At 56.4% G+C, this 93,262-nt stretch carries 84 protein-coding genes (1 of these 84 cut by a window edge); 58 read left to right on the forward strand and 26 right to left on the reverse strand.

The window, feature by feature from the left end; genetic code table 11:
• Positions 1-1,117 carry the 3' portion of a PDZ domain-containing protein gene (locus tag IFU29_RS14515; protein WP_191934545.1) on the forward strand. It extends 71 nt beyond the left edge of the window, so only the last 1,117 of its 1,188 coding nucleotides appear in the window; its start codon lies beyond the left edge, outside the window; its stop codon occupies positions 1,115-1,117.
• A gap of 36 nt (positions 1,118-1,153) precedes the next feature.
• On the opposite strand, the gene IFU29_RS14520 is transcribed toward IFU29_RS14515, so the two are convergent.
• Positions 1,154-1,648 carry a GNAT family N-acetyltransferase gene (locus IFU29_RS14520; protein WP_191934546.1) on the reverse strand — a complete coding sequence of 165 codons (495 nt, stop codon included), beginning with the start codon at positions 1,646-1,648 and terminating at the stop codon, positions 1,154-1,156.
• Positions 1,649-2,010: 362 nt separating this feature from the next.
• Between IFU29_RS14520 and IFU29_RS14525 the strand changes: the two genes are divergently transcribed.
• The 4 genes from IFU29_RS14525 to gntU all read left to right on the forward strand — a co-directional run bounded on the left by IFU29_RS14525 (position 2,011) and on the right by gntU (position 5,897).
• Entirely contained in the window at positions 2,011-2,706 is a 696-nt protein-coding gene (locus IFU29_RS14525; protein ID WP_191934547.1) for a pirin family protein, read from the forward strand.
• 107 nt (positions 2,707-2,813) lie between these two features.
• Positions 2,814-3,809: a gluconate operon transcriptional repressor GntR gene (gene gntR / locus IFU29_RS14530; protein ID WP_191934548.1), complete on the forward strand. Its 996-nt coding sequence runs from the start codon at positions 2,814-2,816 to the stop codon at positions 3,807-3,809.
• A 200-nt stretch (positions 3,810-4,009) separates the two neighbouring features.
• Positions 4,010-4,546: a gluconokinase gene (gene gntK / locus IFU29_RS14535; RefSeq protein WP_191934549.1), complete on the forward strand. Its 537-nt coding sequence runs from the start codon at positions 4,010-4,012 to the stop codon at positions 4,544-4,546.
• 10 nt (positions 4,547-4,556) lie between these two features.
• The gene (gntU, locus tag IFU29_RS14540) at positions 4,557-5,897 is read left to right on the forward strand and encodes a gluconate transporter (RefSeq protein ID WP_062747675.1); all 1,341 of its coding nucleotides are present in this window, start codon (positions 4,557-4,559) and stop codon (positions 5,895-5,897) included.
• A gap of 45 nt (positions 5,898-5,942) precedes the next feature.
• On the opposite strand, the gene IFU29_RS14545 is transcribed toward gntU, so the two are convergent.
• On the reverse strand, positions 5,943-6,536 hold the full coding sequence (locus IFU29_RS14545; RefSeq protein ID WP_191934550.1) for a YhgN family NAAT transporter: 594 nt from the start codon (positions 6,534-6,536) through the stop codon (positions 5,943-5,945).
• Between the two features lie 273 nt (positions 6,537-6,809).
• On the opposite strand from IFU29_RS14545, the gene asd reads away from it, so the two are divergent.
• The 6 genes from asd to glgP all read left to right on the forward strand — a co-directional run bounded on the left by asd (position 6,810) and on the right by glgP (position 17,863).
• Positions 6,810-7,919 (forward strand): aspartate-semialdehyde dehydrogenase, encoded by a 1,110-nt coding sequence (gene asd, locus IFU29_RS14550; protein ID WP_191934551.1) that lies wholly within the window; start codon positions 6,810-6,812, stop codon positions 7,917-7,919.
• Between the two features lie 484 nt (positions 7,920-8,403).
• The gene (glgB, locus tag IFU29_RS14555) at positions 8,404-10,590 is read left to right on the forward strand and encodes a 1,4-alpha-glucan branching enzyme (RefSeq protein WP_191934552.1); all 2,187 of its coding nucleotides are present in this window, start codon (positions 8,404-8,406) and stop codon (positions 10,588-10,590) included.
• Positions 10,587-12,566, forward strand: a complete 1,980-nt coding sequence (gene glgX, locus IFU29_RS14560; RefSeq protein WP_191934553.1) for a glycogen debranching protein GlgX — start codon at positions 10,587-10,589, stop codon at positions 12,564-12,566. Before glgB ends, glgX begins: the two co-directional genes overlap by 4 nt.
• A gap of 12 nt (positions 12,567-12,578) precedes the next feature.
• The gene (gene glgC / locus IFU29_RS14565; protein ID WP_191934554.1) at positions 12,579-13,865 is read left to right on the forward strand and encodes a glucose-1-phosphate adenylyltransferase; all 1,287 of its coding nucleotides are present in this window, start codon (positions 12,579-12,581) and stop codon (positions 13,863-13,865) included.
• Positions 13,866-13,961: 96 nt separating this feature from the next.
• Entirely contained in the window at positions 13,962-15,395 is a 1,434-nt protein-coding gene (glgA, locus tag IFU29_RS14570) for a glycogen synthase GlgA (RefSeq protein WP_191934555.1), read from the forward strand.
• Between the two features lie 20 nt (positions 15,396-15,415).
• Positions 15,416-17,863 (forward strand): glycogen phosphorylase, encoded by a 2,448-nt coding sequence (gene glgP / locus IFU29_RS14575; protein ID WP_191934556.1) that lies wholly within the window; start codon positions 15,416-15,418, stop codon positions 17,861-17,863.
• A gap of 87 nt (positions 17,864-17,950) precedes the next feature.
• On the opposite strand, the gene glpD is transcribed toward glgP, so the two are convergent.
• Positions 17,951-19,462, reverse strand: a complete 1,512-nt coding sequence (glpD, locus tag IFU29_RS14580; protein WP_191934557.1) for a glycerol-3-phosphate dehydrogenase — start codon at positions 19,460-19,462, stop codon at positions 17,951-17,953.
• A 237-nt stretch (positions 19,463-19,699) separates the two neighbouring features.
• On the opposite strand from glpD, the gene glpE reads away from it, so the two are divergent.
• The 5 genes from glpE to malQ all read left to right on the forward strand — a co-directional run bounded on the left by glpE (position 19,700) and on the right by malQ (position 26,503).
• Positions 19,700-20,023, forward strand: a complete 324-nt coding sequence (glpE, locus tag IFU29_RS14585) for a thiosulfate sulfurtransferase GlpE (protein ID WP_191934558.1) — start codon at positions 19,700-19,702, stop codon at positions 20,021-20,023.
• 105 nt (positions 20,024-20,128) lie between these two features.
• Positions 20,129-20,947 (forward strand): rhomboid family intramembrane serine protease GlpG, encoded by an 819-nt coding sequence (gene glpG, locus IFU29_RS14590; protein ID WP_191934559.1) that lies wholly within the window; start codon positions 20,129-20,131, stop codon positions 20,945-20,947.
• 12 nt (positions 20,948-20,959) lie between these two features.
• Positions 20,960-21,718 carry a DeoR/GlpR family transcriptional regulator gene (locus IFU29_RS14595; RefSeq protein ID WP_062747653.1) on the forward strand — a complete coding sequence of 253 codons (759 nt, stop codon included), beginning with the start codon at positions 20,960-20,962 and terminating at the stop codon, positions 21,716-21,718.
• A 302-nt stretch (positions 21,719-22,020) separates the two neighbouring features.
• The gene (malP, locus tag IFU29_RS14600) at positions 22,021-24,453 is read left to right on the forward strand and encodes a maltodextrin phosphorylase (RefSeq protein WP_191934560.1); all 2,433 of its coding nucleotides are present in this window, start codon (positions 22,021-22,023) and stop codon (positions 24,451-24,453) included.
• The gene (malQ, locus tag IFU29_RS14605; protein ID WP_191934561.1) at positions 24,434-26,503 is read left to right on the forward strand and encodes a 4-alpha-glucanotransferase; all 2,070 of its coding nucleotides are present in this window, start codon (positions 24,434-24,436) and stop codon (positions 26,501-26,503) included. Before malP ends, malQ begins: the two co-directional genes overlap by 20 nt.
• Positions 26,504-26,657: 154 nt before the next feature.
• Here the strand turns inward: malQ and fabF are convergent, their stop codons facing one another.
• The 3 genes from fabF to gntX form a co-directional block, all read right to left on the reverse strand.
• Positions 26,658-27,941: a beta-ketoacyl-ACP synthase II gene (fabF, locus tag IFU29_RS14610; protein ID WP_191934562.1), complete on the reverse strand. Its 1,284-nt coding sequence runs from the start codon at positions 27,939-27,941 to the stop codon at positions 26,658-26,660.
• Positions 27,942-28,107: 166 nt separating this feature from the next.
• Positions 28,108-28,683 carry a Fe-S biogenesis protein NfuA gene (gene nfuA / locus IFU29_RS14615; protein WP_062747646.1) on the reverse strand — a complete coding sequence of 192 codons (576 nt, stop codon included), beginning with the start codon at positions 28,681-28,683 and terminating at the stop codon, positions 28,108-28,110.
• 58 nt (positions 28,684-28,741) lie between these two features.
• Complete coding sequence (gene gntX / locus IFU29_RS14620) at positions 28,742-29,425, reverse strand: DNA utilization protein GntX (protein WP_191934563.1); 684 nt, start codon at positions 29,423-29,425, stop codon at positions 28,742-28,744.
• 34 nt (positions 29,426-29,459) lie between these two features.
• Here gntX and bioH point away from each other — a divergent pair, with 34 nt between their 5' ends.
• Together bioH and IFU29_RS14630 are read left to right on the forward strand one after the other, a co-directional pair.
• Positions 29,460-30,236, forward strand: a complete 777-nt coding sequence (gene bioH, locus IFU29_RS14625; protein WP_191934564.1) for a pimeloyl-ACP methyl ester esterase BioH — start codon at positions 29,460-29,462, stop codon at positions 30,234-30,236.
• Positions 30,237-30,397: 161 nt separating this feature from the next.
• Complete coding sequence (locus IFU29_RS14630; RefSeq protein ID WP_191934565.1) at positions 30,398-30,664, forward strand: YdgH/BhsA/McbA-like domain containing protein; 267 nt, start codon at positions 30,398-30,400, stop codon at positions 30,662-30,664.
• Between the two features lie 34 nt (positions 30,665-30,698).
• Here IFU29_RS14630 and IFU29_RS14635 read toward each other — a convergent pair whose 3' ends face one another.
• From IFU29_RS14635 to greB, 5 genes are all read right to left on the reverse strand, one after another.
• Entirely contained in the window at positions 30,699-32,387 is a 1,689-nt protein-coding gene (locus IFU29_RS14635; protein WP_191934566.1) for an alpha-amylase family glycosyl hydrolase, read from the reverse strand.
• A 115-nt stretch (positions 32,388-32,502) separates the two neighbouring features.
• On the reverse strand, positions 32,503-34,806 hold the full coding sequence (gene feoB / locus IFU29_RS14640) for a Fe(2+) transporter permease subunit FeoB (RefSeq protein WP_191934567.1): 2,304 nt from the start codon (positions 34,804-34,806) through the stop codon (positions 32,503-32,505).
• A complete protein-coding gene (feoA, locus tag IFU29_RS14645) occupies positions 34,803-35,045 on the reverse strand; it encodes a ferrous iron transporter A (RefSeq protein WP_191934568.1) in 243 nt (80 codons plus the stop codon). The genes feoB and feoA overlap by 4 nt, the downstream gene beginning before the upstream one ends.
• 146 nt (positions 35,046-35,191) lie before the next feature.
• Positions 35,192-37,525 (reverse strand): Tex family protein, encoded by a 2,334-nt coding sequence (locus IFU29_RS14650; RefSeq protein ID WP_191934569.1) that lies wholly within the window; start codon positions 37,523-37,525, stop codon positions 35,192-35,194.
• A 100-nt stretch (positions 37,526-37,625) separates the two neighbouring features.
• Positions 37,626-38,105, reverse strand: coding sequence for a transcription elongation factor GreB (gene greB / locus IFU29_RS14655; protein ID WP_191934570.1), 480 nt, complete (start codon positions 38,103-38,105; stop codon positions 37,626-37,628).
• A gap of 289 nt (positions 38,106-38,394) precedes the next feature.
• Between greB and ompR the strand changes: the two genes are divergently transcribed.
• Positions 38,395-39,114 (forward strand): osmolarity response regulator transcription factor OmpR, encoded by a 720-nt coding sequence (gene ompR / locus IFU29_RS14660; RefSeq protein ID WP_001157751.1) that lies wholly within the window; start codon positions 38,395-38,397, stop codon positions 39,112-39,114.
• Positions 39,111-40,472 (forward strand): two-component system sensor histidine kinase EnvZ, encoded by a 1,362-nt coding sequence (gene envZ / locus IFU29_RS14665; RefSeq protein ID WP_191934571.1) that lies wholly within the window; start codon positions 39,111-39,113, stop codon positions 40,470-40,472. The genes ompR and envZ overlap by 4 nt, the downstream gene beginning before the upstream one ends.
• 89 nt (positions 40,473-40,561) lie before the next feature.
• Here envZ and pckA read toward each other — a convergent pair whose 3' ends face one another.
• The 4 genes from pckA to IFU29_RS14685 all read right to left on the reverse strand — a co-directional run bounded on the left by pckA (position 40,562) and on the right by IFU29_RS14685 (position 46,129).
• On the reverse strand, positions 40,562-42,181 hold the full coding sequence (gene pckA / locus IFU29_RS14670) for a phosphoenolpyruvate carboxykinase (ATP) (protein WP_191934572.1): 1,620 nt from the start codon (positions 42,179-42,181) through the stop codon (positions 40,562-40,564).
• A gap of 376 nt (positions 42,182-42,557) precedes the next feature.
• The gene (gene hslO / locus IFU29_RS14675; protein ID WP_191934573.1) at positions 42,558-43,436 is read right to left on the reverse strand and encodes an Hsp33 family molecular chaperone HslO; all 879 of its coding nucleotides are present in this window, start codon (positions 43,434-43,436) and stop codon (positions 42,558-42,560) included.
• A gap of 22 nt (positions 43,437-43,458) precedes the next feature.
• Positions 43,459-43,860 carry a ribosome-associated heat shock protein Hsp15 gene (hslR, locus tag IFU29_RS14680; protein WP_191934574.1) on the reverse strand — a complete coding sequence of 134 codons (402 nt, stop codon included), beginning with the start codon at positions 43,858-43,860 and terminating at the stop codon, positions 43,459-43,461.
• A gap of 130 nt (positions 43,861-43,990) precedes the next feature.
• On the reverse strand, positions 43,991-46,129 hold the full coding sequence (locus IFU29_RS14685) for an intracellular growth attenuator family protein (RefSeq protein ID WP_191934575.1): 2,139 nt from the start codon (positions 46,127-46,129) through the stop codon (positions 43,991-43,993).
• A gap of 402 nt (positions 46,130-46,531) precedes the next feature.
• Between IFU29_RS14685 and nudE the strand changes: the two genes are divergently transcribed.
• The gene (gene nudE / locus IFU29_RS14690) at positions 46,532-47,098 is read left to right on the forward strand and encodes an ADP compounds hydrolase NudE (protein WP_191934576.1); all 567 of its coding nucleotides are present in this window, start codon (positions 46,532-46,534) and stop codon (positions 47,096-47,098) included.
• Between the two features lie 72 nt (positions 47,099-47,170).
• Here nudE and mrcA read toward each other — a convergent pair whose 3' ends face one another.
• Positions 47,171-49,726 carry a peptidoglycan glycosyltransferase/peptidoglycan DD-transpeptidase MrcA gene (mrcA, locus tag IFU29_RS14695; protein ID WP_191934577.1) on the reverse strand — a complete coding sequence of 852 codons (2,556 nt, stop codon included), beginning with the start codon at positions 49,724-49,726 and terminating at the stop codon, positions 47,171-47,173.
• Between the two features lie 116 nt (positions 49,727-49,842).
• Here mrcA and pilM point away from each other — a divergent pair, with 116 nt between their 5' ends.
• From pilM to trpS, 11 genes are all read left to right on the forward strand, one after another.
• A complete protein-coding gene (pilM, locus tag IFU29_RS14700) occupies positions 49,843-50,670 on the forward strand; it encodes a type IV pilus biogenesis protein PilM (RefSeq protein WP_191934578.1) in 828 nt (275 codons plus the stop codon).
• Positions 50,671-51,428: 758 nt separating this feature from the next.
• Positions 51,429-51,656 (forward strand): HofO family protein, encoded by a 228-nt coding sequence (locus tag IFU29_RS22950; RefSeq protein ID WP_441004788.1) that lies wholly within the window; start codon positions 51,429-51,431, stop codon positions 51,654-51,656.
• Positions 51,646-52,011, forward strand: a complete 366-nt coding sequence (locus IFU29_RS14710; protein ID WP_191934579.1) for a HofP DNA utilization family protein — start codon at positions 51,646-51,648, stop codon at positions 52,009-52,011. The genes IFU29_RS22950 and IFU29_RS14710 overlap by 11 nt, the downstream gene beginning before the upstream one ends.
• Positions 51,974-53,218, forward strand: coding sequence for a DNA uptake porin HofQ (hofQ, locus tag IFU29_RS14715; RefSeq protein WP_191934580.1), 1,245 nt, complete (start codon positions 51,974-51,976; stop codon positions 53,216-53,218). Before IFU29_RS14710 ends, hofQ begins: the two co-directional genes overlap by 38 nt.
• Positions 53,219-53,611: 393 nt before the next feature.
• On the forward strand, positions 53,612-54,133 hold the full coding sequence (aroK, locus tag IFU29_RS14720; RefSeq protein ID WP_048917675.1) for a shikimate kinase AroK: 522 nt from the start codon (positions 53,612-53,614) through the stop codon (positions 54,131-54,133).
• Positions 54,134-54,186: 53 nt separating this feature from the next.
• Positions 54,187-55,275 carry a 3-dehydroquinate synthase gene (gene aroB, locus IFU29_RS14725; RefSeq protein WP_191934581.1) on the forward strand — a complete coding sequence of 363 codons (1,089 nt, stop codon included), beginning with the start codon at positions 54,187-54,189 and terminating at the stop codon, positions 55,273-55,275.
• Positions 55,276-55,371: 96 nt separating this feature from the next.
• On the forward strand, positions 55,372-56,355 hold the full coding sequence (locus IFU29_RS14730; protein WP_191934582.1) for an SPOR domain-containing protein: 984 nt from the start codon (positions 55,372-55,374) through the stop codon (positions 56,353-56,355).
• A gap of 123 nt (positions 56,356-56,478) precedes the next feature.
• Positions 56,479-57,297: an adenine-specific DNA-methyltransferase gene (dam, locus tag IFU29_RS14735; RefSeq protein ID WP_191934624.1), complete on the forward strand. Its 819-nt coding sequence runs from the start codon at positions 56,479-56,481 to the stop codon at positions 57,295-57,297.
• Positions 57,298-57,334: 37 nt separating this feature from the next.
• Positions 57,335-58,021, forward strand: coding sequence for a ribulose-phosphate 3-epimerase (gene rpe, locus IFU29_RS14740; RefSeq protein WP_191934583.1), 687 nt, complete (start codon positions 57,335-57,337; stop codon positions 58,019-58,021).
• Positions 58,005-58,703 (forward strand): phosphoglycolate phosphatase, encoded by a 699-nt coding sequence (locus IFU29_RS14745; protein WP_191934584.1) that lies wholly within the window; start codon positions 58,005-58,007, stop codon positions 58,701-58,703. Before rpe ends, IFU29_RS14745 begins: the two co-directional genes overlap by 17 nt.
• A complete protein-coding gene (gene trpS, locus IFU29_RS14750) occupies positions 58,700-59,704 on the forward strand; it encodes a tryptophan--tRNA ligase (RefSeq protein ID WP_191934585.1) in 1,005 nt (334 codons plus the stop codon). Before IFU29_RS14745 ends, trpS begins: the two co-directional genes overlap by 4 nt.
• A 57-nt stretch (positions 59,705-59,761) precedes the next feature.
• Here the strand turns inward: trpS and IFU29_RS14755 are convergent, their stop codons facing one another.
• The gene (locus tag IFU29_RS14755) at positions 59,762-60,196 is read right to left on the reverse strand and encodes a hypothetical protein (protein WP_191934586.1); all 435 of its coding nucleotides are present in this window, start codon (positions 60,194-60,196) and stop codon (positions 59,762-59,764) included.
• Positions 60,197-60,344: 148 nt separating this feature from the next.
• On the opposite strand from IFU29_RS14755, the gene IFU29_RS14760 reads away from it, so the two are divergent.
• Positions 60,345-61,622: a cytosine deaminase gene (locus tag IFU29_RS14760; RefSeq protein WP_191934587.1), complete on the forward strand. Its 1,278-nt coding sequence runs from the start codon at positions 60,345-60,347 to the stop codon at positions 61,620-61,622.
• A gap of 98 nt (positions 61,623-61,720) precedes the next feature.
• Here the strand turns inward: IFU29_RS14760 and tsgA are convergent, their stop codons facing one another.
• Positions 61,721-62,905 (reverse strand): MFS transporter TsgA, encoded by a 1,185-nt coding sequence (gene tsgA / locus IFU29_RS14765; protein WP_191934588.1) that lies wholly within the window; start codon positions 62,903-62,905, stop codon positions 61,721-61,723.
• Between the two features lie 277 nt (positions 62,906-63,182).
• Here tsgA and ppiA point away from each other — a divergent pair, with 277 nt between their 5' ends.
• From ppiA to argD, 3 genes are all read left to right on the forward strand, one after another.
• A complete protein-coding gene (ppiA, locus tag IFU29_RS14770) occupies positions 63,183-63,755 on the forward strand; it encodes a peptidylprolyl isomerase A (protein WP_062747592.1) in 573 nt (190 codons plus the stop codon).
• Positions 63,756-63,815: 60 nt separating this feature from the next.
• Positions 63,816-64,394: an aminodeoxychorismate synthase component II gene (locus tag IFU29_RS14775; protein WP_191934589.1), complete on the forward strand. Its 579-nt coding sequence runs from the start codon at positions 63,816-63,818 to the stop codon at positions 64,392-64,394.
• 86 nt (positions 64,395-64,480) lie between these two features.
• Positions 64,481-65,695 (forward strand): bifunctional acetylornithine/succinyldiaminopimelate transaminase, encoded by a 1,215-nt coding sequence (gene argD, locus IFU29_RS14780; RefSeq protein ID WP_191934590.1) that lies wholly within the window; start codon positions 64,481-64,483, stop codon positions 65,693-65,695.
• Positions 65,696-65,770: 75 nt separating this feature from the next.
• On the opposite strand, the gene IFU29_RS14785 is transcribed toward argD, so the two are convergent.
• Together IFU29_RS14785 and crp are read right to left on the reverse strand one after the other, a co-directional pair.
• Entirely contained in the window at positions 65,771-67,852 is a 2,082-nt protein-coding gene (locus tag IFU29_RS14785) for a YccS/YhfK family putative transporter (protein WP_191934591.1), read from the reverse strand.
• 57 nt (positions 67,853-67,909) lie between these two features.
• Complete coding sequence (crp, locus tag IFU29_RS14790) at positions 67,910-68,542, reverse strand: cAMP-activated global transcriptional regulator CRP (protein WP_004090925.1); 633 nt, start codon at positions 68,540-68,542, stop codon at positions 67,910-67,912.
• Between the two features lie 367 nt (positions 68,543-68,909).
• On the opposite strand from crp, the gene IFU29_RS14795 reads away from it, so the two are divergent.
• Both IFU29_RS14795 and IFU29_RS14800 read left to right on the forward strand, forming a co-directional pair.
• Positions 68,910-69,317 (forward strand): OsmC family protein, encoded by a 408-nt coding sequence (locus IFU29_RS14795; RefSeq protein WP_191934592.1) that lies wholly within the window; start codon positions 68,910-68,912, stop codon positions 69,315-69,317.
• Between the two features lie 220 nt (positions 69,318-69,537).
• Positions 69,538-70,716, forward strand: coding sequence for an amidohydrolase (locus IFU29_RS14800; protein ID WP_191934593.1), 1,179 nt, complete (start codon positions 69,538-69,540; stop codon positions 70,714-70,716).
• A gap of 16 nt (positions 70,717-70,732) precedes the next feature.
• Here IFU29_RS14800 and IFU29_RS14805 read toward each other — a convergent pair whose 3' ends face one another.
• From IFU29_RS14805 to IFU29_RS14815, 3 genes are all read right to left on the reverse strand, one after another.
• Positions 70,733-71,602 carry a phosphoribulokinase gene (locus IFU29_RS14805; RefSeq protein WP_191934594.1) on the reverse strand — a complete coding sequence of 290 codons (870 nt, stop codon included), beginning with the start codon at positions 71,600-71,602 and terminating at the stop codon, positions 70,733-70,735.
• Between the two features lie 65 nt (positions 71,603-71,667).
• Positions 71,668-71,895, reverse strand: a complete 228-nt coding sequence (locus tag IFU29_RS14810; RefSeq protein WP_191934595.1) for a YheU family protein — start codon at positions 71,893-71,895, stop codon at positions 71,668-71,670.
• Positions 71,895-72,911 carry a hydrolase gene (locus tag IFU29_RS14815; protein ID WP_191934596.1) on the reverse strand — a complete coding sequence of 339 codons (1,017 nt, stop codon included), beginning with the start codon at positions 72,909-72,911 and terminating at the stop codon, positions 71,895-71,897. Before IFU29_RS14815 ends, IFU29_RS14810 begins: the two co-directional genes overlap by 1 nt.
• 59 nt (positions 72,912-72,970) lie before the next feature.
• On the opposite strand from IFU29_RS14815, the gene IFU29_RS14820 reads away from it, so the two are divergent.
• The 5 genes from IFU29_RS14820 (at position 72,971) to tauD (ending at position 77,270) form a co-directional block, all read left to right on the forward strand.
• Positions 72,971-73,573, forward strand: a complete 603-nt coding sequence (locus IFU29_RS14820) for a LysE family translocator (RefSeq protein WP_191934597.1) — start codon at positions 72,971-72,973, stop codon at positions 73,571-73,573.
• Between the two features lie 277 nt (positions 73,574-73,850).
• Positions 73,851-74,828: a taurine ABC transporter substrate-binding protein gene (tauA, locus tag IFU29_RS14825; RefSeq protein WP_191934598.1), complete on the forward strand. Its 978-nt coding sequence runs from the start codon at positions 73,851-73,853 to the stop codon at positions 74,826-74,828.
• A 14-nt stretch (positions 74,829-74,842) separates the two neighbouring features.
• The gene (gene tauB, locus IFU29_RS14830; RefSeq protein WP_191934599.1) at positions 74,843-75,610 is read left to right on the forward strand and encodes a taurine ABC transporter ATP-binding subunit; all 768 of its coding nucleotides are present in this window, start codon (positions 74,843-74,845) and stop codon (positions 75,608-75,610) included.
• On the forward strand, positions 75,607-76,434 hold the full coding sequence (tauC, locus tag IFU29_RS14835) for a taurine ABC transporter permease TauC (RefSeq protein WP_191934600.1): 828 nt from the start codon (positions 75,607-75,609) through the stop codon (positions 76,432-76,434). Before tauB ends, tauC begins: the two co-directional genes overlap by 4 nt.
• Positions 76,431-77,270: a taurine dioxygenase gene (gene tauD, locus IFU29_RS14840; protein ID WP_191934601.1), complete on the forward strand. Its 840-nt coding sequence runs from the start codon at positions 76,431-76,433 to the stop codon at positions 77,268-77,270. Before tauC ends, tauD begins: the two co-directional genes overlap by 4 nt.
• A gap of 64 nt (positions 77,271-77,334) precedes the next feature.
• On the opposite strand, the gene IFU29_RS14845 is transcribed toward tauD, so the two are convergent.
• Complete coding sequence (locus tag IFU29_RS14845) at positions 77,335-78,060, reverse strand: NUDIX hydrolase (protein ID WP_191934602.1); 726 nt, start codon at positions 78,058-78,060, stop codon at positions 77,335-77,337.
• Positions 78,061-78,272: 212 nt separating this feature from the next.
• On the opposite strand from IFU29_RS14845, the gene prs reads away from it, so the two are divergent.
• Positions 78,273-79,148, forward strand: a complete 876-nt coding sequence (prs, locus tag IFU29_RS14850) for a ribose-phosphate diphosphokinase (RefSeq protein ID WP_191934603.1) — start codon at positions 78,273-78,275, stop codon at positions 79,146-79,148.
• Positions 79,138-80,625, forward strand: coding sequence for a nicotinate phosphoribosyltransferase (locus tag IFU29_RS14855; RefSeq protein WP_191934604.1), 1,488 nt, complete (start codon positions 79,138-79,140; stop codon positions 80,623-80,625). The genes prs and IFU29_RS14855 overlap by 11 nt, the downstream gene beginning before the upstream one ends.
• Positions 80,626-80,662: 37 nt before the next feature.
• On the opposite strand, the gene IFU29_RS14860 is transcribed toward IFU29_RS14855, so the two are convergent.
• Positions 80,663-82,564: an ABC transporter ATP-binding protein gene (locus tag IFU29_RS14860; RefSeq protein WP_191934605.1), complete on the reverse strand. Its 1,902-nt coding sequence runs from the start codon at positions 82,562-82,564 to the stop codon at positions 80,663-80,665.
• Between the two features lie 125 nt (positions 82,565-82,689).
• Between IFU29_RS14860 and kefG the strand changes: the two genes are divergently transcribed.
• From kefG to slyD, 4 genes are all read left to right on the forward strand, one after another.
• Positions 82,690-83,241 (forward strand): glutathione-regulated potassium-efflux system ancillary protein KefG, encoded by a 552-nt coding sequence (kefG, locus tag IFU29_RS14865; RefSeq protein WP_191934625.1) that lies wholly within the window; start codon positions 82,690-82,692, stop codon positions 83,239-83,241.
• On the forward strand, positions 83,242-85,047 hold the full coding sequence (kefB, locus tag IFU29_RS14870; RefSeq protein WP_191934606.1) for a glutathione-regulated potassium-efflux system protein KefB: 1,806 nt from the start codon (positions 83,242-83,244) through the stop codon (positions 85,045-85,047).
• A 101-nt stretch (positions 85,048-85,148) separates the two neighbouring features.
• The gene (locus IFU29_RS14875) at positions 85,149-85,349 is read left to right on the forward strand and encodes a YheV family putative zinc ribbon protein (protein ID WP_162901020.1); all 201 of its coding nucleotides are present in this window, start codon (positions 85,149-85,151) and stop codon (positions 85,347-85,349) included.
• Between the two features lie 137 nt (positions 85,350-85,486).
• Positions 85,487-86,035, forward strand: a complete 549-nt coding sequence (gene slyD, locus IFU29_RS14880; protein ID WP_062747547.1) for a peptidylprolyl isomerase — start codon at positions 85,487-85,489, stop codon at positions 86,033-86,035.
• A 303-nt stretch (positions 86,036-86,338) separates the two neighbouring features.
• Here slyD and IFU29_RS14885 read toward each other — a convergent pair whose 3' ends face one another.
• Positions 86,339-86,557, reverse strand: coding sequence for a SlyX family protein (locus tag IFU29_RS14885; RefSeq protein WP_191934607.1), 219 nt, complete (start codon positions 86,555-86,557; stop codon positions 86,339-86,341).
• 289 nt (positions 86,558-86,846) lie between these two features.
• Between IFU29_RS14885 and fkpA the strand changes: the two genes are divergently transcribed.
• The 9 genes from fkpA to IFU29_RS14930 all read left to right on the forward strand — a co-directional run.
• Entirely contained in the window at positions 86,847-87,677 is an 831-nt protein-coding gene (gene fkpA / locus IFU29_RS14890) for an FKBP-type peptidyl-prolyl cis-trans isomerase (RefSeq protein ID WP_191934608.1), read from the forward strand.
• Positions 87,678-87,878: 201 nt separating this feature from the next.
• A complete protein-coding gene (locus tag IFU29_RS14895) occupies positions 87,879-88,601 on the forward strand; it encodes a helix-turn-helix transcriptional regulator (RefSeq protein WP_191934609.1) in 723 nt (240 codons plus the stop codon).
• On the forward strand, positions 88,601-88,987 hold the full coding sequence (gene tusD, locus IFU29_RS14900) for a sulfurtransferase complex subunit TusD (RefSeq protein WP_191934610.1): 387 nt from the start codon (positions 88,601-88,603) through the stop codon (positions 88,985-88,987). The genes IFU29_RS14895 and tusD overlap by 1 nt, the downstream gene beginning before the upstream one ends.
• Positions 88,987-89,346 (forward strand): sulfurtransferase complex subunit TusC, encoded by a 360-nt coding sequence (tusC, locus tag IFU29_RS14905; RefSeq protein WP_191934611.1) that lies wholly within the window; start codon positions 88,987-88,989, stop codon positions 89,344-89,346. The genes tusD and tusC overlap by 1 nt, the downstream gene beginning before the upstream one ends.
• Before the next feature lie 7 nt (positions 89,347-89,353).
• Entirely contained in the window at positions 89,354-89,641 is a 288-nt protein-coding gene (tusB, locus tag IFU29_RS14910) for a sulfurtransferase complex subunit TusB (protein WP_191934612.1), read from the forward strand.
• 126 nt (positions 89,642-89,767) lie between these two features.
• Positions 89,768-90,142, forward strand: a complete 375-nt coding sequence (gene rpsL / locus IFU29_RS14915; RefSeq protein WP_003852912.1) for a 30S ribosomal protein S12 — start codon at positions 89,768-89,770, stop codon at positions 90,140-90,142.
• A 96-nt stretch (positions 90,143-90,238) separates the two neighbouring features.
• Complete coding sequence (gene rpsG, locus IFU29_RS14920) at positions 90,239-90,709, forward strand: 30S ribosomal protein S7 (protein ID WP_004160604.1); 471 nt, start codon at positions 90,239-90,241, stop codon at positions 90,707-90,709.
• A 93-nt stretch (positions 90,710-90,802) separates the two neighbouring features.
• Positions 90,803-92,917, forward strand: coding sequence for an elongation factor G (fusA, locus tag IFU29_RS14925; RefSeq protein ID WP_062747531.1), 2,115 nt, complete (start codon positions 90,803-90,805; stop codon positions 92,915-92,917).
• 68 nt (positions 92,918-92,985) lie between these two features.
• Positions 92,986-93,262, forward strand: a 277-nt coding sequence (locus IFU29_RS14930; RefSeq protein WP_342214478.1) for a GTP-binding protein, incomplete at its 3' end; no start/stop codon positions are given.

Raw genomic sequence — 93,262 nt, forward strand, 5'->3', positions numbered from 1 at the left:
CCCTGCCCACGCGCCTGTTCCGCCATCGCTTCCCCTGTTAACGGTCCCCGTTCGCGCCGATGCGTTAATCATTCCGGTCACTATCCGTGGCAGGCTGTACCACTTTCTGCTGGATACCGGAATTAATACGCTGGTGGTGGATAATCTGCTGGCAAGTGAGCTGACGCAGAGAGAGCCCGCTGAGCAGATCCCGCTGCTGTACCAGCAAATTCTTGCCGCCGGTATCCGCAGCGCAGGGGGGACCCTGGATCAGCAGGGGCTTCAGGTCTGGCGGCCTCTGGCGATGGGCATTGGCGATGCGGTGCTACCTGCGAGCACCCCCTGGCTGGGTGCAGATCTCAGTGCGTTGACGCAGGCAACCGGGGTCAATATCGACGGTATTCTTGGCATGGATGTGTTTCGCCACTTTACCTGGCAGGTCGATAACCTGAAGCAGCTCCTCACCGTGTGGCAGCAGACACCGGGGGAGCTGGATTATCCCGCCTGCGTGCCCTACCGCGACGGCGATGCCGCCGGACCGCAGCTGGTGCTGGACTACCACCAGCGGCCGGTGCATATGACAATCAATACCGGGACCGACTACAGCTATATCGGGGCGGAAATGATTAATGTCAGTCGCGAACGTCCGGAAAGTGCCGTTCTGACCGGCATTAATCAGCCCGTGCTGGGGTTAGACGGCGAAAGCGTGAGCGATGGCTATCTGCTTGGTGGCCTGCGCTTTAACCAGATACCACTGGGTAAAATGCTGGTGCGTGAAAATAAGCAGGGGGCGCTGGGGCTGGGGATGAACTTTCTGGCGCGTTTCGACCGCTACCTGTTTATGCCCGACAAAATGCAGTTTTGCTATCGGGAGCAGCATTTTACCCGGGATGAGCCCGCGCCGCTGCGGGTGCTGGCCGTGCGCTTCCACGCCAGACGGGTTGAGCTGTATTCCAATCCGCCCGCCGCGTTACACCCCTTTGGCCTGCAAAACGGTGACGTGCTGCTCAGGGTCAACGGTCGTCCGGTACGGCCTGAAGAGATTTATGCGCTCCGCCGCGCGCTGGCTGATACACCGGGCGGGCAGCTGACGCTGAAAATAGAGCGCCGTGGTAAAGTCAAAACCATCCACATCTGACGTGAAGCGGGGAGGGCAGAAGCGCTCCCCTGCGGGTTACGGCCGGAAGCGCGCCATATAGAGGGCATCGACCTGCTTACCGTGACGTACTGCATAGCGGCGGGCGAGACCTTCCGTTTCAAAACCGCACAGCTGGTAAAGCCCGATAGCTGCCTGATTGTCGGCAAAGACCGTCAGCTCCATGCGTTCCACGTTTAACCAGTTATCACACAGGTCGATCAGGGTGCTCATCAGGGCCTTCGCCACTCCCTTGCCGCGATAGCGTGCGTCCACGCCCAGGCCAAAAGTCGCGGTATGCCGGCGGCGGGCGCGGGAGTTCACTTCCAGCGTGGCCTGGCCTGCCACCATGTTGTCGATACAGGCGACCAGCATGTGCATTCCGTCCGGCACGGAAGCGAGACGTTCCTGCCACTTTTTCAGCGAGGGGTGAGGGAGCTGTAGCGTATCGGCAAAGGTTTCCGGCTGGCTGTAAAGCTGATGCAGGGCTACCGCGTCGTCGGGTACCACATGTCGTACGATAATCTCACTCATAGTCACTCTCCCTGAGGGTTGGATTCCCTTTAAAAATCAGGGTTTTTCGGCGATAAATCAAGCAAAAAATAATCAGGAAATGACTTTACAAGTGCGAATGATAATGATTATTATTGTCATGCGTTTTCAGGAGTACCTCCGGTACCGACTGGGAAAGCACGACATTGCTCACATTGCTTCAGTATTTCTTAGCCAGCACGGGTGCTGGCTTTTTTTTTGCCTGCAAGATACCGATTCTGCAATACCTCTGTTTATTCCCTCGCTTTTACATCGAAATTTTTGAACAGAGGAGACAATTTTCTCCGCTATCATCCGCAGCGTCAGAGGTCCAGACTGTGTCAAAACGTTGAGGAGAATTGAATATGATTTACTTACGCAAAGCACAAGATCGCGGTCATGCTAATCATGGCTGGCTGGACAGCTACCACACCTTTTCTTTTGCCGATTACTACGACGCCAACTTTATGGGCTTCTCGGCACTGCGGGTGATTAACGAAGATGTGATCGACGGCGGTCAGGGGTTTGGTACGCATCCCCATAAAGATATGGAAATTCTGACCTATGTCCTGTCCGGTACCGTTGAGCACCAGGACAGCATGGGTAACAAAGAGCAGATCCCGGCGGGTGAGTTCCAGATTATGAGCGCCGGAACCGGCGTGCGTCACTCTGAGTACAACGCCAGTAAAGACGTTCCGCTGCATCTGTACCAGATCTGGATTATCCCGGAAAAAACCGGCATTGAACCGCGTTACGCGCAGCGCCGTTTTGACGATGTGCAGGGCCGCCAGCTGGTGCTGTCACCGGATGCCCGCGACGGATCGTTGAAGGTGTTCCAGGATATGACGTTGTCGCGCTGGGCGCTGAAAGCGGACGAGCAGGGGAGCGTGGATATTGCAGTCGGTCGCCGCATCTGGATCCAGGTGGTGAAGGGGGATGTTACCGTCAACGGCGAGGCGGCGACCACCTCTGACGCCTTTGCCATTTGGGATGAAAAATCGCTGTCAGTCGCCGCCAGCAGCGACGCTGAGATCCTGCTGTTCGACCTGCCACCGGTTTAAAGACAACCCGTGTCACACTTTAAGGGGCGAGACGATCGCCCCTTTGTCGTTTTTCCCTCCAGTTTTGTTACACTCAGCGTAATTCTGTCCCCACTAGCTGAAGTCTGATGAAGAAAAAAAGACCGGTACTACAGGATGTTGCCGATCGCGTCGGTATCACCAAAATGACCGTCAGCCGCTATCTGCGCCACCCCGATCAGGTCTCTGCCGCGCTGCAGGGCAAGATTGCTGCTGCGTTAGATGAGCTGGGTTATATCCCTAATCGCGCACCTGACATGCTCTCCAACGCTACCAGCCGGGCGATCGGCGTGCTGCTGCCTTCCCTGACCAATCAGGTCTTTGCTGATGTGCTACGCGGGATTGAAACGGTTACCGATGCGGCGGGTTATCAGACGCTGGTGGGCCACTTTGGCTACAGTGCCGAAAAAGAAGAACTACAGCTGCGCTCTCTGCTGGGCTGGAATATTGACGGGCTGATCCTCACCGAACGCACCCACACGGCGGCCAGCCTGCGAATGATCGAAACGGCCGGTATCCCGGTGATAGAGATGATGGACTCTGTCTCGCCCTGCCTGGATATGGCGGTCGGCTTTGATAACGTTGAGGCGGCCCGGCAGATGACCCATGCCATTCTGCAAAAAGGCCATCGCCATACCGTGTATCTTGGCGCACGCCTGGATGAGCGTACCCTGCAAAAAGAGCAGGGCTATCGCCTGGCGATGACGGAAGCCGGGCTGGAACCGCGCAGCGTGATGATGGAAGCGGCGTCGTCGTTTTCCGCCGGGGCGATGCTGATGTGCGAGGCGCAGAAAAACTATCCGCAGACCGACAGCCTGTTCTGTACCAACGATGACCTGGCGGTCGGCGCGATGTTCGAGTGTCAGCGTCAGGGGCTACAGGTACCGCAGCAGATGGCCATCGCTGGTTTCCACGGCCATGATATTGCTCATGTGGTGAATCCGCCGCTGGCCACGGTACAGACGCCCCGCGAGGAGATGGGACAGGCATCCGCCAGGCTGCTGCTGGCGCGTATTCGCGGTGAGGTCACCGATCCGTCCCCGGTGGACGTTGGTTTTACCATCCTGCCCGGCGGCAGTATCTGATCACCGGCGGGCACGCTGTTGCCCGCGTCTGACTTGTCGCTTTGTGCCACCTCCTGTCTGAATCTGCTGATTTTTTGAAGCACCTCACATTTACCAGCTTTTTCCGCCGTGGCTGTTGCCATAATCAATGCACATCCAGACAATGTTACCGATAACAAAATGACTGATTCATCTGCTACCCCTCTGCCGGAGCCACAATAATGACCACTCATTCATCGCCTAATCACGTCTTTGTACTGATGGGTGTATCCGGAAGCGGCAAGTCTGCCGTTGCCAATGCCGTTGCACATCAGCTTAACGCAGCCTTCCTCGATGGCGACTTCCTGCATCCGCGTGCCAACATTGAAAAAATGTCGGCGGGCCATCCGCTGAACGATGATGACCGCCGCCCGTGGCTGGAATCGATTAATGATGCCGCGTTTGCCATGCAGCGCACCAATGATGTTTCACTGATCGTCTGTTCGGCGCTGAAAAAAAGTTATCGCGATATTTTGCGCAAGGGTAACAGCAACCTCTCTTTCGTTTATCTGAAAGGTGACTTCGATACCATTGAGTCGCGCCTGCGCGCGCGCAAAGGGCACTTCTTTAAGCCCCAGATGCTGGTGACTCAGTTTGCCACGCTGGAAGAGCCGGGTAGTGATGAGCACGATGTACTGGTTGTCGATATTAATCAGTCGCTTGAAAAGGTTGTCGCAGCAACCCTGACCACCATTGACGGTGCGGCCAGTAAAAAATAAGTAGGGTGTTATGAGTACTGCAACACTGGTGTTAACAGCAGCCGGATCGGTTCTGCTGCTGCTTTTTTTAGTGATGAAGGCAAGGATGCACGCCTTTGTGGCGCTGATGTTAGTCTCTATCGGTGCCGGCCTGTTCTCCGGGATGCCGCTGGATAAAATTGCCACAACGATGGAAAAGGGCATGGGCGGTACGCTCGGATTCCTTGCGATTGTGGTGGCGCTGGGCGCGATGTTCGGCAAGATCCTGCATGAAACCGGGGCGGTCGACCAGATTGCCATCCGCATGCTGAAAACCTTTGGCGAAAGCCGCGCGCATTATGCGATGGGGATCGCCGGGCTGATTTGTGCGCTGCCGCTGTTTTTCGAAGTGGCAGTGGTGCTGCTGATCAGCATTGCTTTTGCGGTGGCGCGGCGCACCGGCGATAACCTGGTGAAACTGGTGATCCCGCTGTTTGCCGGCGTTGCGGCAGCGGCGGCCTTTCTGCTGCCGGGGCCGGCACCGATGCTGCTGGCGTCGCAGATGCATGCTGATTTTGGCTGGATGATCCTGCTGGGGCTGTGTGCGGCGATCCCGGGCATGCTGATTGCCGGGCCGCTGTTCGGCCGTTTTATCAGCCAGCACGTAACCTTTGGCGTTCCGGCAGAGGGTGATCATCCCGAATTCGATGAGAGCAAGCTACCCTCCTTTGGTTTCAGCCTGTCGTTGATCCTCTTCCCGCTGCTGCTGGTCGGCCTGAAAACCATCGGGGCGCGATTTACCGCACCGGGCTCGACGCTGTACGAGTGGCTGGAGTTTATCGGCCATCCGTTTACCGCGATCCTGCTGGCCTGCCTGGTCGCTATTTATGGTCTGGCATACCGTCAGGGTATGGATAAAGAGCGCGTCATGGAGATCTGCGGCGCGGCGCTCCAGCCAGCGGGGATTATTCTGTTGGTGATTGGTGCCGGAGGCGTGTTTAAACAGGTGCTGGTGGATTCGGGCGTTGGCCCGGCGCTGGGCAATGCCTTAACCGGAGCCGGTCTGCCGGTGGCGCTGGCCTGCTTCGTGCTGGCGGGGGCGGTGCGTATTATTCAGGGCTCGGCCACGGTCGCCTGTCTGACCGCCGTCGGGCTGATTATGCCGGTGATTGAGCCGCTGCACTATTCCGGCGCACAGATGGCTGCGCTGTCGATTTGCATCGCCGGGGGCTCCATTATCTGCAGCCACGTTAACGACGCTGGTTTCTGGCTGTTTGGCCGTTTTACCGGGGCAACCGAAGCACAGACGCTGAAGACATGGACGCTGATGGAAACGATCCTCGGCACCGTCGGCGCGATTATCGGGATGATTGCCTTCGAGTTATTATCGTAATTGATAGCGCGGGCGGACCTTCTTTTTTCGGTCCGCCCGCTACCCTCAGAGTTTCAAATACGTCCGTATCCCATCCAGAAACATCTGCGTCGCCAGCATAATCAGAATCAGCCCCATCAGCCGTTCCAGCGCACTGACCCCTTTATCACCCAACAGTCTTAAGAACAGCCCCGACAGCAGCAGGATCACTACAGTCAGCCCCCAGGCGATCAGCAGCGCACCGACCAGATGACTCATATTGTGTGGATACTGGTGTGACAGCAGCATCAGCGTGGCGAGCAGAGAGGGCCCGGCGACCAGTGGGATCGCCAGCGGTACCAGGAAGGGTTCTTCTCCCGCAGACAACCCGGTACTGCTGCTCTCCTGTGAAGGGAAAATCATCTTAATGGCGATCAGGAACAGGATAATGCCGCCGGAGATCGACACGGTTTCCGTTCGCAGATTGAGGAAGGCGAGAATTTTTTCCCCGGCGAACAGAAACAGCAGCATGATGAACAGCGCGATCAACATTTCGCGCATCAGCACCACTCGACGACGTTTCGGCTCCAGATGTTTTAAAACCGACATAAAAATCGGCAAATTGCCCAGCGGATCCATAATCAGCAACAATAATATCGTCGCGGAGATCATTTCAGTCATCGTTGTTGTTCTCGTTATTAATCAATGTCGCTACGTTATAAGCAGCGCTGCTAAAAAAAACCATCTAATCGATTTAATTCACTTGCCACTTTTGCTGCACCTTGTAAGGTTTAGCAATCATATGGTTTTAACTCTAACAGGTCAGGCGTCACTGTCGTAGCCAGTTTGCTTACCGCCAGCACATCGTAGCCGGAGCGTACAGACGTACGTGAGGATGACGGGCACTGCCGGGGGTGAAAATGGCCGGTACGGGGAGCCGGGATAAAGGTAAAGATGAAGACGGTTGGATTAGTAGGTTGGCGTGGGATGGTGGGCTCTGTACTGATGCAACGCATGAGTGAAGAGCGCGATTTTGATGTGATCCGTCCGGTATTCTTCTCAACGTCTCAGCACGGTCAGGCGGCCCCGGCCTTCGCGGGCCAGTCTGCTGGCACGCTGCAGGATGCCTTTGATATCGACGCGCTGAAAGCGCTGGATATTATCATTACCTGCCAGGGCGGGGACTACACCAGCGATATTTATCCTAAGCTGCGTGCGGCGGGCTGGAACGGGTACTGGATTGATGCCGCATCAACCCTGCGTATGAAAGATGACGCCATCATCATCCTCGACCCGGTAAACCACAAGGTGATCCATGATGGTCTGAACAACGGCATCAAAACCTTTGTGGGCGGCAACTGTACCGTCAGTCTGATGCTGATGTCGCTGGGCGGTCTGTTTGAAAACAACCTGGTGGAGTGGGCGTCGGTAGCAACGTACCAGGCGGCTTCCGGCGGCGGCGCACGTCATATGCGTGAACTGTTGACCCAGATGGGCATGCTGCATAACCACGTGGCAAAAGAGTTGCAGAATCCGGCTTCGGCCATCCTCGACATCGAGCGAAAAGTGACGGAGTTGAGTCGCACCGGCGTGCTGCCAACCGATAACTTTGGCGTTCCGCTGGCGGGAAGTCTGATCCCGTGGATCGACAAGCAGTTAGATAATGGCCAGACGCGCGAAGAGTGGAAAGGCCAGGCCGAAACCAACAAGATCCTGCGCACCCCAAGCGTGATCCCGGTTGATGGTCTCTGCGTTCGCGTCGGAGCGCTGCGCTGCCACAGCCAGGCTTTCACTCTGAAACTGAAAAAAGACGTGCCGCTGTCCGACATTGAGCAACTGCTGGCCGCGCACAACGAATGGGTTAGCGTGGTGCCAAACGACCGCGAGATTTCCATGCGTGAACTGACACCGGCCGCCGTCACCGGCACGCTGAAAACCCCGGTCGGGCGTCTGCGCAAGCTGAATATGGGGCCGGACTATCTTTCGGCCTTTACCGTGGGCGACCAGCTACTGTGGGGCGCGGCAGAGCCGCTGCGCCGGATGTTGCGCCTGCTGGTAGGGTAATTCCCTCCTGTTCCCCCGCCAGCGGCGGGGGACATGTCAGCCTGTTTCAGTGTGCATCACTGTTTTTCACGATTATTACCCGTACCTGCCTTTTTATTGACTGGCGATCCTTCCCGCCAGATTTCAGCCCCTCTTTACCCCCTGCGGCCTGGCTGCGAGCGGGCCTAAGAAGGTTCTGATGCTCCTGCCTCATGCCTTTACAGCAGCAAACTTTGATCTAAACGAAATATATTTACGCTTTCGCCCATGGCTATTGTTTTCCCCTGGCTATGCTTAAAACGTAACTGTCCCTAAAACATTTTGAGTTTTCGATACGTTATTTTTAGTTTTCGATACGTTATTTCTTGCACGCTGCGGTGGTTTTTTTCCAGTGGAGGGTTTCCTGCCGGTCAGCGTGCGTTGAGCTCAATGAAGAGCAGCGCACTGGCCATGACCGTTCAATGGAGACCGCCAGTCGCCTGCCACTCATCACGGGAAGAAAGTCATGTCAGAGCTTATGGATCGTCATGCAATTAACGCGTTAGTCTCGGGTCACTTTGCTGACCCCTTTTCACTCCTGGGTATGCACAAGACCGCGAAAGGTCTTGAGGTGCGTGCTCTGTTACCTGACGCCAGCGAAGTCTGGGTGATCGAAACCAGCACCGGAAACAAGTGTGTGCAGCTGGAGTCTCTGGACTCCCGGGGCTTTTTCCATGGGGTAATGCCGAAGCGTAAGAACCCGTTTCGCTATCAGCTGGCTGTTACCTGGCACGGGCAGCAGAATCTCATCGATGATGCATACCGCTTTGGCCCGCTGTTGCCGGAGATGGACAGCTGGCTGCTGGCTGAGGGCACCCACCTGCGCCCCTATGAGACCATGGGGGCCCATGCGGATGTGATTGACGGCGTCATTGGTACGCGCTTTGCCGTCTGGGCACCCAACGCGCAGCGCGTGTCCGTGGTCGGGGAATTTAACTACTGGGATGGCCGCCGGCATCCCATGCGCCTGCGTCGTGAAATGGGCGTATGGGAGCTGTTTATCCCGGCTGCCCGCCCCGGTCAGCTGTATAAATTTGAAATTATCGATAAAGACGGTCAGCTGAGATTAAAAGCTGACCCTTACGCCTTTGAGGCGCAGATGCGTCCGCAGACGGCATCAATGATTTGCGGTATCCCGGAAAAAACCACCCTGTCACCGGAGCGCCAGCGTGCCAATGGCTTTGATGCACCGATCTCCATTTATGAGGTTCACCTCGGGTCCTGGCGGCGTCATACCGATAACCACTTCTGGCTGAGTTATAAAGAGCTGGCAGAGCAGCTGGTGCCTTACGCCAAAGAGATGGGCTTTACCCATCTGGAGTTGCTGCCGATCAATGAGCACCCCTTTGACGGCAGCTGGGGCTACCAGCCACTGGGGATGTACGCCCCGACGCGGCGTTTCGGCACCCGTGATGATTTCCGCGCCTTTATCACCGCTGCCCATAATGCCGGGCTTAATGTGCTGCTGGACTGGGTTCCCGGTCATTTCCCTTCCGATGACTTTGGTCTGGCGAAGTTTGACGGCACGGAGCTGTACGAACATGGGGATCCGCGCGAGGGCTTCCATCAGGACTGGAACACGCTGATTTATAACTTTGGCCGTCGTGAGGTGAGTAACTATCTCGCCGGCAATGCGCTGTACTGGATCGAGCGTTTTGGCATTGACGGGCTGCGGGTGGATGCGGTTGCCTCGATGATTTACCGTGACTACAGCCGCGCCGAAGGCGAGTGGGTGCCTAATCACCTGGGGGGGCGCGAGAACCTGGAGGCGATCGCCTTCCTGCGTTACACCAACCGAACCCTCGGCCATGCGGCCCCGGGCTCCATCACCGTGGCCGAAGAGTCGACTGACTTTGATGGCGTTTCGCGGCCGCCGGAAATGGGCGGGCTGGGCTTCTGGTTCAAATGGAACCTCGGCTGGATGCACGACACGCTCGACTATATGAAGCTTGATCCGATTCACCGCCGTCATCACCACAATCTGATGACCTTCGGCATGCTTTACAACTACACCGAAAACTTCGTCCTGCCGCTGTCGCACGATGAAGTCGTACACGGAAAACGTTCGATTCTTGACCGGATGCCGGGGGATGCCTGGCAGAAGTTTGCCAACCTGCGTGCTTACTACGGCTGGATGTTTGGTTTCCCCGGTAAGAAGCTGCTGTTTATGGGGAATGAATTCGCTCAGGGCAAAGAGTGGAACCACGATACCAGCCTCGACTGGCATCTGCTGGAAGGGGAGGACAACTGGCACAACGGCGTACAGCGCCTGGTGCGGGATCTGAACCACACTTACCGGGCACATACGCCGCTCTACCAGCAGGACTTCGACCCGGCAGGGTTTGAGTGGCTGGTCGTGGATGATTTTGATAACTCCGTGTTTGTCTTTGTCCGCCGTGACCGCGACGGTAACGAGCTGATCGTCGCCAGTAACTTTACGCCGGTGCCGCGCTATGACTATCGCTTTGGCGTGTCCGGTGCCGGACGCTGGCGCGAAGTGCTGAACACGGATTCGGGTCACTATCACGGCGGTAACAACGGCAACCTCGGGACGGTCAGTACCGATGACTGGGGCAGCCATAACCGCAGCCACTCTCTGAGTCTGACGCTGCCCGCCCTGTCTACGCTGTGGCTGGTGCGGGAGGCGGAATGACACCGTTACGGGAGGGGCAACCGGCACCACGTGGTGCCAGCTACGACGGCAAAGGCGTGAATTTTACGCTGTTCTCCCAGCATGCGGAACGTGTCGAGCTGTGCCTGTTTGATGCCAGCGGCGTGGAAACACGCGTGGACCTTCCGGCACGAAGCGGTGATATCTGGCACGGCTATCTTCCCGCCTGTAAACCGGGGCAGCGTTACGGCTACCGCGTCCACGGCCCCTGGCGGCCGCAGCAGGGCCAGCGCTTTAATCCGGCCAAACTGCTGCTCGACCCCTGTGCACAGGATGTGGTGGGAGAAGTGAGCGACGACCCGTGCTTCCAGTGCGGGGAGGAGCAGCCTGACGCGACTGACAGCGGGTCCCTCGCACCAAAGGGCGTGGTACGGGCCGGTGATTTTGACTGGGGCAACGATGTTGCCCCCCGCGTGCCCTGGGGCAGTACCGTCATTTATGAGGCCCACGTGCGCGGCCTGACAAAACAGCATCCGGACATCCCGGAAGCCCTGCGCGGCACCTATGCGGCACTCGGCCATCCGGTGATGATCGACTACTTCCAGCGTCTGGGGATCACCAGCCTGGAACTGTTGCCCGTCGCCTGCTTCGCCAGCGAACCCCGGCTGCTCAGAATGGGCCTGAGTAACTACTGGGGATATAACCCGCTGGCCTGTTATGCGCTGGAGGCACGCTATGCTTCCTGTGAAGACAATCCGCGTCAGGAGTTTCAGCAGGCGGTAAAAGCGCTGCATCAGGCCGGGATTGAGGTGATCCTTGACGTGGTGTTCAACCACACGGCCGAGCTGGAAGAGAGCGGTCCCACGCTGTCAATGCGTGGTATCGACAACCAGAGTTACTACTGGCTGGACGGCCAGGGTGACTATCAGAACTGGACGGGCTGTGGCAACACGCAGAATCTCAGCCATCCGCAGGTCATGGGGTGGATGCTGGACTGCCTGCGTTACTGGGTCGAGGAGTGCCATGTTGATGGTTTTCGCTTTGACCTGGCCACCGTGCTGGGGCGTACACCGGACTATCAGCAGAACGCGCCGTTGTTCCAGGCCATTGCCGCCGATCCGCTGCTGTCGGGCTGCAAGCTGATTGCCGAACCCTGGGATATCGGCCCCGGCGGCTATCAGGTTGGCAACTTTCCGTCTCCCTTTGCGGAATGGAATGACCATTTCCGCGACACTGCGCGGCGCTACTGGCTGCACGGTGAGATGACCAACGGTGATTTTGCACGCCGTTTTGCCGGGTCGGCCGATGTGTTTGACCGCAACGGTCGTCGCCCGTCCGCCAGCATCAATTTAGTAACCGCTCACGACGGCTTTACGCTGCGCGATGTGGTGAGTTTTGAACGTAAACACAATGAGGCCAACGGCGAAGATAACCGTGACGGCAGCAGCAATAACTTCAGCCATAACCACGGCGTTGAAGGACTGAATGCGCCGCTGCTGGTGGTGGAACACCGCCGCCGCAGCGTCCATGCCCTGCTGACCACGCTGCTGCTGGCGCAGGGCACGCCGATGTTGCTGGCCGGGGACGAGCACGGGCACAGCCAGCACGGGAACAATAATGCGTACTGCCAGGATAACCCGCTGACGTGGTTCGACTGGCAGCAGCACGATCGTGGGCTGTTTGCCTTCACCGCCACCCTGATCCACCTGCGCCGCCGGATCCCGGCACTGCAGAGCGATCGCTGGTGGCAGGAGGGAGATGGCAATGTTGAGTGGCTGAACGACCAGGGACAGCCGCTGACGACTGCGCAGTGGGAGCAGGGGGTACATCGTATGCAGATCAGGCTGTCACAGCACTGGTTGTTAACGATCAACGCCACCGAAGACGTGTATGACCTGGTGTTACCTGAAGGGCAATGGCACGCCATACCCCCCTTCGCCGGGGATGATAACCCGATCCTGTCAACTGTCTGGCATGGGGCCGCACACGGAGTGTGTGTGTTCCACGAACAATCATAATAGGAATCAGACATGGCCAAATTAGATAAGAACGACCCTGTAATGCTGGCAAGGCAATTACCGACACAAACGGTGGCGCTGATCCTCGCGGGTGGCCGCGGTACGCGTCTGAAGGATCTCACCGCCAAGCGCGCCAAACCTGCCGTCCACTTCGGCGGTAAGTTTCGTATTATCGACTTTGCGCTGTCGAACTGTCTGAATTCCGGTATCCGGCGGATTGCGGTCATCACGCAGTATCAGTCGCATACGCTGGTGCAGCATATTCAGCGCGGCTGGTCCTTCCTCAACGAAGAGATGAATGAGTTTGTCGATCTGCTGCCTGCCCAGCAGCGTCTCTCTACTGACCACTGGTATCGCGGCACCGCGGATGCCGTCACTCAGAACCTGGATATTATTCGCCGCTATCGGGCGCAGTACATCGTCATTCTGGCCGGGGATCACATCTACAAGATGGACTACTCGCGCATGCTGATTGATCACGTAGAAAACGGGGCGCGCTGCACCATCGCCTGTCTGCCGGTCCCCCTGGAGGAGGCCAGTGCGTTTGGCGTGATGAAGGTGGATGAAGATAACAAAGTGGTGGAGTTCCTGGAGAAACCGGAGAACCCGCCGGCAATGCCGGGGGACAGCCGCCGGGCGTTAGCCAGTATGGGCATCTATGTTTTTGATGCCGAATATCTTTTTGGCCTGCTGGAAGAGGATCAGGAGCTGCCGCAATCCAGCCATGACTTTGGCAAAGACCTGCTGCCCAAAATCGTGGCCAGTGGCGAAGCGCTGGCCCACTCGTTCAGCCTCTCCTGCGTTCAGCATGATGAGACCGCAGAACCCTACTGGCGCGATGTCGGTACGCTGGAAGCATACTGGAAAGCCAACCTGGATCTCGCCTCGGTGATGCCAGAACTGGATATGTATGACAGTACCTGGCCTATCCGCACCCATATGGAACCGCTGCCCCCTGCCAAGTTTGTGCAGGATCGCTCGGGCAGCCACGGTATGACAATGAATTCACTGGTTTCAGGGGGCTGCATTATCTCTGGTTCCGTGGTGGTGAACTCGGTGCTGTTCTCCCGGGTTCGAATTAACTCCTTCTGCAATATTGAGTCATCGGTTTTACTGCCAGACGTTGAGGTGGGCCGTTCCTGCCGCCTGAGACGTTGTGTGATAGATCGTGCCTGCGTACTGCCAGAAGGAACGGTAATTGGTGAAAACCCGGATGACGATGCCCGGCGCTTCCACCGATCGGAAGAAGGGATCGTTCTTGTCACAAGGACAATGCTGGCGAAGCTTGGCTGGCGTTAATCAGACGCAATAACACGTCAATATGACTGTACCCGAGCGATGCAGCTAAAACTGATGCAGTTTGAGTTGCTCAGGGTATATGAAAAGGAGCCGATAATGCAGGTGCTACACGTCTGTTCAGAAATTTTCCCGCTGCTGAAAACCGGCGGACTTGCTGATGTTATTGGGGCATTACCGGCGGCGCAAATTGCAGATGGGACGGATACCCGGGTGCTGTTACCCGGCTTTCCGGCTCTGACCAAAGGCATCACCGATATTCAGGTGGTGGCGAAGCTGCAAACGTTTGCCGGCGATGTCGAGTTACATTTTGGTCAATTTGATGGCGTGGGGATTTACTTGATCGATGCACCGGGTCTGTACAACCGACCCGGCAGCCCGTATCACGATGAGTCGCAGTATGCCTATCCTGACAACCATGTGCGCTTTGCACTGCTGGGATGGATAGCCTGTGAACTGGCCTGTGGCCTGGACGACTGGTGGCGGCCCGACGTGGTTCATGCGCACGACTGGCATGCCGGTCTCGCCTGTGCCTATCTGGCCGCACGCGGACGCCCGGCGAAATCGGTGTTTACGGTGCATAACCTGGCGTATCAGGGGCTGTTTGACGCCCGGCACCTGGATCTGTTGCAGATCCCATCGTCATTCTTCACCATGCACGGCCTGGAATTCTACGGTCAGATTTCTTTCCTTAAAGCCGGGCTATTTTATGCCGATCATATCACTGCTGTCAGCCCAACCTACGCACGGGAGATCACCCTGCCGGAGTTTGGCTATGGCATGGAAGATCTGCTGAAACAGCGCCAGCTGGAGGGACGGTTGACCGGGATCCTGAACGGTGTCGATCCGGCCATCTGGGATCCGGAGCACGATCTGCTGCTGAATGCGCGTTATAACCGTGATGTGCTGGACGCCAAACTGGAAAACAAACGGCAGTTGCAGATCACCATGGGGCTGAACGTGGATGATAAAGCGCCGGTCTTTGCCGTGGTCAGCCGTTTAACCAAGCAGAAGGGGCTGGATCTGGTGCTGGAAGCCCTGCCGGGGCTGCTGGAGCAGGGCGGTCAGCTGGTCCTGCTGGGCGCGGGGGATGCCGAACTGCAGCAGGGGTTCCTTGCGGCGGCGGCAGAGTATCCGGGCCAGGTGGGGGTGCAGATTGGCTATCACGAAGCGTTCTCGCATCGCATTATCGGCGGGGCCGATGTGATTATGGTGCCGAGCCGCTTCGAACCCTGCGGTCTGACGCAGCTTTACGGATTGAAATATGGCACGCTGCCGTTAGTGCGGCGAACGGGGGGGCTGGCCGATACGGTCAATGACAGCTCGCTGGAAAACCTGGCGGACGGTATCGCCAGTGGTTTTGCCTTTGAAGACAGTAACGCATGGTCGTTATTGCGTGCGATTCGACGTGCTTTTGTTCTCTGGTCCCGTCCTTCGTTGTGGCGCTATGTTCAGCGCCAGGCAATGGGGATGGATTTTAGCTGGCAGGTGGCTGCAGTGGCCTACCGCGATCTCTATCAACGTTTGTTGTAACCAGAAAATGGGAAATTGATATGAACGCACCGTTCTCCTATGCCTCACCGACGCTCAGTGTCGACGCACTTAAGCATTCGATAGCCTATAAGCTGATGTTTACCATCGGCAAAGATCCGTCTATCGCCAACAAGCACGAGTGGCTGAATGCCACCCTGCTGGCCGTGCGTGACCGTATGGTCGAGCGCTGGCTGCGCTCCAACCGGGCCCAGCTGTCGCAGGATGTGCGCCAGGTCTATTACCTGTCGATGGAGTTTCTGGTGGGCCGCACCCTTTCGAATGCGCTGCTGGCCATGGGGATCTACGACGATGCCCGGTCGGCGCTGGAAGAGATGGGGTTTGATCTTGAAGAACTGATTGAAGAGGAGAGCGACCCGGGGTTAGGGAATGGCGGCCTGGGTCGTCTGGCGGCCTGTTTCCTTGATTCACTCGCCACGCTCGGCCTGCCCGGTCGTGGTTACGGGATCCGCTACGAATACGGGATGTTTAAGCAGAATATCGTGGACGGGCGTCAGGCCGAGTCACCGGATTACTGGCTGGAATACGGCAACCCGTGGGAGTTTCAGCGCTTTAACACCCGTTATAAGGTGCGCTTTGGCGGCCGCATCCAGCAGGAGGGCAGCCGCGCCCGCTGGGTAGAAACCGAAGAGGTGCTGGCCACCGCCTACGATCAGATTATTCCGGGCTATGATACGGATGCCACCAACACGCTGAGGCTGTGGGGGGCGCAGGCAAGTAATGAGATCAATCTGGGGAAATTTAACCAGGGTGACTACTTTGCTGCGGTGGAAGATAAAAACCACTCCGAAAACGTGTCGCGGGTACTCTATCCTGATGACTCAACCTACTCCGGGCGGGAGTTGCGCCTGCGCCAGGAATATTTCCTCGTGTCGGCGACGGTTCAGGATATTCTCCATCGCCACTGGGCCATGCATCAGACCTTCGATAACCTGGCCGATAAAATTGCGCTGCATCTCAACGATACGCACCCGGTACTGGCGATCCCTGAGCTGATGCGTGTGCTGATCGACGAGAACAAGTTTACCTGGGACGATGCGTTTGAAATTACCTGTCAGGTGTTCTCCTACACTAACCACACGCTGATGCAGGAAGCGCTGGAAACCTGGCCGGTAGATATGATCGGCAAAATTCTGCCGCGACATCTGCAAATCATCTTCGATATCAACGACTACTTCCTGAAAACCATTCAGGAATACTACCCAGATGACTGGGAGCTGCTGTCACGTATCTCGATTATTGATGAGAACAATGGCCGCCGTATTCGTATGGCCTGGCTGGCGGTCGTGGTCAGCCACAAGGTCAACGGCGTATCAGAACTGCACTCCAATCTGATGGTGCAGTCGTTGTTTGCCGATTTCGCCAAACTGTTCCCCGGTCGTTTCTGCAATAAAACCAACGGCGTGACGCCTCGCCGCTGGCTGGCACTGGCTAACCCGGCGCTGTCCAACGTGCTGGACGAGGCGATTGGCCGTAACTGGCGTACCGAACTGAGCCAGCTGGCCGAGCTTGAGCAGCATATTGATTACCCGGAGTTTATTCAGCAGATCAGCAGCGCCAAGCTGGTGAATAAAAAGCGCCTCGCGGCATGGGTAAGCCAGAAAATGGATATCGTCATCGATCCGCGCGCCATGTTTGACGTGCAGATTAAGCGTATTCACGAGTACAAACGTCAGCTCCTTAACGTGCTGCACGTGATCACCCGCTACAACCGTATCAAAGCCGACCCGACCGCCGACTGGGTGCCGCGCGTGAATATTTTCGCCGGGAAAGCCGCGTCAGCCTACTTTATGGCGAAGCATATAATTCATTTGATTAACGATGTCGCGCAGGTGATCAATAACGATCCGCAGGTGAAGAACAAGCTGAAAGTGGTGTTTATTCCAAACTACGGCGTCAGCCTCGCGCAGATCATTATCCCGGCGGCCGATCTCTCTGAACAGATCTCGCTGGCGGGTACGGAAGCCTCCGGTACCAGTAATATGAAGTTCGCTCTGAACGGCGCGCTGACCATTGGTACGCTGGACGGGGCCAATGTGGAGATGCAGGAGCACGTCGGGGAAGAGAATATCTTTATCTTCGGCAATACCACGCCGCAGGTGGAGCAGTTGCGTAACAACGGCTATAACGGGCGTGATGTTTACGAAAAAGATGCTGAACTGCATCAGGTGCTGACGCAAATTGCTACCGGCCTGTTCAGCCCGCAGGAGCCAGGACGCTACCGCAACATCTTTGATTCTCTGGTTAGCCTGGGCGACCACTACCAGCTGCTGGCTGACTACCGCAGCTATGTGGATACGCAGGACAAGGTGGATAAGCTGTATCGTAATCAGGATGAGTGGACGCGCTGTGCGGTGCACAACATTGCCAATATGGGGTATTTCTCGTCGGATCGCACCATTCAGGAGTATGCGGATGAGATCTGGGGAATAAAACCAATCAGGTTATAAACGGACAAAAGGGTCGACCGCATAACGAGGCCGACCCTTTTTCAGCATCACTATCGGGGGCGACCTACTGTTGAGGTCGCCCCTTTTTTATGATGCCAGCGACAGCGAGGCTGGTTTTTTACCGTGTTCTGCCAGCCATGCCGTGATGCGGGCCTGCTGTTCGTCGTTCAGCCACATCCCTTCTTTCGTCCGGCGCCAGATGGCATCGTCGGTCACGCGCACCCACTCATTGTCGACCAGGTAACGCAGCTCCGCTTCGTAGAAGTGGTGGCCAAACAGCTCACCCAGATCGTCAAGACTGGTGGCGTCTTTCAGCAACACTTCCGTATTACTGCCGTAGGTACGGGCATAGTGGCGGGCCATCTCTTCGGTAATGAACGGGAAGCGGCGACGCAGCGTGGCGGCATAGTCTTCACGCGTTCCGGCAAAACTCCCGCCTGGCAGCACACAGTTTTTCGTCCAGGCTGCACCGATGTTCGGATAGTACTTGCTCAGTTTCTCCATCGCATGTTCTGCCAGCTTACGATAGGTCGTCAGCTTGCCGCCAAAAACGGACAGCAGCGGAGCCTGGCCAGCGTCATCATGTACGTCCAGCGTGTAGTCGCGGGTGATGGCCTGCGGAGAATCAGACTCGTCATCGCACAGCGGACGTACGCCGGAGTAAGTCCAGACAATATCGTCACGGGCCAGATCTTTCCTGAAGTGAGCGTTAAACACCTTCAGCAGATAGTCGATTTCGTTATCGTCAATTTTTACATTGTGCGGATCGCCTTTGTACTCAACATCGGTGGTACCGATAATCGAGAACTCGTCCATCCACGGAATAACGAACACAATGCGGTTGTCTTCGTTCTGCAGAATATAAGCCTGCTTCTGGGTATGTACGCGCGGGACCACAATGTGGCTGCCTTTGATCAGGCGGATGCCATAAGGCGACTTCAGCTTCAGGCTGTCATCAAACAGCTGTTTCACCCACGGGCCGGCGGCATTGACGAGGCCTTTAGCCTGCCACGTAAAGGTTTTACCGCTGTCGACGTCTTCCGCTTCCACGGTCCACAGCCCGTTTTCACGCCAGGCACGGGTTACCCGGGTGCGGGTGCGTACTTCACCGCCGCGTTTTTCCACTTCCTGCGCGTTCAGGACCACAAGGCGGGCATCGTCTACCCAGCAGTCGGAATATTCGAAACCGCGCACGATCTCAGGCTTAAGCACTGAATCTGAGCCAAAACGCAAACCTTTACTGCCCGGCAGGCTGGTACGCTTACCCAGGTGATCGTACATAAACAGCCCGACACGGATCATCCACGCCGGACGCAGATGCGGACGGTGCGGCAGGCGGAAACGCATAGGGAACGCGATGTGTGGGGCCATTTTCAGCAGCACTTCGCGCTCGGCCAGTGCTTCACTGACCAGACGGAATTCGTAGTGTTCCAGATAGCGCAGGCCACCGTGGATTAATTTTGAACTGGCAGAAGAGGTGGCGCAGGCGAGATCTTGCGCCTCCAGCATCAGTACTGACAGACCGCGCCCGGCAGCGTCAGCCGCAATGCCCGCACCGTTAATACCGCCGCCGATTACGATCAGGTCTTTGGTTTCCACGTCATCTCCTCCGATGTTCGGAATCTTTCAATAATGTTCGTTTTCGAGCATTATACTAATCGTAAACCAACATTGATGCCAGCGTTAACCTAATAAAAACATTTATGCGTGATGCAGGTAACATATTTGCTGCAAGAAAAAGGCTATCTCCCTGCTAACCGCCGGGTTATTGTGCGCCCGCTTCAGGCTACAATAGGGCCAATTTGGTTACTATTTGGCTTTTAATGAGAACCCACCATGGAACAATTTGAGTGCATTAACGTAGAGCAGGCGCAGCAGAAACTCGCCGAAGACAATGCGTTGCTGGTTGATATTCGCGATCCGCAGAGTTTTGCTATGGCTCATGCCAGCGGTGCTTTCCATCTGACCAATGATTCCCTGCCTGCGTTTATTGCTCAGGCGGCGCTGACCACTCCGGTACTGGTGATGTGCTATCACGGCAACAGCAGCAAGGGGGCCGCGCAGTATCTGTTGAATCAGGGTTTTACCCAGGCCTACAGCATTGATGGCGGTTTTGACGCCTGGCGTAATGCTTTCCCGCAGCAGGTTAACTCACTATAACGCTGACCTTGTGGTCAGCTGGCGCGCTTTCCCCTGCTCTCGGTAGGGGGAAGACGGTATACTGCCCGCTTTGTCTGGTTAGATTGAAAGGAAGCCGTTTCAATTATGCGCATCACCCATTTTACCCATCTGCGCCCGGCTCAGGCGTTTGTCGACTACATGGCCACGCGCGGCGTGACGTTGCGCGTCGAGCACGACAATGGTTACACCCTGTGGCTGGATGATGAAACGCAGCTCACGGTGGTCGAAAACGAACTTAACCAGTTCATTCGCGACCCCAACCACGTCCGCTACCAGGCCGCAAGCTGGCAGTCGGGCAGCACCGACAGTGGCATCCACTATCAGCACACCTCCCTGATGGCCAACGTGCGCGATCGCGCCGGGCCATTAACCCTGCTGGTGATGGCTGCCTGTATTCTGGTGTTTATCCTGATGCAGGTCTTCGGGGACCGGGCGGTGATGAGCCTGCTTTCCTGGCCTGATGCTGACCAGCACTTTGAGCTGTGGCGCTGGTTCAGCCATGCACTGCTGCATTTTTCATTGCTGCACATTTTGTTTAATCTGATGTGGTTTTGGTTCCTGGGCGGCACGCTGGAAAAGCGGCTCGGTAGCGGTAAGCTGTTCGTCATTATGGTGATTTCCTCGCTGCTGAGCGGCTGGATGCAGGCCAAGTTCAGCGGCGTCCTGTTCGGCGGGCTTTCCGGTGTAGTGTATGCCCTGATGGGGTATTCGTGGTTATGCGGTGAGCGTGCGCCGGAACGCGGTATCTTCCTGCAGCGCGGGCTGATGGTTTTCGCCGTGCTCTGGCTGCTGGTCGGTTATTTCGGCTGGTTCGGCCTGTCGATTGCCAATGCGGCCCACGTTACCGGCCTGCTGGTCGGACTGGTGATGGCCTTTGTCGATACGCGTCAGATAAAACGGTAAAAGGGGAAGATCTTGAAGCAGACACAACGACATGACGCCATCATCGATTTGGTGCGTCGTCAGGGATATGTCAGTACCGAAGAGCTGGTGGAGCATTTCGACGTCAGTCCGCAGACCATCCGCCGCGACTTAAACGATCTGGCCGAGCAGAACAAAATTCAGCGTCACCACGGCGGTGCAGCGCTGCCTTCCAGTTCAGAAAATACCGCCTGGCAGGATCGTAAAATGATGTGGTCGGCGGAGAAAGCGCGCATCGCGCAGCGTGTCGCCAGCCAGATCCCCGACGGGGCCTCTCTGTTTATTGATATCGGCACCACGCCGGAAGCGGTCGCCCACGCCCTGATGAACCACAGTAACCTGCGCATTGTGACCAATAATCTGAATGTTGCGGTGCTGCTGATGGCGAAGCCAGATTTTCGCCTGATCCTGGCGGGGGGCGAAGTGCGCACCCGTGACGGCGGTATTATGGGGGAAGCCACTCTCGACTACATCTCTCAGTTTCGCCTTGATTATGGCATTCTGGGGATCAGTGGCATCGATATGGACGGTTCTCTGCTGGATTTCGACTACCACGAAGTGCGTACCAAACGGGCGATTATCGAGAACTCCCGCTGCGTGATGCTGGTGGCCGACCATTCAAAGTTTGGGCGTAACGCGATGGTGAACCTCGGTAATATGGGGTTAATCGATTATCTGTTTACCGACGAAGCGCCTCCTCCGAGCGTGATGAAAACCATCGAACAGCATGAAGTCCACCTGGAACTCTGCTAAGGCGACCGCGGGCGGCTAAAAAAAGGCCGCCCGCTGCTGGCACCTTTTACGAATTCACTCATACTTATTTCAGTCTCTCTTTTTCTGCTTCTATTCTCTCCTTTTCGGGCGTGCAGTCAGTTCTGTGCCCCTTCTCCGTGCGCTTTATCCGGGCCTCTCGCCCGGTTTGTTATATCCCTCTAGCTGGTTTTTTTTGCTTTTTTTTCGCTCATCGCATTCTGCGGTGAGCTTTTTTTCGTTTTGGCGTCTTAACTGTAAGGTGCCTGGTCACCTTTTCGCCCGTCCATTTTAAGAGGGACTCTATGACGCAACAGAAATTTAACCGGGCGCGCTTTGATGCGGCCCTGACTCGTCAGTGGCAGCGCCTCGGCTATGCCAGCGCCGCAGAGATGACGGCCCATCAGTGGTGGCAGGCCGTCAGCGGCGCACTGGCTGAGCTGCTGGCCGCGCAGCCGGTGGCCAGCGTGGGGAAGAAACAGCGCCACGTTAACTATATTTCCATGGAGTTTCTGATTGGCCGTCTGACCGGCAATAACCTGCTCAATCTGGGCTGGTATGACGACGTCAAAGCGGCGCTGGCTGAGCATCAGTGCGACCTGAGCACGCTGCTGGAAGAAGAGACCGATCCGGCGCTGGGCAACGGCGGGCTGGGACGGCTGGCAGCCTGCTATCTGGATTCGATGGCCACCGTCGGGCAGTCCGCCACCGGCTACGGCCTCAACTACCAATATGGTCTGTTTCGGCAGTCCTTTGACGACGGGCATCAGACGGAAGCCCCGGACGACTGGCAGCGCGATCGTTACCCCTGGTTCCGGCACAACGCGGCGCTGGACGTCAGCGTGGGCATCGGTGGTACCGTCATAAAAAGCGCAGAGGGTCGCCTGTCATGGCACCCGGCCTTTACCCTGCGCGGCGAAGCCTGGGACCTGCCGGTGACCGGCTATCGCAACGGTGTGGTGCAGCCGCTGCGGCTGTGGCAGGCCACCCATGCCCATCCGTTTGATCTGACCTTATTTAACGACGGCAAATTCCTGGCGGCTGAACAACAGGGTATTGATGCCGCGAAGCTGACGAAGGTCCTGTATCCGAATGATAATCATCAGGAGGGTAAACGCCTGCGCCTGATGCAGCAGTATTTCCAGTGCGCCTGTTCCGTGGCCGACATTCTGCGCCGCCATCACCGGGCCGGTCACAGCATCCATACGTTGCCGGATTATGAGGTGATCCAGCTCAACGACACCCATCCCACGATTGCCATCCCTGAAATGCTGCGCGTGCTGCTGGACGAGCATCAGCTCAGTTGGGATGACGCCTGGGCCATCACCAGCCAGACTTTCGCCTATACCAACCATACGCTGATGCCTGAAGCGCTGGAGCGCTGGGACGAGCGCCTGGTTCGCAGCCTGCTACCGCGTCATTTCATCCTGATTAAAGAGATCAACCGCCGCTTTAAAAAAGTCGTGGAGAAGCAGTGGCCGGGGGATGAACAGGTCTGGGCAAAACTGGCGGTGATGTATGATAAACAGGTGCGGATGGCGAACCTTTGCGTGGTCAGCGGCTTTGCCGTCAACGGCGTTGCTGCGCTGCACTCTGAGCTGGTGGTAAAAGATCTGTTCCCGGAATATCACCAGCTGTGGCCGGAGAAATTCCATAACGTTACTAACGGCATCACGCCGCGCCGCTGGCTGAAGCAGTGTAATCCTGCCCTCGCCGGGCTGATTGATGACCGGCTGAAAGTGGAGTGGGCGAACAACCTGGATGCCCTGAAGGGGCTGGAGGCCTTTGCCGGCAACAAGGCCTTCCGTAAACAGTATCGCCAGATTAAGCGCGCCAATAAGCTGCGGCTGGCGGAGTATATTGCGCAGCGAACCGGCATTGTGGTTAACCCGGAGGCGCTGTTTGACGTGCAGATCAAACGCCTGCATGAGTACAAGCGCCAGCATCTGGGCCTGCTGCATATCCTCTCTCTGTACCGGCGGCTGCGTGATAATCCCGCGCTGGACGTGGTACCGCGCGTGTTCCTCTTCGGTGCCAAAGCCGCGCCGGGCTACTACCTGGCAAAAAATATTATTTATGCCATCAATAAGGTGGCAGAGAAGATCAACCACGACCCGCTGATTGGCGACAGGCTGAAGGTGGTATTCATTCCTGATTACCGCATCACCGCCGCGGAGCTGATCATTCCGGCGGCCGATCTGTCAGAGCAGATCTCCACCGCCGGGTATGAGGCCTCCGGCACCGGGAATATGAAACTGGCGCTGAACGGGGCTCTTACCATCGGTACGCTGGACGGGGCCAACGTGGAGATCGCTGAACAGGTTGGCCCGGAGAACATCTTCATCTTTGGCCATACGGCAGACCAGGTTAAGGCACTGAAAGCCGGCGGTTACGATCCGATCAAGCTACGTAAAAAAGATAAACATCTGGATAGCCTGCTGAAAGAGCTGGAAAAAGGGTTCTTCAGCGGCGGGGATAAACATGCTTTCGATATGATGCTGTACAGCCTGGGCAAAGGGGGCGATCCGTGGCTGGTGCTGGCCGATTTTGCCAGCTACTGCGAAGCACAGGCGAGGGTGGAGGCGCTGTACCTTGACCAGGAGGCCTGGACTACCGCGGCGATCCTGAATACCGCCCGTACCGGGATGTTCAGCGCCGATCGTTCCGTACGGGATTATCAGCAGCGTATCTGGCAGGCAAAACGGCTCGGGAGGGGTGATGGACGAGAAAAAGCGTGAACAGGCCGCTGAGGCCGCCGGAATTGCAGCCCGCTATATTAATGCCCGCGGGCAGCCGGAAGCGGTCAGTCCCGGCACGCGTGACAAACTTCTGGCGGCGATGGCCCCACGCCCCAGGGCAGGCAGTACGCCATTGCCACCCTGCCAGGTGCTGCTGAAGAAGCGCGTACAGCGGCTGCTGACCGGCGGGAAGGGGGAGTATCACTGGCGCTTTGACAGCGAGCAGGGCAAAACCTGTAACGGCACCGTCTCCGCCGGAGAGAGTATTACCCTGCCGGCGAACCTGCCGGAGGGCTACCATCAGCTACTGCTGACGCAGGGGAAAAAGCAGTGGTGCTGTCGGATCATTATCGCGCCGAAACGCTGCTATGAACCTGAGGCGCTCAAGCGCGGCGACAAACTGTGGGGTGCCTGCGTGCAGCTCTATACGCTGCGGTCGGCGCATAACTGGGGCATGGGCGATTTTGGTGATTTAAAGCGTATGGTCAGCGATATTGCCACACGCGGTGGCGCATTTATCGGGCTGAATCCCATACATGCGCTTTACCCTTCGCAACCTGAAAATGCCAGCCCGTACAGCCCCTCTTCGCGGCGCTGGCTGAATGTGATGTATATCGATGTGGCTGCCGTCGCGGATTTTCAGCACAGCCCTGCCGCTCAGCGCTGGTGGCAGAAAAAGAGTACGCAGACCACCATCCAGACTGCACGTGACGCCGACCGGGTTGACTATGCCCGCGTGGGGGCGCTGAAAATCGACGGGCTGCGGCATGCCTGGCAGCACTTTACGGGACGGGATGCCGGGGATGACAGCGTGGTGCAGTTCGCCGCTTTTGTTGAACAAGGGGGGCAAAGCCTGCTGAATCAGGCATCCTATGATGCGCTGCACTGCGCCCTGCTGAAGGAGGATCCCGCGCGCTGGGGCTGGCCGGCCTGGCCGGAAGCGTACCGGCACGGGGATAATGAGGCGGTGCAGCAGTTTTGCCGTGAGCAGCATGATGAGGTGCGGTTCTGGCTGTGGCTGCAGTGGCTGGCGAACCGTCAGTTTGATGAATGCTGGCAGTGTTGCCAGGCGCATCAGATGGCGGTGGGGCTCTATCGGGATCTGGCCGTGGGCGTGGCCGAAGGGGGAGCAGACACCTGGTGCGATCGTGAGCTTTACCGTCTGCAGGCTTCGGTGGGCGCGCCACCGGATATCCTCGGGCCGCAGGGGCAAAACTGGGGGCTGCCGCCGATGGATCCGCACATCATGACGGCACGTGGCTACCAGCCGTTTATCGACCTGCTGCGCGCCAATATGGCAAGCTGCGGTGCGCTCCGCATCGACCATGTCATGTCGCTGCTGCGTCTGTGGTGGATCCCCTACGGTGAAACGGCAAACTTTGGTGCGTATGTTCATTATCCGGTGGACGACCTGATGGCGATCCTGGCGCTGGAGAGCCAGCGTCATCAGTGCATGGTGATCGGTGAGGATCTGGGGACGGTGCCGGAGGAGATCGTCGGCAAGCTGCGCGACAGCGGCATCTATTCATGGAAGGTGCTCTACTTTGAGCAGGAGGGAGAGGATCGTTACCGGGCACCCTCCGCCTGGCCGCGTCAGTCGATGGCCAGCGCAACCACGCACGATCTGCCGACCCTGCGCGGGTTCTGGAGCGCCGGCGATCTCACGCTTGGTGAAACGCTGGGGCTCTATCCGGATAAGGTGATACTCCGCGGGCTGTATGACCAGCGGGTCCGGCAAAAGCAGGCGCTGCTGGATGCACTACACCGCTACGGATGTGTGCCAAAACGCTGCGGTAAGCAGGCTGATAAGATGGAGATGTCGGCGGTGCTCAACCGTGGCCTGCAGCGGTTTATCGCTGACAGTAACAGTGCGCTGCTGGGGCTGCAGCCGGAGGACTGGCTGGATATGGCCGATCCGGTGAACGTGCCGGGGACCACCGATGAGTACCCCAACTGGCGGCGTAAACTGAGTATGACGCTGGAGGCGATGTTTGCTGATAAAGAGGTTAACCGCTTAATTAAAGATATTAATCATCGGCGTAAAGCCTGACGACAAGGGCAAACCAGCGGCATCGGGGAGGAACAGGAAAAAGGTCGTCTCATGCGGTGACATATCTTCGGTCTTTGTCCGCGTGTGACGATGGGGTTATCGGCAGGGGCGGACCTTCTTTCAGGCCCGCCCCTTGCGAGGTTGTCGTCCGTCATTACGCCGTAAAGGCTTTAAAAATAACCGAGCCGTTCACTCCTCCAAAACCAAAGCCATTGACCAGTACACTGCGGATGGTCACGGGCTGCGCGGTATTTTTCACGATATTTAGCCCCTTTGCGGCCTCGTCGAGGCGATCAATATTGAGCGACGGCGGGGCAATCTGCTCACGCATGGCCATCAGCGAGAATATCGCGCCGACGGCTCCGGCCGCGCCTAACAGATGCCCGGTGGCAGACTTGGTCGAAGAGATCGCCGTATGTGCGCCGTCACCCAGCACCCGACGCAGCGCATTGATTTCGGCAAGATCGCCGACCGGCGTTGAAGTAGAATGCGCATTGATATAATCCACATCGCGCCCTGTTATCCCTGCCTGCTGGAGTGCAATGGTCATTGCACGCGCAGCGCCTTCGCCATCTTCTGGCCCGGAGGTAATGTGGTAGGCATCCGAGGTGGTGCCGTAACCGACCACTTCACCCAGGATAGTAGCGCCACGCGCCTGGGCACGAGTCAATTCTTCCAGTACCAGCATCCCGGCACCTTCTCCCATCACAAAACCATCACGCGCCTGGTCGAATGGACGTGAAGCCTGCTCAGGATGGTCGTTAAAAGCCGTTGAGAGGGCACGAGCAGCCTGGAAGCCACCGAGTGAAACCGGATTGATACAGGACTCACAGCCGCCGACCACGGCGATATCCGCATCATCAAAACGAATGGCTCGGAAACCGTCACCAATACTTTGAATGCTGGCCGCGCAGGCGGAAACCGGCGTACCGAGCATCCCTTTAAAGCCATATTTAATCGCCACGTGTGATGATGCGAGATTGGCAATAAACGACGGTATGGTAAATGGCGAAAGCTTACGGCTGCCTTTCTCTGCCACGGTTTTGACCGCATTGCTGATGGCATGAAAACCGCCGATGCCGGTGGCAATAATAGTGGCGGTGCGCAGGCGCGCGGTTTCCGACAGATTATGCAAACCGGCCTGGGTGATGGCCTCTTCGGCCGCTGCCAGCGCCAGATGAATAAATCGGTCCGCTTTACGCTGATCTTTCACCGGGATAAGCGCAGCAATATCAAAGCCGTGCTGCGGGTCCTGTTCGATAGAAGGAACCTGCCCACCAACGCGAATGGCCGTGTCGCCATAGGCCTCTTCCGGAAGGTGACGAATGCCGGACTGACCGGCAATCAGCCGCTGCCAGCTGGCTTCAACGCCATTAGCGAGTGGGCTGATTAAACCCATACCCGTGATCACGACTCTTCTGCCCGTATTGTTCAACATAATGACCTGATAGGTTGCGAAAACAGATTTCAGTGTACACGTGTAAGCTGAAAAATCCAGCGTCAATCATGCCGTGATAATAACGACGGCGGAAAGGGTTAAACGACAGGGCAGGCAGCGTCAGAGCGGGGGTAATAAAAAAGGCCGGATAACCGGCCCAGGGGGATCAGTAGAACGAGTGCTCACCGCGCTGATGCTCGGTAAGGTCACGTACGCCTTTCAGCTCAGGGAAGGCCGCCAGCATCTCTTTCTCGATGCCTTCTTTCAGGGTCACATCGACCATGGAACAGCCGTTACAGCCGCCGCCAAATTGCAGAATGGCAAAGCCTTCGTCGGTAATTTCCATCAGGGACACTTTACCGCCGTGGCTGGCCAGCTGCGGGTTGATCTGTGCCTGCAACAGATACTCAACGCGCTCCATTAGCGGGGCATCGTCGTTAACTTTGCGCATTTTGGCGTTCGGCGCTTTCAGGGTCAGCTGAGAACCCAGATTGTCGGTAACAAAGTCGATTTCAGCATCTTCAAGGTACGGGGCACTCAGGGCGTCAACGTAGGCCGAAAGAAGAGGGAACTTCAGTTCCGTATCGGTCGCTTCAACGGCGTCAGGCGGACAGTAAGAAACACCGCACTCGGCGGTTGGCGTACCCGGGTTAATCACGAATACACGAATTTGGGTGCCATCTTCCTGCTTTGACAGCAGTTTTGCGAAGTGCTCTTGTGCAGAGTCGGTAATTAGGATCATGGCGATTGCTCAATAGTTGACTAATTTCGTTGGTTATAATACGCCCATCACCGACGCTCTACAAGGTTCGGCACAGGCACCAGATCTGTACGCTGGCGGCGCCGTGGGCCAGCAGAAGGCGGCTGATCTCGGCGGCGGTGCTGCCAGTGGTCACCACATCATCCAGCAGACTGATATGCAGCCCGCGCACCTCTCTTTCAAGCCGGAAGGCGCCGCGCAGGTTTTTACGCCGCGCCAGCGCGCCCAGGGTGTGCTGGATATGTCCGGCCCGGACGCGCGTGACGGCGCGGGGCAAATACTGACAGGGCACCCGGCGGGCCAGCCAGTGCGCCATATCTTCCAGCTGATTATAGCCCCGCTGCCAGGCACGACGGTGATGCAGGGGCACGGTTAACAGCAGGTCCGGCCGCCGCAGCCCGGTTTCACGCCGCTGCATTAACCAGCATAGCAGTATCAGCCGCGCCAGCATTACCGCATGTGCGGTGGCACGATAAAACTTCAGCTGATTCACCAGCCGGTCCAGCGGTGGCTGCCAGGGGGTCACGCGCACCAGGTGCTGCCAGGGGGGCGGACGGCGCAGGCAGCGACCACAGGCCGTTTTCTTCCTCTGGCTGGGTAATCCACAGCGCGGGCAACAGGCTGGCTGAGTCAGAAGCTGACGCAGACAGACGCTGCACAGGCCGTGCTGCGAGTAACGTAGCGGCATCAGGCATAGCCAACAGCCCGCTGGCATTGGTAGCATGGCGACCTCACAATAAAAAACAGGACCATAACCCATGAGTACGCTTCACCGGGAGACTATTGGCCAGGGCGATCGCCATCTTGTGCTGCTGCACGGATGGGGTCTGAACGCCGGGGTCTGGCATTGCATCAGCAGTCGACTCAGCGCACATTTTTGTCTGCACCTGGTGGATCTGCCGGGGTACGGTCACAGCCAGGGCTTTGCGCCGATGTCGCTGAAGGCGATGGCGGCAGAGGTGGCCGCCCGGGTACCGGCGGAGGCAGTCTGGCTGGGCTGGTCTCTCGGTGGCCTGGTGGCCAGTCAGGCAGCCCTGGACTTCCCACAGCGGGTCAAAGGGCTGATTAGCGTTGCATCCTCGCCGCGCTTCAGCGCGACGGCGGAGTGGCCGGGCATCAAACCCGACACGCTGGTCAGTTTCCAGCAGCAGCTAAGCGAAGATTTCCAGCGTACTGTGGAACGTTTTCTGGCGCTGCAAACGCTGGGTACGGACAGTGCCCGGCAGGATGCCCGCAGGCTGAAAAGTGTGGTGTTTGACCGCCCGCTGCCGACGGCAGAGGTACTGAACGGGGGGCTGGAAATACTGAAGACCGCCGATCTTCGAAAGGACATGGCGGCACTGACGTTGCCCTTTCTGCGGCTATATGGTGCGCTGGACGGGCTGGTACCGCGCAAAATAGTGCCGATGCTGGATGCCTGCTGGCCGGAAAGTCACAGTCATGTTATCGACAAGGCAGCCCATGCGCCGTTTATCTCTCACCCGGCAGCGTTCTCTCAGCGAATTATTGATTTTATCCCTGAGGTTTGGCCCTGAAACTCCGCTATCGTCGCGGTTGCTGCGTGATGTCATCTCCGATTACTTTTTGCAACAATTCACCACGTTGCTGCTTTTTTCCGTCGGGACAATAATGAAAGTGGCCGTATTTATTACGGCCAGGATTAACTGGAAACATTGCCCTAAGGAGAGGAAGTTTTATGAAAAAGCAACTCGCTATCTCTGCCCTACTGTTGACCACTTTTGCAGTGTTTAATGCTGGCGCTGCCGAGCAGATAACGCGCGAAAAAGCGCAGGAGATGAACCTGGAGATGATCGGTACGGTGACGACAAACTCCACTATCAACCCCATGGATGCCAACGCCCACTTATCGAAAAAAGCTGATGAGAAAGGGGGGAAATATTATGTGATCGTTGCGGCCCAGCAGGGTAACCGCGACCACGCACTGGCTGAAGTGTATAAGTAATAAGAGGTTTACCTGCCCGCCCCGGTGGGCAGGTTCAGATTTTCAGCCAGTGAAAGCCCCAGGCCTCCAGCTGCAGTGACTGCCCCCCATCAATACGATCCCCACTCGCAATATCGCGGTACCAGCGCGGCTCCGGCAGCTTCATGCTCACCGCTTTACTGCTCAGATTAAATACGCACCACAGGGATTCCTGCTCATCCCGGGCCTGACGATGCAGCACCAGCAGGGCGTTATCGCTGTCGAGGATCCTCATCGGATTGTCAGGGTGGAAGGCGGGCTGGCGGGTGCGGAGCTGGATCAGCTGGCTGAGGGCGAAATAGACCCGCTGCCGCAGTGAATCTTTTTCCGCCAGTGCTGCTTCAATCTCGCTGACGGCATATTTCTGCCGGTTAATAGCGCGGTTGTGACCGGCAGCTTTGACACCATCCATATCATTTCGCGAACCCAGAATACTTTGAATGTAGATCGCCGGAACGCCGGGGAAGGCCAGCAGCAGCGCGTGTGCCAGCAGGAACCGGCGCAGGCGCGTCTCGTCGTCATCGTCTTTCTGATTCAGCGCATCCATATAGGTGACGTTAATTTCATAGGGGCTGGTGCTGCCGTCCGGGTTATTTTTATAGGAGACCAGTGCGCCCTCCATCGCCAGGTCACGCACCAGCGAGACGATCTCGGTTTCCGGCAGGATCCCGCGCAGCGGGTTGAGCCCGATGCCGTCATGGGAAGCCAGAAAGTTAAAGAAGGTGGTGGATCCGCTGCCACCGTCGAGCGAGGAGGCCCACTGGCGCAGCGCACGCGATGATCCATTGTGAATAGCGTGCAGCACCAGCGGAGGCAGTGAAAACTGATAGACCATCTGGGCTTCGTCACGCCCGTTGCCAAAGTAGCTGATGTTATCTTTGTGCGGCACATTCGTTTCGGTCAGTACCACGGTGCCGGGGGCCACGTCATTGGCAATGGCGCGAAACAGCTTTACCAGCTGATGCGTTTTTTCCAGATGAATACAGGGGGTACCGGGTGTTTTCCACATGTAGCCGACGGCGTCCAGCCGGACGTAATCTGCGCCTTTTTTCAGGTAATCCAGCAGGACGTTCACCATGGCGATGAGCACCTCAGGGTTAGCGAAGTTCAGGTCGATCTGATCGGCGCTAAAGGTGCTCCAGATAAAACGGGTTTCGCCGTTAGCCATCTCGAACGGGGTCAGCAGCGGCGACGTCCGGGGGCGGGTCACCGCGCTCAGGTCAGTGGTGGGCGGCATACTGATAAAGAAATCATCCCAACCCGGATCCTGCGCCAGATAGTGCCGGAACCAGGCGCTTTGGGCGGACATGTGATTACAGACGAAATCGAACATCAGCCGCGTATGCTGACGCAAATCAGCAATCTCCTGCCAGCTCCCGCATGGGGGATTAACCTGGTGGTAATCTATTACCGAGAAGCCGTCATCGGAAGAGTATGGGAAGAAGGGCAGCAGGTGTACCAGATTGAAGCTGGACGCCAGGTGTTGCTGCCAGAAGCGGGAGAAGGTGGTCAGAGTCGGCGTATTTTCGGCATGGAACTGATCGGCGTAGGTGATCAGCACCACGTCTTTTTCGTCCCAGTGCGGCTTACGCGGGTGACAAACGGCCCCGCGCGCGTCAGCAATCAGCGCATGCAGCCGCTGCAGGCACGATGGCGGGAAAGTGTATTCGTAGATTTTATCTATTAAGTTATTGATAATATCCATTATTATTTTTCTGACCACCGCGAGTGAAAAATTCAGGCGTTATTTTTCACTGTAGACGCTGGTCAAAAAAACACAACCCTTCCCGCTCCGTCTCGCGCAGCTGTCTGACGGGAGATCAGTGACAGCGGCCCTTTTTTTCACAGGACGTGCAGCTGTGGGTGATGTTTTTTACCGGGATCAGCGCCGGCGTGATTTTGACACGGCGCAGGGCGGCCATCAGCAGCGCGTTAACCAACAGCACGGCGGCAATAATCAGGCTACTGCTGCCCGGGTGCAGCCGGAAGCTGGAGACCTGATAAAACAGGGCCGCCAGGGAATACGCCAGATCCAGCCCCCACAGAATGGAGAACATCATCCAGCGGCTGCTGCTTTCACGGGCAATGGCCCCCATCACAGAGACGCAGGGCACGTACAGCAGTACAAAAATCAGATAACTGTAGGCCGCCGCGTCGCTGGCGAATTTACTGTGCATGGTACCCATGGCCCCGCTGGCCATCTCGGCGTCGCCTTTACTGGCCTCGATCGGGTTAGCGAGAACGCTCAGGCTGAAGGTAGCTTTAATGCCCTGCCAGGTTTCGGCTACGGCATCATACAGCTGACCACTGAGGCTGAACTGGCTGGCATCAAAGGGCTGCTGCTGCAGCGCCTCAGCGGTGTACAGGGTATTAAGCGTACCGACCACCACCTCTTTTGCCATCGCCCCGGTCAGCAGGCCCACGGTGGCCTGCCAGTTATCGTCATGCACCCCGATAGGAGCCAGCAGTGGGGTCAGCATGCGGCTGACGCTGGCCAGCGCGGAATCATTCAGGTGACTGACCGGCTGGCCGCTAAAAGAAAAACTGTTCAGCGCGCCGATCAGCATACTGACCATCACGATCACTTTCCCTGCGCGCAGCACAAAGCCACGCAGGCGCTGCCAGGTCTGCAGCAGCAGGCTTTTCGCGTGGGGCATATGCCACAGCGGCAGCTCCATCACAAACGGGCTGGCCTCTCCGCGCATCAGGGTATGCTTGAGCAGCAGGCCGGTGGCAATCGCCGCGCAGATGCCAAGCAGATAGAGGCTGAACACCACCAGTGCCCCACCCTGGCCGAAGAAGGCTGCGGCAAAGACGGCAAAGATAGCCAGCCGGGCTCCGCAGGAGATAAACGGTGCCATCAGCACAGTGATCAGACGCTCACGGGGGGCATCCAGCGTGCGTGCGCCCATCACTGACGGCACGTTACAGCCGAAGCCGACGATCAGCGGCACAAAGGATTTTCCCGGCAGCCCGAGGGCCTGCATCAGCCGATCCATCACAAAGGCGGCGCGCGCCATATAGCCGGAGTCCTCCAGCAGGGAGAGAAACAGGTACATCATGCCAATCTGCGGCACCAGCGGCATCACGGTATTGATCCCTCCGCCAATGCCCTGGGCCAGAAACAGCGTTAGCCATACCGGCAGATGTAATGTCACACCCAGCCATTGCGTGCCCTGAATAAAGAGGGCGGCGGAACCGAGGTCGAACAGAGGCTGTAGCGCCCCGCCGAGATTGATGGCAAGGAAGAACATCAGATACATCACCAGCAGAAAGACCGGCAGGCCGAGCCAGCGGTTCAGGGTCAGCTGATCCAGCCGCTGACTGAATGCCGCGCGCGTGCCCGCCTCATGGATCACCCGGTGGCAGAGTGACTCTATGAACTGATAGCGGCTGCTGACGATAGTCTGCGCAACATCCTCCTGCAGCGACGACGTCAGTGCCGGCAGGAGGGCGGCAGCGGCCGGAAACTGCTGCTGGCTGGCGATGTCGCCTTCCAGCATCTGCAGGGCCAGCCAGCGTTTTTGCGGCGTTGGCGTGGAGGCCGGTAGCGCCGCAGCCAGTGCGTCCATCACCGGTTGCAGCGATGCCGGATAAGGAACGGCCAGCGGGGTATTCTCCGGCCTGTCGCCATCGAGGGTACTCTTCAGGAGATCGATGCCGCGCCCGCGTGTTGATACCATCGGTACCACCGGGCAGCCCAGCGCCTGCGCCAGCACCGTGAGATCCATTTTGGTCTGCTGGCTTTCAATAATATCCAGCATATTCAGCACGACAATACAGGGTTGTCCCATCTCCAGCAGTTGCAGGGTCAGATAGAGGTTACGCTCAAGGTTACTGGCATCCACCACGTTGATCACCAGGTCGGCTTCGCCTTCCAGCAGATACTGACAGGCAATCTGCTCGTCCAGCGAGGCCTGCGCTGACAGGGTGGTGAGTGAGTAGCAGCCGGGAAGATCGACCAGCCGCACCTGATGCTCGGCCGTGCTGAACTGCCCCTCTTTGCGTTCCACGGTTACCCCGGCCCAGTTACCGACCCGCTGACGTGAACCGGTAAGCTGGTTAAACAGGGTGGTTTTACCCACGTTCGGATTCCCCGTCAGCGCAATGGTACAGGCCTTCATGCGATGTCTCCCACCGGGTTCACCACTTCCAGCTGTAGCAGGGACAGGTCTTTTTTACGCAGCATCAGACTGACGCGTCGGGTCTCAATATGCAAAGGATCGCCCAGCGGTGCCACGCGGATCAGCTGAAAGGTGGAGCCGGGTAACAGGCCCAGCGCCATTAATTTCTGGCGAAATGCCGGGTTGATAGCGGGTGAGAAGCCAGCGATGCGGTAGGAGTGCTGTGGGATCAGTTGCATGGTAGGTGCCTGTATGCTGCGGAAGAAAAGACACTGAGAATTTTAATGAGAGTGATTATTGCTCACATTGATGTGGAGCAACTTATAGCGCAGGGAGAGGGACAAGATTGAGGAAAAAGGGCGGGCCCGCAGGCCCGCCGACAGGATCAGCTTTTTTTGCCAAATGCAGCGGCGAGGGCATCCCCCATCGCACTGTTACCCGCTGGCTGGGCGGCAGGGCGTTTGGGGCTGGCTTTTGCCGGTCGGGCGTTGTCACGGCCGCTGGCGGCATGATTGCCACCGCCACGGCGCGCGCTGGTTTCTCCCGGCTGTTCGTCAAGGCGCATCGTCAGCGCAATACGTTTGCGCTGTAAATCGACTTCCATCACCTTCACTTTCACCACATCACCGGCTTTCACCACTTTGTGCGGATCGTCGACAAACTTATCGGACAGTGAGGAGATATGCACCAGACCGTCCTGATGGACGCCGATATCAACGAAGGCACCAAAGTTTGTCACATTGGTCACGGACCCTTCCAGTACCATACCTGGCAACAGATCGTTCATGGTGTCGACACCATCAGCAAACTGCGCGGTTTTAAACTCCGGACGCGGGTCACGGCCCGGTTTTTCCAGCTCTTTGATGATATCGCTGACGGTCGGAACACCGAAGCGCTCGTCGGTAAAATCAACGGCTCTCAGGCTGCGTAATTCCGTCGGGTTCCCCATCAGGTCGTTAAGCGCCTGTTCGGTAGCTGCGAGGATACGCTCTACCACCGGATAGGCTTCCGGGTGCACCGTGGAGGCATCCAGCGGATTATCCCCCTGAGTGATACGCAGGAACCCGGCGCACTGTTCAAACGCCTTGGGTCCCAGGCGACCGACCTTCAGCAGTTGCTGGCGGTTCTGGAAGCGGCCATTTTCGTCACGCCAGGCGACGATGTTCTGGGCGATCATCTTGCTCAGACCGGCCACGCGGGTCAACAGGGGAACGGAGGCGGTGTTCAGATCCACACCGACGCCGTTAACGCAGTCTTCCACCACGGCATCAAGCTTTTTCGCCAGCTGGCTCTGACTGACGTCATGCTGATACTGGCCCACGCCGATGGATTTCGGGTCGATCTTCACCAGCTCGGAGAGCGGATCCTGCAGGCGACGGGCAATGGACACCGCGCCGCGCAGGGAGACATCCAGCCCCGGGAACTCCAGCGCTGCCAGCTCGGAGGCGGAGTAGACCGAGGCTCCGGCTTCGCTGACGATGACTTTCTGGCCCTGCACCTGCGGGAACTGTTTTTGTACTTCCAGGTAGAAACGCTCAGTTTCGCGTGAAGCGGTGCCGTTACCAATGGCGACCAGCTCAACCTGATGTCGGGTACAGAGCGCGGCCACGGCGGCAGCGGCTTTAGCGGTCTGCCCGGTATGAGGATAAATCGTGTCGGTGGCGACCAGCTTGCCGGTGGCATCGACGACTGCGACTTTCACCCCGGTACGCAGGCCGGGATCGAGGCCCATGGTGGCGCGCATGCCCGCCGGGGCGGCCATCAGCAGGTCGTGCAGGTTACGGGCGAAGACGTTGATCGCCTCGTCTTCGGCGCGCTCGCGTACCGTACCCATCAGTTCAGTTTCGAGGTGCAGCAGTACTTTGATACGCCAGGTCCAGCTGACCACGGCTTTACGCCAGGCATCTGCCGGGGCATTGTTCAGGCGCAGATTCAGGTGTTCGGTGATGATCTGCTCACCGTGGCTTTCGCGCGGCGGTTCGTCAAACTGCGGATCGGCATTCAGGGCCAGCTGTAAGATGCCTTCGTTACGGCCGCGGAACATGGCCAGCGCACGGTGGGAGGGCACTGTGGCTAATGCTTCGTGATGATCGAAGTAGTCGCGGAATTTTGCGCCTTCCTCCTCTTTACCCTCAATAACCCGGGCAACCAGGTGCGCATTTTTCCACAGGTAGTCGCGGACTTTAGCCAGCAGACCGGCGTCTTCGGCAAAGCGCTCCATCAGGATATAACGGGCACCATCCAGCGCGGCTTTGGTATCTGCAACACCTTTATCCGCATCGACATAGCGGGCTGCCAGCTGTTCAGGATCGTGAGAGGGCTCCTGCCACAGCGTTTCTGCCAGCGGTTGCAGACCGGCCTCAATGGCGATCTGCCCGCGCGTACGGCGCTTCTGCTTGTAGGGAAGATAGAGATCTTCGAGCTCGGTTTTACTCAGGGTGGCGTTAATGGCTGCTGCCAGCTCGTCGGTCAGTTTTCCCTGATCGGCAATGGATTTCAGGATGGACTGGCGGCGGTCGGCAAGCTCACGCAGATAACTCAGGCGCGTTTCGAGCTGGCGCAGTTGGGTATCATCCAGCCCACCGGTCACTTCCTTTCGGTAACGTGCGATAAACGGCACGGTGTTTCCTTCGTCCAGCAGGCGAACAGCGGCTTCAACCTGTTCTGCTCTGGCCTGCAGCTCACTTGCAATCAGTCGGCTCAGTGAATCATTCATCATGGTTGGGATACTTTTTAGCGGAAGAAATTGGCAACAGTTATACGGATTGCTGCCGCAGAATGCCAGTTATCGGGCGGTCTGCGGCGCGGCAACGGCGCGATTAGGACTCTTTTACATAGCTGATCTCGTTGACGTACCACAGTGCTTCGCCTGCCGGGGTCTGCACGATAGCCGCATCGCCCGTCTCTTTTTTCAGCAGGGCACGCGCCATGGGGGCGTCAATCGAGATATAGTCGTTACGGCCAAAGATTTCGTCGTAGCCGACAATGCGAAAGCGTTTCACGTCGCCCTCGTCGTTTTCCACCTCGACCCAGGCACCGAAAAAGACTTTGCCATCCTGCTGGGGGGAATAGTCAACAATGCGCAGCTGTTCAAGACACTTGGTGAGGTAGCGCACGCGACGATCAATTTCCCGCAGGCGCTTTTTATTGTACTGATAATCGGCGTTTTCGCTGCGGTCACCCAGGCTGGCAGCCCAGGTCACTTTTTTGGTGACTTCTGGTCGCTCTTCGCGCCAGAGAAAGTCCAGCTCCTGCTTGAGCCGGTTGTAGCCTTCGCGAGTGATCAGTTTGGTTTTCATCGTTGCGCCATTCTTCTTCGTGACAGGGGACTATTTTGTTGTGCTGCGTTGCAGGATGCAAATCCGTTGTTCTGAATTATTCCGTGACGTTACTGCTTGTTTGTCATGATAAATACCCGGACTAACGCGGTCGCTTTGCCGCATTATGCGAAGGTATTTTAAAGATAAGCTGCTGTTTAATATGCTTTGTAACAATTTCGGCTACAATATAAACCATTATTGACTGTTACATTCAGGCATCTTTTTTGAAAATACAGGCTCAGGCAATTGCGCCTTTGGGAGTGTCGAAATGCAAGAGAATTACAAAATCCTGGTGGTAGATGATGACATGCGTTTGCGTGCTCTGCTGGAGCGTTATCTGACCGAGCAGGGTTTTCAGGTGCGCAGCGTGGCCAACGCCGAGCAGATGGACCGTCTGCTGACGCGTGAGTCCTTCCATTTGATGGTGCTTGATCTGATGTTGCCGGGGGAAGACGGCCTGTCTATCTGCCGCCGTTTGCGCAGCCAGAGCAACCCGATGCCGATTATTATGGTCACCGCGAAGGGCGAAGAAGTGGATCGCATCGTGGGCCTGGAAATTGGTGCTGATGACTATATTCCAAAACCGTTTAACCCGCGTGAACTGCTGGCCCGTATCCGTGCGGTGCTGCGCCGTCAGGCGAATGAGCTGCCGGGTGCGCCTTCTCAGGAAGAAGCGGTCATTGCGTTCGGTAAGTTCAAGCTGAACCTCGGTACCCGTGAGATGTTTCGTGAAGACGAACCGATGCCGCTGACCAGCGGTGAGTTCGCCGTACTGAAAGCGCTGGTGAGTCACCCGCGTGAGCCGCTGTCCCGCGACAAGCTGATGAATCTGGCTCGTGGCCGTGAGTACAGTGCCATGGAACGTTCCATCGACGTACAGATCTCTCGTCTGCGCCGTATGGTTGAAGAAGATCCCGCTCACCCACGCTACATCCAGACCGTCTGGGGCCTGGGCTACGTCTTTGTGCCGGACGGCAGTAAAGCATGAGGCGATTCCGCTTCTCTCCCCGCAGTTCATTTGCCCGTACGTTACTGTTGATCGTTACCTTGCTGTTCGTCAGCCTGGTAACGACCTATCTGGTGGTGCTGAACTTTGCCATTTTGCCGAGCCTGCAACAGTTCAATAAAGTGCTGGCTTATGAAGTGCGCATGTTGATGACCGACCGGTTACAGCTGGAAGATGGTACGCAGCTGGAAGTGCCACCCGCTTTCCGCCGTGAAATTTACCGTGAACTGGGCATCTCGCTGTATACCAATGCAGCGGCGGAAGAGAGCGGATTACGCTGGGCGCAGCACTATCAGTTCCTCAGCCAGCAGATGGCACAGCAGCTCGGCGGCCCCACTGATGTTCGCGTCGAGGTGAATAAGAACTCGCCGGTGGTGTGGCTGAAAACCTGGCTGTCGCCGGACATCTGGGTGCGCGTGCCGCTGACCGAAATCCATCAGGGTGACTTCTCCCCGCTGTTCCGCTATACCCTGGCGATTATGCTGCTGGCGATCGGCGGTGCCTGGCTGTTTATCCGCATTCAGAACCGCCCGCTGGTGGAGCTGGAACACGCGGCGTTACAGGTGGGTAAGGGCATTATTCCGCCGCCGCTGCGTGAGTACGGCGCTTCTGAAGTGCGCTCCGTGACGCGGGCGTTTAATCAGATGGCGTCGGGTGTGAAACAGCTGGCCGATGACCGTACACTGCTGATGGCCGGGGTCAGTCACGATCTGAGAACCCCGCTGACGCGCATTCGCCTGGCGACGGAAATGATGTCAGAGCAGGACGGTTACCTGGCGGAGTCGATCAATAAAGATATCGAAGAGTGCAATGCGATTATCGAGCAGTTTATTGACTATCTGCGCACCGGGCAGGAGATGCAGTTTGAACGCGCCGACCTGAACAGCGTACTGGGTGAGGTGGTGGCGGCAGAAAGTGGATATGAGCGTGAGATTGAAAATGCCGTGATGTCTGATGAGCTGATGCTGGAGATAAACCCGCTGGCCATTAAACGTGCGCTGGCCAATATGGTGGTGAATGCCGCCCGCTATGGCAATGGCTGGATTAAAGTCAGCTCCGGTCGTGAGCTTCACCGGGCCTGGTTCCAGGTCGAGGATGATGGCCCCGGCATTGAGCCTGACCAGCTTAAGCATCTGTTCCAGCCGTTTGTGCGCGGCGATAGCGCCCGCAGCACCAGCGGAACCGGGTTGGGCCTGGCGATCGTCCAGCGTATTATCGACGCCCACCAGGGCTCTCTTGAGATCGGAAAAAGCGACAAGGGTGGGCTGCTGATTCGTGCCTGGCTGCCTCTGCCTCCAGCAGCGCTGCCAGCAGGTACGGTTGGCCAGCCGCAAAAATAACGCCCGATCGAAGTCATGCCGGGCGACCCTGAAAAGGGCCGCCCGTGCAGGGAGGGCAACCTGCTTGCCCGGGCGTTTCCCTGTTCCCCTTACAGTTTCGGCCCGGCTTTCACCAACGCTGCCCCCGCTTTGGTATCGGTAAATTTATCAAAGTTGGTGATAAAACGCTGTGCCAGATCCCGTGCCTTGCTTTCCCATTGCGCTTCATCCGCATAGGTATTTCGCGGGTCAAGCAGCGCACTGTCGACACCCGGCAGACTCAGCGGTATTTCCAGATTGAAGATCGGCAGCGTTACCGTATCCGCATGACCGATGTCGCCACTGAGGATGGCGTTGATGATGGCCCGCGTGTCTTTCAGGGAAATGCGCTTGCCGCTGCCGTTCCAGCCGGTGTTCACCAGCCAGGCTTCAGCTCCGGCGGCGTTCATCCGTTTCACCAGCACTTCTGCGTACTGCGTGGGATGCAGCGTCAGGAAGGCGGCACCAAAGCAGGCGGAGAAGGTGGGAGTCGGTTCGGTAACGCCACGCTCGGTCCCTGCCAGCTTGGCGGTAAACCCTGACAGGAAATGGTACTGGGTCTGGTCAGCCGTCAGGCGTGAAACCGGCGGCAGGACGCCGAAGGCATCGGCCGTCAGGAAGATCACTTTCTTTGCATGTCCTGCTTTTGAAACCGGTTTGACGATGTTGTCGATATGGTAAATCGGGTAGGAAACGCGGGTATTCTCGGTTTTGCTGCCGTCATCGAAGTCTACCGATCCGTCGCTGCGGACCACCACGTTTTCCAGCAGGGCATCCGGCCGGATAGCGTGATAGATCTCCGGTTCCGCGCTCTCCGACAGCTTGATGGTTTTGGCGTAACACCCCCCCTCGAAGTTAAACACGCCGTCATCATCCCAGCCATGTTCGTCATCGCCGATCAGCTGGCGTCGCGGGTCGGTCGACAGGGTGGTTTTTCCGGTGCCTGAGAGGCCGAAAAAGATCGCCACATCACCTTTTTCACCGACGTTAGCCGAGCAGTGCATGGAGGCAATGCCCTTCAGCGGCAGCAGATAGTTCATGACGGTGAACAGCCCTTTTTTCATCTCGCCACCGTACCAGGTTCCCCCGATAAGCTGCATGTTTTCCGTGAGGTTAAACGCCACAAAGTTTTCTGAATTCAGCCCCTGCGCCTTCCAGTCAGGGTTAGTGCATTTCGCCCCGTTCATGACCACAAAGTCGGGCACGAAGTGTTTCAGGCTCTCTTCATCCGGGCGGATAAACATGTTTTTCACGAAGTGTGCCTGCCAGGCGACTTCTGTAATAAAGCGGACGCTCAGACGGGAGTCAGGATTGGCCCCGCACCAGGCGTCAACTACAAACAGACGTTTGCCGGAGAGCTGCCGGGTGACAAGGGATTTTAGCGACTGCCAGGTCTCCTGAGAGAGGGGCTGATTATCATTTTTACCTTTGCCCTGGTCGTTCCACCACAGGGTGTCGCGGGTTGTTTCATCGCGCACCAGGTATTTATCTTTCGGCGAACGGCCGGTAAAAATCCCGGTATCAACCGCCACGGCGCCAGACTGAGTGACGATACCGCGTTCAAATCCGCTTAAACCGGGCTGAGTTTCTTCCCTGAAGAGGGCTTCATAGCCAGGGTTATGAACCACTTCAACCGTATCAGTGATGCCATAAGCGACGAGGTCCTGTGGGGTCAGGTCGTTAGTGCGCATAATACTGCTCCTTTGTCGGTTTTTTGTACTTCATCAAAGTGTAGGGGCATTTCATTGTTCTATTACCGTCATCCCCCGCAACTTCCATATCAGGGGCGGGGATGGCACGATCGCGCGAAGTTTACACCTGTCAGCGTGCAGCGAAAGGGCCAAAAAGGAAAAATGAGAAGCGGCCCCTGCTTCGATGAAATGTACTGGCTCCTGTTGCATTCATAGTGCTAACACGGTGGGGATTGATAGTGATAAATAAGGGAAGTGTGCGGTTTGGCTGGTGAAAAACTCGGCATTTTGCGACAGGAGTATCGTATTATGTTTTGGCGGAGGGACGTGTTAAAGGGGCAGGGGATAAGGCCGGAGTGACTCCGGCCCCTGAAGGTTAGTGTACCTGCCGATCGCCTGCGGCAGAGTCATTACGAATGGCGGCAATATCCACCGCATCATAAACATAATGATTGCCACAATAGTCACAGTGCATATCGATGTTGCCATCCTCCTGCAGGATTTGATCCACTTCAGCTTCCGGCAGGGTGCGCAGGACATCACCGCAGCGTTCGCGGGAGCAGGTGCATTTGAACACCACATTCTGCGGTTCAAACAGCGTCACCTCTTCCTGATGGTAGAGACGCCACAGCACATCATTCGCAGGCAGGCCCAGCAGCTCTTCCGTTTTGATGGTTTCGGTCAGCGTGGCGAGATGATTAAACTCATCCAGGCTGGCGTCCTGGGCTGGCAGTACCTGTAGCAGGATCCCGGCGGCACCCGTCTGTGACTCGCTGGTACCGGTTCGGATGAACAGACGGGTGGGCAGCTGCTCTGAACGCATAAAATAATCTTCCAGGCATTCAGCGAGCGTGTCACCTTCCAGCCCAACCACGCCCTGATAACGCTCACCCTCTTTTGGCGAAATGGTGATCACCAGATAGCCATTGCCGACCATCTCTTTCAGGCTGCTACCGTCAGCAATCTCGCCCTGCATCCGCGCCACGCCGCGCATTTCCTGATGATTATTGCCGTTAATCACCGCCATATTCAGCGGACCATCGCCCTGCAGCTGAACGGTGATATCACCGTCAAATTTCAGCGTGGCGGTCAGCAGGCTGGTGGCAACCAGCAGTTCACCGAGCACCTGCTGCACCGGCTGCGGATAGTCATGGCCGTGAATGATTTCCTGCCATGTCTGTGAGACAGTGACCAGTTCGCCACGCACAGCATGATTTTCAAACAGGTAACGGTGCATCTGGTCTTGCTGGGTCATAATATTTCTCTCAAATTTGGCGTTACTCATCGCCAGAATGTTTAAATTTCATCAGATCGCGGCGTTCCTTTTTATCCGGACGCCGGTCAGGATGCGGCATGGTGAGCGCGTTCATTTTACGCGCCAGGGCCACCTTTTCCCGCTTCTCAATACTTTCCGCTGTTTCACGATAGAGCTGTTGTGCCACGGTTGCCGGGCCACGTTTGTCGCTGATCGCTTCGATGACCACCGTGCGCTGATCGTTACCCTGACGCAGCGTCAGCTCGGCGGCGACTTCCACCTGTTTGCTGGGTTTACTGCGCTGGCCGTTATAGTGGACTTTTCCGCCTTCCACCATTTCACGGGCATCAGCGCGGGTTTTATAAAAGCGTGCGGCCCAGAGCCATTTATCGAGCCGGACCCCTTCTGAGGGTTTCTCTTTCATCGCTGCTCCTTATGGGGATAACCCTATATAGGGGCCTCCCCGGACGCTTTCAAGTCGTCGGGGGAGGGGGTACCAGGATTATTTCAGTTAAGAAGAGTCTCACTGTTAAAAATAGTACAGATCCGTCGGCTCAGAAAATGGGCCGTACGGTCTGGATATCACTTAACGAGTGGTTAAAGCATTTTTCATAGTATTGATGGATCTCCTGCGTACGCAGGCGATTGCGATGAATACGGCGCAGCGCCAGCAGGGTGTTGACCACCACGCACACGGCGAGAACCAGCAGCAGCAGGCTGCTGCCCACGTAGTGCATCAGCGTAATGGTGTCAGGCTCACTGTGCAGGGCAATGTGGCGTGTGCCGTTAGCGTCTGTGGTGATGCTGGTAATAATACCGCTGGCCTCAAACGGGGTATGCAGCAGCATACCCGCCAGCCGCTGTAATTCGGGCCACTGGTCCGGCGCGTTGTAGTCAAACAACGAGGCGGCGGGAGCAGGCTGGTTCACCAACTGGCGGCCTTCATCGCTGAAGATCAGGAAGCCCCCCGGAGGAGGGCTGTTTAACGCCTCTGCAGCACGACGCGTTTCACGATAGAAGAAGGAGGAGGTGGCGGTATTCACCAGGTTTTCCAGCGCCTGGGCGCTGACCGGGCGCAGCAGCACGTTCATGCCATTCAACGCTCCTGAGTTGGCGCGGCGTACCAGCGTTTGCCAGTCTTTAGCATTACCCAGGTTCACCAGGGCATTTTTCAGACGTACGCAATCCTGCTCCTGGTTACACAGTTCCTGGGTTCTTAGCACGATATCGGAGAAATCATCCAGCAGGATCATGCCGGATTTCTGAATGGCCGTAGCCAGCTGCGGGTTAAGCTTAGGATCGGTGCTGCTCTGCGGGTGCAGTTGCAGATTGGTCGTATCCAGAAGCGCCGTGGCTTTATCAATAATATCGGACTGCGGCAGGGGCAGGGGCTCGGCGTTATTCCAGTACATGGCTGAACAGTCGAAAGGCATAAAGGCATAACTGCGGTTGCCCTGGTAGGTGGCCGGAACAGAGCACATCCCGGTACCTTTCACTTTCAGACTGTCACCCACGTGCAGTGGCGATTTTTCTAACTCGCTGACCTGGGTAAATTGCAGACTTTCCGTGCCCTTAATCCACGCCATGCTTAACTTCAGCGGCATACTCAGGGGGATCCAGGCAATCAGTAACACCAGAACGAAAAGCGACCCGGCGGCCAGCACGACGTTTTTACGCCAGCGCTGCAGTGGGAAATTACGCACTTCATCCTGCAGAGAAAGAAAACGTCCCTGACGTACCACCTGACGGTTGAGGTAAATATCGACCTCGGTGGTCTGGCCAAGATCCTGAGCAACATAATTCTGCCAGTGCGGTGGATAGATTAAATCAATGATGCCCAGGGAGATATTGCTGATCTGGCCCTGATTGGACTCACCAAACAGGCCCCAGCGTTTCGGTGCGCCCCGCAGACAGTGAATTTCGCGCAGGTCTTTTTCCGTCGGCCGGCGATACAGCATCCAGAGGCTGACCAGGATCATACCGATACCCGCCAGGACCAGCCAGGGCATCAGCACCAGCGGACCGACCAGACTGATGAAAAACAGCAGCATCGCCGTGATAATGAGCACGGCTTCCCGCGTACCGTCCGGACGACTTAAGGCATACTCTTCCTGGCTCTCTTTCCGCACCCTGACCAGTTCAATGCTCTCCCCCTCTTCCTTGCGAATGGACGCATTCTGCCCGGTGGCGCGCACCACGGGGGCCAGCGCGGGAGATTCCCAGTTGTACTGGGTAAGGGAATGGCCGTTCAGGGAAATAACCAGCGGAATGGTTTGCGTTTTAATCAGCTCGACATAGTTTTCTTCCGCGATGTACTGCTCCCAAAGCGGGGGCAGATGGACTTCAACCGAATCGAGATAGTAACGCCATTTGTGGGGTTCATCGGTAGAGAGGCCGTAGCGGGTAATGGAGCGGGTGACGGGGTAGACATTATTACTTTGTGAAGTGAGCACCAGCTGTTCGGGGGTATTGCTTGCCCCGGTGGGCAGTGTATCACTGCGGTTTTTCGCCAGCATTAAGACGTACCGCTCCACCGCTGTGCGCTCGTCGTCGCTCAGTTTACGGTAGGGGGGGCTGATGAATGGCAGTGGTTTCGCCAACGGCGGACGATGCCGCATAGCGTACCAAAAGAAACAACCTGCCGTCACCGAACAGGCCAGCATTACAGCCAATATGATGACTATTGTGCTCATGCTCCCCTCATTCCTGCCACGATGCTCCTGTCGTCCATCCCGCGCGAGACTATAGTCATATTAACCCGAGTGTGGCGAGTTTTGACAGTGCTGGCAGTCCACTGTGTGATTAAAAATAGTGCTAAAAATCATAAAATTAGAATAATTGTATAGCATGGCCAAAGCTGATGGTACCAGGCATTTAAGCGTGTTGGTATCGGCATATTCCTAATTATTAGCAGGATAATTGACATTCCTTAAATTATTTTTCTCATGTTTACAATGATTTGTTATAAATAAGTAAAATGATCCATGCGATGATTGGATTCCTGCGGCGGCTACCGCACAATGGACCATAACACGGTCAGTACCTACTTTCGTAGGGCATGACGTTAACCTTTTCGGCTTTTCGCTGGGGCCAGTATGACCAGACAATTACAGAAACCAACCATCCTCAGTGTCGAGGCAGTGGCGCGCTCCAGACTGTTTACCGTTGAATCGGTTGACCTGGAGTTCAGCAACGGCGCGCGTCGCGTCTATGAGCGCATGCGCTCTTCTGGCCGTGAGGCGGTGATGATCGTGCCGATCATTGATGACCATCTGATCCTGATCCAGGAGTATGCCGTCGGGCTGGAATGTTATGAGCTGGGTTTCCCGAAGGGATTGATTGATCCGGGAGAAACGCCTTTTGACGCGGCTAACCGTGAACTGAAAGAGGAAGCCGGTTTTGGGGCCGGTCAGCTCGAGGCGCTGGGTAAACTGACCCTGGCCCCCTCTTATTTTTCCAGCAAAATGAATATCGTGGTGGCAGAAGGGCTCTATCCGGAGCAGCTGGAAGGTGATGAACCGGAGCCACTGCCGCAGTTACGCTGGCCGCTGAACAACCTGCTGGCACTGCTGGACGAACCTGATTTTTGCGAAGCAAGAAACGTCAGTGCACTGTTTCTGGTCAGAGAGTGGCTGGTGAAGCAGGGCAGGCTGAGTTACTGAATGGCCGGACCGGGAATGCCCGGGGCGCTGAATAAAAAAGGCCGGGCAATTGCCCGGCCTTTTTGTGAGCTATCAGAATAACTCGTGGCTTTCGCCGTTATCCATCAGCGTGGTGCCCACGTCGTGGACGGAATACTCCGTCGGCTGGGTGCCATTGATAAAGTATTCTGCCCGGGTGTTCCCCCCACCGTTGGCCAGCTTGCCGGTGCTGCGATCAATATTAACGGTTACCACGCCCTCAGGCGGCGTCAGCGGCTGAACTGGTACGCCATCCAGCGCGGCTTTCATATACTCATCCCACGCGGGTTGCGCGCTCTTGGCACCACCTTCGTAGCCGGAGATCTGATCCTTAATCGCACCCGAGGCGGTAGTACGCCCCAGATCGCGGCGATGGTCGTCAAAGCCAATCCACACCGACGTTACCACTCCGGGGCCATAACCTGAGAACCAGGCATCTTTCGAGCTGTTGGTTGTACCGGTTTTGCCGCCGATGTCGTTACGTTTCAGATCGCGACCCGCACGCCAGCCGGTTCCCATCCAGCCCGGTTCCCCGAAAATATTCGAGTTCAGCGCACTTTTGATCAGGAAGGCCAGCGGCGTGTTAATCACATGCGGTGCGTACTGCGGTTCTTCATCCTGACGAACCTGCTGCCGGGTTACCTGCTCCAGCTGCGGCTGCGGTACGGCGACGTTCGTTCCCTCTGAAGAGACGGCAACGTTTTCCACGCTGTCTTCGCTCAGGGCCACCGCTTTTTTGGTTTCACCATAGATAACCGGCAGGTTGCATTCCGGGCAGGCCACTTTCGGCTTCACCTCGAACACATGATTGCCCTGTTCATCATCAATGCGCGTAATGAAATACGGGTCAACGAGGAAGCCGCCGTTCGCCATCACCGAGTAGCCGCGAACCATCTGTAGCGGGGTGAAGGAGGCCGAGCCTAACGCCAGCGATTCGGTGTGGACGATATTCTCTGCCGGGAAGCCGAAACGCTGCAAATATTCGGCAGCATAGTCAACGCCCATCGCGCGCATGGCGCGCACCATCACCACGTTTTTCGACTCACCCAGCCCCTGACGCAGGCGAATAGGGCCGGAATAGGTGTTAGGTGAGTTTTTCGGACGCCAGTCTGCTCCGGCACCGGCATCCCAGCGGGAAATCGGCACGTCATTCAGAATAGAGGCCAGCGTCAGCCCCCGATCCATCGCGGCGGTATACAGGAAAGGTTTGATATTGGAACCGACCTGGCGCAGCGCCTGGGTAGCACGGTTAAACTTGCTCAGATTGAAGTCAAAGCCGCCAACCAGCGCGCGTACTGCACCGTCTTGCGGGTCAAGTGACACCAGCGAGGAGTTCACATCTGGCACCTGTGCCAGCTGCCAGCCGCTGTCGACTTTACGCACCCAAATCTGCTGGCCCGCCTGTAAGACCTGGCTGACCGAGCGCGGAGTGGCACCCTGTAACGTGTCCGATTTGAATGGTCGCGCCCAGCGAACGCTGTCCAGATCCAGTGCAACGGTGCTGCCATCACGCATGGTAGCGGTGGCTTCCCCGCTGGTGCTGGTGGTGACTACCGCCGGGAAGAGAGGGCCGTAAACCGGCAGTGACTTCAGCGTTTTCATAATCTCGCTGTGCCCCCAGGCCTGCTCACCCACTTTCCACAACACATTGGCAGGACCACGATAGCCGTGACGCATATCATAGGCAATCACGTTGTCCTGCACCGATTTCTGTGCAGCCAGCTGAAGCTTACGCGTCACTGTGGTGTAGACCTTGTAACCGTCGTTGTAAGCATTCTCACCGTAACGCTTGATCATCTCCTGGCGCACCATCTCGGTCAGATAGGGCGCAGAGAAAGCGATCTCAGGGACGTGATAGTTAGCCACCAGAGGCGTATTGCGGGCCTCGGTGTACTGGGCCTGAGTGATGTATTTCTGATCCAGCATACGCGCCAGTACCGTATTGCGACGCTGCACAGCACGATCGTGAGAATAGAGCGGGTTAAACGTTGACGGTGCTTTAGGCAGGCCGGCAATCATCGCAATTTCGCTCAGCGACAGCTCATCCACGCTTTTACCAAAGTAAACCTGTGCCGCTGCCCCCACGCCGTACGCTCGGTAGCCGAGATAGATTTTGTTCAGATAGAGTTCGAGGATCTCATCTTTACTCATCATCTGCTCAATACGAATGGCGAGGAATGCCTCCTTCACCTTACGGATCAGCGTGCGCTCCGGGCTGAGGAAGAAGTTACGTGCCAGCTGCTGGGTGATGGTACTGGCACCCTGGGAAGCATGGCCAGACACCAGGGCAACGCTGGCCGCACGGAAAATACCAATCGGGTCGACGCCGTGGTGCTCATAGAACCGGCTGTCTTCCGTCGCGATAAATGCCTTCACCATCAGCGGTGGGATTTGTTGCAGGGTCAGTGGTATACGGCGTTTCTCACCGTACTGGGCGATAAGCTCGTTATCAGCACTGTAAACCTGCATCGGCGTCTGCAGACGCACATCTTTCAGCGTGGCGACATCCGGGAGCTGTGGCTCTATGTATTTGTATAAACCATAGATCGAGCCAGCTCCCAGCAAGATGCAACACACTGCAAGGATCAATAAATACTTTACGAACTTCACCTGATATTTCCCATTTAAAGTCGGTTGGGCAGTTTATAAACAATCGCGCGGTAGTATAAAGGCAAGCCTGTACCTTGGATACGTCCTTTTCAACAGACGATAAGGAGATCGCGTCAATGGCTTTTCAGACATGGCAAGTCGGGCTGGACATTCAAAACGGACAACTTTGCGCCCTGGGCATCCAGCGCCGTCGAAACGGCTGGCAACTGCGTCACTGGTGGCAGCATACGTTGCCGCAAGATACGTTAAGAAATGGTCTGGTGCAACGCCCGGACGCCGTCGTGGCGTTACTGCAACAGTGGCGTAAACAGCTTCCTGCCCGTATCTCACTGCGGGTTGGCTTTCCGCCGCAGCTGGTGATGCAGCACTCGCTTGCCCCGCCAGTCCTGCAATTACGTGAGCCCGATCGTAGCAGCTACATCGTGGCGGCGGCGAGACGATTTTTTCCCATCGCGCCCGAGGCCCTCGCACTGGATTACCGCAGCGGCAACCGCCCGGGGGAGCCCGTTTACCTGACGGCGGCCCGTCGTGACGCATTGCAAAACTGGCTGGGCTGTTTACAGCAGGCATCGCTCAAGCCTGACGTGCTGGAACTGACGCCGGGCGCACTGTATGCGCTGGCCCGCACGCTGGCCCTTGCGCCCTCGGCGGCGCTGGTTCATCGCCTCAGTGACCACTGGCTGTGGTATGCCCCGCAGTCTGCTGACTCGCCGTGGGGGTGGTGTTCTCGTGAGGATGCACCGGACTATGAGGCCTTACGGCAGCGCTATCTGCCGGTTACTGAGACCGTGTGGTACAGCTCAGCGCTGACAGAAGCGCCGCCGGAGGGAACGCAGGCCCTGTCGCCGCTGGCAGCATTACAGTGCTACCAGCCGCCGTTGCCTGCTTGTGACGGGTGCTTTGCGCTGGCGACCGGTCTGGCATTACGGCCGGAGGATTGCTGATGGTATGGGTCAATTTACTGCCCTGGCGGCAGGCCGGGCAACGCAGGCGATGGCGCTTCTGGCGTCTGTTGAGTGTGCTGGTGTGCCTGGCACTGTGCACGGTGGTCCTCAGTGGACAGTGCCAGCGTCAGCTCAACCAGCAGCAGGCTGCTGCACTGGCCCAGTGGGCAGGGGCGCAGCGTGCCGCGGCGGCGCTGAATGACCGCTGGCTGGCCATGAAAATGCAGTCAGAACAGCGACAGCAGCAGTGGGAGCATCAGCAGCAGCGGCAGCGTCAGGTGATGCAGTGGGTGGCTTTTTCACACAGGCTGGGGGCCATTTTACCCGCCGATGTCTGGCTGACCTCACTGACTAAAACCCCGCAGAGCCTGACGATACGCGGCGTGGGCCGCCATATTCAGCCTTTGTTTCAGCTGCGCGAACGACTGGCAGACATACCCTCGCTGGATCCAGTGGCGTTGGGGCCCCTTCAGCGTACCCGGACCGGGGAGATGACCTTCGATATGCAGGCTGAGCTGACGCCGCCTGAGGTAGCCAGCCAGTGNTTGAGCTTCACCGCGACTGCGTTATTACTGCTGTTTTTGCTGTGGCTGGTCTGGTGGCACCCGGCGCAGCGTGAACAACAGCGGCTGGCACACCAGTATCAGCAGCAAAGCCAGCGCTACCGCCAGCAGCTGCTGGCGCTGTCCGCTGGCCCTTCGCTGTGGGCACTGCAACAACTGGAGGAACAAGCGCGCTTGCGGCCTGAACCGGTGGCAGTGCCATTCTCGCTGCCAGAACTGCTGCGTCACAGCGGCGGCACGCTGGAATACTGGCATCCTGCTGCAGATGGTAGTGAGCTGGCGATGCAGCTGCAGTGGCCAGGGTTTATGGCTCTGCTGAATTATCTTTCCAGCCTGCGACCCGTGCCGGACCTTCCCCGCTTCAGCCTGCAGCGTGATGCGCAGCAGCTGCGGCTGATTATGGAGATCAGTGATGAACGTTAAGCTGGCCTCGTGCCTGCTGCTGGGGTTACTGACCTCAGACGGCCGGGCGCGCGATCCCTTTTTTGCGGAAGACCGTCACCGCTGCCCGCCCGCAGAGGAGGCTGGTGTGGGCTGGCGGCTGTTGGGGACCATTGGCCAGCAAGGGCATTATCACAGCTGGCTGCATTCGCCGCAGGGAAAACTTCTGTGGGCCCGGAAGGGGGACAGGCTGCCCGATAGCGCATGGCGGATCATTCACATTGAGGAAGAGGCCGTCACCCTGACCTCATCACAGGACTGCCAGCCCCCCCTGCGGCTGGCACTAAAAGGACGACAGGATGCTGAGAACATTTTGGCTGTGGCTGATACTGATTAGCCCGGCGATGGCCAGCGAGGCACGGATCTCTCTGGCGTTTGATTCTGCCCCGGTAGAGCAAATTTTGCAGGCCCTGGCCGATTATCAGCAGCTCAATCTGATGGTGGCTCCCGGGGTTGAAGGTGTGCTCTCACTGCGCCTGAAGGCGGTTCCCTGGCAACAGGCGTTGCAGATGGTACTGAAAATGGGCCGTTTAAGCTCAGAGCAGCAGGGGAACATTCTGCTGGTTTTTCCGGCAGGCTGGCAGCAGGAGGAGCAACGTCTTCAGGCTGCCCGGCAGGAAGCCAGTGAGCAGTCATTGCCGCTGCATACCCGAACGGTGACTCTGCACCATGCGGATGCGACGGCGGTGAATGACAGCTTGCAAAACGAACGCGCTCGTTTGATGACCCCACGGGGCAGCATTTCTCTGGACAGCCGTACCAACACGATTTTACTGCGCGATACCGACGTCGCACTGACGCAGGCTGAACGCTGGGTGCGCCAGCTGGATGTACCACTGGCGCAGGTCGAACTGGCAGCGCAAATTGTCACCATCAGTGAAGAAAATCTGCGTGAAATAGGGGTTAACTGGGGGTTGAGCGGGGCGGACCCGGTGTCGGAGGCGCTGCGTACCAGCCAGCTCCGTGTGGATCTGGGTGTTGGACGCCCCGCAGGTGTCGCCGGGTTTACGGTGGCAAAACTGGACGGACGCCTGCTGGATCTCGAATTAAGCGCCCTGCAAAGGGAGCAGCAGGCCGATATTATTGCCAGCCCGCGGCTGTTAACTTCACATCAGCAGACGGCCAGTATCAGGCAGGGGACAGAAATTCCTTACGAGGTCGCCAGCGGTAATAGCGGTTCAACGACAATGGAATTCAAAGAAGCGATGCTGGGCATGGAGGTTACGCCCGTGGTACAGGCGCAGGGTCGGATTTTGCTGAAATTACATATTTCACAAAATACCCCCGGGCGGAACATGCGCAGCGGCGAAAATGAGGTACTGACCATTGATAAGCAGGAGATTGATACGCAGGTCATGCTAAAGGATGGACAGACCCTGGCGCTGGGGGGCATTTTTCAGCAACAGAGCGCCACAGGGCGAACCCGGGTGCCTTTACTCGGCGATCTCCCCCTGCTGGGCGGTCTGTTTCGCCATGACGTTCGTGAGCAAAAAAGGCGCGAATTGGTGATCTTCATCACACCGAGACTGATTCATAGCGATTAATGCCATTTTTGATGCAAACTAGAGAACCTGCATGTTTTTTCCGAAATTGCTGACAGTTGCGTTTGACGCAAGGGCGGAATTAGCTTACAAGGTTTAGCGATTTTGAATTACGGGCCAGGTGCCCTTAGCAGCGAATGCTTTTTAACCGTTTTTTATCGTGCGCAACCGGCGTAGCCGATGCAACCACATCCGGCTGATAAATGAAGCGGACTGAAACGCGCCAAAATATTGCGTGCAATGGGCAAGGTAAATTTAATCGGTTGCCAAAACACCTTCAGTGTTGAGATAATTTTTGGTCTGACTCTCGCACTATCGCTCATGAGGTTTCAGTTCATGTCCTGCCTGGTTTAAGGCGGGGTATCATCAACGAATTGTCTTAGTAATACCGAAAAAATGGCAGAGAAACGCAATATCTTTCTGGTTGGGCCTATGGGTGCCGGCAAAAGCACTATTGGGCGTCAGTTAGCTCAACAACTCAATATGGAATTTTTCGATTCCGATCAAGAAATTGAGCGACGTACCGGAGCGGATGTGGGCTGGGTTTTTGACGTCGAAGGCGAAGAAGGCTTCCGCGATCGCGAAGAAAAAATCATCAATGAACTCACTGAAAAGCAGGGCATTGTGCTGGCGACAGGTGGCGGTTCCGTCAAGTCGCGCGAAACGCGCAATCGTCTCTCCGCCCGTGGCGTAGTGGTGTATCTTGAAACGACTATCGAAAAGCAACTGGCACGAACGCAGCGCGACAAAAAACGTCCTTTGTTGCAGGTGGATTCTCCACCGCGTGAAGTGCTGGAAGCATTAGCCGATGAACGCAATCCGATGTATGAAGAGATTGCTGACGTAACCATCCGCACTGACGATCAAAGTGCGAAGGTGGTGGCTAATCAGATTATCAATATGTTGGAAAAGAGCTAAATCTTGCTCTGAAGGCCCACTCGTGGGCACAGCAAAAAAGGTGATACAGCGTCATGGAGAGGATTCACGTTACTCTTGGGGAGCGCAGTTACCCCATTACCATCGCCGCCGGGTTGTTTGCAGATCCGGCTTCTTTTTGGCCGCTTAAAGCGGGCGATCAGGTCATGCTGGTAACCAACCAGACGCTGGCTCCTCTCTATCTGGATACGCTACGTACCCGCCTTGAAGGCGCGGGCGTGGTGGTCGATCAGGTGATCCTGCCTGATGGCGAACAGTTTAAAACGCTGGGCGTCATGGATCAGGTCTTTACCGCGCTACTGTCCAGGCCTCACGGCCGTGATACTACCCTTGTTGCTCTGGGTGGCGGTGTGATTGGTGATCTGACCGGGTTTGCTGCCGCCAGCTACCAGCGTGGCGTGCGCTTTATCCAGGTGCCAACCACGCTGTTGTCGCAGGTTGACTCATCCGTGGGTGGAAAAACCGGGGTGAACCACCCGCTGGGCAAAAATATGATCGGGGCCTTCTATCAGCCTGCCTCGGTCGTTATCGATCTTGACTGCCTGAAGACGCTGCCTGCGCGCGAGCTTGCCTCCGGGCTGGCTGAAGTGATCAAATATGGCATTATTCTCGATGGCGAATTCTTTACCTGGCTTGAACATAATCTCGATGCCCTTCTGGCGCTGGAACCCACTGCGATGGCGTACTGTATTCGCCGCTGCTGTGAGTTAAAAGCCGGGGTGGTAGCGGAAGATGAACATGAGCACGGGCAGCGTGCACTGCTGAACCTTGGGCATACGTATGGCCATGCCATTGAAGCCCATATGGGTTATGGCAACTGGCTGCACGGGGAAGCCGTCGCCGCCGGGATGGTGATGGCGGCACGTAATGCCGAACGTCTCGGACAGTTCCGTTCAGAAGACACCGACCGCATTATTTCGCTCTTACAGCGCGCAGGGTTGCCGGTTCACGGGCCTGAAGGTATGGCCGCGTCCGACTACCTGCCGCTTATGCTGCGTGACAAAAAAGTGTTAGCCGGCAAGTTGCGGCTGGTGCTCCCGCTGGCGATCGGCAAAGCCGAAGTGCGCAGCGGAGTGCCGCATGATATGGTTCTGGCATCCATTCAGGATTGTCAGAAACCATAATGATTATCAGCAGCCAGACGATTCTGGCCGCTATTTCTCACGTTTTTGCCTTGCGCACAATGCGAAGGGCATCGCCGCTCTATGGGAGGAGGTTAAATGGACGAGTTTAAACCGGAAGACGAGTTAAAACCTGACACCAGCGACCGCCGACCAACGCGGCCCCGTAAAACGTCTTCTGCACCCAAAGTACCGGTATCCCGTCAGCATATGATGATGGGTATTGGTATCCTCGTGCTGCTGTTGCTGGTGCTGGGTATTGGCTCCGCGCTGAAATCGCCTGACAGCGGCAGCAGTACGCAGCAGAGTCAAACGCCTGCGGGTAACGCGAACACAACGAACAGCGGCAGCGGCGAAAAAAATATAGACCTGTCGGGCTCCTCATCAATGAGCGGCCAGTCCGCTCAGCCTGCGACCCAGGAGGGCACTGCGCCGTCCGCTAATGAGCCTGCTGCGCCATCGCAGAACGTGGGTGTCCCGCCGATTTCTCCTACGCCAACAGAAGCGCAACCGGTACAGACCCCTGCTAATCAGCAGCGTGTTGAGCTGCCGGGGGATTTGAACAATGCCTTAAGCAATCAGCAGGGCCAGGTTGATGCCGCTGCGCAGGCAGGACAGGGTGAGTCATCCCTGCCTACCGGCGCTGCCACGGTTGCCCCTGGCGCAGCTGAGACGCCGCGCCCGGTTGCCAGCAAGCCTGCAACGACTACGCGACCGGCTGCCACGCACCAGAATAAACCGGCGGCACATTCCTCTTCAGCCAGTAAACCGGCGGTGAAAGAGAGTAAGCCTGCTGCCCCGGCCAGCCGCAGCAGTTCAACGCCTGGCGGTAACTTTACCCTGCAACTGAGCAGTGCATCGCGTTCTGATACGTTGAATGCCTGGGCGAAGAAACAGAATCTTAGTGGCTATCACGTTTATCAGACCACCCGTAACGGGCAACCCTGGTACGTACTGGTCAGCGGTTCTTACGCGACCTCTTCTGAGGCCAAACGTGCAGTCGCCTCGCTGCCAGCTGAAGTCCGTGCGCAAAACCCCTGGGTTAAGCCGGTCAGCCAGGTTAAGAAAGAAGCGGGCAAGTAATACCCTGCCGGGGCAACCCGGCTTTTCCGTAGTGTATGCGTGCCGCTGGCACGCAGAGCATGCAAAGCGCAGATATGCTGTCGGTGTAACCACAGCCTGATGAGTAAAATAATTAACGACGGCATGAAAAAAAATCGCGCTTTTTTGAAGTGGGCAGGTGGCAAGTATCCGCTGCTCGATGATATCCGACGCCATCTCCCGGAAGGAGATTGTCTGATCGAACCGTTCGTTGGGGCTGGTTCCGTCTTCCTCAACACGCAGTATTCACGATACATTCTTGCTGATATTAACAGCGACCTGATTAATCTTTATAACATCGTCAAAGATCGCACCGACGAATTTGTCGCGGATGCCCGCGAGCTTTTCGTGCCGGAAGCGAATGATTCGACGGTCTACTATGCCTACCGCAAAGAGTTCAACCTCTGCCGCGATGGTTATCGCCGCGCCGTGCTGTTCTTATACCTCAACAGGCACTGCTATAACGGCCTCTGCCGCTATAACCTCAGCGGTGAATTTAACGTTCCGTTCGGTAGTTACCGCAAACCCTACTTCCCGCAGGATGAACTCTACTGGTTTGCCGAGCGCGCACAGCAGGCGACCTTTGTCTGCGAATCCTATGATGTTACGCTGAGTAAAGTGCAGCAGGGGGGGGTGGTGTATTGCGATCCCCCTTATGCCCCGCTGTCGACCACGGCGAACTTTACGGCCTATCACACCAACAGTTTTAGTATGCGTGAGCAGCAGCATCTGGCTGAACTGGCTTCTGCGCTGGCGCATGAGAACAGCATTACCGTGCTGATCTCCAATCATGATACGCCGCTGACGCGTCAGTGGTATCAGGATGCCGTATTGCACGAAATCAAAGTGCGTCGTTCCATCAGCCGCAGCGGCAATACACGTAGCAAGGTCAATGAATTACTGGCGCTGTATACTGGCCGGTGATGACAGCCTGACATCAGGCAAAACCAGGGAGAAACGGATGAAACAGTTTTTAATTGCCCCATCAATTCTTTCCGCAGATTTTGCCCGCCTGGGCGAAGACACAGCGAAAGCTCTGGCTGCTGGCGGTGATGTAGTGCATTTCGATGTGATGGATAATCACTATGTCCCGAACCTCACGATGGGGCCAATGGTGCTTAAAGCCCTGCGCGATTACGGCGTCACCGCCCCGATTGACGTGCACCTGATGGTAAAACCGGTTGACCGTCTGGTACCTGACTTCGCCAAAGCCGGTGCCAGCTATATTACTTTCCATCCCGAAGCGTCTGAGCACGTTGACCGTACGCTGCAGCTGATCAAAGAGCATGGCTGCAAAGCGGGTCTGGTACTTAATCCTGCCACGCCGCTCAGTATCCTTGATTACGTAATGGATAAGCTGGATGTGATCCTGCTGATGTCGGTCAATCCAGGCTTTGGTGGCCAGTCATTTATTCCCGGCACGCTGAATAAACTGCGACAGGTTCGTAAGCTGATCGACCAGAGTGGGTATGACATCCGTCTGGAAGTGGACGGGGGCGTGAAAGTCGACAACATCGGTGAGATCGCTGCCGCTGGTGCCGATATGTTTGTCGCCGGATCCGCTATTTTTGGTCACCCGGACTATAAGAAAGTGATTGATGATATGCGCAACGAGCTGGAGAAGTCCCGTCATGGTGCCTTTCACTAACGTCCGTGCCCTGGCCTTTGATCTGGATGGTACGCTGACCGACAGTGCGCCCGGTCTGGCCAGTGCGGTGGATAGCGCACTGGTCGAGCTGAAACTGGCACCTGCTGGCATCGGGCTCGTCTCCACCTGGATTGGTAACGGGGCGGATATTCTTATGGAACGCGCCCTGACCTGGGCGCTGGGCCATGCGCCAAAGGCGGATCAGCTGCGTAAGGCGCGTTTGCTGATGGACAGCCATTATGCCCACAGCGTTGACGGCGGGAGTCAGCTTTACCCAGGCGTTAAAGAGACGCTGGCGGCCCTGTCCACGCACGGTCTGCCGATGGCGCTGGTCACTAACAAACCAACGCCGTTTGTTGCCCCACTGCTGGCTTCTCTGGGGATTGCTGAATACTTCTCACTGATTATCGGTGGCGATGACGTGGTGGTGAAAAAACCCCATCCGGCACCGCTGTTTCTGGTACTGGGGACATTTGGTCTGCTGCCGGGTGAGTTACTGTTTGTCGGTGATTCCCGCAATGATATTATGGCCGCGCAGTCGGCAGGATGTCCCTGCATTGGCCTGACCTATGGCTATAACTACGGTGAGCCGATTGCCACCTGCCAGCCCGACGTCACGCTCGATCATTTTAACGATTTATTGCCCGCACTCGGGCTGTCATTATTCAGGACGGAAACATGAGCAAACCCATCGTATTTAGCGGCGCACAGCCTTCTGGTGAACTGACCATCGGTAACTATTTGGGTGCGCTGCGTCAGTGGGTACAGATGCAGGATGACTATCACTGTATCTACTGCATTGTCGATCTGCATGCCATTACGGTTCGTCAGGATCCGGTTGCGCTGCGCAAAGCGACGCTGGATACCCTGGCCCTTTATCTTGCCTGCGGCATCGACCCGCAGAAAAGCACCATTTTCGTTCAGTCGCACGTGCCGGAACATACGCAGCTTGGTTGGATCCTTAACTGCTACACCTATTTCGGTGAACTGAGCCGTATGACGCAGTTCAAAGATAAGTCAGCACGCTACGAAGAGAACATTAACGCCGGCCTGTTTGATTATCCGGTGCTGATGGCGGCCGATATCCTGCTGTACCAGACCACTCAGGTACCGGTGGGTGAAGACCAGAAACAGCATCTGGAGCTGAGCCGCGATGTCGCTTCGCGCTTCAATGCGCTGTACGGTGAGATTTTCAAAGTGCCTGAGCCGTTCATTCCTAAATCAGGGGCGCGTGTGATGTCGCTGCTGGAGCCAACCAGGAAGATGTCTAAGTCTGACGATAACCGTAACAACGTTATCGGCCTGCTGGAAGATCCAAAATCGGTGGTGAAGAAGATTAAGCGTGCGATGACCGACGGCGATGAGCCACCGGTGGTGCGTTATGATGTGAAAGAGAAGCCCGGAGTGTCAAACCTGCTGGATATCCTGTCTGGCGTCACCGGTAAGCCGGTTACCGAGCTGGAAGCAGAGTTTGCCGGTCAGATGTACGGCCACCTGAAAGGTGCCGTTGCCGACGCCGTGTCCGGGATGTTAAGCGAGCTGCAGGAGCGGTATCACCGTTATCGCAACGATGAGGCATTCCTTGAGCAGGTCATGCGTGACGGTGCGGCGAAAGCCCGTACGCAGGCGCAGGACACGCTGAAAAAGGTCTACGAAGCGATAGGCTTTGTTGCCCAGCCATAACGCATCAAGCAGCGGGCGTTCGTGCAAAGCGGACGCCCCGCTTAAGCATCATCCCGGTCAGGAACGTTTTTTTAGCGACAGAATGGCCCCGTCATACCAGTAGAGCGTCAGCGTATCGTTGACCGGTACCGTTACCACCGCACCCGGCCCCCAGGGATCACTTCCGCACATCACGTTATACCCCCCGGCCACCTGATAGCCCTGTTCGGGATCGTTCTCGCCGGCCGGTGTCAGCGTGGGGCTTTTCAGGCAGTTATCCGTGGCCGGATCGATGGATCGCTGCGACGTCCCCTTTTCCCACAGAATGTTACTGGCTGAAAACGTCACTACTGCGCCCATATACTGCGGATCGTTATCCACTACGGCCTGAACCCCGCTACTGTCCACGTGTACCGCATCCACCCGCCAGCTGCCTTCCAGCATGGCGTAATCTGGTGTCGCTGCCAGCAGCGGCGGGCTGATCAGCAGGCAGGCTATCATCAGGTATTTCATTGTTATCTCCTTGCAGTCGGGTCGTAGAAGTATAGAGGCGAATGGCTATTACAGGTTGCTGATTTCTCATTGGTTAATACAGGATAACCCTCGGGGCGGCTAATCCGTGATAGGGTTAACAGAGCATCTTTTTGAGGAGGGGGAATATATGCGTCCGGAATTACAGTGGATTAATCATGTTCGCCTGCCACAGCGGGAAGGGCTGTGGCAGATTGAGATCCGGCAGGGCAGGATCGCCGGAATTCTGCCACAACCGGCGGCCTGCGCCGCCGGGGAAGCGCTGGATGCGGAAGGCGGCCTGGCCATTCCCCCGTTTATTGAACCGCATATTCACCTGGACACCACCCAAACCGCCGGTGAGCCTGCGTGGAACCAGTCAGGCACGCTGTTTGAGGGCATTGAACGGTGGGCAGAGCGAAAGGCGCTTCTGACGCACGACGATGTGAAGCAGCGGGCGCGTCAGACGCTGAAGTGGCAGATGGCGAACGGCATTCAGCATGTGCGTACCCATATTGATGTCTCCGATCCCTCGCTGACGGCGCTAAAAGCGATGCTGGAAGTGAAGCAGGAGATGGCCCCTTGGATAGATATTCAGCTGGTGGCCTTTCCCCAGGAGGGCATTCTCTCGTATCCCGATGGGGAAGCGTTGCTGGAGCAGGCGTTACAGCTGGGGGCGGACGTGGTCGGTGCCATACCTCACTTCGAATTCACCCGTGAGTATGGCGTGGAATCGCTGCATCGCACCTTCTCTCTGGCGCAAAAATATCAGCGAATGGTCGACGTACACTGTGATGAAATCGACGACGAGCAGTCGCGCTTTGTGGAGACGGTGGCGGCGCTGGCACTGCGTGAGAAGATGGGTGAGCGGGTGACGGCCAGCCACACGACGGCGATGCACTCTTATAACGGAGCCTATACCTCCCGCCTGTTCCGTCTGCTGAAGCTCTCCGGCATTAATTTTGTCGCCAACCCGCTGGTGAATATTCATCTGCAGGGGCGATTTGACACCTATCCGAAACGCCGGGGCATTACCCGGGTAAAAGAGATGCTGGAAGCAGACATTAACGTCTGCTTTGGTCACGACGATGTGTTCGATCCCTGGTATCCACTGGGTACGGCCAGCATGTTGCAGGTGCTGCATATGGGTATGCACGTCTGCCAGCTGATGGGCTACGAGCAGCTGGATGCGGGCTTAAACCTGATTACCACGCACAGTGCCAGAACGCTGCAGCTAAAAGACTACGGGATTGACAAGGGCAACAGCGCTAATCTGGTGATCCTGCCGGCAGAAAGCGGCTTCGACGCGTTACGCCGGCAGGTGCCGGTGCGTTACTCGATTCGTCACGGCCGGGTGATTGCCGAAACGGTACCCGCCGCCAGCATGCTTTATCTGGACGAAAGCGAAAACGTGGATTTCAAACGATAAAGCGATGGCAGGAGTCGGGCTTGTTACCCACTCGTCAGCGGTTGTTGATGCAGGCAGAAAGGGGCCGACCGCAAAACACGGCCTGCCCCATCCGGGTTTTAATGAGAGCCCATATGACCGTGCAGCTTGTGCTTGCTGACAAAACCGAGCAGCAGACACATCACAAACACGACGGCATAAAGACCGTTTGCCGTGGCCAGCGCTGCGTGAGCGCCGCCTTTCTCAACGATAGGACCGGTCACCACGAAGGTCAGCATGGTACCGACCGTACCGCAGGTCAGGATAAAGTTCACCAGTTTGGGTGAGGCCACTTTGGTTTGCAGCGAACCCAGAGTGATGATGGTGGTATAGATGGCGCTGGAGAAGAAGCCCAGGCTCATCATGATCCACTTCAGCATGGATGCGTCACTGGACGTAATAAACCAGTACATCAGCGCTGTGGCGGCCAGCGCCAGTACGGTGAGGATACGCTGAGGGTCGAAGAAACGCAGGATGGCGCTGAAGGCCCACATACCAATCATATATGCAGTCCAGAAGTTACCCACCAGGCTACCGGCCTGACCGATATCCATGCCCATCGTTTTGGTTGCGTACAGGGGTACCCAACCGATAAAACCGAGCTGGCCGAGGATATAACACAGTGCAGCCACCGACAGCAGGCCCACCCCGATACCCCATTTCTCTTTGACGACTGGCTCACCGCGGGCGGCTTTCTTACCCAGCACCGGGAATTCAAAGCACAGGGCCAGAATAAAGATTGCCACGTAAATTACGCCGATGCAGGCATAGACCCAATACCAGGGCAGCGCGCGCGCCAGGATAGCGGCGGCAATAATCGGGAAAATGGTGCCGGCCATGCTGAAGAAGGAGTCGGTAAACAGCAGGCGGGAGCCTCGCTGACGGCCCTCATACAGATGGGTGATCAGGAACGTACCAATGGACATGGTGATACCGCTCACCACCCCGAGAACAAACATACACAGAGAGAAGACGGTCAGGCTGTGGCTGTTCATCAGTCCGAGAATGGCCAGTACCATCAGCACGAAGCCGAAGATCAGCTGGCGTTTCAGCGGGACGATTTCCATCAGCCAGGCGTTAAGAAACACCGCCAGCAGGATACCGGCGTTCAGGAAGGTAAAGGTGTTGCTCATCTGAGCGACGGGCAGCTGGAAGTAGGCCGCTATATTCTCCAGAACCATACCGGTAACGATAACCACTGCACCGGTCAGCGCATAGGAGAAGAAGCTGATCCAGGTAAGCCCGATTCGATCGCGATTTGTCATAGTGGAAACCTGTTTGAAAGAGATGTTCACCGGGCGGAATGCCCGTGCCAGACACGAGGAGTTTAACGATATTCGTGATCTGCATAAATCTTTACTGAAACTAATATTTTCATATTTCATTCATATCGTGATCATAGTCACTATTTTTCGTCGCCTGGTAACGTTTGCTTTCATAACGTTGCCGCGTAAATAAAGGTAAAACGCTGGCGCGTTGCCAGGTGCCTCTTTACAATCACCGTTGGTTATATGGTTTGTCGCACTCAGTAAGGAATCTTTCATGTTGAAACGTACGTTGACCGCGGTGGCAACCGTTCTGGCACTGTCTTCGATCTCTGCCTCCGCCATGGCTGCGAAGGGGGATACGCATGTGCTGCTGACCACTTCTGCGGGTAATATTGAACTGGAACTGAACAACCAGAAAGCACCGGTGTCGGTGAATAATTTTGTGGATTACGTGAACAGTGGTTTTTACAACAACACGATTTTTCATCGCGTGATCCCCGGCTTTATGTTGCAGGGTGGCGGTTTTACCGCTGATATGCAGCAGAAACAGCCTAAACCGCCAATTAAAAATGAAGCGGATAATGGCCTGCTGAACAAGCGCGGCACGATCTCAATGGCGCGTACCGCAGATAAGGACAGTGCCACCAGCCAGTTCTTTATCAACGTGGCAGATAATGCCTTCCTCGATCACGGTCAGCGTGATTTTGGCTACGCCGTTTTCGGTAAAGTCGTTAAAGGCATGGACGTTGCCGATAAGATTGGCCAGGTACAGACCAAAGATGTGGGGCCTTACCAGAATGTTCCGGTGACCCCAGTAGTGATCCTCTCTGCGAAAGTGCTGCCATAATTTTCTCACTGGCCACTCTGTCAGGATCGCCCGCCGGCGGTCCTGGTATCAGGACCTCCGATGCTGCTTCTGATCGACAACTACGACTCCTTCACCTGGAACCTCTACCAGTATTTTTCTGAGCTGGGGGCGGAGGTGTGCGTTCACCGCAATGATGACATTACCCTTGATGAGATCGCCGCAATGGCCCCTCAGCATCTGGTGATCTCGCCCGGGCCCTGTACCCCTGATGACGCTGGTATCTCACTGGAAGTTATCCGTCATTTTGCTGGTCAAATTCCCCTTCTGGGGGTTTGCCTCGGGCATCAGGCTATCGCACAGGTACTTGGCGGACGGGTGGTGCGCGCGCGCAAAGTCATGCACGGTAAAACGTCGCAGATTGAACACCGTGATGGTGGCGTGTTTGCCGGGCTGAATCACCCGCTGACGGTAACCCGCTATCACTCACTGATTGTTGAAACCGGCAGCCTGCCCGCAGAATGTGAAGTCACTGCGTGGACAATGGACGATCGTGGTCAGCCTGACGAAATCATGGGTTTCAGGCACCGTACACTGCCGCTGGAGGGGGTACAGTTCCACCCGGAAAGTATCCTGAGCGAACAGGGGCATCAACTGCTGGCTAATTTCCTCAAACGGTGATTATCATTTGCCTTTCTGTGACTTTTTATTCATATTTTATGACTATGTTTTCATGTGTCTGAAAAGAATAAATGGCGAGGTAGTGAATGACGGCGGAAAAAATGGCGGTAACACGCGCGACGTTTGATGAGGTGATTTTGCCTGTTTATGCACCAGCGCAGTTTGTGCCGGTAAAAGGCAAAGGCAGCCGCGTGTGGGATCAGCAGGGCAAAGAATACATCGATTTCTCCGGCGGCATTGCGGTGACGGCGCTGGGGCACTGCCATCCTGCGCTGGTTGAGGCGTTAAAAACCCAGGGTGAAACCCTGTGGCACACCAGTAATGTCTTTACCAACGAACCCGCCCTGCGCCTGGCAAGTAAGCTGATCCACGCCACTTTTGCCGATCGTGTCTTTTTCGCTAACTCCGGTGCCGAAGCCAACGAAGCCGCGTTTAAGCTGGCGCGTTACTATGCCACCAAACGCCACAGCCCTTTCAAAAGCAAGATTATTGCCTTCCATAATGCCTTCCACGGCCGCACGCTGTTTACGGTCTCCGTTGGCGGTCAGCCAAAATACTCTGACGGCTTCGGACCCAAACCTGCGGATATCGTCCACGTGCCGTTTAACGATCTGGCCGCGGTCAAAGCGGTGATCGACGATCACACCTGCGCGATTGTGGTAGAGCCTGTTCAGGGCGAAGGCGGCGTGATGCCGGCGACGCAGGAATTTATGCAGGGCCTGCGTCAGTTGTGTGATGAGCATGATGCGCTGCTGGTGCTGGATGAAGTGCAGAGCGGTATGGGTCGCAGCGGCAGGCTATTCGCCCATGAGCATTACGGCATTCAGCCGGACATTCTGACTACCGCCAAAGCACTGGGCGGTGGTTTCCCGGTCAGTGCGATGCTGACCACTCATGAGATTGCCTCGGTGATGGCGCCAGGCGTTCACGGTACCACCTACGGTGGCAACCCACTGGCCTGTGCGGTGGCTGAAGCGGCGCTGGATATCATTAATACACCGGATGTGCTGAATGGCGTGGAAGAACGCCGCCAGCTATTTGTTGATGCGCTTCAGTCGCTGGATACCCGCTTCGATCTGTTCAGCGAGATCCGGGGTAAAGGCCTGCTGATTGGCGCGGTGCTGAAACCGCAGCACGCGGGTAAGGCGCGCGACCTGCTGAATGCCGCAGCAGAGGCAGGCGTGATGGTGCTGGTAGCCGGAACCGACGTGATGCGCTTTGCGCCGTCGCTGGTGATCGAACCGACCGACATTGCTGAAGGCATGGCGCGCTTCGCCACCGCCGTTGAAAAGGTGCTGTAAAAGGATCTTGTGCCTGCGGGTAACGTACTGAAGATCTGTACGGGACCCGCGGGCGGACCGGCAAAAAAGCTGCACTTACGTTTTTGATTTACGCAGGTGGCGAGACAACCAGCGGCCATGATGCGGTCGCTGGCTCCAGGTCAGTGATGAGAGGGTATGCATTACGCTGAGATGACCAAGAATGCGCTTCACATGCCGCTCGACAATCGTTACCGGGCCTTGATGGAAATCCTCGGGAGCGTCCAGTATGTTACTGCCTGAGTCGGGCCCGTCATATTCCAGGCGCTGCTGGCAGCGCTGCAGGGCAATTTCACAGGACTGCAGATAACGTTCTGCCAGCGCCGGGGTCAGCATAGTGTGTTCACGCGCCAGGATAGTCATGGCGTTGATATGCTCCACAATAAACTGGCTGTGCGTGACCCACAGCTGCATATCGGACAGATAGCCGGAGTTAAAGCCCGGTTCCTGCATCGCCTGGTGCAGGGAGTTAAACAGCGCATTGTGTGCCTGGTTAACCCGCATCCGCTGGTAAGCCAGCTTCACGGCATCCTGTTCGTTACCCAACAGCATCTGCAGTGCTTCCTGATAGGTCTCAAGCGCATCGTGCGCATTCTGCCGCAGTAACCCACTCTGCCACTGAGGCCACAGCCAGATCATGCCGCCAAAGGCGATCAGGCAGCCCATCAGCGTGTCCATCAGTCTTGGCAGCAGGAACTGCGCGCCGTTCAGGGCTAACAGCTGTAATGAATACACCGCCGTGACGGTGAACCCCACCGTGGCCCAGCCATAGAATTTCCGGATAAACAGGTAGCTCACCAGCGTGATGACCAGCATGATCAGCAACACCCAGGATTCCGGGGCGTGTAGCCCGAGGGTAGCGGCTGCGATGACCAGCCCGGCCAGCGTGCCCAGCGCCCTGTGCTGAATACGCACCCGGGTGGCGCTGTAGCCGTTAAGACTGACAAACATCACCGTCATCAGGATCCAGTAAGGCTTCGGCAGATTGAAGAACAGCGCCAGCGAACTGGCAAAGGTCAACATCACCGCGTAGCGTGCGGCAGTGCGCAGGGCGGAGGATTTCAGCGACAGGTAGCTCTTTAGCGCCGGGAGCAGGGGCAGGCGACGCTGGCGGTCGGCCATCAGGTCACGGCGATACAGCGGACGCTGAGTGCGCAGCACGCGTGCGATGCGGCTGAAGTGGTAATAACAAAAGTGGCCGACCGGGTTGTCGGGATGCTGACGGGCAATCTTCTCCAGCGCCTGAAGCGGTTTATCCATGGTGAAACGTTCAGGGTAACGATGATAGAGAATATCATCGGCCAGCACCCGCAGCCTGGCGGCAATGGTCTGTGCGTTCCAGCGGATGACCGCTTCAGCATGGCTTTTTTCTACCAGCTTTTGCACTTCTTCCGGCTGATGCAGGCTGACCGCAATATGTTCCTGCAGATCGAGCGCCACCTGGAATGCCCGTGTCAGACGCTGATAGTGGTTGTCCCGATTAGCGGACAACATATGCATCTGCTGATAGCAGGTATTAATCAGGTCGACGGCTTTCTGCTGGCGTGCCAGCAGCGGCGGCAGGGCGGTCTGCGGATCGGTGAGCCGGGTCAGAAGGGTGTATTTTGCTTCACAGTAGTCTGCCAGTTCACGGTACAGCAGGCTGAGGGTTTCACGCATCGGCTGCTCTTTCCACAGCCAGAACCAGAACCAGTTAAATGCTCCGTACCAGACGGTCCCCAGAATATATAACAGTGGGGGCTGCCACAGAGGCATTCGTCCCGCCAGGCTGAGGGTAAAGATGGCGGCAATCAGCGAAGCCGGAAGCAGGCGGCCATGAAGGGGGCTAATCTCACCCGTGACGCCCAGCACTAAGGCCATGACTAGCAGGATAACGGGCAACGGCACGCCCTCTAACCCGGCGTACTGGATCAGGAAGCTGCTGGAGGCGAACAGACAACCGCCAACGATGAGGCGTTTAAAGAAGCGTTTGTGGGGGGTATCCAGACCGGCGTTATTACAGCAGGCGGGCACTAAGGAGAACAGCAGCCCGTTTTGCAGGTTGCCCAGCATCCAGCCGATCGCCACGGGTAAACACAGCACCAGCGTTTGTCTGAGCGCATAGTTAACTTCCGGGTGATAGATAAGTCTCCGCCACATGAGCCACACCAAATAAAAACGGCGCGACAGGGCGTCGCGCCGTGGGTTCAGAGCCGGTTAACGTGTGCCGTATACAACGATGGTTTTACCATGTGCAGAGATCAGGTTCTGATCTTCAAGCATTTTCAGAATACGGCCTACGGTTTCACGGGAGCAGCCGACAATCTGGCCGATCTCCTGACGGGTGATTTTAATTTGCATGCCGTCCGGGTGCGTCATGGCATCTGGCTGTTTGGCCAGATTCAGTAACGTTTGGGCAATGCGTCCGGTGACATCCAGGAAAGCTAAATTACCCACTTTCTCTGACGTAACCTGCAGTCGACTCGCCATCTGTGCAGAGAGACGCATCAGAATGTCAGGATTCACCTGAATCAGCTGACGGAATTTTTTGTAAGAGATTTCAGCCACTTCACAGGCTGTTTTCGCACGTACCCATGCACTGCGTTCCTGACCTTCTTCAAAGAGGCCCAGTTCGCCGATGAAGTCGCCCTGGTTGAGGTAAGAGAGGATCATCTCTTTGCCTTCTTCATCCTTGATTAACACCGCTACAGAACCTTTAACGATGTAATAGAGGGTTTCCGCCTTTTCACCCTGATGTATCAGCGTGCTTTTGGATGGATATTTGTGAATATGGCAATGTGACAGGAACCATTCGAGTGTAGGGTCTGTTTGCGGTTTGCCGAGAACCATTCGCTGTTATCCTCTGTTGTAATCGAGCCTAAATATACCCTCTATTCTGCGGGAGACAGGGGCATTGCCGCTGATCTGCCGTACGAAATAATTAAGGGTATCAGGGTATGAATCCCTGCCAGGCGTTGAAATATTCAAGCGTTCCCATAGGAAAATATACGGGCCTCTGTTAGGAGCATGGCTCGTGCTGTCGTCCCGTTTTACCGTGCATTGTCTTGCCAGTAAAATATTGCAGCTTTGTTTGTAGCACAGCTTTACAAGGCTGTCTTCTGTTGTCTCGCTTCAGCATAGTTGGAAAAAGGCAGCGTTGCCGTTTTTATTGGCACAGCGTACTCTGCGGTAACTGAATGAAATCGAGGATTTTGTTATGCAAGCACGTGTTAAATGGGTTGAAGGTCTGACATTTTTGGGAGAATCCTCATCGGGCCACCAGGTGCTGATGGACGGAAACTCCGGGGACAAAGCGCCCAGCCCGATGGAGATGGTGCTGATGGCCGCCGGAGGCTGTAGCGCTATTGATGTGGTTTCTATTCTACAAAAAGGCCGTCACGATGTGGCTGACTGCGAAGTGAAGCTTACCTCAGAACGTCGCGAAGAAGCCCCGCGCATCTTCACCCATATCAACCTGCATTTTATCGTCAGCGGCAAAGCGCTGGGGGATAAAGCGGTATCACGCGCCGTCGACCTGTCCGCAGAGAAATACTGTTCAGTGGCCATTATGCTGGGGCAGGGCGTCAAAATGAGCCACAGCTATGAGGTTATCGACCTCGCCTGACCCCGGTTTTCTGATAACAACGCGATGGAGCAGGTGGCCACCATCGCGTCATGTTCTTCACCTCCTCCTTCCCGACAGCGGCACATGATGCTCACCCCCTCCCCACACGCATTTCACGCCACAGACTGACGGGGCAACCGCAGTATATTACCCGGCGCAGTAGACGAAGGCCTGCAGACTCAGGCTGGTCGTTATTCCGTTAAAACCCAATCAAGGAGTGATGATGAATACCAAGACGCTAATTCAGGATGTCTCCGCCAACGTGCTGCAATGGCGGCGTCACATTCATGCCCATCCGGAGCTCTCTTTTCATGAACAGGGTACGGCTGATTATGTTGCCGCTGAACTGGAAAAGTTTGGTCCTCTGACGATCAGTCGACCCACCCCTAACAGCGTGCTGGCTGAGCTTTCAGGTTCCCACCGGGGTGACTGCATTGCCCTGCGGGCGGATATGGATGCTCTGCCCATTGAAGAGCTGAACCAGGAGCCATTTACCTCGCGTCATCGCGGTGTGATGCACGCCTGCGGGCATGATGCGCATACGGCGATGCTGATGGGGGCCGCCTGGGTGCTGTGCCAGCAGCAGGCGCAGATCGCCGGTACGGTACGATTTATTTTTCAGCATGCGGAAGAGGTGCCACCGGGGGGGGCCAGTGAGCTGGTGAAGCTTGGCGTGCTGGAGGGGGTGTCACAGATCTATGGTTTACACGTGTTTCCCACCCTGCCGACGGGGACGGTTGCGGTGAAAGAGGGCGTCTTCAGCGCCGCCTGTGATAATTTTGACCTGGTGTTACAGGGGAAGGGGGCGCATGCGGCGATGCCGCAGCAGAGTACGGACCCGCTGGTGCTGGGAGCGAGCGTGGTTGAGGCGTTACAGCACATCGTGTCACGCCGGCTGGATGCGAACGACGGTGCGGTACTGACAGTGGCCAGCTTCCAGTCGGGGGACAGCTACAACGTCATTCCTGACCAGGCCCACCTGCGCGGGACGTTGCGCACGCTCAGCTCCGATAACCGCAGCACGATCCCCCGCATGATGTCACAGCTGCTTGACGGGATGACGCAGGCCGTGGGGGCCAGCTACGTGCTTAAATGGACGCCGGGTTATACCACTGGCGTGAATCATCCGGATGCCTGCCGCGTGGCAAGAGAGACGGTTGTTGCCACCCGGGGAGAGAAGGCTCTGCAGATCCTGTCTACCCCGATGTTTGGCTGCGAGGACTTCTCCGCCTATCAACAGGTCGTACCGGGCTGCTTCCTGTGGGTCGGTTCGGGTGATCAGGAGAAAGGCACCTGCTGGGGATTACATAACCCCCATTTCCGCCTTGATGAAGAGGTATTGGGCATCGGCGTCAGCCTGCACGTCGGCTTAATCCATCGTCTGCTGATGACAGAATAACGTCCTCCCTGCGGGGTCAGCCGATCTTTTTGCCTTCGATAAGGTTTTTGACCAGCGGCCCCATAATCAGCTCCATGGCCAGCCCCATTTTACCGCCCGGCACCACCAGGGTTTTAATGTGGGAGATGAACGCCCCCTGTATCATTGACAGTAGATAGGGGAAGTCGATGTCCTCCAACCCCTGGAAGTGGATCACGACAAAGCTTTCGTCCAGCGACGGAATGCCTCGTGCCGCAAACGGGTTTGAGGTATCGACCGTCGGCACGCGCTGAAAGTTGATGTGGGTGCGTGAGAACTGCGGAGTAATAAAATTGATGTAGTCCTCCATGGAACGCACCACCGAGTCCATCACCGCCTCACGGGAATGACCCCGCTCACCGGTATCCCTGACCAGCTTCTGAATCCACTCCAGATTAACGATAGGTACGACGCCAACCAGCAGGTCGACTTTCTCGGCGACGTTATGCTGTGGCGTCATCACGCCGCCGTGCAGCCCTTCATAAAAAAGAACGTCGGTAGGCTCCGGAAGGGGCTGCCAGGGGGTAAACGTACCCGGTACCTGGTTCCACGGCACAGCTTCATCATAGGTGTGCAGGTATTTGCGTGACTGCCCTTTTCCACTGCGGCCATATTCGCTGAAGGTCTCTTCCAGCAGGCCAAAGTCATTGGCTTCCGGGCCAAAATAACTGATGTGTTTTCCCATATCGCGCGCCTTACGGATGGCCATATCCATCTCAGGGCGGGTGAAACGGTGAAAACTGTCCCCTTCGACCTCGGCGGCACGCAGATTAAGCTGCTGAAAAATCTTTCTGAAGGCCAGGCTGGTGGTAGTGGTTCCCGCCCCGCTGGAGCCGGTGACGGCGATAACCGGATGTTTGGCTGACATGACGTACAACTCCCTTCGATAGGTCGGACGGACAGATCATTGTTAACATGTTTCGCCCGCTAAAGTCATCTCTGCTCGTCGCGAAACTGGCCGCGCGGCATGATGTTGACGGATTCATGCAGCTCAGACCACACCAGCACTACGTCGCCGCTGTTCAGCTGACGACGGACATCCTCCACTTTCTGTTGTAGCGAACGTTCCTGTTCACCATAGTCAGTGCCCTCACGCAGCACAAAAGATTCAATGAGGTTATCAAGCGTTTCGGTATCCAGTTCTTTCCAGGGAATAATCATCAGTTGTCCAGCCAGGGGGTAAGCCATTGCGGAATACGCTGTTCCAGCCACATCTGTGGCTGACGCAGCGTACCGCCTACAAAACCCACGTGCCCGCCGTACTGCGTGAGCTGATATTCAATGCAGGAGGGCAGCAGAGTGGTATCGGGGATCACGTCCGGGGTCATAAACGGATCATCTTTAGCATGGATCACCAGCAACGGTTTGCGTACGCCGGGCAGCAGTGGCATCGCACTGCAACGACGGTAGTAGTCAGTGGCATCCACAAAGCCGTGTGCGCGGGCGGTGATCGCATCATCAAAATCACGGAGCAGGCGCAGCGCTTTAAGCTGTGCCAGATCGACAGGGAGGGTACCAGGCCAGGCAATGAGTTTGCGCGCGGCATTCTGCTTCAGCAGGCCCAGCAGGTAACGCTGATAAATGCGCGAAAAGCCCTGCTCCAGGCGTTGACTACAGGGTTCCAGCATCAGCGGGGCGGAAACCACCACACCCGCGTCCAGCAGGCATGCCTCGCCCTGCTTACCCATCAGGCAGGCGAGCATATTGCCGCCCAGTGAAATGCCGACCGCTGCCGTCGGGACGGTGCCCCATTCGTCCCTCAGCCACTGCAGGAAGTAGCTGGCATCCTCCGTTTCACCGGAGTGGTAAATGCGGTTCAGCCGGTTAGGCACGCCGCTGCAGCCACGAAAATGCATTACAACGCCCAGCCAGCCACGCGCTTTCCATGCCTGTAGCAACCCATGGGCATACGGGCTGTGAAAACTCCCTTCCAGGCCATGGAACAGCACCACGCGCGGTTTATCGCGGGCACCTGCCGGGTCTTCGCTCCACGCCAGATCAACGAAGTCGCTGTCGGGCAGAGTCAGGCGCTGCCAGTGCGGACGTAGCGTAATACGGCGGCGTACCAGACGCGGCAGAAGGGTTTGCAGATGCGGATTGCTGCCCCCGGCGAGCGGACGAAAAATGTCATGGTTCAGGTGATTAAAATTCATGTGCTCAGAGCTTGTAGGATCCATGGCTCACTGTTAGCTTCGTCGGGTTGTTTATTTTTCAGGGGGCGAGGAGCACCCGTTCTATGGAACTGAGTCTGTTTTTGTCTATGTTAGGTTTTCTCTGGGTCGCTGCCATCACGCCAGGCCCTAATAATATGTTACTCACCGCCTCCGGTGCTAATTTTGGTTTTCTGCGCTCTCTGATGTTGCTGATTGGCATTATGATCGGCATGCAGGTGATGTTGCTGATGGTGGCCTTTGGCGTGGGCGGCTTAATCCTGCTTTACCCGTCTCTTCACCTGTTCCTGAAAATTGCCGGCAGTGCTTATCTGCTGTGGCTGGCATGGAAGATTGGCAGCGCCGAGTATGAAAAACTGGAAACCAGCAGTGCGCCTGCCGCGCCAATGCCGTTCTGGCAGGGGGGACTGCTGCAGCTGATCAACCCGAAAGCCTGGCTGATGGCGCTCGGCGCGGTGGCCAGCTTCAGTCTGGCGGGCGAAGCGTATCAGGCTTCTGTGATCGCCATCAGTTTCGGTATGGCGCTGGTCAACCTGGTGTCCGGGCTGATCTGGTTAGGTTTCGGCACGCTGATTGGCCGTATCCTGCGCAGCCGGCGTGCCTGGACCCTTTTTAACGTGTTTATGGGGCTGCTGACGGCGGCGTGCGTGCTGCTGATCTGGCACTGACCCTGGGATATTCCCACACATTTTTTATCGCTAAACCGCCGGCGGCAGGTCTGAGGCCAGTCTGAGCACGCCGGACCGACAAAAGACCTCTCCCTGCTGGACTCATACCCGCTAACATCGCGCCCGCTGTGAATAAACCCACTTTTCAGCTAACCAATCCACAATTCTTTCTAAGCAATTTTTGATATAAAAAATAATTTTTAATTACTTTATTACAATGCTCGCGCCCGGTTACAAAGGAGGTGTTCACCCATAATAATTATCTCTGGAGCAGGCTATGGCGGGTAGATTCACACTTTCAATTCTGGCAGCGGCATTGTCACTGGCAGCACTCAACGTTCAGGCGGTAGAGGTGACCGTCGCTTATCAGACCTCAGCCGAGCCAGCGAAAGTGGCCCAGGCCGACGAGACCTTTGCCAAAGCGAGCGGGGCGAAAGTGGACTGGCGTAAATTTGACAGCGGTTCCAGCGTCATTCGGGCACTGGCGTCGGGTGATGTGCAGATCGGCAACATCGGTTCCAGTCCGCTGGCCGTTGCCGCCAGTCAGCAGCTGCCGATCGAAGTATTTCTGCTGGCTTCTCAGCTTGGTAACTCCGAAGCACTGGTGGTGAAAAAAGAGATTAAAGACCCGAAGGATCTGATCGGGAAGCGTATCGCTGTGCCGTTTATTTCCACCACCCATTACAGCCTGCTGGCATCACTGAAACACTGGGGTATCAAGCCCGGTCAGGTGCAGATTATTAATCTGCAGCCCCCGGCGATTCTGGCCGCCTGGCAACGCGGGGATATTGATGGTGCCTACGTCTGGGCCCCGGCGGTTAATCAACTGGAGAAAGACGGTAAGGTACTGACGGATTCTGCTCAGGTGGCAAAGTGGGGCTCGCCAACGCTGGATGTCTGGGTGGTACGGAAAGACTTTGCCCGGCAGCATCCGGAAGTGGTAACCGCCTTTGCCCGCAGCGCGCTGGAGGCACAGAAAGCCTATCTTGATAACCCGCAGCAGTGGCTGAAACAGGAAGATAACCTCAGCAAGCTGTCGCGCTTCAGCGGGGTACCGGTTGCCGATGTGCCGGGACTGGTGGAAGGCAATACCTATCTGTCGGCAAAACAGCAGGTCGCCCAGCTTAACGGCCCGGTTAATAAGGCGATTGTGGATACGGCGCAATTCCTGAAAGAGCAGGGCAAAGTGCCGTCGGTTGCGACGGACTACAGCAGCTACGTGACCGACCGTTTTGTCAAATCGCTCGCTCAATAACCGGAGTCGCCATCATGCTGTCAGTCTCTCATCTTCGCGCCAGCTATGCAGGACAGCCGGCCTTACAGGATATCAACCTGTCGATCGGCAACGGAGAGCTGGTGGTGGTTCTGGGGCCGTCAGGCTGTGGCAAGACGACGCTGCTGAACCTGATTGCCGGGTTTATTGCGGCGGATAGCGGCAGCATCACGCTGGACGGGCAGCCGGTAACCGGGCCGGGAGCTGACCGCGGCGTGGTATTTCAGCATGAAGGGCTACTGCCGTGGCGCAATGTACTGGATAACGTGGCCTTTGGACTGCAGCTGGCGGGGATCGAAAAAGATGCCCGCCGCAGGGTGGCCGGGCAGATGCTGAAAAAAGTCGGGCTGGAGGGCGCGGAGAAGCGTTATATCTGGCAGCTGTCCGGCGGGATGCGCCAGCGGGTAGGGATTGCCCGTGCGCTGGCCGCCGATCCACGTCTGCTGCTGCTGGACGAGCCTTTTGGTGCGCTTGATGCGTTCACCCGGGAGCAGATGCAGGAGCTGCTGCTGACCTTATGGCGGGACAGCGGCAAGCAGATCCTGTTGATTACCCACGATATCGAAGAGGCGGTCTTTCTCGCCAGCGAGCTGATCCTGCTGTCGCCGGGGCCGGGGCGCATTGTGGAACGGCTGTCACTCGACTTTGGCCGCCGTTACGCAGAGGGCGAAGCCTGTCGGGCCATCAAGTCCGATCCAGCTTTTATTGAGCGCCGTGAATACGTGCTGGGTCGTGTCTTTCAGCAGCGCGAGGTATTTGCATGAGCTCACTGATTAGTGAAAAAAGCCCGGTCCGCCGCCCGCGGTTGCGCTGGCCGCTGTCACGCGCGCTGACGCTCAGCGTTGCCACACTGCTGGTACTGCTGACGATATGGTGGGCTGTGACCGCTTTACACCTGATTGCGCCGCTGTTTCTGCCGCCGCCGCAGCAGGTTTTACACCAGTTGCTGACCATCGCCAGCCCGGCCGGCTTTATGGATGCCACGCTGTGGCAGCATCTGGGTGCCAGCCTGACACGCATTGTCATTGCGCTGCTGGCCGCCACGCTGGTTGGCGTGCCGGTTGGGATCCTGATGGGGCTGAATGAGACGATCCGCGGGATACTTGACCCGCTGATTGAGCTGTACCGCCCGGTGCCGCCTCTGGCCTATCTGCCGCTGATGGTGATCTGGTTTGGCATTGGCGAAACCTCGAAAATTTTACTGATCTACCTGGCGATCTTCGCGCCGATAGCGATGTCGGCCCTGGCCGGTGTGAAAAGCGCGCAGCAGGTGCGCCTGCGTGCGGCGCGTTCGCTGGGGGCCAGCCGCTGGCAGGTGCTGTGGCATGTGGTGCTACCTGGTGCTTTGCCGGAGATCCTGACCGGTATCCGCATTGGCCTGGGCGTCGGCTGGTCGACGCTGGTGGCCGCTGAACTGATCGCCGCCACCCGGGGGCTGGGCTTTATGGTGCAGTCCGCCGGGGAGTTTCTGGCGACCGACGTGGTGCTGGCCGGGATTGCGGTGATTGCCCTGATCGCCTTTGCGCTGGAGCTGGGGCTCCGCGCCCTGCAGCGCCGTCTGACCCCCTGGCATGGAGTACAACAATGAACGAACGTATTAATATTCAGGCGCTTGGCCCCGCGATCGGTGCGCTTGTCAGTGACATTGACCTGAGCCGCCCGCTGAGTGATGCTCAGTTTGAGCAGCTGTATCACGCCCTGATCCGTCATCAGGTCCTGTTTTTGCGCAACCAGCCTCTGACCCCGCTGCAGCACCGTCAGCTGGCGGCCCGCTTTGGTGACCTGCATATTCATCCGGTTTATCCTCATGCGCCGGACGTGGAAGAGATCATCGTGCTGGATACGCACGACGATAATCCGCCTGATAACGATAACTGGCATACTGACGTCACGTTTATTGAAACCCCACCCGCCGGGGCGATCCTCACGGCACAGCGGCTGCCGGAAACCGGCGGTGATACGCTGTGGGCCAGTGGGGTTGCGGCTTTTCAGGCGTTATCTGAGCCGCTACAAGTGCTGCTTGGTGGTTTACAGGCGGAGCATGATTTTCGTAAAGCGTTCCAGGAATATAAATATCGCCACAGTGAGGAGGAGCATCAGCGCTGGCTGCAGGCGGTCGCGAAGCATCCACCGGTATTGCATCCGGTGATCCGCACCCACCCTGTTAGCGGTAAGAAGGCGCTGTTCGTGAACGAAGGCTTTACTACGCGTATTGTCGGGCTGAAAGAGAAGGAGAGTGAGGCGCTGCTGAACTTCCTGTTCGCGCACATCACCAAACCGGATTTCCAGGTGCGCTGGCGCTGGCAGGTGGGTGATGTGGCCATCTGGGATAACCGCGTGACTCAGCATTATGCCAACGCGGATTACCTTCCTGCCAGGCGGATTATGCACCGCGCCACGATTCTCGGAGATAAACCCTTTTAAACTCTCTGTGGCAGAGCCCTGCCGACCTGTCTGGCGCCGGTAGGGTCATTTTACCGAGCGCTGCTTAGTGGTCGCTCATCAGGTTGCGCGAGAAATGATGAATATTGACGCCGGGTTTCATGCGGTAAAGTTTAGCCTTACGCGCGCCGGTCGCTACGCTCTCCCCGGTTTCTTCAAACATCTCTGATGCTTCAAAGCGGCGTATCAGGCTTTTACGCTGAACCGGGCGGTCAAGGATTGTCTCCGTCACCTCCTGCAGTTGCGTCAGGGTAAATGCGGCGGGCAGGCAGTATACCGGCAGCAGGGAGTAGAGCGTTTTCTGCCGCAGCCGTTTCAGCGCTTCGGCAATGATCTGCTGGTGGTCAAAAGCAATATCACTGCGCGACGCCAGTCCGGCCAGCGGCTGCCACTGCACGTCGCTGACGTCATCACTTTCCGCCTGACAGTCCTCGGCGGCGATCAGCGCATACCATGCGGTGGTCAGACTCCAGCCGCGCGGGTCGCGTTCAGGCCCGGAGAACGTCGCCAGCTGTTCAAGCCACGGCGGATTGACGGTGGTTTTCTCACGCAGCTTACGCAGCGCGGTTGCCCGCGTGGAATCATCTTTCTGCATATCAATAAATCCCCCCGGAAGCCCCCACCAGCCGCGCTGCGGGTGATTAGCGCGCTGTACCAGCAGCACGCACAGCTGCTCCTGCCATAACGTAAATAGCACGCTGTCGACGGTGACAATCGGGGAGGGATAGCGTGAGGCGTCGTAGTGCGCCAGATACTCGTGTTCTGATGACATGGCATTACCTGCAGGAAGTGTCGCTCGGACACAATAGCAGCCCTGGCGGGGTGATTCAATGAAACAGCGGTGAATGATAAATTAATGTTACAATAAATCAACGCGTTATTAACTTTGTTCGCGGCAACGTCAATTTTCGCTTGTTAATTATTGTCTCTTGGACAATTATATAAGTGTCCTTGTGACATTAATCGGGTAAAAAGGGGTCGGTGATGATGAAACTGCAATTAACGCTTGATGGCCAGGATGTATCTCTGGAAAGCGGACGTTTTCCTGATGGTGCGGTCTGGGGGCGGGTTTCTGCCCCGCTGGATCCCCGGGCTGAAATCCTGACGCTGCGCGCCAGCGCCATGCAGACGCTGGACGATTTAATGCTGGTGGCGCAGGTGCTGGATGCGGTACGTCAGCGCTGCCTGCTGCGTCAGACCACGCTGGAGCTACCGTGGCTGCCGTATGCCCGTCAGGATCGTACGATGCGTGACGGGGACAGCTTTGCCCTCAAGGTCTTTGCCGGTTTCCTTAATCAGCTGCGCTTTGACCAGGTGGTGGTGCTGGATCCCCACAGCGATGTGGCCGCCGGGGTGGTTGACCGCCTGATCGCCATTCCCCAGCATCGTTGCCTGGTCCACAGCCGCAGCCTGCGGTCGGCCCTGGAACAGGGCATGATGCTGATTGCCCCGGACGCCGGAGCGCTGAAAAAAATCCATTCTCTGGCACAGCAGGTCAGTGCCGAAGAGTACGGTATTCTCGGTAAGCATCGTGATATTGCCAGCGGCGCACTGAGCGGTTTTGAACTGCTGAAAGGCGACGTGACAGGCCGGGATGTTCTGATTGCTGACGACCTGTGTGATGCCGGTGGGACTTTTATCGGGTCGGCGACGGTGTTACGGGCGGCCGGTGCGCGATCGGTTAGCCTGTACGTCACGCACGGGCTGTTCAGCAAAGGTGTCGACCACCTGCTGAGTCAGGGTATTGACCGCATCTGGACCACCACCTCGCTGGCTGAAGCCAGTCAGGCTTCGGAGCGTGTTGAGCTGATTGATATTGAAACCATTTACCGCAGTGAAGGAGCAACACATGCAAATTAATCCGATTATGGCTATCGACGGTTACAAAACCTCGCACCGTGAGCAGTATCCTCAGGGGACGAGCCGGGTGTATTCCAACTTCACGCCGCGTGGGAATCGCTATTTCCAGTCGCCGCTGGCGGATGATTCGCTGGTGTTCTTCGGTCTGCAGGGCTTTTTACAGTGGTTTATGGTCGACCTGTTTAATGACAAATTCTTCGCCCAGCCGGAAGAGCAGGTGGTGGGCGAGTATCAGCAACTGATGGACAGTTACCTGGGTAAAGATAGCGTCAGCGTTGAGCATATCCGCGCCCTGCACCGTCTTGGTTATCTGCCGCTGGCAATCAAGAGTCTGGATGAAGGCAGTAAGGTGCCGATGAAGATCCCGGTGCTGACCATCACCAATACCGTGGATGAGTTCTTCTGGCTGGTCAATTATCTGGAGAGCGTGATGTCGGCGGAGCTGTGGAAGTCATCCACCAATGCCACCGTGGCACACCACTATCGTCAGATCTGTCAGCGGTGGGCAGACCGTACCTGTGACGATACGTCACACATTGATTTTCAGTGTCATGACTTCTCGTTCCGGGGCATGTCCGGGCTGCACGATGCCGCACAGTCTGGTGTTGGCCACCTGCTGAGTTTTACCGGCACTGACAGCCTGCCGTCGATCCTCTACGCACAGCAGTACTACACGCCTGCGGCAGGGACATTTATCGCCGGGAGTATTCCCGCTACCGAACACAGTGTGATGTGTATGGGGGAAGAACAGGGTGAAATTGCCACCTTCCGTCGCCTGCTGACGGAGCTGTATCCGGCTGGTTTTGTCTCGGTAGTGTCGGATACCTGGGACTACTGGAAGGTGCTGACGGAGTACAGCCGTGAGCTGAAGCCGGAAATCATGGCGCGTGAGGGCCGCCTGGTCTTTCGGCCGGACAGCGGGGATCCGGTCGCCATTCTCTGCGGCAGCGGCGATGATGCGGATCGCGATCCGTCACGCAGTGCTGAACAGAAAGGCTCGGTAGAGGTGCTGTGGGAGATTTTTGGCGGTACGATCAATGCCAAAGGTTACAAAGTGCTGGATCCGCACGTCGGCCTGATCTACGGCGACTCGATTACCCTGGAACGCGCCGATCAGATCCTCAGCCGTCTGGAGGCAAAAGGTTTTGCCAGCAGTAATGTGGTATTCGGCGTAGGGTCTTACACCTACCAGTACAATACCCGTGATACTTTCGGCTTCGCGATGAAAGCGACCTACGGCGAAGTGAACGGGGTGGGTCGTGAGATTTTCAAACAGCCTAAAACCGACAACGGCATGAAAAACTCAGCGCGGGGCCTGCTGCGGGTGGAGAAAAATGATGAGGGGAAATATTGTCTGCGGGACAGTCAGAGCTGGCAGCAGGAGCAGGGCGGAGAGCTGAAAATCCGCTTCCTGGATGGCAAACTGCACAATGTTGAGGACCTGACCGCACTGCGCCAGCGGCTGGCGGCGGAGTAACCTTGAGGGCGCGGTACGCCGCGCCCGGATTAATGAGTCAGGCATTCATGATCGATTCTAACGCTTCCTGGGCTTCCAGCCATTCCATTTCGCACGCTTCCAGCGCTGATTTCGCCGTTGCCTGCTGTTGCAGCGCGGCGGTCAGATCGGCTTTACGGCTCTGCTCGTAAATCGCGCTGTCAGACAGCTGATTTTCTGCATCAGCCAGTTGGGCATTATGCTTTTCCATCTGCTTTTCCAGTTTCTCAATCTGCTTACGCAGTGGCTGAGTCTGGGTACGCAATTCGGCATCGCGGCGCTTCTGATCTTTACGCGCCTGCGCGCTGTTGGCGCTGTCGGCCTTCGGGGCGGCATCGGCACTGGCCTGTCGTTGCTGGTCACTCAGCCACTGCTGATAATCTTCCAGGTCCCCTTCAAAGGCTTCCACTTTGCCATCGTGCACCAGATACAGGTCATCGGTGGTCGAGCGCAGCAGGTGGCGGTCATGCGAGACGACAACCAGCGCACCTTCGAAATCAATCAGCGCTTCGGTCAGAGCCTGGCGCATATCGAGATCAAGGTGGTTTGTCGGTTCATCCAGCAGCAGCAGATTCGGGCGCTGCCAGACAACCAGAGCCAGGACCAGGCGTGCTTTTTCGCCGCCGGAGAAACGGCGTGTCTCTTCGCTGACCTTATCACCCTGGAAACCAAAGCCGCCGAGGTAGTCACGCAGCTGCTGTTCCAGCACCTTCGGGGCCAGACGCACCAGATGCTGGAGGGGGGACTCATCGGCGCGCAGAAACTCCAGCTGGTGCTGGGCGAAGTAGCCAAGCTTAATACCCTTCGCCAGGCCGATATCGCCCTGCAGCGGTGCCAGTTCGCCCGCCAGCAGCTTGATCAGGGTCGATTTACCCGCCCCGTTACGCCCCAGCAGGCCAATGCGCGATCCGGGAACCAGGTTCAGTTTAATGGAGTTGAGGATCTTTCTGTCACCGTAGCCCGCGCTGACTTTCTCCATTTTCAGCAGCGGATTAGGCAGACTTTCCGGCTCGCGGAAGCTGAAGGTAAACGGGTTGTCGACGTGGGCCGGTGCAATAAGCTCCATGCGCTCCAGCGTTTTAATGCGGCTCTGTGCCTGCTTCGCTTTACTGGCTTTCGCCTTAAAGCGGTCAATAAAACTTTGCAGGTGCGCCACTTTCTGCTGCTGATGTTCGAACATCGACTGCTGTTGAGAAAGGCGGGTGGCGCGCTGGATCTCGAAGGAGCTGTAGTTACCGGTATATTCAAAGATCGACTGCTGTTCAATATGCAGGATTTTATCAACGACCGGATCAAGGAAGTCACGGTCGTGTGAGATCAGGACCAGCGTGCCGCTGTAGCTTTTCAGCCAACGTTCCAGCCAGATCACCGCATCGAGATCGAGGTGGTTAGTGGGTTCATCCAGCAGCAGCAGGTCAGAACGGCAGATCAGCGCCTGCGCAAGGTTAAGACGCATACGCCAGCCGCCAGAAAAATCACTCACCGGGCGCTGCAGCTGGTCCTGGGTGAAACCGAGACCGTCAAGCAGGCTGGCCGCGCGAGACTGAATGGTCCAGGCCTGAACCGCATCCAGCTTGCCGTGCAGTGTGGCGATAGCGTGGCCATCGTTAATCTCGTTGGCCTGCGCTAATTCAGACTCCAGCTGACGAAATTCACGGTCACCGTCGATAACATACTCAATGGCGGGAATGTCCAGCGCCGGCGTTTCCTGATTCACCCAAGCGAGTGACCAGGTACCCGGATAGCTGAAGCTGCCTGCATCGGCGCTTATCTCGTTTTTCAGCAGGGCCAGCAGCGTGGATTTGCCGCAGCCGTTTTTGCCCACCAGGCCCACTTTCTGACCGGGGTTGATCGTGGCTGTTGCGTTGTCCAGCAGTACGCGGACACCGCGACGAATTTGTAACGAGGAGAATACAATCATAAGCGCCGTAAGTTCAGAGTATGTTAAATTACACCATCATAATCAGTTTTCGGAATCACAGAGTTCCGTTGCGTCGAGCATGGTAGCGGAAATCTCCCGCCATGACGACGATTTGGAGGGGAATGATGTCGCAGCCGCCTAAAGTCCTGCTGTTGTATGCCCATCCGGAGTCTCAGGATTCGATTGCTAATCGCGTTTTGTTACAGCCGGCGCATCATCTGGAGCATGTAACGGTTCACGATCTGTACGCACACTATCCTGACTTTTTTATTGATGTTCACCGTGAACAGCAGCTACTGCGTGAACATGACGTCATTGTTTTCCAACATCCTCTTTACACTTACAGCTGTCCTGCGCTGCTGAAAGAGTGGCTGGACCGCGTGTTGTCGCGGGGTTTTGCCAGCGGTCCCGGCGGTAATATGCTGGAAGGAAAATACTGGCGCAGCGTGATCACTACCGGTGAACCCGAAGCGGCCTACCATCAGGAAGGGCTGAACCGTTATCCGATGTCGGACATTATGCGTCCGTTCGAACTGACGGCACAGATGTGCAATATGCACTGGATGACGCCAATGGTGATTTACTGGGCACGTCGTCAGTCGGCTGACGTGATGAAAAATTATGCCCGCGCCTATGGTGACTGGCTGGCAACCCCGTTGCCGCATGGAGGAGTGTAGATGGAAGGTCAAAGCCTCCTGACCGCAGGGGTGGTGTATTTGTTTGCGGCGGTGATCGCCGTGCCGATTGCAGCGCGTCTGGGTATCGGCGCGGTATTAGGCTATTTACTGGCCGGGATTGCTATCGGCCCCTGGGGGCTCGGGTTTATCAGCGACGTTGATGAAATCCTGCACTTCTCGGAGCTGGGCGTGGTGTTCCTGATGTTTATCATCGGGCTGGAGCTGAAACCCTCCAAACTGTGGGAACTGAGACGGTCTATATTTGGCGTGGGTGCAGCCCAGGTGATCCTCAGTGCGCTGGTGCTGGGAGGATTATTATGGCTGACCGATTTCTCCTGGCAGGCAGCAATCGTCGGTGGCATCGGTCTGGCGATGTCATCAACCGCGATGGCCTTGCAGCTCATGCGCGACAAAGCAATGAACCGCAATGAGTCCGGGCAACTTGGCTTCTCCGTGCTGCTGTTCCAGGATTTAGCGGTTATTCCTGCGCTGGCGCTGGTGCCGTTGCTTGCCGGCGGTGATAGCGGACATACCGACTGGATGAAAGTCGGTATGAAGGTGCTGGCCTTTGGCGGCATGCTGGTCGGGGGGCGTTATCTGCTGCGGCCAATCTTCCGCTTTATCGCCGCCTCCGGCGTCCGTGAAGTCTTCACTGCGGCCGCTCTGTTGCTGGTGCTGGGGTCTGCCCTGTTTATGGATGCACTGGGGCTGTCGATGGCGCTCGGTACCTTTATTGCCGGTATCCTGCTGGCCGAAAGTGAATATCGCCACGAGCTGGAAATCGCTATCGATCCGTTTAAAGGACTGCTGCTGGGCCTGTTCTTTATTTCGGTGGGGATGGCGTTAAACCTTGGCGTGCTCTATACCCATATCATTGAAATCCTCATCGGTGTTATCACACTGGTGGCAGTGAAAACCGGCGTGCTTTATCTGCTGTCGCGCATTTATGGCCTGCGCAGTTCTGAACGATTGCAGTTTGCCGGGGTGCTCAGTCAGGGGGGGGAGTTTGCGTTCGTCCTGTTCTCGGCGGCGGCCTCCGCGAAACTGTTCAGTGGCGATCAGATGCCCCTGCTGCTGGTGACGGTGACGTTGTCGATGATGACCACGCCGCTGCTGATGCAGGGCGTGGATAAGATCCTCGCACGGCGCTTCAATGAGGTGGATGACAGCCAGGAAAAACCGTTTGTTGAAGATGATAAGCCGCAGGTCATTGTCGTTGGGTTTGGCCGCTTCGGACAGGTTGTTGCCCGCCTGCTGATGGCTAATGAAAAACGTATTACGGTCCTCGAACGCGACATCAGTGCGGTCAGCCTGATGCGAAAATATGGTTACAAAGTGTATTACGGTGATGCGACTGAACTGGAGCTTCTGCGTGCCGCAGGGGCAGAAACGGCACAGTCGATCGTGATAACCTGTAACGGCCCGGAAGATGCGATGGAGATTGTTCATCTCTGTCAGCAGCACTTCCCGCATCTGCAAATCCTGGCCCGCGCCCGTGGCCGCGTTGAGGCACACGAACTGCTGCAGGCGGGAGTCTCACAGTTTTCTCGTGAAACCTTTAGCAGTGCGCTGGAGCTGGGCCGAAAGACGCTGATGACGCTGGGCATGCACCCGCATCAGGCGTTTCGCGCACAGCAACACTTCCGTCGCCTGGATATGCGCATGCTGCGTGAGCTGATGCCGAATCATACCGACAGTCAGCAGATCTCAAGGGTGAAAGAAGCCCGACGCGAACTGGAGGATATCTTCCAGGCCGAAATGCAGCATGAGAAGCGGCAGTTTGACGGCTGGGATGAGGCCGATTGATGACATCAGTCGGCCCGCAGGGAGCGGTGCTTGTCTGGCTGCACCCTGCGGCACAACGGGCTGACCGTAACTAAAGGTCATCCCCTACAGATTTATGGGTGATTAATATGCGTAAACGTTTTATCGCTGGTGCAACCTGTCCGAAGTGTCAGGCAAAAGATACACTCGCTTTGTGGCGGGAAAATAATATCGATGTGGTGGAGTGCGTTAAGTGCGGCCATCAGATGCGCGAAGCCGACAAGCAGGCGCGTGAGCAGGTGCGAACCCATGAGCAGGTGATTGGGATATTTCACCCTGAGTAACGCCGGAGGTACAGCTTTTTTTCAGTTGTTCCTTACAGCCGCGTTGAAATTCGATACAATCGTCGCCACTTAGAGCACCAGGCTGCAAATAACAGTCAATGAATCAGGGCTCAAGCTCTCAACGGTTAGGAGTAATCATGAAAGTAGCAAAAGACCTCGTGGTCAGCCTGGCATACCAGGTACGTACAGAAGACGGTGTGTTGGTTGATGAGTCTCCGGTGAGTGCACCGCTGGACTACCTGCACGGTCATGGTTCCCTGATCTCCGGGCTGGAAAAAGCGTTGGAAGATCATGTGGTAGGCGATAAGTTTGATGTGAACATCGCGTCAAACGATGCGTATGGTGCCTACGACGATAATCTGGTACAGCGCGTACCAAAAGACGTATTTATGGGCGTTGACGAACTGCAGGTAGGCATGCGCTTCCTGGCAGAAACCGACCAGGGCCCGGTACCGGTGGAAATCACCGAAGTGGAAGATGAGCACGTTGTGGTTGACGGTAACCATATGCTGGCGGGTCAGAACCTGAGCTTTAACGTCGAAGTGATCGCAATCCGCGAAGCAACGGAAGAAGAGCTGGCTCACGGTCACGTTCACGGTGCTGATGGTCATCACCATGACCACGACCACGACCATGACCACGGTCAGGGTGGTTGCGGGACGGGCGGCTGTGGCTGTAGCCACTAATATCCTCTCGTCTTTCGCGCATTAGCAGCGTTGGCTTCACTTCCGAATGCCAGTGACATAGTTATCTGTGCTGTCGGGAATTCACAAGGTTTACCGGCCTGCTACAACGCAAAATACTGTGCAATATCAGTAATAAAGGCCACCTAAGGGTGGCCTTTTTGCTTTCTTGCGTTCGATAGACAAATGAACGAGCGTGGGGATGCAGGGCGCAAGGCAGCGGGAAAGCACAGCATACATCGACAGGTGAGTATTCACGCGGACGGGGCAACGCAGCAGCTCTCTGCAGCCATTCTGATAAGACTATTAATAATGGGGGGGAGGCGTCTCTTCGGACTGGTCCGCCAGCATGGAGGGTGCGGCCTCTCTCAGCTTATCGGTGAGCAGTCGCATCTGATCGCGCAGGCGTGCCATTTCCAGCTCATGCTGAACTACCGTCATGTTGAGCTCTTCAAGGGTATGTTCCTGAAACGCCAGTTTGCTTTCCATCATCTCCAGCCGTTGTTCCAGCGCGGACTGTTGCATTTTGTTTCCTCTTGTTACTACCGGCCCTTCATCAGGGCTCGTGAATTTTCTGATTCTAACGGTAAAATGCAGGCAGAAGTAAGCGTTATGGCGTAAATTGGCCGCCAGAGGTTGAAAAGGCGCAGGGATGCCACCACACCTGTGTTGAAACTTTCGGATAATCACGCGGTCGGAAGTTAACTTCGCGTTTTTACGGCGTGACTGTTTTGTCATCGCGCCACCAGGTATATTACAGGCCGCAGGTCTGCAACGATTTCCGAGGTGAGATGCTTCGGTTTTGGAGAGATGGATGAAATCATTGTTTAAAGTTACATTGCTAGCAACCACGATGGCTGTTGCACTGAATGCTCCTCTGGTAATGGCTGCTGATGCTGTTCCGGTTAAGCCAACTGCACAGCAGCAGGCCCCGAAAAATGCCGCATTCAAAAATGACGACCAGCAGTCGGCATATGCGCTGGGCGCCTCTTTAGGTCGCTACATGGAAAACTCCCTGAAGGAGCAGGAAAAACTGGGCATCGCACTGGATAAAGACCAGCTTATCGCTGGTGTTCAGGATGCGTTTGCCGGTAAGAGCAAACTCTCCGATCAGGAAATTGAACAAACCCTGCAATCCTTCGAAGGTCGTGTGAAGGGTGCAGCCCAGGCGAAGATGGAAAAAGACGCGAAAGAGAACACCGCAAAAGGTGAAGCTTTTGCGACGAAGTTCGCTAAAGAAAAAGGCGTGAAGAAAACAGAATCTGGTCTGCTGTATCAGGTAGAGAAAGAAGGTACCGGTGAGACACCTAAAGACAGCGATACCGTCGTAGTGAACTACAAAGGTACGCTGATTGATGGTACAGAGTTTGACAACTCTTACACGCGTGGTGAGCCCCTGTCGTTCCGTCTGGATGGTGTTATCCCGGGCTGGACTGAAGGTCTGAAGCACGTGAAGAAAGGCGGCAAGATCAAGCTGGTGATCCCACCGAACCTGGCTTACGGCAAAAATGGCGTTCCGGGTATCCCGGCTAACTCCACCCTGGTCTTTGATGTTGAGCTGCTCGATATCAAACCAGCGGCGAAAGCGGATAACAACGCAGAGCAGGCCGCCCCGGCCGCTGGCGACGCAAAAGCCAAAAAATAAGATGATGAACGCCACCTCCGGGTGGCGTTTTTTTTTGCCTTACCCCGCTGTTTTCACACCTTTTTTGCGCCATGTTGTATTTAACGACAAAGGGCGGTACACGCCTTTCCCATATTTGCTAGACTACCCCGCGCGCATTTAATAAGAATGAGTCTGCCCTGGCGCCGTGTGACAGGCTCTTGTCAAAGGGTGGTGTCGTTGATGTCTAATTCACTTTTCTCCGGTGAGGTTGCGGATTCGGAGCTGCTGGAGCAGCACCCCTTTACGCCCGGTGATTTCGAAATTCTAAAATCCTATGAAGCCGTGGTTGACGGGCTTGCCATGCTGATCGGTTCGCACTGCGAGATCGTCCTGCACTCGCTTGAAGACCTGAAGTGCTCGGCGGTACGTATTGCCAACGGGGAACATACCGGTCGTAAAATCGGTTCGCCGATTACTGACCTCGCCCTGCGTATGTTGCATGACATGAGGGGGGCAGACAGTAATGTATCCAAAGCCTACTTTACCCGAGCCAAAAGCGGCGTACTGATGAAGTCCGTTACGATCGCTATCCGCAATCGAGACCAGCGGGTGATCGGACTGCTGTGCATTAATATGAATCTCGACGTGCCGTTCTCGCAGATAATGGCGACGTTTATGCCGCCTGAAACGCAGGAAGTGGCCTCCTCGGTCAACTTCGCCTCATCCGTCGAAGATCTGGTTATGCAGACGCTGGAGTTCACTATCGAAGAGGTCAGTGCCGATCGTAATGTGTCCAACAATGCCAAGAATCGCCAGATTGTTCTCAACATGTATGAGAAGGGCATTTTTGATATTAAAGATGCGATTAATCAGGTCGCCGACCGCCTCAATATCTCTAAGCACACCGTGTATCTCTATATCCGGCAGTTTAAAAACGGCGATTTCCACGGGCAGGAAAAGTAATGCGTTTTTGTCTGATGGTGACCGGGCCGGCCTATGGTACACAGCAGGCCAGTAGCGCCTGGCTGTTTGCCAATGCCGTACTGGAAGAGGGACATACGCTGGACAGTATCTTCTTCTACCGGGAGGGTGTGCTCAATGCCAGCCTGTTAAACGCACCAGCCAGCGATGAGTTCGACCTGACGCGCGGCTGGCAGCAGCTACATGAACAGCAAGGTGTTCAGTTGAATATCTGCGTGGCGGCCGCGCTGCGTCGGGGAATTACCGACTGTCAGGAAGCCACTCAGCTTGGCCTGCCTGTTGCTAACCTGGCGGAGGGATTCCAACTATCAGGCCTGGGCTCGCTGGCAGAAGCTGCACTGACCTGCGATCGTCTGGTGCAGTTCTGATGGCCCGTATAGCGTTTGTTTTCACCCAGGCTCCGCATGGCTCTTCCAGTGGTCGTGAAGGGCTGGATGCCGTTCTGGCCACATCAGCACTGAGCGATGAGATTGCGCTGTTCTTTATCAGCGATGGGGTACTGCAACTGACCGCAGGGCAGCAGCCGCAGCAGATCCTGGCGCGAAACTACATCGCTACCTTTGGTGTGCTGCCGCTGTATGATGTTGAGCACTGCTATGTGTGTGCGGCAGCCCTGGCAGAAAGAGGAATAGCAGCAGATGCTGCCCGGGTACTGGCGACAGAGATGCTGGCACCGGATGCCCTGCGCGCCAGGCTAAACGATTACGATCGTATCATTACCTTCTGAGGTTGCCATGCTACATACTCTGATGACCTCACCCTTCCGTACGGATCTATCTGCCCTGCTACGTCTGCTAGCGGAGGGCGATGCGGTGCTGCTGCTACAGGACGGGGTGATTGCTGCCCTGGACGGGAGTCCGGCACTTGAAGCGCTGCTAAATGCCCCCATCTCAGTGTACGTGCTACGGGAAGATCTTGATGCGCGCGGGCTGGCTGCTCAAATTTCATCCAAAGTGACCGTAGTAGGCTATACTGGTTTCGTTAAGCTGGCGGTCAGTCATCCACAACAAATGACTTGGTAAGTACGGTAATCCTGGTTATTTCTTGACTCTTTTCTAGCCGAGCCCTAAAATTCTGCGGCCTCGTGATTCCGCGAGGCGATTTATTACGTGTTTACGAAGCAAAAGCTAAATCCCAGGAGCTATTTAATGGCAACAGTTAATCAGCTGGTTCGCAAACCACGCGTACGCAAAGTTGCAAAGAGCAACGTGCCTGCGCTGGAAGCCTGCCCGCAGAAACGTGGTGTATGTACTCGTGTATACACTACTACCCCTAAAAAACCGAACTCCGCACTGCGTAAAGTATGTCGTGTTCGTTTGACCAACGGTTTTGAAGTTACCTCCTACATCGGCGGTGAAGGTCATAACCTGCAGGAACACTCCGTGATCCTGATCCGTGGCGGTCGTGTAAAAGACTTGCCAGGTGTGCGTTACCACACCGTTCGTGGCGCGCTGGACTGCTCAGGTGTTAAAGACCGTAAGCAGGCTCGCTCCAAGTACGGCGTGAAGAAGCCAAAGGCTTAATGGTTCTCCGTTAAGTAAGGCCAAACGTTTTATCTTAAATGTCATAATAAACTCGTAGAGTTTTGGACAATCCTGAATTAACAACGGAGTATTTCCATGCCACGTCGTCGCGTCATTGGTCAGCGTAAAATCCTGCCAGATCCTAAGTTCGGATCAGAATTGCTGGCCAAATTTGTCAATATCCTGATGGTAGATGGTAAAAAATCTACTGCTGAAACTATCGTTTATAACGCGCTGGAGACCCTGGCTCAGCGTTCTGGTAAAAACGAGCTGGAAGCATTCGAAGTAGCCCTGGACAACGTCCGCCCAACCGTGGAAGTTAAATCCCGTCGCGTTGGTGGTTCTACTTATCAGGTACCAGTTGAAGTCCGTCCGGTTCGTCGTAATGCTCTGGCAATGCGTTGGATCGTAGAAGCTGCTCGTAAACGCGGTGATAAATCTATGGCTCTGCGCCTGGCGAACGAACTTTCTGATGCTGCAGAAAACAAAGGCACTGCAGTGAAGAAACGTGAAGACGTTCACCGTATGGCCGAAGCCAACAAGGCGTTCGCTCACTACCGCTGGTAACAGCTCTGTAGTTGTTATAAACCCAGCGGGCGTCCCAGTGACTCACCTGCTGGGCTTTTTTAACTTAGAACGTCTAAGAATCAGAGGAATCAAATGGCTCGTAAAACACCCATTGAGCGCTACCGTAACATTGGTATCAGCGCACACATCGACGCCGGTAAGACGACCACTACCGAACGTGTTCTGTTCTACACCGGTGTAAACCACAAAATCGGTGAAGTACATGACGGCGCGGCTACCATGGACTGGATGGAGCAGGAACAGGAACGTGGTATTACCATCACTTCCGCTGCGACCACCTGTTTCTGGTCTGGTATGGCTAAGCAGTTCGAGCCACACCACGTAAACATCATCGACACCCCGGGACACGTTGACTTCACTATCGAAGTTGAGCGTTCTATGCGTGTGCTTGATGGCGCAGTAATGGTTTACTGTGCGGTTGGTGGCGTTCAGCCACAGTCTGAGACCGTATGGCGCCAGGCTAACAAATATAAAGTTCCACGCATCGCGTTCGTTAACAAAATGGACCGCATGGGTGCTAACTTCCTGAAAGTCGTAGAGCAGATGAAAGCGCGACTGGGTGCAAACCCGGTGCCATTGCAGCTGGCTATTGGCGCAGAAGAGAAATTCACCGGTGTTGTTGACCTGGTGAAAATGAAAGCGATCAACTGGAACGATGCCGATCAGGGCGTTACCTTCGTATACGAAGATATTCCAGCTGATATGCAGGAACAGGCTGAAGAATGGCGTGCGAAGCTGGTTGAAGCCGCAGCTGAAGGTTCTGATGAGCTGATGGAGAAATTCTTCGGCGGTGAAGAGCTGACTGAAGAAGAGATTAAAGAATCTCTGCGTAAGCGCGTTCTGAACAACGATATCATCCTGGTCACCTGTGGTTCTGCCTTTAAGAACAAAGGTGTTCAGGCGATGCTGGATGCGGTTGTTGAATACCTGCCAGCACCGACTGACGTTACCGCGATCAACGGTATGCTGGATGATGGCAAAGATACTCCGGCTGTTCGTCACTCAGACGACAACGAGCCATTTGCTGCTCTGGCGTTCAAAATCGCTACCGACCCATTCGTGGGTAACCTGACCTTCTTCCGCGTGTACTCTGGCGTGGTGAACTCAGGCGATACCGTGTTTAACCCGGTTAAATCTGCGCGTGAGCGTCTGGGCCGTATCGTACAGATGCACGCCAACAAGCGTGAAGAGATCAAAGAAGTTCGTGCAGGCGACATCGCTGCAGCTATCGGTCTGAAAGACGTGACCACTGGTGACACCCTGTGTGACCCGGACAACGTTATCATTCTGGAGCGCATGGAGTTCCCAGAGCCGGTCATCTCGATCGCTGTTGAACCAAAAACCAAAGCTGACCAGGAAAAAATGGGTCTGGCTCTGGGTCGTCTGGCGAAAGAAGACCCATCATTCCGCGTATGGACTGATGAAGAAACTAACCAGACCATCATCGCCGGTATGGGTGAGCTGCACCTGGACATCATCGTTGACCGCATGAAGCGTGAATTCAACGTTGAAGCCAACGTCGGTAAACCTCAGGTTGCTTACCGTGAAGCGATTCGCGCGAAAGTTACCGATATCGAAGGTAAACACGCCAAGCAGTCTGGTGGTCGTGGTCAGTACGGTCATGTTGTTATCGACATGTACCCACTGGAGCCGGGCGTTAACCCTAAAGGTTATGAGTTCGTCAACGACATCAAAGGCGGCGTGATTCCTGGTGAATACATCCCTGCAGTTGATAAAGGTATCCAGGAGCAGCTGAAGTCAGGCCCGCTGGCTGGTTATCCGGTAGTTGACCTGGGTGTTCGTCTGCACTTCGGTTCTTACCATGACGTTGACTCCTCAGAGTTGGCGTTTAAACTGGCTGCTTCTATTGCGTTCAAAGACGGCTTTAAGAAAGCAACACCAGTTCTGCTTGAGCCGATCATGAAGGTTGAAGTAGAGACTCCGGAAGAGAACACCGGTGACGTTATCGGTGACCTTAGCCGTCGTCGTGGTATGCTCAAAGGACAGGAATCTAACGCTACTGGCGTTCAGATTCACGCTGAAGTTCCGCTGTCTGAAATGTTCGGATACGCGACTCAGTTGCGTTCTCTGACTAAAGGCCGTGCTTCATACTCCATGGAGTTCCTGAAGTATGATGATGCGCCGAACAACGTCGCTCAGGCCGTAATTGAAGCTCGTAGCAAATAAGCTACAGTTTAAATATTGATCATATGCTCTCACCAAAGGGTGAGAGCATTAAAGTAAGGAATATTGTCGTGGCTAAAGAGAAATTTGAACGTTCCAAACCGCACGTCAACGTAGGTACTATCGGCCACGTTGACCACGGTAAAACTACCCTGACTGCAGCTATCACCACCGTTCTGGCTAAAACCTACGGCGGTTCTGCTCGTGCATTCGACCAGATCGATAACGCACCAGAAGAAAAAGCACGTGGTATCACCATCAACACGTCTCACGTTGAATACGACACCCCAACTCGCCACTACGCGCACGTTGACTGCCCAGGCCACGCCGACTATGTGAAAAACATGA

The sequence above is a fragment of the Erwinia persicina genome (assembly GCF_014838825.1).
Lineage (GTDB): Bacteria > Pseudomonadota > Gammaproteobacteria > Enterobacterales > Enterobacteriaceae > Erwinia > Erwinia persicina_A.

Bases quoted from the DNA above. Each gene is read 5' to 3' on its own strand.
- IFU29_RS14520 (WP_191934546.1), bottom strand. From the start codon at position 1,648: ATGAGTGAGATTATCGTACGACATGTGGTACCCGACGACGCGGTAGCC.
- IFU29_RS14525 (WP_191934547.1), top strand. From the start codon at position 2,011: ATGATTTACTTACGCAAAGCACAAGATCGCGGTCATGCTAATCATGGC.
- gntR (WP_191934548.1), top strand. From the start codon at position 2,814: ATGAAGAAAAAAAGACCGGTACTACAGGATGTTGCCGATCGCGTCGGT.
- gntK (WP_191934549.1), top strand. From the start codon at position 4,010: ATGACCACTCATTCATCGCCTAATCACGTCTTTGTACTGATGGGTGTA.
- gntU (WP_062747675.1), top strand. From the start codon at position 4,557: ATGAGTACTGCAACACTGGTGTTAACAGCAGCCGGATCGGTTCTGCTG.
- IFU29_RS14545 (WP_191934550.1), bottom strand. From the start codon at position 6,536: ATGACTGAAATGATCTCCGCGACGATATTATTGTTGCTGATTATGGAT.
- asd (WP_191934551.1), top strand. From the start codon at position 6,810: ATGAAGACGGTTGGATTAGTAGGTTGGCGTGGGATGGTGGGCTCTGTA.
- glgB (WP_191934552.1), top strand. From the start codon at position 8,404: ATGTCAGAGCTTATGGATCGTCATGCAATTAACGCGTTAGTCTCGGGT.
- glgX (WP_191934553.1), top strand. From the start codon at position 10,587: ATGACACCGTTACGGGAGGGGCAACCGGCACCACGTGGTGCCAGCTAC.
- glgC (WP_191934554.1), top strand. From the start codon at position 12,579: ATGGCCAAATTAGATAAGAACGACCCTGTAATGCTGGCAAGGCAATTA.
- glgA (WP_191934555.1), top strand. From the start codon at position 13,962: ATGCAGGTGCTACACGTCTGTTCAGAAATTTTCCCGCTGCTGAAAACC.
- glgP (WP_191934556.1), top strand. From the start codon at position 15,416: ATGAACGCACCGTTCTCCTATGCCTCACCGACGCTCAGTGTCGACGCA.
- glpE (WP_191934558.1), top strand. From the start codon at position 19,700: ATGGAACAATTTGAGTGCATTAACGTAGAGCAGGCGCAGCAGAAACTC.
- glpG (WP_191934559.1), top strand. From the start codon at position 20,129: ATGCGCATCACCCATTTTACCCATCTGCGCCCGGCTCAGGCGTTTGTC.
- malP (WP_191934560.1), top strand. From the start codon at position 22,021: ATGACGCAACAGAAATTTAACCGGGCGCGCTTTGATGCGGCCCTGACT.
- malQ (WP_191934561.1), top strand. From the start codon at position 24,434: ATGGACGAGAAAAAGCGTGAACAGGCCGCTGAGGCCGCCGGAATTGCA.
- fabF (WP_191934562.1), bottom strand. From the start codon at position 27,941: ATGTTGAACAATACGGGCAGAAGAGTCGTGATCACGGGTATGGGTTTA.
- nfuA (WP_062747646.1), bottom strand. From the start codon at position 28,683: ATGATCCTAATTACCGACTCTGCACAAGAGCACTTCGCAAAACTGCTG.
- gntX (WP_191934563.1), bottom strand. From the start codon at position 29,425: ATGCTACCAATGCCAGCGGGCTGTTGGCTATGCCTGATGCCGCTACGT.
- bioH (WP_191934564.1), top strand. From the start codon at position 29,460: ATGAGTACGCTTCACCGGGAGACTATTGGCCAGGGCGATCGCCATCTT.
- IFU29_RS14630 (WP_191934565.1), top strand. From the start codon at position 30,398: ATGAAAAAGCAACTCGCTATCTCTGCCCTACTGTTGACCACTTTTGCA.
- IFU29_RS14635 (WP_191934566.1), bottom strand. From the start codon at position 32,387: ATGGATATTATCAATAACTTAATAGATAAAATCTACGAATACACTTTC.
- feoB (WP_191934567.1), bottom strand. From the start codon at position 34,806: ATGAAGGCCTGTACCATTGCGCTGACGGGGAATCCGAACGTGGGTAAA.
- feoA (WP_191934568.1), bottom strand. From the start codon at position 35,045: ATGCAACTGATCCCACAGCACTCCTACCGCATCGCTGGCTTCTCACCC.
- IFU29_RS14650 (WP_191934569.1), bottom strand. From the start codon at position 37,525: ATGATGAATGATTCACTGAGCCGACTGATTGCAAGTGAGCTGCAGGCC.
- greB (WP_191934570.1), bottom strand. From the start codon at position 38,105: ATGAAAACCAAACTGATCACTCGCGAAGGCTACAACCGGCTCAAGCAG.
- ompR (WP_001157751.1), top strand. From the start codon at position 38,395: ATGCAAGAGAATTACAAAATCCTGGTGGTAGATGATGACATGCGTTTG.
- envZ (WP_191934571.1), top strand. From the start codon at position 39,111: ATGAGGCGATTCCGCTTCTCTCCCCGCAGTTCATTTGCCCGTACGTTA.
- pckA (WP_191934572.1), bottom strand. From the start codon at position 42,181: ATGCGCACTAACGACCTGACCCCACAGGACCTCGTCGCTTATGGCATC.
- hslO (WP_191934573.1), bottom strand. From the start codon at position 43,436: ATGACCCAGCAAGACCAGATGCACCGTTACCTGTTTGAAAATCATGCT.
- hslR (WP_191934574.1), bottom strand. From the start codon at position 43,860: ATGAAAGAGAAACCCTCAGAAGGGGTCCGGCTCGATAAATGGCTCTGG.
- IFU29_RS14685 (WP_191934575.1), bottom strand. From the start codon at position 46,129: ATGAGCACAATAGTCATCATATTGGCTGTAATGCTGGCCTGTTCGGTG.
- nudE (WP_191934576.1), top strand. From the start codon at position 46,532: ATGACCAGACAATTACAGAAACCAACCATCCTCAGTGTCGAGGCAGTG.
- pilM (WP_191934578.1), top strand. From the start codon at position 49,843: ATGGCTTTTCAGACATGGCAAGTCGGGCTGGACATTCAAAACGGACAA.
- IFU29_RS14710 (WP_191934579.1), top strand. From the start codon at position 51,646: ATGAACGTTAAGCTGGCCTCGTGCCTGCTGCTGGGGTTACTGACCTCA.
- hofQ (WP_191934580.1), top strand. From the start codon at position 51,974: ATGCTGAGAACATTTTGGCTGTGGCTGATACTGATTAGCCCGGCGATG.
- aroK (WP_048917675.1), top strand. From the start codon at position 53,612: ATGGCAGAGAAACGCAATATCTTTCTGGTTGGGCCTATGGGTGCCGGC.
- aroB (WP_191934581.1), top strand. From the start codon at position 54,187: ATGGAGAGGATTCACGTTACTCTTGGGGAGCGCAGTTACCCCATTACC.
- IFU29_RS14730 (WP_191934582.1), top strand. From the start codon at position 55,372: ATGGACGAGTTTAAACCGGAAGACGAGTTAAAACCTGACACCAGCGAC.
- dam (WP_191934624.1), top strand. From the start codon at position 56,479: ATGAAAAAAAATCGCGCTTTTTTGAAGTGGGCAGGTGGCAAGTATCCG.
- rpe (WP_191934583.1), top strand. From the start codon at position 57,335: ATGAAACAGTTTTTAATTGCCCCATCAATTCTTTCCGCAGATTTTGCC.
- IFU29_RS14745 (WP_191934584.1), top strand. From the start codon at position 58,005: ATGGTGCCTTTCACTAACGTCCGTGCCCTGGCCTTTGATCTGGATGGT.
- trpS (WP_191934585.1), top strand. From the start codon at position 58,700: ATGAGCAAACCCATCGTATTTAGCGGCGCACAGCCTTCTGGTGAACTG.
- IFU29_RS14755 (WP_191934586.1), bottom strand. From the start codon at position 60,196: ATGAAATACCTGATGATAGCCTGCCTGCTGATCAGCCCGCCGCTGCTG.
- IFU29_RS14760 (WP_191934587.1), top strand. From the start codon at position 60,345: ATGCGTCCGGAATTACAGTGGATTAATCATGTTCGCCTGCCACAGCGG.
- tsgA (WP_191934588.1), bottom strand. From the start codon at position 62,905: ATGACAAATCGCGATCGAATCGGGCTTACCTGGATCAGCTTCTTCTCC.
- ppiA (WP_062747592.1), top strand. From the start codon at position 63,183: ATGTTGAAACGTACGTTGACCGCGGTGGCAACCGTTCTGGCACTGTCT.
- IFU29_RS14775 (WP_191934589.1), top strand. From the start codon at position 63,816: ATGCTGCTTCTGATCGACAACTACGACTCCTTCACCTGGAACCTCTAC.
- argD (WP_191934590.1), top strand. From the start codon at position 64,481: ATGACGGCGGAAAAAATGGCGGTAACACGCGCGACGTTTGATGAGGTG.
- IFU29_RS14785 (WP_191934591.1), bottom strand. From the start codon at position 67,852: ATGTGGCGGAGACTTATCTATCACCCGGAAGTTAACTATGCGCTCAGA.
- crp (WP_004090925.1), bottom strand. From the start codon at position 68,542: ATGGTTCTCGGCAAACCGCAAACAGACCCTACACTCGAATGGTTCCTG.
- IFU29_RS14795 (WP_191934592.1), top strand. From the start codon at position 68,910: ATGCAAGCACGTGTTAAATGGGTTGAAGGTCTGACATTTTTGGGAGAA.
- IFU29_RS14800 (WP_191934593.1), top strand. From the start codon at position 69,538: ATGATGAATACCAAGACGCTAATTCAGGATGTCTCCGCCAACGTGCTG.
- IFU29_RS14805 (WP_191934594.1), bottom strand. From the start codon at position 71,602: ATGTCAGCCAAACATCCGGTTATCGCCGTCACCGGCTCCAGCGGGGCG.
- IFU29_RS14810 (WP_191934595.1), bottom strand. From the start codon at position 71,895: ATGATTATTCCCTGGAAAGAACTGGATACCGAAACGCTTGATAACCTC.
- IFU29_RS14815 (WP_191934596.1), bottom strand. From the start codon at position 72,911: ATGGATCCTACAAGCTCTGAGCACATGAATTTTAATCACCTGAACCAT.
- IFU29_RS14820 (WP_191934597.1), top strand. From the start codon at position 72,971: ATGGAACTGAGTCTGTTTTTGTCTATGTTAGGTTTTCTCTGGGTCGCT.
- tauA (WP_191934598.1), top strand. From the start codon at position 73,851: ATGGCGGGTAGATTCACACTTTCAATTCTGGCAGCGGCATTGTCACTG.
- tauB (WP_191934599.1), top strand. From the start codon at position 74,843: ATGCTGTCAGTCTCTCATCTTCGCGCCAGCTATGCAGGACAGCCGGCC.
- tauC (WP_191934600.1), top strand. From the start codon at position 75,607: ATGAGCTCACTGATTAGTGAAAAAAGCCCGGTCCGCCGCCCGCGGTTG.
- tauD (WP_191934601.1), top strand. From the start codon at position 76,431: ATGAACGAACGTATTAATATTCAGGCGCTTGGCCCCGCGATCGGTGCG.
- IFU29_RS14845 (WP_191934602.1), bottom strand. From the start codon at position 78,060: ATGTCATCAGAACACGAGTATCTGGCGCACTACGACGCCTCACGCTAT.
- prs (WP_191934603.1), top strand. From the start codon at position 78,273: ATGATGAAACTGCAATTAACGCTTGATGGCCAGGATGTATCTCTGGAA.
- IFU29_RS14855 (WP_191934604.1), top strand. From the start codon at position 79,138: ATGCAAATTAATCCGATTATGGCTATCGACGGTTACAAAACCTCGCAC.
- IFU29_RS14860 (WP_191934605.1), bottom strand. From the start codon at position 82,564: ATGATTGTATTCTCCTCGTTACAAATTCGTCGCGGTGTCCGCGTACTG.
- kefG (WP_191934625.1), top strand. From the start codon at position 82,690: ATGTCGCAGCCGCCTAAAGTCCTGCTGTTGTATGCCCATCCGGAGTCT.
- kefB (WP_191934606.1), top strand. From the start codon at position 83,242: ATGGAAGGTCAAAGCCTCCTGACCGCAGGGGTGGTGTATTTGTTTGCG.
- slyD (WP_062747547.1), top strand. From the start codon at position 85,487: ATGAAAGTAGCAAAAGACCTCGTGGTCAGCCTGGCATACCAGGTACGT.
- IFU29_RS14885 (WP_191934607.1), bottom strand. From the start codon at position 86,557: ATGCAACAGTCCGCGCTGGAACAACGGCTGGAGATGATGGAAAGCAAA.
- fkpA (WP_191934608.1), top strand. From the start codon at position 86,847: ATGAAATCATTGTTTAAAGTTACATTGCTAGCAACCACGATGGCTGTT.
- IFU29_RS14895 (WP_191934609.1), top strand. From the start codon at position 87,879: ATGTCTAATTCACTTTTCTCCGGTGAGGTTGCGGATTCGGAGCTGCTG.
- tusD (WP_191934610.1), top strand. From the start codon at position 88,601: ATGCGTTTTTGTCTGATGGTGACCGGGCCGGCCTATGGTACACAGCAG.
- tusC (WP_191934611.1), top strand. From the start codon at position 88,987: ATGGCCCGTATAGCGTTTGTTTTCACCCAGGCTCCGCATGGCTCTTCC.
- tusB (WP_191934612.1), top strand. From the start codon at position 89,354: ATGCTACATACTCTGATGACCTCACCCTTCCGTACGGATCTATCTGCC.
- rpsL (WP_003852912.1), top strand. From the start codon at position 89,768: ATGGCAACAGTTAATCAGCTGGTTCGCAAACCACGCGTACGCAAAGTT.
- rpsG (WP_004160604.1), top strand. From the start codon at position 90,239: ATGCCACGTCGTCGCGTCATTGGTCAGCGTAAAATCCTGCCAGATCCT.
- fusA (WP_062747531.1), top strand. From the start codon at position 90,803: ATGGCTCGTAAAACACCCATTGAGCGCTACCGTAACATTGGTATCAGC.